Origin of the sequence: Erwinia sp. S38 (assembly GCF_016624545.1) — a bacterium.
In the GTDB taxonomy this organism is placed as follows: Bacteria; Pseudomonadota; Gammaproteobacteria; order Enterobacterales; family Enterobacteriaceae; genus Erwinia; species Erwinia coffeiphila.
Map to the genome: position 1 here is coordinate 56,350 of NZ_JACVTS010000013.1, position 115,343 is coordinate 171,692.

The following is a 115,343-nucleotide window of genomic DNA, read 5'->3' on the forward strand; positions in this document are numbered from 1 at the left end:
TCGCGGGTTTCACGATAGGCCGAACCGGAGACTTTGCGCATCCCATCGGCGGTGCTGACCACCAGGTCGTTGCGTCCTGAAGCTTCCGCCGTCATGCCCAATGCTTCCAGCGCGTGCAGGATAATCCCGGTAGACACGCTTTTGTCGTACTCCGGTTTACCGGCCATAAAGGTAAAACAGCAGTTGCCGAGGTCGTGAAACACCGCGCCACCGCCGCTGCTGCGCCGCGCCAGGCGAATGCCATCTTCGTCCATGCGGCGGGTATTGCACTCTTTCCACGCATTCTGCGCCCGGCCAATGACCACCGTTTCCGCGTTACGCCACAGGAACAGCACCCGCTGAGTGGTGGGCATCTGGCGGAAGATGCACTCTTCCACTGCAAGGTTAAACCACGGGTCCCAGGATTCAGATAACAATAAACGCAGTGAGGACATTAGTAACTCCATTTCCATATTAAGGCCGCCGGGCGGATCGCGGCGGGGGGAGTGCGGCGCAGGGATCATACTCTGGCGGCGACCGACGTGTCACCTTCGTCCGTATGCCGGGCTGCACCGAAGTGATGCAACCTGCCTGATCGTGAGTCAGAAAAAGATGACTCGCGCGTTCTGATTATCGCAACTCATTGTTTAAAATGGAATTGAACTTCTGGCATAGCTTTTGCTTTTAACTCACTAAGCAGCAGCGTTACCCAGATAACTGACAAAAAATAGCAGGCTAGGGTTCCGGTCCACCAACGTGGATGTCTGGTCCGAGAGCTGGCGACCTCGGTTGAGGTTACACGGCGGGACAAAAGCCCGGGAGACAGCAACACCGCAGGTGTAGCGCTGCTCCCGTATTTTTTCCGCCGACACCGAGGTCCGATATGAAACTATCCCGTTTGCTGGGCGCCTGTCTCCTTACCGCCACCGCGCTTCTCAGCCTGCCGACGCAGGCCGCCGCCAAGAAAGAATTCAACGTCTGCTGGACCATCTATGCAGGCTGGATGCCCTGGGGGCAGATTTCCAGCTCCGGCATCATCGATAAGTGGGCCGCTAAGTACGGCATTAAAATCCACGTCACCCAGCTCAACGACTACATCGAGTCAATCAACCAGTACACCGCCGGACAGTTTGACGGCTGCACCATGACCAATATGGATGCGCTGACTATTCCTGCTGCCGGCGGCGTGGACAGCACCGCGCTGATCCTCGGCAGCTATTCCGAAGGCAACGACGGCGTGGTACTGAAGGGCAAAGGCAAAACCCTGAACGACCTGAAAGGCATGAAGGTGTATCTGCCTGAGCTGTCCGTATCGCATTATCTGCTGGTGCGTGGCCTGGAGAAAGCCGGGCTGCAGGAGAAAGACGTCACGGTAGTGAACACCTCCGATGCCGATATCGTTTCCGCCTTCGCCACCCCTGGCGTGCAGGCCGCCGTGGCCTGGAACCCGCAGCTTTCGGTAATCAAAGCCACCCCGGACACCACCGAAGTGTTCGGTTCGCAGCAGGTTCCCGGCGAGCTGATCGACATGATGGTGGTGAACACTGAAGTATTGAAAGACAACCCGGCTCTGGGCAAGGCGCTAACCGGTGCCTGGTTTGAAATGATGGCGCTGATGAAGGCCGGGGATAACAAAGCCCTGACTGAGATGGCGACCGCCTCCGGCACCGATCTCGCTGGCTATCAGGCTCAGCTGAAAACCACCCATCTGTTTTATACCCCGGCCGACAACCTGCAGTTTATAACCGGCAGCGAGCTGGCAAAAACCATGCAGCGCGTGGCGCAGTTCTCCTTTGATAAGGGGCTACTGGGCGACGGTGCGCAGAGTGCGGACTTTATCGGCATGCAGTTCCCCGGCGGCGTAACGCAGGGCGACAGCGGCAACCTGAAGCTGCGCTTTGACGACAGCTATCTGCAGATGGCCGCAGACGGCAAGCTGTAACCGATGGCGCAAGGAGTAAACGCAATGCGGCAAATTAATCGCCACCCGACGCCAGGCGCGCGCCTGATGCTGATACTGCTGCCGTTTGTGCTGGTGATCGCCGCGTGGCTGATCGGCTCGGCCATCCGTCTGGAGGCCAACCCGCAGGACAAACTGCTGCCGGGTCTAGGACAGATGATCGATGCCGTGCACCGTATGGCCTTCGTAGCGGACAAACGCAGCGGCGATTACCTGTTCTGGACGGATACGCTGGTCAGCCTGGCGCGTCTGCTGGTCGGGCTGGGCATCGCCGCGCTGTTGGGGCTGTGCTTCGGCATTGCCTCCGGGGTTTTCCCCATGCTGCGCGCACCGCTTTCGACCTTTATGACGGTGATTTCGATGGTGCCGCCGCTGGCGATACTGCCGGTGCTGTTTATCGTGTTCGGCCTCGACGAGCTGTCGAAGGTGATGCTGATTGTTATTGGCGTCACGCCGATGCTGGCGAGGGATCTGGAGCAGCGGGCGCGGGAGATCCCGGTAGAAATCCTGATTAAAGCGCAAACGCTGGGGGCCAGCAGCTGGACGCTGGTCCTGCGCGTGGTGCTGCCGCAGCTGCTGTCTCGACTGCTGGTCTCACTGCGGTTAATGCTGGGCGCGGCGTGGCTGTTCCTGATCTCCGCAGAGGCGATTTCCGCCACTGCCGGGCTGGGCTACCGCATCTTTCTGGTGCGCCGCTATATGGCGATGGATGTGATCCTGCCTTATGTAGTGTGGATCACTCTGCTGGCCTGGCTGATGGATCTCGGCCTGCGCTATCTGAATCGCAAAGGGTTCCCGTGGTCGACAGGAGCACAGTCATGAGTTTTATCGTCATCGACAACATCTGGCAGGAGTATGGCCGCCACGTGGTGCTGGAACGCCTGAATCTGCACATTGCCGAAGGGGAGTTTTGCACCATGGTCGGGGCATCAGGCTGCGGAAAATCGACCTTTCTGCGTCTGCTACTGGGACAGGAAAAGCCCAGTCGAGGGCAGATTCTGCTGGCCGGAGAACCGCTCAAACCGGAGCCGGACATCACCCGGGGCGTGGTGTTCCAGCGCTATTCCGTTTTTCCCCATCTCAGCGTGCTGGACAACGTCACCATCGGGCTGGAGCTGCCGCGCTCACGCTGGAGCGGCCGCCTGTTCGGCCAGCAAAAGCGGGAGGCGAGGGAAAAGGCCGCTGCACTGCTGGTACGGGTGGGGCTTGGCCACGCGCTGAACAAATATCCAGCCCAGCTGTCGGGCGGCATGCAGCAGCGGCTGGCGATTGCCCAGGCGTTCATTATGCAGCCGCGCGTACTGCTGCTCGACGAGCCTTTTGGCGCGCTCGATCCCGGCATCCGTAAAGATATGCACCAGCTGCTACTGGAACTGTGGCAGGAAACCCGCCTGACGGTGTTTATGGTCACTCACGATCTGAGCGAAGGGTTCCATCTGGGCACCCGGCTGCTGGTGTTTGACAAAGTGCGTATCGATCCCCACGAACCGGAAGCGTACGGCGCCCGGATCACCTATGACATCCCGCTGAACGAGCAGCGCCAGCCGCCACGCGATAGCGTGACGACCGCTACGTCGGCTTCAGCCGTATAGGAGTTTTCCCTGTGAACACCACTGAACACAATCATGCCGATACTGAGAGCGAAGTTCTGCCGGGCGGCGGACACACCTCATTTATCCTGCGTCGCGGACAGATCCTGCGCATCACCGATACCACCGGCGGTGCCAACGTCAGCCTGATGATGCTGAACGCCGCAGAGAAAAGCGACCGCCTGAATCTGCCGGACACCCTGAAAGCGCAGCACACGGCGAAGCTGACCACCGGCCACTGCCTGTATTCCGATATGGGCCGGGTTCTGGCGGCCATCGTGGCGGATACCTGCGGCTGGCACGACAGTTTTGGCGGCGTGCTCAATGCGGCTGAAACGTTGGAAAAATACGGCCAGGGTCGTTACCAGGAGCTGAGAAACGGCTTTTATCGCAACGGCACCGACAACCTGCTGGTCGAGATGGGTAAATGGGATTTGAATCTGCAGGATCTGCTGATGACCCTGAACCTGTTCAGTAAAGTTACGGTGGATGGGCAGGGCCAGTTCCATTTTGAGCGCGACTATTCCCGACCGGGTAGTTACATCGAACTTTACGCGCCGCTCGACGTGCTGGTGATTATGACCGCGCTCCAGCATCCGATGGACCCGGCGACCGAGTATGCTCCGCGCCCGGTCAGCCTCAGCTGGCGGAAGGCGGACGATCCCGCTGCGCTGCTGTCCTGTATCGAAATCCGCGCTGAGAACGCCCGCGCGCTGATCAACACCACGCAGTTTTGCCGCCATGGAGCCCCATTATGAATCCCGTTGCCAGCACCCGAGATATCCACGATGCGGTTTACCGCCACACTATTCCTGCGGGTGAACCGTTCCTGTTCGAAGTCCGCCAGGGTCAGACGGTGCGCCTGCACGATCTTGAGGGCAATCAGGCGGTGGATACGCTGTTTTACAGCGCCCGCAACCCCCGCGAGCGCTACGATGCCCAGCGTACGCTGCGCCGCCAGAATAACGTCTACCTCACCACCGGCAGCGTACTTTACTCCAACCTCGGCAATCCGCTGCTGACCATCGTCGCCGATACCTGCGGCCGCCACGATACGCTGGGCGGAGCCTGTTCACAGGAGAGCAACACCGTGCGCTATGCGCTGGATAAACGCCACATGCACAGCTGCCGCGACAACTTCCTCTGCGCCAGTCTGCACGATGGTCGCCTGCAAAAGCGCGACATTACCGCCAATATCAATTTCTTTATGAACGTGCCGGTGACGCCGGACGGGGGACTGACGTTTGCCGATGGTATTTCGGCCGCCGGAAAGTACGTTGAACTGCACGCGGAATGCGATGTGATGGTGCTGATCTCAAACTGCCCGCAGTTGAACAATCCCTGCAACGGCTGGAACCCGACCGCGGCTGAGGTACTGATATGGAATTAATTTTTCAGCGCTTGCGATTAGTGATGCCGCTGCGTTTCTGGCAGAAAGCGGGGCTGCTATGCCTGCGGCTGCTGGAAGCCCGCACCGCAAATTATGCGGTGCTGTCCGATCCGTCGGGCCACCTCAGCGGGCGTGCATCATCCCGCTCGCGTTAAGGCGATTTTTCTCCGGTGGACGACCACAGGAGATCGGATTGATGGCGGGACGGCCCGCCAGAGTGTGAGTCTCAACCATGTTTACAAAAGTCCTTATTGCCAACCGCGCCACGCTGGCCTCCCGCATTCTGCGCACGCTGAAAACCATGAACGTCAGCGGCGTTGCGGTATTTTCCGAAGCGGATGCCGGAAGTCTGCATATCAGCCAGGCCGATGAGGCCATCAGCCTTGGCGACGGGCCTGCGGCGCAAACCTATTTAGTGGTGGAAAAAATCATTGCGGCCGCACGTGAAAGCGGAGCACAGGCCATTCACCCTGGTTACGGCTTCCTGTCGGAAAATGCGGCGTTTGCCGATGCCTGCGAAGCGGCAGGTATCACCTTTATCGGCCCGACCCCGGAGCAGCTGCGGCTGTTTGGCCTGAAACATACCGCCCGCGATCTGGCCCGCCGTCAGGGGGTGCCGCTGCTGGAGGGCAGCGATCTGCTGGACAGCGTTGATGATGCGCTAAACACCGCAGAAAAGGTTGGCTATCCGGTAATGTTGAAAAGCACGGCGGGCGGCGGCGGCATTGGTATGCGCGTCTGCGGTGATGCCCGCGAACTGGCCGACGCGTTTGCCACGGTAAAACGACTGGGCGAAAACAACTTCAGCGACGGCGGTGTGTTTATTGAAAAATACATTACCCGCGCGCGCCATCTGGAGGTTCAGGTCTTCGGTGACGGTGCCGGAGACGCGATCGCTCTTGGCGTACGCGACTGCTCGGTTCAGCGCCGCAATCAGAAAGTCATTGAAGAAACCCCGGCACCGAATCTGCCGGAAGGGATGGCAGATGCGCTGTGTAGCGCTGCCCTACAGTTAGCGAAAGCGGTTAACTATCGCAGCGCGGGCACCGTGGAGTTCGTTTACGACAGTGAAGCGCAGCAGTTTTACTTCCTTGAAGTCAATACCCGTCTGCAGGTGGAGCACGGCGTAACCGAGCAGGTGTGGGGTGTGGATCTGGTTCGCTGGATGATCGAACTGGCCGCCGGAGCGCTGCCGCCGCTGGCGGAACTGGCAGCAGGATTGCAGCCGCAGGGGCATTCGATTCAGGCGCGGCTGTATGCCGAAGATCCCGCCCGCCAGTTCCAGCCGTCGCCCGGGCTGCTGACCGAGGTCAGTTTCCCGTCGGCAGATGGTCAGCGGCTGCGCATCGACAGTTGGATTGAAGCGGGCTGCGAAATCCCGCCGTTCTTCGATCCGCTGCTGGCAAAAGTCATCACCTGGGCCGACAGCCGTGAAGAAGCGACCGCCGCGCTGAGCGACGCGCTTGGCAATACCCGTTTGTACGGCGTAGAAACCAACCGTCAGTACCTGCAGCAGATCCTTGCAGATCGTCCTTTCGCCAGCGGCCAGCCGTGGACGCGCTGCCTGGAACAGCTGGTTTATCTGGCCGAAACTATCGAAGTGCTCCAGCCCGGCACGCAAACCACGGTACAGGATTATCCCGGCAGGCTGGGGTACTGGGCGGTCGGCGTGCCGCCGTCGGGACCGATGGACGACCGCGCGCTAAGGCTGGGCAACCGGCTGCTGGACAATTCGCCATCCGAGGCAGCGCTGGAGATCACCCTCAGCGGCCCGACGCTGCGCTTTAATACCGCCGCCGTTATCGCCATTACCGGCACAGAAATCGGCATCGAACTGGACGACGTGCCTCAGCCGATGAATACCACGCTGGCGGTTTCCGCCGGTTCCGTACTTAAGCTGGGCGAGATCGCCAGCGCTGGCGCACGTAGTTATCTGTGCCTGCGCGGCGGTGTTGCCGTGCCGGAGTATCTGGGCAGCAAAAGCACCTTTACTCTCGGTCAGTTTGGCGGCCACGCCGGTCGTGCCTTACGTACCGGTGATGTGCTGCATCTTGCTGCCTGCGATGGCGGTGTCGCTGGAGCCACGCTTCCTGCTGAACTCTGCGCGCCGCTGCCCGATATTCGGACGCTGCGGGTGATTTATGGTCCACACGGCGCACCGGAATATTTCACCGCCGACTGGATCGACGTCTTCTTTGCTACCGAGTGGCAGGTTCACTTTAACTCCAGCCGTACCGGTGTGCGGTTGATTGGTCCCAAACCGGAGTGGGTGCGTGAAAGCGGCGGTGAAGCGGGGCTGCATCCGTCAAATATTCACGATAATCCCTATGCGGTGGGCGCGGTGGATTTTACCGGCGATATGCCGGTGATCCTCGGTCCCGACGGCCCAAGCCTGGGCGGATTTGTCTGCCCGGTCACCGTAATTGAGGCGGACCTCTGGCAGCTAGGACAGCTCAAGGCGGGCGATCGCCTGCGCTTTGTACCGGTCGATATCACTACCGCGCGGCGGTTGGTGGCCGAGCGTCAAACCGAACTGGCAACGCTTCAGCCGCAGGAGAACCGCTGGCTGACTGCACCGATTGCGTCCCCGGTGGTGCTGGACTGCGGCCAGGACGATCGTCGGCTGGTCGCCCGCCTGTCCGGCGACACGCATCTGCTGCTGGAAATCGGCGCGGCGGAGCTGGATCTGGTGCTGCGCTTTCGTGCACACGCCCTGATGCAGGCGCTGGAGACACTACAGAATCCGGCGATCATTGACCTCACGCCCGGTATCCGTTCGCTTCAAATCCACTACCGCCCGGACGAGCTGTCACTGGAATCGCTGCTGGCGATGATTGCGCCACTGTGGCAGGACGTCTGCCAGCAGCAGGATCTGCGCGTGCCGTCGCGCGAAGTCTGGCTGCCGCTCTCCTGGGACGATCCGGCGTGCCAGCAGGCGATTGATAAATACATGACCACCGTGCGCCGCGATGCTCCCTGGTGCCCGAGCAACCTGGAGTTTATCCGCCGGATTAACGATCTGCCGGATATCGATGCGGTTTATCGTACGGTGTTTGAAGCCAGCTATCTGGTAATGGGTCTGGGCGACGTATATCTCGGCGCACCGGTGGCCACGCCGCTCGATCCGCGCCACCGTCTGGTGACCACCAAGTACAATCCGGCACGCACCTGGACCGCCGAAAACTCAGTCGGTATCGGCGGTGCCTATCTGTGCGTTTACGGTATGGAAGGGCCCGGAGGCTATCAGTTTGTTGGCCGTACCCTGCAAATGTGGAACCGCTATCGCAATGTGGCGGACTTTAACGGAAAACCCTGGCTGCTGCGCTTCTTCGACCGCATTCGCTTCTTCCCGGTCAGCGCCGCCGAGCTGGAAACTATCCGCCGCGACTTCCCGCTGGGGCGCTATCCGTTAAGAATCAAGCAAAGTGAACTGGCGCTGGCCGACTATCAGGCGTTTCTGACGCAGGAAAGCCAGACTATTTCGGCATTCCGCGACCATCAGCAGTCTGCGTTTGATGCCGAACGCCAGCGCTGGATCGCTTCCGGCCAGGCACACTTCGACAGCCAGGAAGAAGCGATCGTTGAGGATGAATACCAACCGCTGGCGGTGGGGCATCAGGCGGTGGAAAGCAGTATTGCCGGTAATCTGTGGCAGGTCAGCGTAAATGTGGGTGACACTGTCACTAAAGGTCAGCCTCTGGTGATTCTGGAATCGATGAAAATGGAGATCCCGCTGCTGGCCTCCTGCAACGGGATCGTCCGCGAGGTGCGTGCCGCGCCGGGTTCCGCCGTCAGGGCCGGGCAGTGCGTGGTGGTCATTGAGCGGGACTGACCGTTCAGACATTCTGGTACAGCTGCCGTTCTGCGTGACGCGGGTATTCACGCAGGAACGGCGATCCTGTCCCGTTCTGTCCGTTTGCTGTCCGAAAACGGTATTTCGCCGACGGCAAACGGACGGTATGCTGACTGAAAAACGACGACGAGGATGGGATAAATGCTGGAACTACGACCGGGATGTGAATACTGCGATGTTAACCTGCCGCCGGAGTCGCTGGACGCGGTAATCTGTTCGTTTGAATGTACCTTTTGCCGCGACTGCGCAGAGAAACATCTACAGGGCAAATGCCCGAACTGCGGCGGTGAACTGGTGCGCAGACCCATCCGCCCGGCGATCAAGCTGGAGAAGTTCCCGGCTTCTACCGTGCGGGTGCTGAGGGAAGGGTAAAGCGAGGAACTCCATGGCTAAAGACGGCTTACATGATGAGGCAATGATTGAAATTCTGCGCGAAGATCGTGCTTTCGCCCAGGCATATCTGCATCAGGCCTTCCTGGATATTGATGAAGAGGGTGGCCAGCAGGCATTTCTGCTGGCATCACGCCATTTAACTGCTGCGCTTAAAAGCGCGGATGCTTATATTTCGGCACGCCCTTGAGCACCAGTCGCCAGGAATCGTTCACCAGCTGTTCGACCAGCCCGGCGGTGATTTTCTCGCCCGGATGAACCGAAATCCAGTGGCGTTTATTCATGTGATAGCCCGGGTGGATCGAGTCATAGATCGCCCGGTGCAGCTCGCCCTGTTCCTGCTGGCACTTCAGGGTGATAATTTTTTCCCCGTGCAGCTCGGTAAGCAGCAGAAACATTTTATCCGCCACCTTGAACACCTGATGCTCCGGGCCAAAAGGGTAGCTGCATTCTGAACCGGAGAGCAGTTCTGCGGCCGCAATAGCCGCCGCATGAATTTGTCCACCGTCCATGATTAAGACTGCCGATGCTGTTGGATAACCGCCACGATATCTTCAACGGTGTCCGCCAGGCGTTCGCCCTGCTTATAGGAGGACAGGGTGTCTTCATCACCGTTGAGAACCGACTGCGGGCGCTCAATAAAGGTGCCGAGCGGATTCAATTCTGCATCAAGGATCGCCGCAAACGGAATCTTCACTCTTTCCACGCCAAACTGCTGTTGGAACAGCACCGTCGCCTGGTCGCGGGTAATAATGCTCATCTTTATATCTGGTGCCAGACGGCACAGCGCCTGAAAAGCCGGCACGTTGCGCAGGCAGTCCGGGCACCACATTTCTGCCGCAACCAGCAGCGTGTAGCTGCCGTCCAGCCGTTCGATTTCGCCTTTCAGCTCGTCAGAGAGAAAGCCGACTCGTTCGGTTTTCGCCTGCTCGCGCAGCAGATGCTGGATCTGCTCATCATTGCCCTGGCGGATAAACTGCGGATAGTCGACGCCAAGTTCGATCAGTGTATTGAAATCTGTCACCTGCTGCTCCCAAAGGTAAAATAGTAGGGTATCAACGTGCTGGACCAGGCTGAAATATCAGCCTGCCGTTGGGTATTGCCGTTATGACGCTGCCGTCTGTGAAGATGCCTGTCGCTGAAGCAGGTACACCTGCAAATTGACCCATGCCGCATTCAGCAGCGGCGTCGCCAGCTGATGGCGTTGGGCGCGCTGAACCAGATCGCCAATAATCTGATCGGCTTCAATATCATATCCTTGCATCAAATCGCGATACATCGACGATGTCAGCGGGGTGTCCGGGTTGCTGAGCCAGGTTAAAATGCCGTCGGTCTGCGCCTGACGATGCTGATAACCTTCAGCAATCAGGGTAGAAAGTACCTCATTAAACAGCCCGGTTAACATAGCCTGACCGCCGCCGGAGGCGACGACCTGGCGGGTATCACCGCGCGCCAGGCAGGTTACCGCTCCCAGGGTACTCAGCAGCAGCCATTTTTCCCACAGCTCACAGGCGATAGCCTCGCTGAGGAAGGCGTCAAAGCCGCAGTCGCGCAGGGTAGAATCCAGCTGCTGTAGTTTTTCGCCGTTATCGCCGTTGAGCGCGCCGTAATAGAGCTGATGCAGCGGCGAGAGCTGGACAATCTCGCCCTCTGGCCCCAGCGTAGCGTGGATTTTGCACAGTCCGCCGATAACATGACGATCGCCAAAGCGCTGGCGAAGTAAATCGATATGCCGCATGCCGTTGAGGATAGGGAGGATCAGCGTATTCGGACCGACTGCCGGTGCAATATCCTCCATGGCCTGCTGCAAGCCGAAGCCCTTCACTGTCAGCACGATGAGATCGTAAGGGCTGCTGATTTCAGCGGCGAGGAGGGTTACGGGGTTCAGGGTTTCACGCCCCTGCGGGGTTTGCAGGATCAACCCGTTTTTTTGTAGCTGCTGGCTGCGACGCTCGCGCAGCAGGAAGGTGACATCGCGCCCGGCCTGCGCCAGCCTTGCACCAAAGTAACCGCCGGTTGCTCCCGCGCCAACAATCAAAATACGCATAATCCACTCCATCGTTGCGAAACATAACGGTTCAGACTCCGTGAATAGACATGCTATCAATCTCCCGCCGAGATGGGCAACAAAAAAGCCGGTGACATTGCTGTCACCGGCTTTCAGTTAAGTCCCTGAGCGGGCGAAAATTTACGCCGCGATCTGCTCGGCGGTTTTTTCTACCAGCGCCAGCAGCACTTTGATGTCTTCCAGCGTGACCGTCGGGTTCAGCAGCGTCAGCTTCAGGCAGGTTACACCATCAGCTTCCGTCACACCCACGTTGGCGCGGCCAGATTCCAGCAGCACATCACCGATTTTCTGGTTGAACAGCGCCAGGGCAGTATCACCCGCGTCTGAGAGCTGCTGCGTGCGGTAGCGGAACAGCACGCTGGCCAGCTGCGGCTGCATCACCAGCTCCAGCGACGGCTGCTCGCTGACGTACTGTGCTACTTCCTGCGCCAGCGTCACACCGTGATCGATGATCTCCGCGTACTGTTTCTGGCCTAACGCTTCCAGACCCATCCACAGCTTCAGCGCATCGAAGCGGCGGGTGGTTTGCAGCGATTTAGACACCAGGTTTGGTACGCCCTGAGCTTCATCGAACTCGGAGTTCAGGTAAGCCGCCTGGTAGCGCATCAGCTCGTAGTGGCGCGCTTCCTTCAGCAGGAAAGCACCGCAGCTGATGGTCTGGAAGAACTGCTTGTGGAAGTCCAGGGTAATGGAATCCACCAGCTCCAGGCCGTCCAGGTAGTCGCGATACTTCTCGGACAGCAGCAGCGCGCCGCCCCATGCTGCATCAACATGAACCCAAATCTGGCGCTCTGCAGCCAGCTCGGCAATCGCCCGTAGCGGATCGATTGCACCCGCGTCGGTAGTACCGGCAGTGGCGACGATAGCCAGAATCTGCTCGCCGTTAGCCTCCGCCTGCGCCAGTTTTTCCTGCAGATCGTTAAGATCCATACGGGAGAAGCGATCGGTTTTCACCAGCGTGACCGACTGATAACCCAGACCCAGCAGCGCCATGTTCTTCTGCACGGAGAAGTGCGCATGCTCGGAGCAGAGAACACGGATTTTCTTCAGGTTGCCGACCAGGCCATCCTGCTGAATTGAGTGTCCCTGGCGGGCAAAGAAGGCATCGCGTGCCAGCATCAGGCCCATCAGATTGCTCTGAGTACCGCCGCTGGTGAATACCCCGGCATCGCCGGGCTGATAGCCAACCTGGGTGCGCAGCCATTCAATCAGCTTCATCTCGATGATGGTCGCTGACGGGCTTTGATCCCATGAGTCCATGCTCTGGTTAGTGGCGTTGATCAGCACTTCCGCCGCCTGGCTTACCACCAGGCTAGGGCAGTGCAGGTGCGCCACGCACTGCGGGTGATGGACCGCAAGGCTGTCTTTCAGGAAGTACTCAATTGCACGCTCAATCGCGGCCTGATTACCCAGCCCCTGCGGATTGAAATCAAGCGTAATACGCTCGCGCAGTTCGGCAACGGTTTTACCCTGATACATCTCGGGCTGCTGCAGCCACTGGGCTACCGCTTCGCTACTCTGGGCAATCGCCTGGCGATAGGCTTCAGTGCTTTGCGCTGAACCTGCCAGAATCGGGTTTAACCTGGACATCGAATTCACTCCACTCAGACCGGTTTTACGCCGCTGGCAAGCAGGGCGTTTTCAAATTTATCCAGGAACACTTCCAGCTCGCTGTCGCTGATCAGCAGGGAAGGCAGCAGGCGCAGTACGCAACCATCGCGTCCACCGCGTTCCAGGATCAGACCGTTTTCGAAGCATTTTTTCTGCAGCAGCGCGGACAGTGCGCCGTCAGCCGGGTAGCAACCCATATGATCCTGCGCTTCATTTGGCTTAACGATCTCAATACCGATCATCATGCCCAGACCGCGAATGTGGCCAATGACCGGGTAACGCTGCTGCATTTCAGCCAGCTTACCTTTCAGCCATTCGCCCTGCGCTGCCACTTTACCGGCAATGTTGTGCTCTTTCAGGTGCTTCAGCGTGGTCAGGCCGGTGGCCATTGCCAGCTGGTTGCCACGGAAAGTCCCGGTGTGGTGGCCAGGAGACCAGGCATCGAACTCTTTCTTAATGCCCAGCACGGCCAGCGGCAGACCGCCGCCAACGGCTTTCGACATCACAATGATGTCTGGCTCAATGCCAGCGTGTTCAAAGGCAAACAGCTTACCGGTACGGGCAAAGCCAGCCTGAACTTCATCAAGGATCAGCAGGATGCCGTGCTCGCGGGTCACCTTACGGATACGCTGCAGCCACTCGGCAGGAGCCGGGTTCACGCCGCCTTCACCCTGAACGGCTTCCAGAATTACCGCCGCAGGTTTACGCACGCCGCTTTCAACGTCGTTGATCAGGTTGTCGAAGTAGTAGGTCAGTGCTTTAACGCCTGCTTCACCACCGATACCCAGCGGGCAGCGGTATTCGTGAGGGTAAGGCATAAACTGCACTTCCGGCATCATGCCGTTGACCGCTTCTTTCGGTGACAGGTTACCGGTTACCGCCAGCGCACCGTGGGTCATACCGTGGTAACCGCCGGAGAAGCTGATCACGCCGGAACGACCGGTGACTTTTTTCGCCAGCTTCAGCGCGGCTTCAACGGCATCGGCGCCGGAAGGACCGGTGAACTGCAGGCAGTACTCTTTACCCTGGCCTGGCAGTAAAGAAAGCAGATATTCTGAGAAGCTGTCTTTCAACGGCGTCGTCAGATCGAGTGTATGTAACGGCAAGCCGCTGGTAATGACATTTTGGATGCTTTGCAGGATATCAGGATGGTTGTGGCCCAGAGCCAGCGTTCCCGCACCGGCCAGGCAGTCAAGATATTGATTATTCTCAACATCGGTAATCCACACGCCTTCTGCTTTTGCGATTGCAAACGGCAGCTTGCGTGGATAACTCCTGACATTTGACTCAAATTCAGCCTGGCGCGCCAAATAGGTTTCATTGTTTCCTTTTAATGAATCTGCACCGAAAGTATCAATACGGACTTTATCCGTCATCATATCTCTCCTACAACCGTGAGTTTCAGAACGTCACAGTTGAATAAATGAATGAAAAGTTAACTGCTGTGAAAAAACGCGGCCAATATAGGCCATTTTAAGTCGCTACTCAATGATTAATTTTAATTAGTTGCGCTTATGATTTTATCATAGGAATCAATACGTTGTTGATTTGCTGAGCAATCGCCTTTCAAGGGATTTGTTCCAGTCGCTTTATGCATAAATTTTCGATTTATGAATATTTAAGGCAATAACGGAGGAGGGGCTATTGTTTGCAAAAACCACAATAAGAGCAAAAAGTGAACAATATCAAGGCGAATTGCTCAGTTAATCAGCAAATAAAGCGCGGGAATTACGTAGATTTACAGATGATGATGTTGCTGGATTTGCATAATCCACAGCACTTTTGCTGTCTCAGAACCGTGATTAAATACGCTATGGGTTAAATGACTTTTAAACTGGAAACTATCGCCCGCCAGTAACGTGACGCTGTCACCTGATACGGTAAGCGACAGTTCACCTTCCATCAGCAGGCCCGCTTTTTCCCCGTTCCCCATCAACATTTCCCTGGGGCCGGAGCCGGGTGGAATGGCGATCAGCATAAACTGTAAGTCATGTTCACCGCTTGGCGACAGCAGCTCTTTGGCAACGCCGCTCTCACCAACGTGAAAATGAGGACGGTCCTGTCGCCGCCGCACAAAATGCTCCGGCCCGCAAGCGGGCGGTTCGTCGGCATCCAGCAGGGCGGTCAACGGCACGCCGAGGGCAATACGCAGCTGTTCCAGCATCCGCACCGTGGGATTGGTCTGGTTGCGTTCTATCTGGCTGATGGCTCCGGCTGAAACACCGGCCTTTGCGGCAAGCTCATTAATTGTCAGGCCGCGCAGTTTGCGCATCTGCCGCACTCGCAGGCCGATGTTAGCCTCAAGGGATAACGTGGGTGACTGACTCTGTTTATTCATTTTACCGAATCCCGTAGCGCATCAGAACTGCGATTGATATTCAGTATAATGAATTAACCCCAGCCTTTGTCAATCCTGAATCGCTTTACCTTTCTTATAATCCACAGATTTAATAATTTATCAAAATCATATGGTTAAATAACTTTTGCATGATTCTCAGCGCGGCTTTGAGGGCAATAAGTATTCCCTATGCTCCAGCCTGTGTTGCGCGTTGACATCTTTTTTAGTGAAGCAGATATTCAATATGTTGAATATTTGCTAGCTATTTGAGCGCTAACACTAACGCCGGGGAGAAAGAATGGACTGGAGCAGCGTGCATAATTATCTGCCTTTCTTGCTGAAGGGTGCCGAAATGACCATTACGATTACCGTGCTGGCGCTGATCATCAGTACACCGCTGGGCCTGCTGTGGGCTGCCGGGAAGATGAGCGGGTTGCGTATTATTGTCTGGCCGGTATCGATCATTATTAACATCACCCGCGGTCTGCCTATGATCGTGGTGCTGTTTTATATCTACTTCGTGTTTCCCGATATTGGCATCACGCTGACCGCGTTTCAGGCCAGCGTGATCGGTATTGCCTTTTGTTTTTCCTCCTATATTGCCGAAATCTTCCGCGCCGGGATCGAATCCGTCGATCGCGGCCAGCTGGAGGCCGCGCGTTCCATGGGCATGGGTTTCGGCAAAGCCATGGTGCGCGTAGTGCTGCCGCAGGCGTTTCACGTCGCGCTGCCGCCGTACAGCAATACGTTGGTAATGATGCTGAAAGATTCCGCGCTGGCTTCCACTATCGCCGTCACCGAGATGACCCGCCAGGGGCAGCTGATGGCCTCATCCACCTTTGATAACACCACCATTTATACGCTGGTCGCCATTCTGTATCTGGCGATGTGTCTGCCGCTAATGGCGCTGACCAAACGCCTGGAAACCCGCCGCCTGAAAGGAGCCTGAGATGATCGAAATTAACGATGTGCATAAACGCTTTGGCCCGGTTGAGGTGCTGAAAGGCGTCAGTTTCAACGTCAAACAGGGGGAAGTCGTCTGCCTTATCGGGCCGTCCGGCTCCGGTAAGTCGACCATTCTGCGCTGCATCAACGGTCTGGAAAGCTATCAGGGCGGCGAGATCCGCGTGCTCGGTCAACGTGTGGATAATCAACAGCGTTCGATTAACGATCTGCGTCGCCAGGTGGGGATGGTGTTTCAGCGATTCAACCTTTTTCCCCATCGTTCTGTGCTGGAAAACGTGATGGAAGGGCCAATTCACGTCAACGGTGAAGCACGCGCCGTTGCCGTGAAGCGGGCGAAATCGTTGCTGGATCTGGTCGGTCTGGGCGAAAAAATCAATGCATGGCCACAGCAACTCTCCGGCGGTCAGCAGCAGCGCGTAGCCATCGCCCGTACGCTGGCGCTTCAGCCGAAGGCCATTTTGTTTGATGAGCCCACCTCCGCGCTGGACCCGGAACTGGTGGGCGAAGTGCTGCAGGTGATGCGCAATCTGGCGCAGGAGGGGATGACGATGATCGTCGTCACTCACGAAATGCAGTTTGCCAGCGAAGTGGCCGACCGCGTGTGCTTCCTGCACAGCGGCAACATCGTTGAGCAGGGAACCACCGATCGGGTGCTGGGAAATCCGCAGGAGCCGCGCACCCGGGATTTCCTGCGCCGCGTACTGCGCGAACCGGCCATTCATCACTGTGAGCACTGCCGAAAAATTGCCTGACCTTCACTCTCAATGGGACGATAAAAATGAAAATGATCTCCAACCTAAAGTGTTCACGCCTGTCTTCTCTGCTGCTGGCCGGTGCACTGTGCTGCGGAACATTTGCCAGCGTTGCGCAGGCAGAAACGCTGAAGCTGCTCGCCGGTTCGACGCCTGCAAGCCGTCCGACCTGCTTTATGGATCTGGAAACCGGTAAGTTCCAGGGCTTTATGCCGGAAGTGGCGGAAGAAGTGGCGAAGCGGGCCGGATTTGAAGTGAGTTTTAACGCTATTCCGTTCTCTGCGCTTTTGCAGTCCCTGCTGTCCGATAAAATCGATATGATCGTGGCGGGCATGTCGCCGACCGACCAGCGTAAAACCAAAGTCGACTTTTCCGAAGGGATCACTGGCATCGGCGAGGGGATTTACGCCCGCGATGATAATAAAAAGGTCTACCGCACGCCTGCCGATTTCAAAGGGGAAACCATTGGCATCATGGCCGGCACTGACTACGGCCGCCGAATTGCCGAAATGAATATCGCCAAAGAGGTGAAATTCTATGAAAATGCGGCGGATCTGGCACGCGATGTGTCGCTTGGCCGGGTCAGCATCGGTATGAACGATTATCCCATCCTGAAAGGCCAGGCCAGCATTGGCAATCTGAAGGGCATGCACGTGGTGGAAACCTATCAGGCCACAAAAGTCTCGCCGGTGGCGTTTGCCGTGCGCAAGGGTAATGGTCCGCTGCTGGAAAAAATCAACGCGGCCCTTACCAGCATGAAACAGGACGGAACGCTGGAAAAAATCCTGAATAAATGGGGCATTCAGTATATCCCGGCCTGATTGGCTGATTGGCTGATTGGCTGATTGGCTGATTGGCTGATTGGCCAGGCTAATGTGTCGGCGCGGGCTTACAGGATTGTTGTCGCCGTCCACAGGCGGCAGGGAATCTCTCTGCCGCCTCTGGTGGAAGGCAACCAGCAGCGTTAATATGTCCGAAAAAAACGACAGGGTTTTTTATGTCCCGCCCCGAACTGCAAGACAGCCTCAAATTTGCCGAGCATTACACTCATCCTGATTTTCCTTTATATGAGGCAACCTCGCTAAGAGCCGATGCCGACTACAGCGAAGCGATCGCCTTCTTCGTTACTGGCGTTGAGGATGATCCGCTGTGTCAGAACAATCTGGCGATATTTTTCGCCCTCGGCATTCACTATCAGCAGGATCTGGAAAAAGCACGTACGCTGCTTATCTCGGCTATCGAGCTTAAACTGCCGCAGGCGTACTTCAACCTGGGCCTGTTGGAGCACTACCGCCTGATACCGCGCACAGCATCGACCCTACATCGCTTTACCAGCGCGCTGTCACTGGGCATAAAAGAAGCCAGCTATTATCTTGGTCAGCATGAAGAACGGAACATCAGCCATGCGGATTTCGATGGCAATGCCATGGATCGCTCCGAGGCGTTTGGCGATGCGCGAGTCAGATCGTTGAGATACTACGCCGTTGCTGCGGATGTCGGACACGTTCTGGCGCTGACCCGCATGGGGGATATTTATCATAGCGAAATGGAGGTGAGAGACGATGCGCTAGCGATGAAGTATTACTCGCAGGCGGCGCAGAAGGATCATCTTCCCGCTATGTTTTCGGCGGCAACGTTATTGACCCGTGGCTACAGTCCGCGGCTCAGCGTGACTGAAACGAATAAGTCCGCGTTTTACATCCATGAAGAATGCGACCCGGAGCGCATCACGGCATTGCAGGCGATAATTATTGAACAAACCCGCGATCGAGAGGCTGCAATTACGCTGCTGAACCGAGCCTGGAATATACACCGGTCCGTAGAAGCGCTGGAAATGATGGGGGATATCCGTAAAGAACAAAACGACTATCGGGGTGCGGGAGCGTATTACATGACGGCGATGCATAAAGGCAGTATTCCCTGCCTGGCGAAGTGCGGCGAAATGTTTTTAATCTGTGATGAGATACGCAGTAAAACAATAGCGAGGGATCTGTTTAAACAGTTCAAAGCGCGGCTGGCCGAGTCACGTATTCTCAATCCTAAGATGCTGGAGCTGACCGAAATGATTAACAGCTATAAGGAAGCGCTGAAGCCAATCCCGAGGAAGAAAAAAGGGGTCGAGGGTGATAGCGGTAAGAACGCCGAATGAAGCAATCAAAGGCTCAATCTGACTATTAATGAGAATAATGCGCTCACTGTTCGTGCCGGACAACTTATCACAAGGTTCCGGCACATTGAGCCTGGGGATTTTACTCCCCCGGCACAAGTTCTCAGGGCAACTTTCTGATCAAGCGCGCCGGGTTCCCGGCATAAATCCCTTTTACCGTCACCGGACGGATCACCACGCTGCCGGCGCCAATCACCGCACCGCTGCAAATCGAGGTGGTCAGCACGGTAGCACCGCTACCAATAGTGACGTTGTCACCGAGAGTAATTGTAATCCAGCTGCTGGTATCCGGGTCCGGCGCGCCGCTGCGGAACAGATCGTTGGCGAAGGTAACGTTATGGCCGATAAAGCAGTTTTCACCCACGGTGACGTTTTCGCAGAGAAAGCTGTGTGACTGGATGCGGCTGCCACGACCAATCACGCAGCCTTTCTGGATCTCAACAAACGGTCCGACAAAAACATCGTCGTCCAGCCGACACTGGTAAATATTTGACGGAGTGATGATTTTGACGTTTTCCCCGGTTTTGACATCACGAATGCTGCACTCAATGGTTTTCATCTGCATTTCATCCTTAAACTGCGTTGATACGATAGTGGTTAAGAAACCGATACTAACACCATCTGAAGCCGATCGTCAGGCGCGACCTTTACCCTGCTGGCGCAGCAGATAAATAAACCAGGGGGCACCGATAAAGGTGGTCAGCAGCCCTGCCGGGATCTGGTTAGGGAACATCACGATGCGGCCGCACCAGTCGGCGATCAGCATCAGCAGCGCGCCGATAATCGCCGCCATCGCCAGCTGCGGCATCGCCCGGCGGAAGCCCATAATGCGCGCCATATGCGGGGACATCAGGCCGATAAAACTGAGCGGCCCGACTGTCAGCGTGGCACCGGCGGTCAGCACCGACGCCAGCAGCAGGATCGTCATGCGCGAACCCGCCAGCGGTACGCCGAGCGATCGGACCGTATCGTTACCCAGCGGCAGCATGGTCAGCCAGCGGCGGCAGAGCGGCATCACCACCAGCAGCACCAGTGCGAGCAGCATACTGGAGGCCGCCTGCACAGGTTCCACGCCGTAGGTTGAACCGGAAATCCAGTTAAGCAGATTGCCCAACCGCGGATCGCCGCTGGCCAGCAGCAGGGTGACGATCGCCGAAAACAGCGTGCCCAATCCCACACCCGCTAGCAGCAGGCGCTGCGAGGAGAAGTGCTGCCGCCCGGCGACCAGCAGGATCGCCGCCAGTGTCAGGGCCGCGCCGCCGCTCCCGGCGTACAGCAAAGTGGCAAAACCGGCGGCGGGCAGGAAAAACATCACCGCAATGACCGAAGAGGCCGCACCAGCACTGATGCCCAGCACTTCCGGGCTGCCCATCACGTTGGCGGTTAGTTTTTGAATCAACGTGCCGGCGACGGCCAGCATGATTCCGGCGCTTAAGGCCGCGATCGTGCGCGGCCAGCGCCACGGCAGAACGCGCCAGAGATTATCACCCGCCCAGCTCAGCCCGCGGCTGTTGCGGCCGACCATCAGAACAATGACTAACGCCAGCAGCAGCAGCCCGGCGGCACAGGCTATCCACAGCCAGGGGCGCGTGCGCTCGGCGGCTGGTGCTGAAACCGAAGCGGCAGGCGGCGCGGAATGCCGCAGACGCGGCAGCAGCCACAGCAGGATTGGGGCACCGATCAGCGCGGTTGCGGCCCCGGTCGGGACCTCCTGCCAGACCTGCGCCAGCAGCACCATCGACTGATCGGACAGCCACAGCAGCAGCGCTCCGACCAGCGGTGCCAGCAGCAGGCGGGGGATCAGGCGACGCGCACCCAAAAGCCTCGCCAGCAGCGGGGCAAACAGCCCGATAAACCCAATAACGCCAACGGCGTTAACCAGCAGGGCGCTGAGCGTAATAGCCAACCCAAGCGCCATCAGCCGTGCCAGGTTAAGCCCCAGGCCAAGGTTGCGCGAAACGTCGTCATCCACCCCCAGCAGCGTCAGTGGCCGCACCAGCAGCAGCGCGATTACCAGCGCGATAGACAGGCGGGGAGCCAGTGAAATGACCTGCTGCCAGTCAGTCTGATTCAGCGCACCGCTACTCCATAAAAACAGGCTTTGCAGGTCCTGATAGTGGAACAGCGCCAGCAGGCTGTTTATCGCGCTGCAGTACAGACTGAGAACCAGTCCGGCAAGAATTAATGTCACCGGCGAAAGCCGTTTTCCCCAGGCGGTGCCGAAAACCGCCGCGCCGATAACCAGCGCGCCGAGCAGGGCGGCAACCGGCTGCATCGCCGCGCCGCCGGGTAGCATGCCCAGACTGAAAAGCGTGATTCCCAGCTGCGCACCGCTGGCCACCCCGAGCGTAGCCGGTTCCGCCAGCGGATTGCGCAGCACCTGCTGGAACAGCACACCCGCCAGCGCCAGCCCTGCACCAACCAAAAGCGAAACCGCCACCCGCGGTAGCGTTGTGTAATAAAAAATGATCTGACGGATATCATCGCGGTCAGGATGAAAGAGGGCATCAGACCATAATTGCCGGGGCAGAACCTGCTGCGCGTTATACAGACTGAGCAGCAGCGCAACAAAGCCCACCAGTGCCAGCAGCGCGAGGGATTTGTACTGAATTCTTACCATTGTTTTTCCTGTTGCTGCAGCATCCGGCAGAAACGCAGTGCGGAAAGGGTGGCACCGAAAATCCACAGGGCGGGCACGGTTCTCAGCATATTTTCCCTGACGAAGGGAATAGCCTGCCACAGCGGTGTGGCGGCTACGCGAGCCCTTGCCTGTTCATCGCGATGGTCCAGACAGATGGCGCGCAGCGGCGCAAGGCTCGCCAGGCGCTCAAGGCCAACCATCGCCGTGCCCCAGCCGTTATCATCGCCCTGCCAGGCGTTTTCAATGCCCAGACGGGTCATGACATTACCAAACAGGCTGTTTTTACCGAGGATCATTACGTGGCGATCGTCAACAAGGGTAAACACCAGCAGCGGCTGGCGGCGAAATCCTGCAAGCTGCCCGCGCGCTTCCTCTAACTGGCGATCGAACCAGGCTAAATGTTCCTGCCCGGCCTGCGTTTTTCCCAGCCGATCGGCCAGTTTCAGCAGACCGTCACTGACGGTGCGCAGCGGTTCCCCCTGTTCACTGGTAAAGCTGAACTCCATCGAAGGGGCGATGGTATTCAGCTGTGACGATCGCGGTCCGTAGCCTTCGGAAAACAGCAGCAGGTCCGGCCGCAGCTCGGCGATATATTCCAGGTTCGGTTCAGAGCGCCGACCAATATCCAGCACCGTCGGCGGAATAACCGGTTCAGCCACCCAGACACTGTAATCGTGGGTATCGGCGGCACCTAACGGTGTAACGCCGAGGGCAAACAGCATCTCCAGCGGCAGCCACTCCAGCGCAATAATACGCTGCGGTACGGTGGCGCTTGCTGATGCCAGCGGCAAGAGTGGTAAAAGGGCCAGCGCCGTCAGCAAACGACGGCGCGGCAAATCAACCCAATGCGGAGACTTCCCGGCCAACTGCCGGGAAGAATAACCATCAGAAGGCATAAGAAACGCTGACCGAGTAGTTACGCGGCGCACCGTACACGGCGTAATCGCTCAGCCAGGAATAGTAGCTGCGGTCGAACAGGTTATTGACGTTGGCCTGCACGGCTACCTGCTTGTTAACCTGGTAGCGGGCAAACAGGTTCGCCAGCGGGTAGCTGCTCTGATAAACGCGGGTCGTTTCGCCATCCGGTCCTGTCGCATCCTGGAAGGTGCGGCTCTGCCAGTTGACGCCACCGCCGACGGTCAGCTCACGCAGCATCGGCAGCTGGTAGCGGGTGAACAGTTTGAACGAGGTCTGCGGCATATTGCTGTTGAAGCGGCCTTCCGTATCTTTGGCAACATAGCGCGTGGCGCCGAAGGTCATTTGCAGATTGTCGGTTACTGCACCGTTGATCTCAAACTCCGCACCCTTGCTGACTGCACCTTTGGTCGAATAGTACGCCTGTTCGCTTGATCCGTTAACGAAGTTGTCGCCGTCGGCCTGCGCGGCGTTTTCCTGCTCGATGCGGAACACGGCGAAGGTGGCGGTCAGACGACCGTTGTACCAGTCCGATTTCAGGCCGGTTTCATAGTTTTTACCGGTGACCGGCGACAGATACTTACCGTCGCGATCGCGGTAGGTTTGCGGCTGGAAGATCGAGGTGTAGCTGGCGTAAGCCGACCAGGTATCGTTAATGTCGTAGACCAGGCCACCGTACGGCGTAATGTTGTTTTTACGCACGTCGCCGCTGCTGCCCATGGTGCTCCATTCGGTATAGCGCGCACCCAGAATCAGCGCTAACGGGTCGGCCAGCGAGAAGCGCGCGGCAGTATAGGCAGATTTCTGCCGAACAATGTCATCGGCGTTCTGATACCAGTCGCCCCATTCTGGCTCCTGCGCGCTGCCGTCCCAGCTGTTAAAATCGCCCATCTGGTCATAATCCAGCGAGCCATCGGCGCTGTAGGTGGCATTATGCTGGCGGCTGTAGCTGACGCCTGCCACCAGTTCATGCTGGCGACCGGCCAGTTCAAACGGACCGCTGGCGTAGGTATCCACCGACTCCAGCTTGCGCTTGCCGCGATCCTGGCTACCGAAGCCGGACACGCCCTGACCGGTGGTCACATCCGGGAATTCCATCACGTACAGCAGTTTATCGTTAAAGGTTTCTTCCGCGTGGGTGGCATTAACGCGGAACGACCAGCCGTTATCAAAGTTATGGCTGACGTTGGCAAAAATTTTACGCGAATCGGTGCTGTAGCGCGTCCAGTCTGCCGCCGGGTTGGTACTGCGGTTAAAGTGGGTACGTGAACCGTCGCTGTACCAGGTCGGCAGACCGCCCCAGGTTGGATTGCCGGTATTACTCTGCTGATAATCGTAGCCGAGCGACAGGGTGGTGTTGTCGGTGACGTCGGCATCAATCACGCCATACAGGAACTTTTTGGTTTTGTGGTAGCGATCCAGCCAGCTGTCCTGATCCTGATAACCGGCTACGATTCTGCCACGCACCGTGCCGGCTTCGTTAAGCGGGGAGGAAACATCGGCCACATAGCGCTGCTTGTCCCAGCTGCCGTAGCTGGCGGTGAGATTGCCGGTAACCTCTTTGCTGTCCGCATGCTTACGGACCATATTCACCGAGGCGCCCGGGCTGCCCGCGCCGGTCATCAGCCCGGTCGCGCCGCGAACGATTTCAATGCGGTCATAGATAGCGGTGTCTTCAGCCGCATCGCCGTAGTTCCAGGTATCGCTGACCGAGGTAGGAATATCGTCATAGGTGTAGCTGCTGATCTGGAAACCACGGGCGAAATAGGCCGAGCGCTCGCTGTCGATTAGCTCGGTGGAAATGCCGGTGGCGTTATCCAGCACGTCGCCCACCGATTGCAGATCCTGATCCTGAAAGCGCTGTTTTGTCACCACGCTCAGCGACTGCGGTACGTCACGCGGCGCCAGCAGCATTTTCGTGCCGGCATGGGTGGTTTTCACCTGATAGTCCTGCGCTTCGTTTGCATCGCCATCGTCTGCCGTCGCCGTTACCACCAGGTCCTGCTGCGCGTTATCCTTTTGCGACGGGGCCGTTGAATCTGCTGCGTGCGCCGGGTGGGTCAGCGTATGAATCGCCAGCGCCAGCAGTGAAACGGTAAAAGTATGTTTAACAACCGATGCGCGCTTAGCGGCACCGTTCTCCCTGCCAACAAAAGACATAAAAGCATTCCTCATGCGGAATAGTGATTTAAATGATTATGATAATCATTTTTCTTCGCAGGCTTATTGTAAAGATTTCATTGTCTTGTGTAAAAAAATATAAAACATTAGATTTCAATGAATTAACGGGCAGTTAAACGAAAGCATGTGCTGCCGAATGGAGGCCAGCGAAAGGACCCGCATCTGTGGAGTCGGCAAGACATCAAGGATGATTAATTTGCTGATTTCTCTGCAACATTACGATGAAAATCGGAAACAGTAGCGCCGCCACGGCAGCGATGATTAACAGCCTGTCAAGATGCCAGGCTGCCCCGTCTTCCCCAAGCAGCAGCGGAGCCAAAAAGAATGCAACGGTAGTAGCGAGGTGCATTAACGACGTTTGTAGTGCCACAAATTGGGCCCGCTGCCCCTCGGAGGGATACGAAATGGTGACCGCCGATGACACCACCAGACGACTATAGGATGCGGCGAGAAACAGGACAATAAACAGTCCAGACAGCGGAGAACCGGACGCAGCCATGCCGAGACTGAGCAGAAAAATAAGCGTCGAACTAACAGCCAGTTGTCGTGCATTACAGTACGCCAACAGTTTCCCGGTTATTTTGGTGGCCAGCAGGCCTGCAATGCCTCCGGCAAGAAACCCCCAGGGTAACAGCGGCAGTGCCAGCCCCATCTGCCGCGTCAGCAACGGAACCAGAATCGGAATAATCAGCATCGGACTGAACTGCACCAGGGCATTTGCTGAGGCAAAGAGCAGGGTATTTTTACTTAACGTCAGCGGAGCAGGAGCATGCCCAATCGACGTCTCTGCAGGAACGAAGAGGGTAACCAGTGGAATAGCAAGCAGGCACAGCAGGCCTATGATGTTCAGTGAAAGATGCCAGCCGAAATGGGTACAAATCAGTAATATCAGCGGCATTCCAGCAATGCTTACCATTGAAAACGCGGCAATGACCGTCGCCAGCATCTTCCCACGCATATCGGATGGGGTTTGATTGATCAACAGACCGATGGCGACACCCATCGTTGTACCGCCAATCATACCGGCTAAGAACCGGAGTATCAGCAACACGCCGAAACTCTGCGTTAGCGTAGCCATGACCGTCAACGTGCCCAGCAACGCCATATTCAGCATTAAAAAACGTTTTTTATTCACCCGACCCAGCCAGTAAAAAGCGGAGAAACCGGAAATAACCGCACCTGCGGTGTACAAACCCGAGACATAACCTGAGTAAGAAACGGGGACGGCGAAATCAATGGACATAAATGCGAACAGTGGATTAAAAACCATATATTCCAGCGCATTAGCAAACTGAACAAGTGCGATAACCAGTGCCATATGGCGCAGTTGACGGGGATGAAGATTCGACATGGCAGATAACCTGAATTGAAAGAAGAACCCAGCTTAATCTCTATCAATAATGATTATTAGCCGCTAAAAATTAATCATTGCGTTATCAAAAATGGGATGATGAACGCAAGATTATTACCCGGATGACGCACGATGCCGCTCGAATTTACACCGTTAGAATTAGCAAAACGAATTCAATTTATACCAGGTGAGAACCCGGTTTACTGATAATCGGGGAGGGGAAACGGGCCTCTAAGGGCCCGTATATTCTCAGGCAGAAAGCGTCGCCAGACGGGCAGCGAAGCCCATAAACAGCAGCGCAATAATACCGTTTCCGGCGCGTGAGACATTCTGACGCTGGCGGAAAAATGTTGCCATCGCTGCGCCGCCAAATATCAGCAGGGAGAGATAAATAAAGCTGAAGGCTTCCAGGATAGCCGCCAGCAGGAAATAGGACAGGCCGGTATGGGCATAGTTGTAATCAATAAACTGCACAAAAAACGAGATATAAAACAGAATAGCTTTAGGATTGGTCAGGCTGAGCGTAAGCGACTTTCTGAAAACATTTTCCTGACTCAAGCTGACTTCTTCAGCATGATGATCTTTAGCAAAAAAATTGGCGTGAATAATTCTGATACCAAGGTAGAGCAGATAAAAAGCCCCCAGTAAACGCACCAGGGTAAATAACAGCGGCGAGGCTTTGATAATCGAGGCTACGCCGATAAAGGACAGGAAAATCAACAGGGCATCGCCGGTGAACACGCCCAGCGCAGCGCGATATCCGACGGCAACACCTCTGGATGCGGCGGTCTTCAGCACGTAAATCGAGTTCGGGCCCGGCGCGATAATAATTAACAGCAGGCCCGCAATATACGTCCAGAGATTGATAACGCCGAATTGTTCCAGTAACACCCTGACCTCCTTGATAATCAGACTTGCGCAGACCTTTACAGCCAGACGCAGATTGCAGGTCAGTATTCTAGCGCCTGATGTCGTCAGGGTTAACTTCTTTCGCAAAATCAGTGTTGCAGCGTGTCAAGATCCTCTGCCATCAGTCCGGTAACGGCAAGAACTGAGTCTGCATCCATTCCACGGGTAAGAAGTGAGCGGGCAATGGTCAGTGCGGCTTCACGCTTACCTTTAATCACTCCCTGCTCTTCACCAAGGAGAATGCCTTTCTTAAGACCTTTCTTGATACCTTTCTTAACGCCAATCTGTTCAAGCTGTTGCGCAATAGTCATCAGTCCGTCCTTATGCTGAGGCATCCTTTGTGCCAGTTTCCGTACGAAAGCAGACGCATCCGGGGCTTCCCCTGTCTGCACCAGGTAGTTTATCAGCGAAACTAACTGCTGTCCTGTGAGATAGCCTGCAATTAAGACGGTGCAAAGCCGATCGAGTAATTCTGTCAGATCGCGCTGGTGGATATGTTTCTGCAACAGCGTCATTTCCGATTGACTAGTAAATTTCTGGAGGCACCTTCAGAGATTATTTTGTAGATGTAACATTGCCATTATTGGCGCAGGTTTAGTTAAACCCGTTCTCCATAAAATCAACCATCGCACCATTGTGTGCATCGACATTACGGATATAACGCATCAGGGTTTCCGGTTTTTTCCACGTGCCTTCCTGCATAATTTGCGGAACGGAATAGCCCTGCCGGGCCATATCCTGGGCAGCCCCGACGCGAGCACTGTGTCCGCTCCATCCCTGATAGCGACCTTTATTTTTCTTTGCGGGCGTAGCCGGGCCCACCTCGCGCCACGCCTGCAAAAAAATATTTTCCAGCGCCGGGAGCGTTAACGGCCTGGCGTTGTTGATTCTGGCCGAATTAGAACGATGAACGGGGCAGAACAGATAAGCATCCGGTTCGGCTGCCAGCCCGGAAATCATCAGCCATTCCGTCAGGCGCTGCGAGGAGTGGCTGCTCAGCGCTTTAATCAGCCCGCCGGTCTGAACAATGGTTTTGGTCCACGCCACGTCCAGAATAATTCGTCCATCCTCCGTCCGGCTGATATCGCCCACCCGCAGTCGGGAAAGTTCACTGACGCGCAGCAGGGTATTGTAGGCCAGATGCAAAAAAGCCAGGTCCCGGACCTGCTGCAGTCTGTCCGATCCTGCCCAGCGTGCATCCAGCCGGGAAAGATCGCTCAGCCGAAAAGGCACGGCCTGGCCGGTGCGTTCGCCGCTGACGACCGCACTGCGGTTAATCTTTTTGAGGGTGCGAAACACCAGCGGCGACGTGCCGGGAGACACCAGACCAGCATTACGATGCAACATAGCGATCAGCGCGGCGTGGCTGGCAATAGTTGAAGAAGACCGACCGCGGCTCTGTAGCCAGGACAGGTAGTCACGCAGATCGGCAGGGGAGATCGGGAAAAACGTTCGGCCATGTTCTTCCGCCCAGCGATAGCAAATGCGCATCACGCTGAGCAACTGCCGCCAGGTGTTTGGCGAGAAGGCATCTTTGTCCTCGACGAATTCTTCAAGCGTTGTTCGCATTGCATCGTCAGCTGTTGAAGAAAGAAAAAAGGACTGATTCTGAATGTGTTTGGTCATTTTTACTCTCTGCCTTCCCGTGACGACTTAAGCCCGGCCATCCGGTCAAATGTACCGTCACGCAGAACGAACCGGTGGTAAAGCGCCGCCAGAATATGCACGGCCATGATGCCGCAGAGCACCCATGCCAGCAGGGCGTGCAGCGCATTGGCCGGTGCGATCATCCAGCCGATTTCCGTGCCGGTTTCCGGAATGAGGGGCAGTCCCCAGGGGCTCCATCCCTCGCCGCTGCCGTACACGCGCAGAAGAGCAATCGCCGGGATGATAAACATCAGGGCATACAGCATCAGATGAGCGACGTGGGCGGCGGTGCCCATCCATCCCGCTGAGCGGGGCGGGCGCCGGTGCCTGTTGGTGAACCCCCATGCGGCACGCACGACGACGAGCGCGATAGTCAGCAGGCCGACCGTGCCATGATCGGGGCCGAACCGGGCGATGTTTTCGACAGTTTCTGAAGGGTTGAACTCCTTCCAGCTTAACGCCATGATCAACTGCCAGAGAAGCAGGTAAGCCATTCCCCAGTGCAGGATGCGGGTGACCAGGCCGTAACGTTCGGGCGTGTCCATCCACTGGCGGCCGGTACGATTGGGCTCTTTCATGCTGCACCTTCCGGGGTAGCGGGGAGAAAAGAGGGCAGGTATTGGGTGAATTCTGTCATATTTGCTGAATAAATCGCCTGTCATTACCATCGATCGCGCTACGTGAATTCTGCCGAATTAGCAGAGGGATTATGCGCAACTTTTCACGTAGCGACGCCATTTTTCACTGTAGAATTGCCCGGTTGCAGCCCGGGAAAAATCAGGCATCCAGGCGGACGGCGAAGTCCGATCCCGCAGCGGATCGTATGATAGCGTAATTTTGATCCAAGATCCTGACTTTATATAATGCCTATTATATAAAGTTAGAAAATAATCCGAGAGATCTTTATTATAATTATTGATATTTATCATCAGGTTAGATAATGAAGGGCGGCTGCGGTTTTATCATCGCGATCCAGTGAACAGAATGCGAATCTGAATTAGCGGAATCCCGAGGGTTCAATACCGTATCGATCGCTGAACTGCCTGCTAAAGCTGGTCACGGAACTGTAGCCGACGCGGCCCGCCACCGTTTTTACCGGAAGATCGGAGGACATCAACAAACGCAGCGCTTCTGCCACGCGGGCCTCGATAATAATCGCCCGCAGGCTGGTGGATTCAGCGGCCAGACGGCGGCGCAGCGTGGCTCCACTAAAACCCAGCTGCTGTTCTATTTCAGCGGCATGCCATAAATGGGCAGGATCTTTTGCTACCATTCGGCGAATCTTCATTGCCAGGCCAGGATCTCGTGCGCGCAGCAATCCGTGGCAGCCCATGGCATAAAGCATCAGCACCACTTCGACCATGGCATGGAGAGAAAGGGGGCGTATACCGCCAGTCATCGCCTTAACCCAGCGCTTAAGCGGTGCAAGCAGATCGCCGACGGACACGGCAACCACCTCACCAATGTCCTGTTGCGCGGGGTCGGCAAGCAGCAGCCGCGCGGCCTCCAGCTGTTCCTCCGCCAGCGACAGGCTCAGCGCAACAAATTCTCCGCTGTCTTTGCAGGGCGCATATTCGATGTCCAGACTTCTGGCATTCGGGACGACCAGCATCTGACCGGGGTGTACGGTTACCCAGTCACCGTTTTCCCGGTAGCTGAAAGTGCCCTGAAGTGGAAAAGAGAAGGTCGCGACTTCCGCCTCAAAGCGTTTTACCTGATGGGTTTTCACCGCCCGCAGGCAAACGCAGGGCAAAGGCGACTGAGAGCGCGCAAGCTGGAGCAGCTGGTGAAGCAAATGCTGCACCTCAACATCATGGGTTTCAGAAACCTGCATAGGACCGTCAAAAGGGAAATGGAGTTTTTACTATATGCCGCCCGGGTCTGTTTTCTCAAGCGGCCTGTGCTTTCATCGCGTTTTAACCTCAGATCACCGGCGACCAGAGGTCGTAGTCCAGTGCGAACGTTACGCCATCACGTTTTACTTTACCGGTTGTGGGCAGATTAAAATGCATCCCGCTGACCGACAAATTATCACTGACCGCGCGGTCAAGCAGCTGATGACGCACCGCCGATGCTGAAGCCGGATCGCTGTCGAAGGCAATAGTCACCTCCGGCTGGGCAATCTGAATATGAGGGAAATGTACAATATCTCCCCAAATCAGCAGCGATTCGCGTTCATCTCCCAGTAAATAACCGCTATGCCCCGGCGTGTGGCCAAACAGAGGAACGGCCTGAATACCTGGCAGAATCGTTTCCTGACGGAACGGCACCAGCCGATCGTCATAGGCGTTAAAGGCGTTTCTTGCCAGATCGATAAACGGGCGCTGGGCGTCCGGCACGCTGGCATAGCGATTTTCATCCCGCCAGAAAGCCAGCTCTTTTTCATGCACAAACAGCTGCTGTACGTTGCGGAAAAGAGGCGTTTGTAGCGGACCGGCCAGGCCACCGATATGATCGGGATGGGCGTGCGTCAGCAAAACGGTATCAATCTGCAGCGGATCGATACCTGCGGCGGCCAGCGCCACCGGCAGTCGGCCGCCCCAGCCATTAACGCCGCCGGCACCGCTGTCGATCAGAATGGTGCGATCCGGCGTCTGGACAACATAAACGTTGATATTGATACGCGGCACGGCTGGCGCACCGCGCCGTTCCAGCAGCGCTTCTGCCCGCGAACCGTCGATGCCGGAAAGGAGTTCAAACGACACGTCCAGATATCCGTCGCTGAGCATTGTCACCAGCATGTCGCCGATATTTTTGCGGTTAATGGCCGGTGCCTGCCAGGTAAGCTGAGTCATTATTTTCTCCTTGAGCCGATTTCATTCAGTCAAATCATGCCGTTAAGCATAGCAAGACCGATCTCATCGTTTCGCTCACTTTGGCTCGCCAAACGCTCAATCCATCGCATTCACTTCCTGTATAAGGTCAATCAACGCTCGAAGCGCGACTGGAATATGGCGTCTTCCTGCATAGTAAAGTGACAGACCGGGCATCGGCTGTAGCCATGGAGACAACACGCTAACCAGCTCGCCGTTGCGCAGCTCATTTTCGATATACCAGCGAGGGATCTGCGCGATGCCTGAATCATGCCGTACGGCGGAAAGCATCAGCTGCGGGGAATCAAGGATCAGCGGACCAGGCACATGCAGCGTGAAGAGCTCCCCTTGGCGATGGAACTGCCAGCCAGAAGGCAGACCGCCGGGCAGGCGTCCGCGAATGCATTGATGATGCATCAAATCTTCCGGCGTTTGCGGCGGGGGATGGCGATCGAAATAAGCCGCAGAAGCCACCACTGCCAGCGGGATTTCTCGGGAAATAGGCACCCGGATCATATCCTGCGGCACGCTATGGCTTGCCCGTATTCCGGCATCAAATCCTTCACCGATAACATCCACCATCCGTCCATCGGTAACGATATCCAACGTCATTTCCGGATAGCGTTGCAAATAGCGATGCAGAATCGGTGTAAAAATCATCAGAGCGGCACCCAGCGCACAGTTAATCCTTAACGTACCCGACGGCGACAGGCTTCGGCCGCTGGCTTCTTCCATCGCCTGCTGGATCTCGGCCACGGCGGGGCCAATCCGTTCAACAAACTGTTTGCCTGCATCCGTCAGTGAAACGCTGCGGGTGGTGCGGTGAAACAACCTGATGCCCAGCCGGGATTCCAGTCCGGCGACGGTATTGCTTACCGCCGTGGTTGACATCGACAGCTCCAGCGCCGCCGCGCGAAATCCCCGCCGCCTGGCCACGGCCAGTACCACATTCAAGTCTGTCACATCTCTGGACATTGTTTCGATTTCCGGGATTCTTCATGCCTGATTAACTATATTATCAAAACAATAGGTCGTCGATACACTTCATTCTTCTTCCCCATCAATACAGAATAGGAGCCATGCCATGTGGTATATCGACAAGGCCTATATAGGCGGTAAATTTGTTGCGGTCAGCGGCAGCAAGGAAATTGAGAGTATTAATCCGGCAAATGAAAAGGTCATTGGCCGCGTGCGTCTGGCTGATCGCAATGATGCCCGACGGGCGATTATTGCCGCATCACAGGCGCAAAACCGGCTACGGGAAACCTCCCGAAAGGAGCGTGTTGAGATGCTGATGGCGCTCAAATCTGCCGTTTTACGCCGGACGGCAGACCTTCAGCAGGCCACTATTGAGGAATATGGCGGGCCGCTTTCTCGTTCACGCTGGGTCAGTCAGTATGCTTCGCAGTGCTTTTCCGATGCTGCGGATACATTACAGAGTTACCCCTTTACGAAGAAAATCGGTGCGGCAACGGTGGTCATGGAGCCTGTTGGCGTGTCGGCACTTATCGCACCGTGGAACAGCGTGACGGGCTCGGTATGTAGCAAGCTGGCCTTTTCGCTGGCTGCGGGCTGTGCATCGGTGATTAAACCCAGTGAACTGGGGGCGATGCAGACGCAGGTGCTGGCGGAGGCGCTGCACGAAGCCGGTCTGCCCGATGGGGTGTTTAACATTCTGCTGGGCAATGGCGACGATGTTGGAGATGAAATCTGCCGACATCCGCTGATTGCCAGAATATCCTTTACCGGTTCAACGGCCACCGGTAAAAACATTGCCCGTACGGCCACTGAAACACTAAAACGCGTCACGCTTGGACTGACGGGAAAATCCGCTTCGATTCTGCTGGATGATGCCGATCTTGACGTTGCGATTCCGCTGGCGATAAACGCTGCATTTCTCAATAACGGACAGGCCTGCGTTGCCGGGTCGCGGCTTCTGGTGCCAGAGTCGCTCTTAGAAGACGTCATCACGCGGGTCCGATTACATGTTTCCATGTTGAAAACGGGGTTGCCGGACGATCCGGCGACGGAGATCGGTCCTCTGGCTAACCGAAGCCAGTACGATCGTATCCAGCGCTACATCCGCCTGGGCATTGAACAGGGCGCGGAGATTATCGTGGGCGGTGAGGGTCGACCGGACGGATTGGAAAAGGGTTTCTTCGTCAGGCCCACGGTCTTTGCAAAGGTGGAAAACCAGATGGATATCGCCCGTGAAGAGATTTTTGGCCCGGTACTGTCCATCATCAGCTATAGCGATCGGGACGATGCCATCCGTATTGCCAACGACTCGATCTACGGACTTCAGGCGTATGTGTTTACCTCCAACACAGAAAGAGCGTTACACATTTCCCGGCACCTTCAGGCGGGCAGCGTGCTGAACAATCGCATTATCCCTGAACTTCTGGCCCCGTTTGGGGGCGTTAAGCAGTCCGGTATCGGGCGCGAATTTGGTATTTTTGGACTCGAATCCTTTTTGGAAGCCAAGTCCATTGTAAAGGGCTAGCGTTCGTGGAAAGGCCATGTCGGTGCCAGAGACATCATTTCGCCGATGCCTCTGGCCGCTGACCTCACTCAGCTACGCGCTTCGCTTAACAGCTGCTGTATAACCTGCTCCTGCTGTTCGTAATCACCTTCGCCAAAAGCGGTATAGCGCAACTGGCCCCTGGCATCAAAAATGTAGTGTGCGGGCCAGTACTGATTACCGAAGCGGTTCCAGATGGCATAGTTGTTATCGGTGACCACGGCGTAGGGCAGTTTCCAGCGGGCGATTGCAGCGGAAACCGCCTGCGCATCGCGCTCCCAGGGATACTCAGGGGTATGAACGCCCACCACCACCAGCCCCTGGCTCTGGTATTTATTGGCCCAGTCGCGTACGTGCGGCAAAGTGTGCTGGCAGTTAATGCAGTCAAACGTCCAGAAATCAATCAGTACCACTTTACCCTTGAGCGAATCAGGCGTGAGGGGTTCACCGTTCAGCCAGCCGGTATCGCCGCTCAGCGATGGCAGTGCGCTGCTGGTTTGCTGAACGGCTACCGGCTGCAGTTTGATCTGCGGCTGCGGGCGGGCAAAGTGCTCGCTCAACCGCTGCTCAAGGCGCTGGGCAAATTCCGGTCCGCTCTGTAGCTGGCTCTGCGCACCGCTGGCAACCAGCGCCACCGACCCGAGCATCAGCCCGCCCGCCAGCTGGCGAAAACGGGTGGTGATCATCATCCCCGGCCGCATCCGAGCCAGCAGTTCACGACCGGCAAACCAGAGCAGAGCAAGCATCGCGGCACATCCGCTGCCGTAAGCGGTCAGCAGCAGTGCAACGGATACCGATGATGTGCCGCTGACCGACAGGCTGAGGATTGCGCCCAGTATCGGTCCGGCGCAGGGTGACCACAGCAGGCCAATGGCCATCCCGGATAGCAGGGCTGCGGCCAGCCCCTGCTGACGATAGCTTTCATCATTAATCCGGTTGCCGAGGGCAAGCAGCGGACGGCTGAGCCACTGGGCCACTCGGGAGGAGAGCAGCGTTAATGCAACGAGGGTGAGAAAACCGAGTGCTATCCAGCGCCCGGCGGCGGTAACGCCGGTAACCCACTGACTGGTCACCGACACCAGCAGTGCCACGGCGGTAAACATCAACACCATTCCGCCGAGCAATGCGATAATTTTACCTCTGCTCCCGCGCACGCCGGCAAATACAATGGGGATCACGGGCAGAGTACAGGGGCTGAGTAAGGTCGGCATTCCGGCAATAAAAGCAATCAACAGCGTCATAGAGAAACTCCTTCAATAGCAAACGAGGTCAGGGTCTGCCTCCTCGGGCAGTGGGCCTATTTAAACGCTCGAATGTATTGGTGGTGTTTCTCGATCTGGCCGATTTTGTCAGCTCGTTTATCTGCGGGCGATAGCGATACACTTTGCTACAAACGCGTCTCACGCAGCATCACGGCCGCCTGCAATCCTCCCTGAGGCAGGTTACTGAGCGTCAGCGTGCCGTTCATCTGACCGACCAGCTGCGACGCAATCGCCAGCCCCAGCCCCGTGCCGCCGGTCTGGCGACTGCGGGAGTTTTCCAGTCGATAGAAGGGTTCCAGCACCACCTGCAGCTCCCGTTCGGGAATACCCGGCCCGCCGTCGCGCACGCAAAATTCCACGCACCCGGAGTCGGGTTTTGACAGCGTAATATCGGCACGATAGCCGAATTTAAGTGCATTATCGGTCAGATTAGTGATGACCCGCCGCAGCGCCTGCGGCCGAACGCTAAAGCGATCGTCGCCGTCACACGGTGTAAAACTCACCGGCAGCCCGATATCCTGATAATCGCAGGCAAGGGTGTCGATAAAGGCATTCAGGCTGACGGTTTGCGGTTTCTCTTCCAGCCCACCCGCGCTGCGGGCGTAAGCAATCCCTTCACGAACCAGCCGACTCATTTGATCCAGATCGCTGAGTAACTTATCGCGCAGATCCGGCTGTTCCGACATCTCCACGCGCAGCTTCATCCGAGTAATCGGCGTTTGCAGATCGTGTGAAATGGCCGCAAGAATTTGCGATTTCTCTTTCAAATGTTCCTGTATACGATCCTGCATATCATTAAACGCGCGGGCGGCCTGGCGAACCTCCAGCGGGCCGCCTTCCGGCATCGGCTGGATAGCCGGTGAGGCTGGTTTCAGGGTATCAACTGCGCGAATAAACTGCGTGAATGGCCGTGTGACCTGGCGAACCGCAAACCAGCCGCAGCCGATCAGCAGCATCAGCTGGGCGAACAGGACTATCGGTAACCAGGTGGCAATGGCAGGCATGTGCGGCCAGAGATTAATAGTCAGCGGGCTGCCATCATGCAGGCGAAGGTGGACCTGAATATGTTCGCGGCTGCCGGGAAGGGAGACGATCGTCATCGGCCACGTACTACCCAGCGCGGCCTTCAGAGAGTTAACCGCATCGCGCGAACGCAGGCTGGTGGCGGGATGGCCGGTCTCACCCGGCGACAGCTCATAGCTGTAGTTTCCTCGCGCCAGTCGGCTCAGCCACTGCGGGCGTTCGGCCGCAGGGAGCCTGTCGAGGATCGCCACGCTGGCGGCAACATCGTACTCCAGATTCCCCAGCATCACCGTTTTGGCACTGTTCATGCGCTCAATCAGCAGGCTGGCCAGCGTCATGCCGTTAGCAAGCAGCAGGCCAAGTGTGACGATCAGCAGCAGGCGGGCCAGTAGTGTTCGTGGCCACAGCCTCATTCGAGAGCCTCTTTGATAATGGCGGCGGCAGCCAGTACATAGCCTTCACTGCGGACCGTCTTGATCAGCAACGGTTCCCGCGCATCTTCCCGCAGCCGCTGGCGGAGCCGACTGACCAACAGGTCGATGGAGCGTTCAAACAGCTCCGCATCGCGACCCTGGGTCAGATTAAGCAGCCGGTCGCGGGACAGCACCCGCTGCGGATGATCGAGAAAAACCCGCAGCAGTCGATATTCCGCACCGCTCAGCGCCACCACCGTTCCCTGCGTATCCAGCAAATGTCGGGAGGTGGTATCCAGCTGCCAGTCGCCAAAAGCGATGATCCGTCCGGCTTCCGTCACCTGCAAATTCGGCGGCAGGGCGCGCGTGCGGCGGAGGATCGCTTTGATCCTCGCCAGCAGTTCACGGGCAACAAACGGTTTCACCAGGTAATCATCAGCGCCCATCTCCAGCCCAAGAATACGGTCAGCGTCTTCTCCGCGCGCGGTGAGCATCAGTATCGGCATATTTTTCTGCGGGTCGCTGCGCAGCTGACGACACAGCGTCAGACCGTCATCGCCCGGCATCATAATATCCAGTACGACCAGGTCGATATGCCTGTTCCCCAGTACCGACCGCATCTCGCGACCGTTCGCCGCCCCGGTTGCGGCGTAGCCTGATTTAATCAAGTAGTCGACGATCAGCTCACGAATGTCGCGATCGTCATCCACCACCAGTATGTGGTCGATATGTTCCAGGGGAGGCTCCTTAGTTACATGCCCGCTGCGTCAACGACGGCCTGAACGAATCGTTCAGGATCTTCCTGCGGAGGATTGTGTCCGATATTACCGCTAAACGTGCGGTGTTCATATTTCCCGCTGAACTTAGCCCGATAGGCCGCCGGGGCCGGATGCGGTGCACCGTTGTTATCGCCTTCAATGGTGATGGTCGGCACGCCGATGGTGGGAAGCGCCGCCAGCTTTTGTTCATAGTCCGCGTACTTTTCTTCACTCTTTTCCAGACCTAACCGCCAGCGGTAGTTACTGAGGGTAATCGCCACGTGGTCGGGATTGTCCAGCGCGCGGGCGCTTTTCTCGAAGGTGGCATCGGTGAATTTCCAGCCTGGCGACGCCTGCTGCCAGATCAGCCGGGCAAAATCTTTGGTGTTTTCAGCATAGCCTTTAGCACCGCGTTCGGTGGCGAAGTAAAACTGATACCACCACTGCAGTTCGGCCTGCGGCGGCAGCGGTTTACGGCCAAGCTCCTGGCTACCAATCAGATAGCCACTTACCGATACCAGAGACTTAACGCGTTCCGGCCACAGGGCCGCGACAATATCGGCGGTGCGTGCCCCCCAGTCATAACCGGCGAAAACCGCCTGCCTGATATTCAGGGCATTCATCAGATCGACCACGTCCTTCGCCATTGCCGCCGGTTCGCCGTTGCGCGGGGTTTTATCCGACAGGAAGCGCGTGGTGCCGTAGCCGCGCAGCCATGGAACAATCACCCGATAACCTTTAGCCGCCAGTTGCGGTGCCACCCGGGAGTAACTTTGAATATCGTAGGGCCAGCCGTGCAGCAGAATAACCGGCTGACCATCGCGTGGGCCGATATCCACATAGCCGACGTTCAGCATGCCCGCATTAATCTGCTTAATCTGTTCAAATCCGGTGCTGTAGTCCTGAACCGTCTGCGTTGCTGATGCCTGGCAGGCTGCAATCATAGCCATGGTGCCCAGCAGTAATGGCGATATGCGTGTTTTCATTTTTTACCTCAGGAGTTGTTTTGTTTGTTGAGGCTATGAAAACACGCTGATGTATGCGGAATGTTTTTATCTTTGCGGGTTGTGCATCAACCTGTATCGCTTAATAAGGCAGATACAGTGTGATACAAAAATCCCGCAGGATAGCCCGGAGCGAGGATTGCGTGCGGTGTGGGGTCAACACGTTAATTTGCGGTCAGCCACTGTCGCTGACCGTTGCGCGTGTTGATGGGGTAAAAATGGAGGATAACTTGTGGGGCCGATCAGTTGGCGTCAAAAATCACATAAACCTTACGCATCTGCGTTTCCACCACCCAGGTTCCCTGAGTATTGGCTTCGAAAAACAGCGTATCGCCGCCCTTAAAGCTGACTGGTTCTTCACCGTCGGTGGTGAAGGTGCCGCTGCCGCTGAGTATATGCATGACTTCCGCCTGCTTCACGCCGCGACGATAGCTGCCCGCCGAGCATTCAAAGATACCGGTATCGATATCCTCCTTGCCGGGAATTTTTTTCTCCAGCCCAAAGACCTTAATCGGCGGGCTGCCCGGTAAACCTTCCACGCTACCGCACGCTTCAAGGGATTCAATGGCGGCGGGCTGTGCAATTTTCTGTACTTTCATTTCAGGGTATTCCTTGCAGTGGATGCCGGAGCAATATCGTAAGGTGATGAAAAAAATCAGGTTAATGATGTGATGGCATTAAGATTAGCGAATTGATTAAGCAGATGGTCTGATTTATCGGCGGGGGTTTAACATTTTTACGCGAAAATCGGCGGGGTTAAGGCAGGAAATTTTTGCTATGCCGGGAAAAGGTCGCCCGTTGTTCGTCAGGCGCGGGGCAACCTTTTTCAGCACCTGGCGACAGCAGGCTTATTGCCCGGTCGTCGCCCGTTGGCGTAGCTTACTCCAGCCAGCAGCGATCGCCGTCGCAGACTACCTTTTTAGCTGGCTTATCGTCCGCCGGGATATTCTTCTGGCACTGCGCGGCCAGATCGTTAAGCGCCTGAATAATATCCTCATGCAGACCCGCGTGCTGCGCCGCGTCTATTGCCTTCAGCGCATACTGATGTGCATCCTGCCAGGCTTCCTGCCGGAATCTGACCAGCGTCAGGCTGCGGGCGATATGGCACCGGGTGATCCATTCACCGCTTTCTGTCGCCTGGCTTTCAGCTTCCAGCAGCGTATCGGCGGCAAAGGCGAGGAGGGCATCCTGACGAGCGATCTCCGGATTCACCTCAATACCGTCAACGATGATATAGCCGAGATCCTGGCAGAGTCTTTCCGTCGAGTCGCCGAATTTTTCTTTCAGTTGGCGGGCGTAGCTTAGCGCCGCATCTCCGCCGGGCAGCCGCAGCATCAGGGCCAGTTTCTCCAGCCCCAGCACCTGTTCCAGGCCCGGATTCTCTGCGAATGCGGCTTCGCAGGCGGCAATCGCGCCTGGCAGATCTTTATCGGCGGAGAAGGCCATCAGCTGCTTTTCCAGCACTTTCCTTTCCGCCACCATGCTGTCTTTTACCCACTGCCGGTACTCGCTGGCCGCACGTTCAATATCAAACGTACCGGCGACAACCTCGGGCAGCGGCGCATCCAGCTCCATCGGGTGACCAAACCAGGCGATACGGCCCTGCTGGTCAATCAGGAAAGCCGTAGGGATACCCTCCTGCCAGCTTGGCTTCAGCCAGCTGCCGGGGATATCACCCGGCTGTTCTGCCGTTGCCGCCGGGTTAAAGGCCAGGGTATAGCCCATTTCAGCCTCGCGTTCGCTGGCGAATTGACGTACTTCGTTAATATCGTCTTCCCAGATCGCGGCACCGAGTATCGTCACCTGCGGATATTGCTGCTTTAGCTGGCTGAGATGCGGGAAGGTGGCAACACAGGGCCCGCACCAGGTGGCCCAGCACTCCAGTACGTAAACCTGGCCGGGTTCAAACGCGGTAAACGCCTGTCCCTTGATAAATTCCAGGCGTGGGAATGAAGGCGCGGCATCGCCGATAAATAACGGGTTAACTGACATAATGACTCCGGTAATGTTAACTGCCTGCTTATTAACGCAGGGGATTTAATAGTGACCTGCCAGCAGGGTGATGAATTGCGCTTTCAGCCGTTCGCGATCCTCTCGGATCTGTTTCTCTATAGTGCCGATCAGTGTGAAATAATCGGGATTGTCGGCGATAAGCCTGCCGACAATATCGCTGCGCAGCGTTGTCAGCTGCTCTTCTGAATATTCTCCGGCTTGATTGGCAGTGTGATTCGCCAGCGCTTCTTCAAAGCGTTGATTAATTTCCTGCTCGCGCTGCTGCCACCGATCGCTCCATCCGCAGCGTATTTTGGCAACATGGTAGTTAAGGCCTTGTACGGCCGACAGCAGCTCGGTAAACAGGGTGACCGACTCAGCGAGCGGCCAGCACAGCGCTTCCAGAAGTGCAATAAGGTAATAATGCAATATCGAATCATCCGGCGACTGCGGCAAATCCATTACCGCCTGCTGCACACTCTGCCAGAGCGCAGCGTTCCCCGGCAGCGGCGGGCTGGCGCGATGCAGCACCGTCAGCCTCTCCAGCAGAGTCAGGATCGGCGGTGCAATCTCTTCACGGCACACTTCCAGTTGTTCCTGCACCGTGCCCAGCAGTGCGCTTAACATCGCGGGTTCAATACCGCTGAGATCCTGGCCCGCAGCGAGAGTGGTAAACCACTCTCGCGCCCAGTGGATATCGAACGCCTCATCCTCAAACGCAAGCCGATCGGCGAGCAGGGCAAAAGACGCGGGGAGGCCGGTCACGCTAACGTAATCGTCCAGCCCGCCGCGCACCGCGCAGCCGCTGAAGGTGCCGGATTCGCCCTGCCAGAAGGCACCGTGAGGATGAATTTTTCCGCTCAGCCAGCTGTTTTCAAGCTGGCTGAGCACCTGCTGTTTTCGTTGCGGGCTGCCGCCAAAGGCGATACTCATACGGCGGGTCCCTTGTCTGATTGTCCCAGCCAGGCGTTCAGGCGCAGTTTATTCATCACGCCGCTGTAGCGCGCCACTTCACGACCGTGACGGAACAGGATCAGCGTCGGAATGCTGCGAACCGCCAGCAGGCTGGCAATCTCGGGCCGTTCGTCGATGTTGACCTTCACCACCGCCAGTTCTCCGTTGCGCTGCCGCGCCGTTTCATCGATCAGCGGGGCAATCATCTGGCAGGGCTGGCACCATTCGGCCCAAAAATCCAGCAGCACCGTTGCCTCTCCGGCCAGCAGGTCCGCATGTTGATCGTCGGTTTTTTCTGTCACAGCGTTGGCTCCTGCGGTAGAACGTTGAGCGGGATCAGTCCCGGTAAGTCGTTGTCTTTCAATCGGATGACCGGTAGTCCTGGCGGCAGTGCGCGACAGATATCCGCTTCTGACTCAGCCATGTCCGCCACCACCACCCACGCCATATCCAGCGGCTTGATTAAGGACGCCGCCAGCCGTTGCAGATCGTCGGTGGTCAGGACGGATAGCTGTTGCGCATATCGTTGCCAGTAGTCATCGGTTTTTTGCTGGACAACGATAAAGCGGACATCCTGCAGCTGCTGACCTACGCCTTCCGAACCGCCGCGCAGCCGCAGCAGCTCTCCCCGGCGGAATTTTTCCAACTCTTCCGCCGTTACGGGCCGGTCGCCGTCGATCGCCGTCAGCTGATGCCAGACTTCATTCAGGGCATCGCCGCTGCAGTCGGCCTGCACGGTGGTGTAGAACCCCTGAATCCGTGCGGCTTTCGCCTGGGTCAGAATGCCGTGAACGCCGTAGGTCCAGTTATGTTCTTCACGCAGCGAGGCGTTAAGCCGGGAAGCGAAGCCGTTGAGCAGCGCCTCATGCAGCAGGTTGAAAGCCGCATCGTCCTGCGTTTCACCCGGTGGGATCAGCGAGGCGGCGGCGATGGTCGTCTGGCTTACTCCTGGTTTATCAATCAGATACACGGCAGCCGTACTGGCAGTCAGCGCCGGCAGAACCAGGCTTTCGCTGGCGGATTCACTGCGCCAGTCGCCAAACAGCGTATTCAGCTGGCTGATGAGGGCATCAAAATCACCGCTACCGGCAATCACAAGCTGCGCGCCGTCCGGCACCAGCAGCCGCTGCTGATGTTCTGACAGACCGGTGAAGCTCATCTCCGCCAGCGTGGCGGGCGTGCCGGAGCCGAACAGCGGCTGGGCGTAAGGGTGCCCGGCGGAGAACAGCGTCTGCGACAGCAGCAGGGAAACCATGCCGTCCGCCGTGTTGAGGTGGGATTCCAGTCGATTGATTTTACGACTGCGGCTGCGTTCAAACTCCTGTTCAGTAAAGTGGCTATAACGCACGCGGGCAGAGAACAGTGCCAGCGATTCGCCCAGACGAGAAGTCAGCGCCCGCAGCGTAACCAGCATATTGTCCTGGCCGATGCTGACATCCATATCCGCGCCCAGGCGCTCAGCGCGATCGGCTATCTCATCGGCGGTGAAATCCCCGGCTCCGCATTCAGAAAGCAGCTGGCTCAGCAGCTGCCCGGCCCCCGCCGTGGCAAATACATCCCACGAAGAACCGCGCGGGATAACCAGCGAGATCAGCGTTTCCGGCTGCTGTGGGCGGGAGGAGAAAATAATCGGCATGCCGTTATCCAGCCGCGCACGGCGCAGTTCAGGCTGGGCGAACTCGCCTGATAGTACGATCGGCGGCACCTCTCGTGGCGGCGACGGAATTTCCGCGCTGCGGGCGGTAAACGGAATAATATGCAGACTGTAGCGGTCTTCATTTAACCAGCGTGCGGCGGTCTGGCGAAGCGTCTCGCCGCTGACGGTCGCAACGCTGTTCAGCAACCGGCTGTAACCCTGCGCATCGCCGAGCATGCCGACGCTGAAAGAGAGCAGATCGGCGATATCCGTCACCGTCGAATAGCTCTTCAGCGCGCTGGTCAGATAAACCTCACGTACCCGTTCCAGGTTGTCTGCCGGGGTGCCGCTGGCGGTAAAATCGGCCAGAATCGCCAGAATCGCCGCTTCCAGTTCAGCGGGAGAAGCACCGTTCTGGGCCTGGGCCGAAATGGTCAGCTGGCTGCACACCAGCCCCGGATCGATCCACGCATTAACAAAGGTCGCTATCGCCGACTCCTGCACCAGCTGCCGGTGCATCACCGACAGCACGCTGTGGGTCAAAAGCTGCGGCAGCAGCAGCAGGGCGGTGGTATCCGCATCACCGTACGGCGGTAAATTCCAGCTCAGCATCACGCGGGCATGGGTCACCCGATCTTCGAGGATCTCCCTGCGCCCGCCCTGGATCGCACTGACCCAAACTGCGGGGCGCTGTAACGGCTCGCCCGTTGGGATATGTGCAAAAAATCGGCTGACTTTTTCTTTTGCCGTTGCCAAATCAATGGCCCCTGCCAGCGTCAGCACCGCGTTTGAAGGGCGATACCAGCGCTGGAACCAGGCGCGGGCATCCTCCAGCGTGGCATTTTTAAGATCGGCTTCTTCGCCCAGCACGGTATGCGCGTAGGGATGGCCGACCGGGAAGCAGGCTTTGATACTGCGTACCGACGCCATGCCATAGGGGGCGCTTTCACGCTCCTGTTTTTCGTTCAGCACCACGTTTAGCTGGCGATCCAGCACGTCCTGCTGGAGTCCTTCAAGAAAATGCCCCATGCGATCGGATTCCGCAAACAGGGCAAAATCCAGCGCCTCCAGCGGTACGGTCTGATAATAATTGGTGCGATCGCGGCTGGTGGTGCCGTTTACCTGTAATGCTCCGGCCTCGAGCATCCGTTCCAGATACGAGCCGGGCAGGTTGCCGCTGCCGCCAAACATCAGATGCTCGAACAGATGGGCAAAGCCGGTTTTCCCTGCGGGCTCATCCTTGGCTCCCACGCGATACCAGACGTTCACCGCCACCACCGGCGACTGGTGATTTTCGTGAACGATCACGGTTAAGCCGTTTTCCAGGGTGAATGTTTCACAGGGAATGGCCAGCGTATCGCTATCCGACAGCGCTCCTGCGCTATGCTGTTCGTTCAGATTTTGTGTATTCATGCAAACTCTCGATTTACCTGCTGCTGATTATCAGAATGTCCCGTCAACGCTAACCACCACATTGCGCGGCGCGCCGTACCAGTTGCCGGAATCCACGCCGCCAGTGGTGCCGTAGTAATGGCGGTCAAACAGGTTGTTGACGTTGAGCGCCACCGACCACTGGTCGTTAAACTTCCAGGCGGTGCGGGCAGAAAACACGCTGTAGAAACCCTGGCCAAACTGATAGGCCACGTAGTTATCGTCGCAGGTGCCGTCGGCATTGACCTTGCCGCACACTTCACCGGCGGTGAAGCTGCGGGTCTGCGCAATCACGCCCAAACCGACGCGGGTTTTATTCAGATATTCATTTCCGCTGAGCTGAAAATCATTCCACAGCTTGAACATATGCTTGGGGGTAAAGGACGACAGCGTTTTGTCCTGGCTGGTGTTTTCCGGGTCGGGACGGGTTTTATTGTTGTTATAGGAATAAACAAAATTCACCGACCAGCGCGGCAGCGGTTCACCGGTAATATCGAAATCGACCCCTTCACTGGTTTCTTCAGCACTGCTCAGGCGATAGCAGCCGAGAGAGCAGTTGAAATTCAGGCTATCGAACTGCGCACCGTCACGGCGCAGGGCACGGTAGGCGGAAAGCGAGGCGTTGGTCGATCCGTTACTGTATTTCACCCCGATCTCTTTGGTATTGCCGGTCATCGGCGGTAGCGGCGTGTCGTTGGCGGTGCGCATATAGGCCTGGAACTGATAGAGATCGGTATAGCTGCCGTACACCGACCATTCCGGTGAAAAGTCGTAGCGCAGCGCGTAGTAAGGCACCGACGTGCGCGACGTTTTCACATTAAGCCCGACGACATCCACCACCTGATAGTTGGCGTCGTAGCGATCCCAGCGGACTGCGGACTGGAAGTGCAGATCCGGCAGAAAGGGCAGCAGTACGGCGTCAATTTTCGCCACCAGGTTCGCGCTGTTATAGCGGGCGAGGGTTGAGCCTTCTGGCTCCCAGTCGGGTTCGGGCACCGAGAGAGAGGCATCGCCGTAGGCGCGGTTATATGAGGTGCCGGTATACTTGTTTTTCTGATAGCTGCCGGAGAAGGAAACCTGCTGCGGCAGGGAGAAAACATCAAACTTTCCCACCAGATTGGCATCGGCCAGATACTGCTTGCCGATGGCATCCTCCGCACTCATATCGGTATAGCGCGCATCGTCGATCAGGTCTGGCAGTGCGCCCACCAGCGATCCCTGGCGATTGGTGTAGTCCTGACTGAAGTACGTCAGCTGAGAATTCAGCGCCCAGTGTTCCCCCAGATCCTGTTTCAGTTGGGTAAACAGTTCGCGGGAGATCAGCTGACGATGGCTCCACGGCAGGGCAAGGCTGGTATCCCGTGGGTAATGCGCGTCGGCCCCGGACTGGTAGCGCGACAGGCCGCCTTCCCACGGCAGATTCTTTTTCTGCGTGTAGCTGCCGCCGACGGAAAACAGCGTGGTGGGCGTCAGGTCGGCTTCAAGGATGCCGTACAGCAGACGGGTGCTGTCGCCGGAGGGATGATAATACTGATCTTTATCCTGCCAGGTGGCGACGGCGCGGCCGCGCAGTTTGCCGTCAAACGCCAGCGGGCCGGTGACATCAACCGACGAGCGATAGTCATTCCACGAACCGGCCTGTGCACTTACCGCAACCTGGCCGTGATCCAGCGGTCGTTTGCGGGTCAGGTTAATACTGCCGCCCGGGGAACTGCTGCCGACGCTGTTCAGGCTGTCGCCGCCGCGCAGGATTTCCGCATGGTCAAACATCGACATATCGAAGGAGGAGAAAGAACTGTCGCCGTTGGAAATATTATCAAACAGCTGAATCGGCGTGCCGCCGTCCAGCTGAATATTGGTCACCCGCCAGCCGCGCGAATAATATTCCTCGTTACCACCGGTTTGCTTGACGGTGATCCCGGCCACTTTTGACATTACGCCATCCAGATCGGTCAGGTTCTGATCTTTAATCTGCTTGCTGGTAATGACGCTAACGCTTTGCGGCGTTTCCTTCAGAGACTGTGGCGTTTTCGAGCCGATGCTGACCGCCGTGGTGGTGTAGCTGTCGCTGCCTTCGGTGGCCGTCACATCGGTGCTGCCGTTGCCGCCGCCTTCCACGACGGTGGCATCGCCGTCGACTCTTACCGCATCCAGCACGTTTACACCGCCGCCGGACGGCGTGCCGATCAGCGTGACGGCGTTATTCTGGCTGTCGAGAGTAAAGCTTAACGCGCTGCCCGCCAGCAGCTGGTTCAGTGCCTGCGTTGCGCTGAATTTCCCACTCACTCCCTGAGTTGCGTGTCCGTCGGTTAAGCTGCTGGGCGCAATTAACTGTAGCCCGCTCTGCATACTGAACTGCAGCAGCGCGGTGCCTAAATTACCGGCCGGTATGTGATATTCCGTTAGCGAATTCGCCGACTGCTGCGTATTTTCCGCCGAAGCGGAATAAACCACTGATGAGGGTAAAAATAACGCTGCTGCTATCATTAACGACAATGTTTTTATATTCATCTTGCCTTGCTTCACCATTGAATCCCCGGAGTCATGACTGTTTTAAATAAAACGTAATGACGATTTAAAAACCTCACTGCTTTTAAAAAATAACTTCTTCACGGTTTTTTTCAGGCGGATTTAATTGATGTTCCTGCTGCTGCTGAACATCAATAACGGACGTATTCAGGCCAATACACCATTTTCCTTTCGGCTGTAATAGCAGCATTTCTTTATGGAATTCGGTAATTGAAGGGCGATGCCCGACGCTGATAAAGGTGGTACCGATATCGGCCAGCAGCAGATAAAGGCGGCGTTCAGTATCGATATCCACCGCGCTGGTGGCTTCGTCGAGGAAGGCGAACCGGGGCCTGGCGAGCAGCACGCGGGCAAAGCCAATCCGCTGCTGCTCGCCGAGCGACAGCACTTTCCCCCAGTCGCGCACGCTGTTGAAATCGCCGTATTTCTCACAGAGGTCGGGCAGGCTGACCTTCTCCAGGCAGGCCTGAAGCTCATCATCCGACACCTCGCGTTCGGTGTTGGGATACAGCAGCTGGGCACGCAGGTTAGCCAGAATCATGTAGGGCCGCTGCGGCAGGAAAAAGCACGCTTCAATCGCGGGCATGACGATTTCTCCGCGCCCACGCTGCCACAGCCCGGCCATCGCGCGCAGCAGCGAGCTTTTACCGACCCCGGTCTGCCCCTGAATCAGCAGATGTTCACCGGGCGACACGGTCAACGAGAGATCCTGCACCAGCGCCTGCTCGCCGCCCGGCGTTTCCAGGCTGACGTTGTGCAGGGCAATCAGCGGGCCGCGCCGGATGCGGATACTGTGCTGCTTTTCATCTTCACGCTGCTGGTCCAGTTCATCAAAGCGTTCGACAATCTGCGCAAGGCGTACCGCGCTTGGCGCCATGCTGGCGATAGTCGGGATAAACTGAGACAGGGTGGTCAGGGCGGTCATCATCTGCGTGGCGGCGGTGGTGGCCATGGCAATGGCACCGAACTCAATTTTATTTTCAAAAAAAAGCGGGGCGATCAGAAAGAACGGTGCCAGGTTCCACAGCTGGCCCATACCGAAGTTGATCATCGACATTTTCAGCTGGTAGATCAGAATGGCCATCCGGCTGTCGGTGGCGCTGGCCAGCCGTCCGTCAATCTGCTTCTTTTCCGTCTTTTCACCGCGATAAAACGCCACGGTTTCCGCATTATCCCGGACGTGCAGCAGGCCGTAGCGTAAATCGGCTTCCGCCACCGTACTGTTAAAATTCAGCCGAATCATCGGGGTGTACATCACCAGGGTTATCGCCGTGGAAATCACCGCGTAGATAATCACGTACCACATCATGGTTTCGCTGATTGACGCGATGATAATTCCGCCGGTGAGCAGCCCCATCAGCTGGCTGATGATTTGCAGTGGGATGCCGGTCAGTACGGTGACAAACGGGTCAACATCGCCCTGAATACGCTGGTCGGGGTTATCCAGATCCTCATGCACCGTGATGTTGTAGTAGGTGCGGTGGCGCAGGTAGCGGCTCACCAGCCAGTCGGTCAGCCAGCTGCGCCAGCGCACAATCAGCACGCTGCTCATGTAATACATCACCGACTGAATGAACCAGGTCGCCACGGTAACGGCGGTGATCAGCCAGAACAGGCTGGCGTAGGTACTCTGCTTGCGCGCCACAATGGCGTTGGTCATCTCGGCCGTCAGGTTAGCGGTCCAGTAACCGATGGCGGCAAACGAGGGCGTCATCAGCAACAGCACCGACATCAGCAGCCACCAGCGGCGGTGATCGCGCTGCCGCCAGAACGGAAACGTCAGCATCCCTATCCGGCGCATCAGCAGGCGGGAGATACGGTAATCTTTTTTATTGATTTCGGGGGTTTTGCTGTCTTTCATCGCACAGCTCCCGGAGATATCTCGCAGGCAGGATCGTTGCCAGTACGCATTACTTCACCTTAACGTTTAGACGGTTTGGCATCCTCCCCGGTTACGGAGAGGATGAACGTGTCTCATTTAGAACGCGTGGGGTGTAGCGAATCTGCAATCAGCAGGAGGGAAATAATTTTGCGGCGGCGACTGGCGTGCTGCGAAAGTCAGCCTGCGCCAGGTGCCTGACGTATCCAGATCACCGGGCCAAGGCGGGTCACACGCAGCGGCAGCGCTTTTTCCAGCTGGCTGTACCAGTCGTCAACGCGGGCAATATTGATGCTGGCATTGAGGCGCAGCGTATCTTTCTGCGGGTAATCCAGATACACCGCCCGGCTGTCGTAGTGGCCCAGGGTGTGAACAATTTCGTTAAGCGTGTTGTTTTCAAAAATCAGCAGGCCTTTCTGCCAGGCGAGCTGCCGCGCGGCGTCGACCTGCGCGACGGTCAGGCTGTTATCGCTGGGGTTCAGGGTAACCGACCGGTCCGGGTCAACGGTCACGGTTTTCTGCCGGTCGCCGGACACGCTGACTTTGCCGCGCTGCACGGTAACCACGGTATTTTCGCCGTCAATCTTCACGCCAAACGCGGTTCCCAGTACGCGGATATGGCCGCTGCCGGCGTCAACGGTGAACGGGAGTTGCTCATCGTGCTTCACGTCAAAAAAGGCTTCGCCGCGCGCCAGGGTCACGTGACGCTGGGAGCCGCTGATCTCAACGTTGGCCGCGCTGTCGGTATTCAGCCACATGGTACTGCCGTCATTGAGCGACACCTCACGAAACTCGCCCAGCCGGGTAGCATAGTTAAAGCGCCAGTAGCTCATCCACTGGTAGCAGCCGATCGTGCTGATGACCAGTAAAAACAGCGCCATCATCGCCCGTTTTGGCGGCAGGGCAAAAGGCCAGCCGGAGGCAACAACACGGTCGACAGGATAGAGGATCGCACGGTGGCTGGCTTCCAGCGGCTTACCGAGCTGTACCCACAGATCGGTCGCACGCGAAAGCGCAGCCCGATGCTCCGGGCTGGTCCGACGCCAGGCTTCAAACTGTTTTAATTCGGCGGACGAGAAGCTGCCGGACATCATTCTGACCAGCCAGTGGATGGCTTCATCTTCCAGAACTTCGTCCTCGGGCCTACAGGGATCGTTATTGAGCGCCACAGTTATTTTCCGTTTCGGAGCTTAATATTCCATAAATTCATGGTGTTGCCAAAGCGTGAAGCGGTCATCCCCCGGACTTTTTAATCACGTCGCGGCACTGGATCAGCGTTTTGACCGCATATTTTTCAACCAGACTGATGGAGATATCCATCCGTTTGGCGATCTCTTTATGGGTCAGCCCCTCAACGCGGTTGAGATAGAGGATCTCGCGGCACTTTTCAGGGAGTTCAGACAGCGCGGCATCAAGAAGATTAATTTTCTCCACGCTGTAGTGGCTGTCTTCCGGTGAGGGTGAATAGCTCTCGAACAGATGGAGTGCGCCGCTGAGGATCTGCTCCCGTCGCTTTTCGTTACGACGATAGTCGTTTGACGCATTTAACGCAACGCGAATCAGGTAATTCCTGGCATCGCTGTACTGCGGGAACTCATTCGCTACATTGATGATCTTAAAGTAGATCTCCTGAGTAATGTCCTGGGCAATATGGGTTGCGCCAGTGCGATAGCTCACAATTTTAAACAACGTGGCGTAAACGTCGACAAAGACATCAACAATGTTGACGTCAGCTTCTTTGGCTAACATAGCGGTGCCTTATTAGAATGGTTGAAACCAACCCCGGTTGGCGACAAAGTGGCACAGCGCATGAAAAAGTTACAGTCTTTGCGTTATATGATATTCGTATATCATTTTTCAACGGACGGAAAAGTACCGCAACACGCGACATTACGAATCGGTTAAGAATATTTTAATTGTCATCACCCATGATTATTTAAATCTCTAACTTTATGAATTGTAATGAGTTGGCTATATCTGTAATTCTGCATACGTAACCCATAATTATTATTATCTTTCAGATAACAGGCTATTTACCCTCTGCCGTTGTTTAATTCAATCCATACGGCGGATGTAAAAAGTGAAAATTGCAATTATCGGTCTGGGACTGCGCCTGGGCTATGTGGCAAGGATTTTTTCCGAACTGGTGCCCAATCTGGAGATCGTCGGCTATGCCGATCCTGAGCCGGTTGGATTGCCCTACACCAAGGAATTTGGGGTAAACACCGGAAAAGCGTTCTCCGCGATCGATGAACTGCTTGCCGTGCCCGATCTGGATTTAGTGCTGATCGGGTCGCCGAATCATCTGCATCTTGAACATATCGCCGCCGCGCTGGAAGCCGGCCACCGGGTGCTGTGCGAAAAACCGATCGTCGCCAGTGAAGAACAGACCCTGGCGCTGGCCCGTCTGATCCATCGCTTTGGCGCAGACCGCATTCTGGTCGGGCTGGTGATGCGCTACACGCCGCTGTATGCCGACCTAAAAGCCCTGAAAACCAACGGTACGCTGGGCGAAATCTCCAGCATTGAAGCCTCTGAACATATCCCGCCTTATCACGGCGCGTTCTTTATGCGCGACTGGCGGCGCTATGAGAAATATTCCGGCGGTTTCCTGCTGGAGAAATGCTGCCACGACCTGGATATCTACCAGGGGATCGTCGGCGCGCGCGCCGTTCGCGTGGCCAGCTTCGGCGGCAGAAAGCTGTTCGTGCCGGAAAATGCGGCACTGGAGCGGGAAGATATTCATCACAGCAAACCGGCGGGCTGGCAGGGCAGCACGGCCGTATTTGATAACGACGGCGATATCGTGGACTACCAGACGGCGATTATTGAATACCAGAACGGTGCAACCATGGCATTTCACGCCAACCTCAACGTGCCGGATCTGTTCCGTCGCTTCTGCATCGTGGGTACTACGGCCACCGCAGAGGGCGATTTCATCCGCAATACCCTGCAGGTGCACCGCTCGCCGGACGGGGAGAAAATTGTCGACAACCATCACTATTCCCGCACCGAACTGGGCCATCACTACGGCGGCGATGAGCGTATGGTGAAGGACATTGTCGATCATCTGCTGCATAACCAGCCGCTGCCGGTATCGGTGATCGACGCGCTGGAGGCAGGGCTGACGGCGATCAAAATAGATGAAGCGCGCCGCAGCGGCAGCCTGCTGGATCTGACCGAAAGCTGGCGGCGTTTTGACGCGGCGCTGAACGGCGAAGCCTGATGTCCCGCTCGTATCGCCGCGACAGGCGGCTGGCGCTGCTACTGATGGCTCCGGCCGTGTTCTATCTGCTGGCTCTGGTGCTGTGGCCGCTGATTAACACTGTGATCCTGTCGTTTACCAATGCCTCGCTGCGGCAGAACTATCAGTGGATCGGCTGGCAGAACTACCGGACTCTGCTTAACGACGACTTTTTCAGCGTGCTGCTGCGAACGCTGCTATGGACGCTGTTTGCCGTGGCAATGAAACTGCTGTTTGGCCTGATTGGCGCACTGCTGCTGAATGCCTCGCTGGCGGGAAAAAAGCTGTTCCGGCTGCTGATTATTCCGCCGTGGGTGATCCCGGTGGCCATCAGCATGTTCATCTGGAGCTGGCTGTATAACGGCCAGTTCGGCGCGATTTCCGGCCTTCTCCAGCGCAGCGGCCTGCTGGAAGGGCCGTTTGAGTTTCTGGCCTTCCCCAACAGCGCTTTTTTTGCCTCAGCGATTGCTGATATCTGGGTCGGTATTCCCATGGTCGCGCTGTTTCTGCTGGCTGCCCTGCAGGGTATACCGGGCGATTTGTATGAAGCGGCATGGGTGGACGGAGCAGGGCGCGGCTACCGTCTGCGACGCATCACGCTGCCGCTGATGTGGCCCGCAGTCGCCAGTATGGGTGTGCTCTCTTCGCTGTTCACTCTCAATGCTTTCGATGCCATCTGGATACTGACGCGCGGCGGGCCGCTGGATGCAACCAACACGCTGATTATTGACGCTTACCGTACGGGGATTGGCAGTTTCCGTTTCGGGCTGGGTGCCGCGAAAAGCGTGATGATCGCCGTGGTGACGCTGCTGTTTGCCTTTGGCTATTTTGCGCTGCTGCGAACCCGGCAGCCGGGAGAAGTACGTCCGTGATTAACCGCTATCGTCTGCATGAAAAAATCGCGCTGTATGCGGCCATTTTCCTGTTTCTGCTGGTGCTGCTGTTTCCCTTTTTTGAGGCGGTCAAAGCCGCATTCAGCCCGCTGTCTTCGCTGTTTCGCGCGCCCTGGCATCCTTTGCCGCAGCACTTTTCACTGGAGGCCTGGCAAAACATGTGGCAGCGGGTGCCGTATCTGCCACGTTACATCTTTAACAGCGTGCTGATCGCCGGTGTTTCAACGCTACTGACGTTGCTACTGTCCGTGCCCGCCGCCTACGCGCTGACCCGGCTGCCCATACCCGGCGTGCGCTACTTCTGGGCGCTGTTTCTGGGGATGAACGTCTTTTCAGGCGCGGTACTGCTGATCCCGCTTTACCGCATGATGAAAACGTGGGGGATGCTGAACAGCTATGCCGGGATGATCGTTCCGGGCACGGCGTTTTTAATCCCCACGGCAGTGTGGCTGCTGAGGACCTATCTGGTGCAAATCCCGCGCGATCTGGAGGATGCGGCGCGCTGCGACGGCGCAGGCCGGATCTATATTCTGCGCCGTGTCATCCTGCCGCTGATCAAACCCGGGCTGGTGGCCGTGGCGGTGATTACCTTTATCAACAGCTATGCCAATCAATTTATCTTCGCGCTGACCTTTAACTCAAAGCGTGAATACATGCCCATCGCGGTCGGCATCTTCGACTTCTTTGGCCGCAATACCGTGCAGTGGAATGAATTAATGGCGGCCTGTCTGGTCGGCATCGTTCCCGCACTGCTGATTTTCGTCGTCCTACAGCGGTATTTAATCGATGGGTTAACCAAAGGTGCCGTTAAGCATTAATTTTATCTTTCATTCAGGGGAAATATGAACAAGTTAGCCATGGGGATTTTACTGGCGCTGGCGGCATCCGGTGCGCAGGCGGCCAATGAAAAAATTATCAATTTCATCCAGTGCGGCAGCAAAGCCTCTCCGGGAATTGAAGAGAATATCAGCGCGTTTAACCAGGCCAATCCCGGTTACAAAGTCGTGCTGGAGGTGGTCGGCTGGGATCAGTGCGAGCAGAAGGTCACCACGCTGGCCTCTGCCGGTAATGCCCCGGCACTGGCTCAGGTCGGCTCGCGTACGCTGACCCGCTTCTATCAGAACGACCTGATCGTACCGGTGCCGCTCAGCGCGGCAGAAAAGGGCAGCTACTACCCGGCGGTGCTGGATACCGTAAGCTACGAGGGCCAATATCTTGGCCTGCCGGTGGCGCTGTCCACCCGCGCGCTGTTCTGGAACAAAGCGCTGTTTAAGCAGGCGGGCCTGGACCCGGAGCAGCCGCCGAAAACCTGGCAGGAACTGCTGGATGATTCGCGCATTATCAAAGAGAAAGCCGGCGCGGCGGGCTTCGGCCTGACCGGTAAAGCCTTCAGCAGCACCACGCACAGCTTCCTGCTGTGGCTGTACAGCAACGGCGGCGCAGTGCTGGACGGCGACAAAGTGGTGTTTAACTCACCGCAGGCGGTGGAAACGCTGGAGTGGTACAAGAAGATCCTGCCGTACGCCGAGCCGGGTCCGGTGGCCTACGATGCCGAAGCGCTGCGTCCGCTGTTCCATCAGGGCAAAGTGGCAATGTTTATGTCCGGCTCGTGGGAGCGCGGTCAGTTCCCGGCGGGTCTGGAGTGGGGCGTTGCGCCGCTGCCATATGGCCCGCACGGTAAGCCGAGCAATCTGCTGGTCACCGACAGCCTGGCGATTTTTAAAGGCACCGGCGTGGAAGATAAAGCGATTGCCTTTGCGAAATTTATTACCACCCCGGACCGTCAGCTGGCCTATGAGAAAGGCTACGGCTTTACCCCGGTGCGCCCGGATCACGGACCGAAACAGCTGGTGGCGGAAGATGCCAGCTGGAAGCCGTTTATCGACGGCGTGGCCCTGGGGAAACCGGAACCGCTGTTCTACGATCCGGAGCAGTTCCAGCAGACGATCAACACCGCTATCCAACAGGTGTTACTGAATCAGGCCACGCCTGAGCAGGCCGTGAAAACCGCCGCCCAGGCACTGGAACAGAACGGCAAATAAATGCCGGTGGCCCGCCTGAGTGCGGGCCATGACCTGAGGAAGCTATGCGTCAGTTACGTATTGAACATCTGGAAAAACGTCATCAGGGTCAAATAATCCTGCATAACATTAATTTAACCATTCAGCAGGGCGAATTTGTGGTGTTTGTCGGCCCATCCGGCTGCGGAAAAACCACGCTGCTGCGCAGCCTGGCGGGGCTGGAGGATATCCATGGCGGCCGCATCCTGCTGGACGAACGCGACGTCAGCGAGGCATCGCCCATTGAGCGGGAAGTGGCGATGGTCTTTCAGTCCTACGCGCTCTATCCCCATCTCAGCGTCTTTGAAAATCTGGCCTTTCCGCTGCGGGTGGCAAAGCTGCCGGAAGCGCAGATCGTCGCGGCGGTCCACGCGGCGGCAGAGTCGTTACAGCTGACGGCATATCTGCGGCACAAACCCGGTATGCTCTCCGGCGGACAGCGCCAGCGGGTGGCTATCGGCCGCGCGATCGTACGTAAACCGGCGATTTTTCTGTTTGATGAGCCGCTGTCTAACCTTGATGCCGGGCTGAGGGGCAGCATGCGGCAGGAGATCTCACGCCTGCACCGTACGCTGGGCGTCACCACGCTGTACGTCACCCACGATCAGATTGAGGCGATGACCATGGCCGATCGTATTGTGGTACTGAACAAAGGTCGCATCGAGCAGAGCGGCACCCCGCAGGAGCTGTACTTCCAGCCGCGCAGCCTGTTTGTGGCGCAGTTTATTGGTCATCCGCAGATCAACACCTTTGCCACGGCGATTGAGCATCAGCGCGACGGGCGCTTACAGCTTGCGCTGCCGTCATTACCACATATCCCGCTGCTGACGCTGTCTGAGCCCCCTTTAAGTGACAACGTCACTCTGGCGATCCGCCCGGAGCATATCCTTCTCAGCCCGACGGCGACGGGCATTGAAGGTGAGCTGCCGTTTGAGGTCGGCAACGTGGAATGGCAGGGAAATCAAAGCATGCTGTACGGCGAAATCGGCGGGCAGCCCGCCTGTTGCGTGACGGCGGACTACATTGACAGGTCACAGCTTTCCCGCTGCTATGTGCGCTTTCCGGCTGACCGCATTTTGTTGTTTGACGCCGGGGGAAAACGCTGTGTTACTTATCCAGTGCCACCCAGCGTTTGCCGACCAGAATAGTCAGCGCCACAATTGACACCACTGCGGCAAGGTGCATGACAAAGTCCAGCACGTGCAGATGTATCGGGTGACAGAAGGCCAGCAGGCTGACCGCCAGGCTGGAAATGCCCACACCCGCCATCGCCAGGCTGCGTACCGGATGCAGCGAACGGCTGCGGCGCAGGCTGGCAATCATCAGCAGCATCATCGGCGTACTGACCACCATCAGGAAGGTGAAACAGCGCGTGCTGTCGTCGTCATGCAAGATCGTGCCGTTGCCCTGCATATTTATTACGCTCAGCCCGAACCACATCAGCGCAATCGGCAACAGCGCTTTCCAGCTCAGGGTTCGGCGCCCGGCGATGCTCAGGGTAAAAGCACCGCGGATGGCCAGCGTACCGAGTAAAAAGGCCAGGGCAATCTGAAGGATCGTCAGCTTTGCGCCGGGCTGCGACCAGTCGGTCAGCCCGCGCGGCACCAGAAAGCTGGCGGCGACGGCGCAAGGCAGGGCGACGGCAAGCCAGGCCATCACTCGCAGACCCGTGGGCCAGATACGCCTGACGGGCTTGATTTCCCGCCCGAGTTTTTCAATTAAAGCATTATGATCGGTCATGGTTGGCTCCAAAACGGCGCAGATTTTTTAGCGCCCGGTGCAGCAGGGATTTCACTGCGGCGACCGTCAGATGGTTATGCGCGGCGGCTTCCGTCAGGCTCATTTCGCGCAGGTGAACGTGTTCAACAATTTCCCGCTGCCGCAAAGGCAGCTGGCTCAGATAGCCTTCCAGCTCCTGCTGGCTTTCCGCACGCTGCATGTTCGGCTGGCTTGCCGGCTCCGGCAGCGTCTCTTCCGGAATTTCCCATTGCTGGTAGCGCCCGCGCCGCCGCAGGGCATCGATCGCGCGCGCGGAGATAATGGCCATCAGCCACGGCAGAAAGGGAAAGGCGGGATCGTAGGTATGGCGCACACGATGTACCGTCAGCAGCACATCCTGCACTACATCCTCGGTTAACACATCCTCAGCGACCTGTCTGCGCACCTGTGAACGGATCACCGGCACCAGCGCTTTCAGCAGCCGGGTATAGGCAGGCCGATCGCCTGCCTGCGCCTGTTCCATTAGCGCGGGCCAGCTTTCGCGCGCGCTGTCGTTCATTTCCATCTTCCGCCTTGTTATTACGCTTTTTTACCGGCTGCCTGGTTCAGTGCATTGACCACAATACCCGGCGTCAGCACCTGCGGCAGCACTTTCGGTGGTCCGCCGTCGGCGGGATACACCACGTACAGCGGCAGGCCGCCCTGACCAAACTCGTTCAGGGCATCGTCCACGTCGGGGTTAAATTTGGTCGAATCCGCCACCATATACCGCGTGCCGGTTTTGGCCAGCGCCTCTTTCACCGCCTGGGTGGAAAGCGAGGTTTTCTCGTTAACCTGACAGGTTATACACCAGGATGCGGTAAAGTTCACAAAGATGGCTTTACCCTGTCCGCGCTCGGCGGCAACGGTCTGCGGCGTCCATTTTTCCTGCGTGACTTCCGCTGCGGCGGCTTCTCCGGGCAGTGCATCACCCGGTTTAATCAAGCCAGGAAGCGGGGCCAGCACGGCCACAATCAGCACGGCGGTGAGCGCGTACATCAGCCTGTGGCCTTTCCCCTGCAGGTGGCGATGTTGTGCCATCCCGTACAGCCAGGCTGCGAAACTCAACACCACGGAAGCGGCCAGCAGGGTTGCCAGCGCAGCGCTACCGGCCTGCTGCGCCAGTACCCAAACCAGCCACGCGTAGGCACCAAACATCGGGAAGGCCAGCCCGCGCTTGAGGATATCCATCCACGCTCCCGGTTTCGGCAACAGCCGTGCCAGCGCCGGAAACAGCGAGATCAGAGTAAAGGGCGCGGCAAACCCCAGCGCCAGCGCAAAGAAGATCACCAGCGCCACCGCTGGCGGCTGCACCAGCGCATAGCCAATCGCGCTGGCCATAAACGGTGCGGCGCACGGCGTGGCGACGATAATTGCCAGCGCGCCGGTCAGCGCGGAGCGAACAAAAGCGCCACGGCCCACATCAAGCGCACCCACGCGCTGCGCGGATAAGCCGACTTCAAAAACACCCAGCAGATTCAGCGCCGCCGCAAGGATCACCAGCGACAGCAGGGCGATGACCAGCGGCGACTGTAGCTGGAATCCCCAGCCCACCGCCGCGCCTCCTGCGCGTGCCGCAAGGAGTATTCCCGCCAGTGCCATCATGGTCACCGTTACGCCCAGCAGAAAGCCCAGACCTTCGCGACGGGTGCCGGCGGAGTTATCCGCATGGCGCAGCAGCCCGAACGCCTTCAGTGAGATCACCGGAAACACGCAGGGCATGAAGTTCAGAATAATGCCGCCAATAAAGGCGGCCAGCATGGCAGTTAACATTGCTGGCCTCGTTGCTTAGTGGGTACGTGGATGAGCCGCGTCGTACTGCTTCACGGCGGCCAGCGTCTTCTCGATATGGGTTTCCGGGTTTCTGTCAGTGTAGCTCAGCAGAATGTTGCCATCCGGTGCGATCACATAAGAGGTACGGTCCGAGAGGGTTTTGCCCTTCATCTGCATCTGGGTCTGGTATTCACCGGCGACTTTGGCTCCCGGATCGGCGGCCACGGCAAATTTATCCCGGCACTCCAGTTTGGAGAAGTCGCTGACCTGCTCGGTATTTCCGGCGGTTACGCCAATGACCGTTGCGCCCATTTTCGTAAAGTCATCGGTCGCTTCGGCAAAGTCGTGGGCTTCAATCGTGCAGCCCGCGCTGAAGGCCGCCGGGAAGAAGTACAGTACGACCGGGCCTTTTTGCAGCGCCTTTTGCAGCGAGAAGGTGATCGGCTTACCGGCCAGTGCGCCCTGCAGCTCAAAATCCGGGGCCTTCGCCCCGGCGGGCAGTGCGGCTCCGGCATTAAAGGCAAGGGCGGACAGGCCCAGTGCGGCGGAGAAGGTCAGTGTAGAGGCGAGTTTTTTCAGTTTCATTATCTGCTCCTGCGAAGTAAGTGAGTACCGGTTTGGTTGACTCCTTAATCAGTTCGCAGCAGCAGACAAAAAAGTTGCGCCGGGCAGAAAATAATTATTCTCCCCAGCGTTTCCTCAGGTAGTTAACCGCTTCCTGCGTCTGTGGCTGATTCAGGTAGTTCTCGCGGAACAGGATGGTGCCACTGATTTGCGGCAGCGACTCATTCAGATCGAGCTGTTTCTTCAGCTCCGGCACGCCGCCACCGATGGTCCAGTCCGGCTCGTTCTTCGACGGTTCGCCAACTTTATACAGCGCAATGCCGATATAAAGACGGGTTTTGGTCGGTTTCACTACCTCCGCCCACCACTTCGCCAGCACGTCATAGCGGGCGGCATCGCGGGCGAAAGGCCAGTAGATTTGCGGGGCAATGTAGTCCAGCAGCCCCTGCTGCACCCAGCGGCGGGTATCTGCATAGGATTCGTCATAGGCGGCAGCACCGCGCGTGTCGGAGCCTGCGGCGTCATGGGAACGGTTGCGCCATACTCCGGCCGGGCTGACGCCAAACTCCACATCTGGCTTCAGCTGTTTAATGGTGCGGGAAACCTGTTCAATCAGTAGCTGGGTGTTATGCCGCCGCCAGTCGGCTTTGGAGGCAAAGCCCTGGCCGTACTGTCTGAAGGTCTGGCTGTCGTTAAGGGCAGATCCTGGCGACTCGGTATAGAAATAATCATCAAACTGCACGCCGTCGACGGGATAGCGCGCGACCACCTCTGCGACAATGCTGGTGATCCAGTCGCGGGCGTCTGGAATGCCCGGGTCGAGCACATAGCGATCGCCGGAAGTGCGAATCCAGTCACGGTGCAGCACAAAAACGCTGGCCGGATTCTGGGACAGAGTGCGGTTCAGTTCGGCAACGGTTCCGGGTTTGGTATTGACCGTGACTCGATAGGGGTTAAACCAGGCGTGAACCTTGATGCCGCGCCGGTGCGCTTCATCCAGCATAAACTGCAGCGGATCGTAGCCCGGGTCCCGGCCGATTTTGCCGGTCATCATATCCGACCACGGCAGGATTTTTGACGGCCACAGCGCAGTACCGTCCGGTTTCACCTGGAAGAACACCGTATTGATGCCGAGGCTTTTCAGCTTGTCCAGTTTATCGGTCAGCGCTTTTTTTTGCTGGCTGATGCGTACGGCATCGTTGCTGATGTTGACCGACGCGATCGGCGGCCAGTCCAGGCGGGAAACGGTGGTTAACCACACGCCGCGCATCGGCTGCTGGCTGTGTGGCGATATCGGCGGCTGAGGCTGATTCGGATTCGCTACGGGCGGTAGCGGCGTAACCAGAGAAACCGGCGGTTTGCTGGCGCAGCTGGCAAGGAGCAGCGCGGCGGCGATAAGCAGGCCGGACTGACATTTAGCCCGAGGCGAGAGGTGACGGAACCGGACGATGATTGACTTCCTTTTTCATACCGACGTTGAGTGAAAGGTATTTTCTTATTATCTGCCACGTTGTCAATGTAGCATCTTGCGGATGATTTCGTGTTTCGCACTATGGCGGCAGGAAAGATTAAGCAGGCAGTAACATCGGGGCCGGAGGCGAGGACAGGAGAATTCTTGGTTCGGGTTCCGGGCAGGCTCAGTCATTATCGCTGTGAGTAACAGACGAGAGCTGAACCTGCCCGTGATAAGATTATTTCAGATGCTGTTGCAGTTCGGCAGCGGCCTGTGACAGCGCGGTTTTCACTGTTGGTTCTTCACTTAACGGATTCAGTAAACCGTAGTCATGGATCATGCCATTGTAACGGGTGACAGTCACCGGCACGCCTGCGGCATCCAGCTTACGCCCAAACGCTTCACCTTCGTCACGCAGCACATCCAGCTCCGCCGTCTGGATCAGCGTCTGCGGGAAGCCTTTCAGCTGTTCAGTGCTGGCACGCAGTGGGGAAGCCAGAATGTTGTTACGATCCGCGGCACTGGTGGTGTAGTTGTCCCAGAACCACTTCATCATGTTGCGGGTCAGGAAATGGCCGTTGGCAAACTGGTGATAGGATGCATCATCGAAGTTCGCATCGGTCACCGGCCACAGCATTACGTTATAGCGAATTTTCGGTGCGCCGAGCTGTTTGGCCTGCAGGGCAACCGCCGCCACCATATTACCGCCCACGCTGTTACCCACCAGAGCCAGACGGCTGCCGTCAACGCCAATTTCACTGCCGTGCTCGGCAACCCAGCGGGTGGCCTGATAAGCCTGATTAATCGCGACCGGGAAATGCGCTTCCGGGGAAGGCGTGTAATCGACGTAAACCGCCGCCGCGCCAGAATCACGGACCAGATCGCGGATTAAACGTTCATGAGTCGGGTAGTCGCCCAGTACCCAGCCGCCACCGTGGAAGAACATAAACACCGGAAGGGTGCCCGTCGCGTTTTCCGGTTTGACGATTTTCAGTCTGATGTTCTGACCGTTCACCTGAATTGTTTTATCGCTTACCTGCGCGGCAGGCAGCTTCACACCCTGCTGGGCACCGATCAGCACCTGACGGGCTTCCTGCGGGGTCATCTGTTCCATCGGTTTACCTTTGCCTGAATTCAGCACGTCCAGGAAAGCTTTTACACCGGCGGTAGGGGCAGGCGCGTTCAGTGGCTGAGTGGTCGCTGCGGAAGCAGCTGAAGCAAAGACGGCGGAAGTTAATAAAATCGATGCAATTTTCATTAGTATAGCCCTCTGTATCTTGTTGAATAAAAAGTTAGTTTTGGTTTATCCCGGTTAGTGATGTCTGACTGTCTGCTCACTTACCTTGTGCGAATAATACTTGCACGCAAGATACCTATGGTCAAACTTTATTTATAATAAAATTCTGCGACCTCGTTCAGCTGGTGGAAAAAATGAAAGAAAACAGCATATTAGATGGGCAACTTTGTTTCTCACTCTATTCGGTAACCAATGCGCTTATCCGTCAGTACCGCCCGTTGCTGAAAGAATTCGATCTGACCTACCCGCAGTTTGTCGTGCTGCTGGCGCTCTATGACCAGGATGATATTCCGCTGCGTGAACTGAGCGAAAAAACGCTGTTCGACTCGGGGACGTTAACGCCGCTGGTACAGAAACTGGAGGCGAAGGGGTTCCTTAACCGGGTATCGATTGCCGAAGACGAAAGGGTGAAAAAAGTGGTTCTGACGCCAAAGGCGAGGGATCTTCAGGATAAAATTGTCGCCATTCCGAAGCAGATGCGCTGCTTTATGCGCATGGACGATGAAGAACTGGAAATGTTACGAACCTTCTCGAAAAAGCTTCTTCTTGACCTCTGACAGACGCGATCTGCGCTGATTCTCATTTCGTGCAGATCGCTGTTTTTACCTTCATCCCCATCGTTATCCCCTGATCCCGTTATCCCATTCTGGCATCTGCTCCACCCCCCCCTATAGCCACATTGAACGCCTCGCTCCCGTCTGAGATCTCACGCCCATAGCCACGGCATCGATCTGCTATAAGCAGGGCGCAGAGTCGTACTTCAACACAGCCTAAACCCCTGATCTTAGTGTTACAAATTGGTTGAAAGTTTGCATAGTTAGTTGACAGAGTATTTACAAATGTAAATAATAAAAATACTTGGAGTATACATATAATACACAAAAGAAATGCATGAAGCCTCGATTTCGGGTTCTTCAGGGCAGATCTGTTCTCATCACGGAGTTTATTCTTAATGGGTATTTCACGAAGAAAATTGCTGGTTGGCACCGGGATCGGCGCTGGGATCGTCGCAGCGGGTGGGGGAGCTTCCCTGCTGACCGACAATCTGCCCGCCGCGCCGGATTCACTGCTGAAAATTGATGCGCTGCCTTCCGACGATCCAACGCCGGGCTGGTTCCACACCAGCCGTAAACGCCAGCCGCAGCCCGCGCTGGTGGGCGATGCGAAAGCACCATGGGTAGTGATTGGTGCCGGTTTCACCGGACTGGCCGCCGCACGTCAGCTGGCACTGAACTTCCCGGACGATCAGATCATCCTTGTTGAAGCGCAGCAGGTAGGATTCGGCACGTCCGGTCGCAACGCCGGATTCCTGATCGACGTCCCCCACGACATCAGCGCACCGGACTATATCGGCGATAAAAAAATTGCCCGTAATATCCTGAACCTGAATCAGACCGGGCAGCGCATCCTGAAAGATCAGGTGGAAGAGCACAATATCGTTGATGCCCAGATGCGCCATTCGGGTAAGTACCAGGCGGCAGTGGAAGACAGCGGTATTGCGGTGCTGGAAGCCTATCGCGGCGGTCTGGAATCGCTGGGACAGCCATGCAAGATCATTGAAGGTAAGGACCTGCCTGACCACCTCGGTACTAAATTCTACCGTAAGGCGCTGTACACGCCGGGCACCATCCTGGTTCAGCCGTCAGGGCTGGTGAAAGGTCTGGCGGACAGCCTACCGGCCAACGTTAAGCTGTACGAAGAGACGCCAATTACCGCCATTGAATACGAGCCGGAGATTGTGCTGCATCACGCAACCGGCCGCATCTTTGCTGATAAGCTGATCCTCGCCAACAATGCCTTCGGGACACATTTTGGCTTCGGCGAGCGCACCATTTTCCCGATCTTCACCTACGGCAGCCTGACCCGTCCGCTGACCAAAGCGGAGCAGGACAGCATTGGCGGCCAGGAGTTCTGGGGCGTTATTCCTGCCGATCCGTTCGGAACCACCTCGCGTCGTACCCACGATAACCGTATCCTGATCCGTAACAGCTTCAGCTTTAACTCGGACGGGCGCTACAAACCGGGCTATACCCAGAAGTATCGTGAAACCCACCGTCAGTCGTTTGAGCGCCGCTTCCCGACGCTACAGGACGTTAACTTTGAACATACGTGGGGCGGTGGTCTGGGCATGACCCGTAACGGATCGAGCCTGTTCGGCGAACTGAGAAAGAACGTCTACGGCTCGCTGGGCTGTAATGGCCTGGGGACCGTGCGCGGCACCGCGATGGGCACCATGCTGGCCGACTGGCTGGCGGGCAAAAGTAACGACACGATTAACTTCCTGCTGTCGCTGCCAAAACCAGAGTGGAACCCGCCGGAACCGCTGCTGACCATGGGCGTTAACTTCACCCTGCGTAAAGGCATGCACGACGCGGGCCAGGAAGCGTAAATCCGACAGTGAGTCGACTTCCAGGCTGTGTTCGTTAACCGAATGCAGCCTTTTTTATGCGTTATCAAATGCATGATCTACATTGCATGTTGAAAACAACACACTGCATAAAATGTGTGGGATAGATTAGACTCGATTTTTAATATTTGATTATATTAAGAAAAGAGAAAACTATGCACATCAGGGACATCCGCATATCACATTTATCAACGCGCGACGGTGATAAATGAACATTCCCAACCTCTCAGGCTATCTGAATCAGTTTCAAATCTTTATCAAAATTGCCGAAACCGGCAACCTCTCGCGAGCGGCCAGGGAACTGGGGCTGACGCCGTCGGCGGTAAGCAAGAGCCTTTCCCAGTTAGAAAGCATCACCGGCAATCTGCTCATCAATCGCGAAAGCCGCCCCTTCCAGCTGACTCTGGATGGACGGCGTATTTGACCTCAGCCAGGACCGGGAACCTGAGATAAATCTTTAAATATGCGATAGCCCGGTGATATCTGTCTCAAAGTGCCATACTGAACTCATCCGATTAGCAACAAGGATTTGTCCTCTTAATATGAAAAATATATTTTCCTCACTCTTTGCCAGCCCCGAATCCCTTCTTCAAGTCATGAGCCGTCAGGATATTATGGAGTCGATCCAGGAAGGCGATCGCATTATCGTTGATGAAGATGGCAACGTCTCTGTTAACCCGACCAGCCCGGAAGTGCAGGATGTCTTTTTTCAGCACGTCCAGACGCTAAAGGATGTCTGAATGGGTACCGCTATTTTTATGGTTCTGATGGTCTGTGGATACTGGTATACCAGTCGGGACCTCTCTACGCGGCTTAAAATCAAACGGTCGTTTGGCTGGGATGTTTACTTCCTTGTGGCGCTGTATGGCTGCATATTTGTATTACAGGGCCTGTTAGCGACAGCGATTATATGGTCGGTATTATTGGGTATTTCTACAGTAAACAATCTACTTTATCCCGCACCCGGCGCGCATCTTAACCTTCACAGTGAGTTTATGACCTGGAGCTTTCTTGGCATTCAGGCACCCGTGGTGATCATGCTGGGGCTGGCGATAATCTTTTGTCTCTATCGATCAAACTGGGCGCTTAGCGCAAGACTGAATGCCGGTAGCAGAAAGGATCTCTATCAGCGACTATCGCGTTCTAATGGCATCGAACAGCTGCTATTTCAATGTATGGAAGAGGGCGAGTTAGCCTGGGTGACACTCAAATCACGCAGAATCTATATCGGTATGATCCATGCAGCCACGTTTGAATATGAAGGTACGGCCAATATTGTGCTAATCCCCATGTTGAGCGGTTATCGCGATTCGAGAACGTTGAAACTGGCTATTGAGCATAATTACAGTCATTGGTATGAACAGCACGGGATTGATTTCACCTCTCAGCCGAAGAACGTGCTGTCTTTTCGCAAAGTTATTATGGTTTCCCAGATTGAAAGTTTGTCCCTTTTCGATCCTGCACTCGCTAACGCTCTGGCGCCAGAAAGTGGAATTGACAAGGGGTAAGCGCTGTGTTCCTTGCCTAATTTGCTGACATTAACTTAATTAAGTTTTGATTAATTTTCATTGCTGCCGTCAGTCATAGGAATTATCTATTTGTGCCGCTTTACTTCGTAATCTTGCCCTATACTCAGCTTCTCAGAGGGTTATGCATTACCTGTGGAGGCATTACGATGTTGCAGATGTTGATAAAACGAAAGAAGGGCCGAACGCATAATGAGGATCGTAACTTAGCCTTATTATTAGCCACCACTGCCGGAATTCTCAACGCCATGGCATTGGGTGCTTTCGGTATATTTCCTTCCCATATGTCCGGCAATACCTCACAAATTTCTTCTGAAGTTTCTAATTCCGACTTAAGTGATTTATCGTTTCTTGCCGCGATTATTTTGGCGTTTGTCGTCGGGTCGATGGCTTCACGAATGCTGGTGATTAGCGGTGTCAGAAATAATATCAGAACCATTTTCAGCATCATTCTGCTGCTGGAAGGTATCGCGCTGGCGATGATGTCGCTGTTTGAAAAATTCTACTATTCCCACGCCAACAACCGTGAAGTGATCGTGTTCCTGGGCTTTCTGATGGGGCTGCATAACTCCACCTCCACCCAGCTCTCTAACGGGCGGGTGCGTTCAACGCACATTACCGGCACACTGACCGATGCCGGTATTGCGCTGGGATCGCTGCTGTGCGTCAGCCTGCGCCGGGACCCGTCGCGCGATCTGAGGGCGCACAGCAACCAGCTCTTTACGCATCTGGTCACTATCGTTTCCTTCCTCGGCGGCGGTATCTGCGGGCTGCTGCTGTTCAAGATTTTCGGCTTTAACTCGATGATTGCCATGGGCGTATTTCTTACCCTGGTCGCCGTGCTGTCGATTACCGCAACGGTTTATCAGGTAAGACGGCGCGGTTTGAGCACCTGCTGATTCACGCCGAGGCATCCCACAGCTGCATGATCTGTGTAATCGCGTTATTCAATTACCGCATGGTCATCCGACTACTGGCTGACCCTTGCCGCACGGTTTTTTGCCGGTATGGCAGCCGGACTGTCGTGGAGCCTGCTGGCCGGTTACGCCCGGCGGATGGTGGCCGTTCATCAGCAGGGAAAGGCGCTGGCTATTGCGATGGTGGGTACACCGATCGCCTTATCCCTGGGGCTACCGCTGGGTACCTGGCTTGGCGGCATAACGGGCTGGCGCAGCATATTTACGGCGATCTCCGCGCTGACGATCGTACTGGCAATATGGGTACTGGCCAGGGTGCCTGACTATCCCGGGCAGCAGCGCCATGAACGCATGCCCCTGCGGCAGGTGCTAACCACCAGAGGGGTACGGCCGGTGCTTAGCGTGGTCATTGCCTGGATGCTGGCGCATAACATTCTCTACACCTACATTGCGCCGTTCCTTGCATCCGCCGGTCTGGCGTCCTCCGTGGATATTGTGCTGCTGATCTTTGGGTTATCCGCGCTGTTGGCGATTGTCGTCACCGGGAAGTTAGTGGATCGGCATCTGCGCAGCAGCGTACTGGTGAGCCTGGCGGTATTCGCGCTTGTTTCACTGGTATTTATGTTCTGTTCGCAGCAGCCTGTTGCGATCTACCTCGGTGTCGCGGTCTGGGGATTAAGCTTTGGCGGTGCGGCCACGCTACTGCAGACGGCGCTGGCGGATACGGCAGGTGAGGGGGCAGACATCGCGCTGTCGATGAACGTGGTGGCCTGGAATGGTGCGATTGCTGCGGCGGGTATTTCCGGCGGGATACTGCTGGATAACTGGGGAGCACCGGCGATGCCGCCGGCACTGATTCTGTTGCTGGCCGTCGCTTTTGTTATCACCTGGCGGGCACGGCAGCATGGCTTTCGAAAAGGAGCGCGAATGGGGCATTAATTGACACGCGGTTCACTCTGCGGAAAATATCGTCAGGCCGCGGCAGATCTCGCAGGTAACTGAATAAATTACGGTTCGTTTCCTTCATTTAGAGACGGTTCAAACCATAACGAGCGCTGCGCCCGCCGCCGGGACAGGCCAGCAGATATCCGAGCTCAACCAGCTGTGCCAGATGGCGCGTGGCGGTGGCGCGGCTAACCTTCGCCACCGCCTTATACTGACTGTTATTGATGCCGTCGCTAAAATCGCCGTCAAGCAGGCGGTTAAGTACCTTAATCTGCTCGGCGCCAATCTGCGCGGCGTCGAACTGCTGCCAGTAGCGAGTTTTAAACACGGTTTTATCGATAACCGCCAGCGTTTCTTCAATCGAGGCTCTGAGCATGTCGATAAACCAGCTCAGCCAGGCGGTGATATCCAGCTCGCCGCGCTGGGTATTTTCCAGCACCTGATAGTAATCCTGCCGATGGATATTAATCGTGCGCGACATCGCGTAGAGCCTGACCGTGTTGCTTTCCGCCTGGGCCAGCGCCAGATCCATAATCAGGCGGCCAATCCTGCCGTTACCGTCTTCAAAAGGATGAAGCGTTAAAAATCTCAGATGGGCAATCCCGGCGCGCAGCAGCGGGTCTAGTTCCGGATCGTTGCGGCTGTCGTTAAACCACTGTAAAAATGCATCAACGTCGTCGGCAATCGACGCGCTGTCCGGTCCTTCAAAATGCACAACCGGTTTTTCAAGGCGCCCTGAAACCACCTGCACCGGACCGCTGCGTAACTGGCCGCCGACAATGGGATAGAGCAGACCGGAACCGGCGGGGAAAAGCAGGGCGTGCCAGTGCAGTAATCGCTCCAGAGACAGCGGCTGGTCGAGGTTTTCAATAGCATCCAGCGCCGAAGCCACCAGGCCTTCGGTTTTTTTATCCACGGCATAGGTCATGCCGTCCTCAATACCGAGATGATGCGCCAGCGAGGATCGCACCGAATGGGCGTTGACGCGTTCTCCTTCGATATCACTGGAGTAGAGAATGTTGGCCAGAACGTTATCCAGCGTGCTGTTTGCCTCATCCAGCAACATGCTGCTACCGTAGAGTTTTCCCTGTAAAAAACGCGTGGCGCGCAGCAGCGGCTCGATGCGCTGACGATCCCAGCTGAACGCCGGCCAGTTTTCCTGCTGCCAAATCCACATATGCGGCTCCTGAGCTGAATAGATGTCTTATTCTACTCATATAATGAGTCAAATGTAATGCGTATTTGCATCATGGCGGGATGAAGAAAATGGTGTCGCTACGTGAATTGTCGCTGGTTATCCCACACGATAAGCTTCAGAATTCGCGTAGCGCGATCGTTTTTAAACGGAAAAATCGAGAAAGAAGGGTCATCACAGTGCGTATTCATCATTCTACTAAAGCCAGAAAGCTTTACCGCAAGATCAATACAACCACCAGGGGCGTTGATCGCAACGATAACGGCGGTGAGTACCGTTGGCAACGACACAGCAAAAATAAGGTTGATGAAAATCTGCCATCGCGTGAAGGCATGCATGGCCAGCGTGGCCGGGGCCGTGACTACACGCCGTTATATAAATTCCTGCTCAGCAAAGTGGGCCAGGTCTGGGACGACGTCTACAGTGAGGCGGTCAGCCGATTGGACAAGCCAGAACCGATTTTCTACATGGTCATGCTGCGCAGAAAAGAATGGCGCAGCTATGTTCGCTGCGATGAATCGAGTTTTTACAGTGGGCTGTGCATCGATGATGCAGGTTTATTGCAAAAGGTGAACCCGGCATTTACCGCAGAAGACATCCCGGTGAGGTGTGATTGCTGCACATATACATTTAACGGCGAGCCGGTGCCGGTAAGCAGTAAGAACTGGATGAAGCCGCTTGAAGAGGAGAATTGGGAATGATGGATTCTGGTTATGCAGCGGGCCGGTGGAACAGTTTTAGGGGAAGCAACTCCGGTCGTTATTTGAGGGGAGGTAATGTGGCTGGGTCTGATGCTGCCGGAGATAGTTAATTTAACATAATATACATTATGCGCACCAAGACTGTTAGAGCAATTTAGTAATGTCACTTTTTAACCATTTAGAAATGTCCCTTTTTGGCATAAAGGCTCTGAGCTTTGTGGCTGCTACAGGGGCTGAAAAATGTTGGTGACTATGTCTGAAAAAGAGTTAGTTCGCGCCCAGGTTATCCAGGCTGTTTGTGAAAAACGGTTACGTCGGCGTGATGCTGCGAGTCAGCTGGATCTTAGCGAACGCCAGATCCAGCGTCTGATGGATAAGTTCCGCTCGTCAGGCACCCCTGGGTTGGCCAGTTTAAGACGTGGCAAACCGGGAAACAATAATCTTCCTGAACAACTTAGAATGAAGGTTCTGGCGCTGCTACGTGAAAATTACAGCGACTTCGGACCTACACTGGCCACAGAAAAACTCAGGGAACGCCACCAGATAACGATCTCTGTAGAAACCGTTCGTCACTGGATGATTGTCGCCGGCCTCTGGGTTCCCCATGCCCGACGCAGGCCTCGGGTCTACCAACCACGCTATCGCCGCGACTGTCTCGGCGAACTTATTCAAATCGACGGCTCTCACCATGACTGGTTTGAGGGCAGGAACTCAGGACGCTCTCAAAATCGCTGACATTCCAGTACGATAAGATGCTTTATCTGGTTGAACCTTCGGAAGAAAACACGCGAATCGCCGGCGAAAAAAATCATGGTTTATGACTATCCAGACGGCACGCTGGCATTCAAATACGGCCACAGGACGTTGTCGTATCAGGTCTACGACAAGCTGGCCTGTGTTGACCAGGGTGCCATCGTGGACAACAAGCGGCTGGGCGCAGTACTGAAACTCGCACAGATTCAGCAGGATGAACGCGAACGGGACGGTAAAAGAGAACGCAGTAAGAAGATGCCCAAACGGCGCGCTCAGGCAAGGATTCAGGAGCAGCTGAAAGCCATCAATCCGGTACTGACCAACCCTGAAGAATTCAGGGCCAGCCTCAAACGATAACCACCTGCCCACCCTGCTCTTTCAGACTGAATCACAGTAAAGGTGACATTTTAACTTTGGAACTGAGGGTGACATTTCAACTTCGGGTAGACAAAGACTGTTAGCCCAAAGCGATAATGTCGTGTTTTACCAAAGTTAAAATGTCGCGTTTCCGGTAGCCTGCTTTTTGTTTTTACAGACAATCCGGAGCGTCGTAATGTTGGTGACCATGAGCCAGAAAGAACTGAGTCGCATTACAGTACTGCAGCAGATTTGTGACAAACGCCAATAGCTGGGTTTCCAATGGACTGGTCGATGCATTACGTGATGATTTTACGGTTGTTTATCCTGATTTATTAGCCCATGGCAAAAGCGCAAATATCATCAATGCTGCATTCGATCAGAAAAGTCAGGCAGATGGCATCAGGCGCTTAATTGACAGTTTGGGCGCTAAAAAAGCCCATGTTGTTGGCTATTCTTCTGGCGCATGGCTGGCGATTAGCCTGGCCAAATATCATCCAGAGAAGTTATCTTCATTAGTCATTGGCGGATGGGATGTGCAGAATGGCTTACCCGAGGGACCAAACGGTCGCCTTGATTTCGATGCATTTTTCGCCTTTGCTCAGGAAACGGCTCCCGCATTAACGACATGGGTATCCGCTGAAAATAAAGCACCGCTGCGCTCAACCTTTGAGGCATTAGCTGGGTATGAGGGCTTAAAAGACGCCCCGCGGATCGCTGATATCAACATTCCCAAACTGTTTTGGGCAGGCGAACAGGATATCTATTATCAGCCGTTAAAGGACTGGTCGGAAAAAAATCGGCAGGCATTTATATCCGCGCAGGGCGACCATGTCAGTGCGATAACAGAGCTTGCACCGGATACTATTGTGCGAATTCATTACTTCCTGAAAGACGCGCGTTAACCACAATCGGCAGGAATAGCCGCCTGCCTGATTAACCCCGTAATCACTGATGGAGCAAATGTGCGCCCCGAACGTATCGTCATTTTAGGTAATGCAGGAAGCGGAAAATCAACGTTGTCCCGAATCCTTGGTGCAAAAACGAATTACCCGGTGGCGCATCTGGATCGGTTATTTTGGGGACCACAGTGGACAAAACCAGAACCGGCAGCTTTCCGCGCCCGGGTGAGCGATGTGGTAAACACGGAAACATGGATCAGCGAGGGGAACTATCCTCGCAGAACGTTCGACCTGCGTATACCTGCTGCCGACCTGATCGTCTGGATGGACACGCCCCGTATCATCTGCCTGTTCAGGGTATTAATGCGGTCACTGCGTAATCAAAAAAGATCTGATTTACCAGACGGCTGCACGGAGAAAATCAATGCCGAGTTTTTCGCATTTCTGCACTACATCTGGAAATTCGAGAGTAACGACAGGCCAAAAATCGAGAGGCTTCGCCTTGAATATGGTCCGGAGGTGCCAGTGATCCACCTTAAGAATAAACGCCAGATCGAGCAGTTCCTGTCCTCTCTTTAACTTCCCTGCCCCATTCCTCCCAGCTGCCAGTAAGGTGGCGTTCCGTAAACACCAACGAAATGGTCAATCACCGCCCTTACATTCAGCGGTGGATGGCGGGCGTTGGGATAAATGGCGGCGATATGCTGCGGCTCGGTGTGAATGGCCGCCTCGAAGTCGGGCATGATGCGCACCAGTCCACCTTTATTCAGGCTGTCATTGATCAGCCAGTCGGGAAACAGCACCAGTCCCATCCCATCAATTGCGCTGGTCAGCAGAGATTCCGCATTATTCGAAGTCAGTAACCCTGCCACCGGATAGTGTGTCCAGCTCTCCCCTGGCTGACGGAAAAGCCAGCGATTGGGGCCGGAAGAACCGCGGTAAACCAGACACTTGTGCTGGCTGAAATCGGCAGGCGTCGCCGGCTGGCCGTGCTGTTCTAAATACTCGGGTGATGCCGCCAGATAATAACGCTGCGAGGCGAATATACGCGCGTGGAAGGAGGAATCGGTCAGCGTGCCGATCCTGAACAGCACGTCGGTGGCATCGCGGTGTGGATCGATAAAATCATCCGTCAGCATCAGCTCCATCTGTAAGCGGGGATATCGCCGGGACAGCGCCGTCAGCCAGGGCGCAATATGGCGCTGGCCGAAGAAAACCGGCGCGTTAATTCGGATCAGCCCGGCGGGTTCGAGGGATCGGTCCTGCATCTCTTTACGGGCTTTATTCAGCTGTTCGGTCATGCTGCGGGCGTAGTCAATAAACAGTCGGCCCGCTTCGGTTGGGATAACGGCGCGGGTATTGCGGTAGAACAGCTGCTGGCCAAGCGAGTCCTCTAACTGAATGATCACGCGCGAAACCATAGAAGCCGACACGCCTTCCCGCCTGGCAACGGCGGAAAAATTCTGTTCATCATACACGCCGATAAAAAATACCAGCGTGCGGAAATTTATGCTGCCAGCATCAAACATTATCCCGATTCCTGCAAAGGTGTTTCCTGAATTATACCGTTTTTCATGATGCAGCGCTGCTATACCATCGCAACCCTAAATTATCGGGGACTGACTTATGCAGCTTATTTTTATACTACTCGTCGTTGCCGGCGGCATGGGGTTATCGGTTGAGGCGGGATTGCTGGGGCCATTAGGAAATGAAGTCGGCGGGCTGTGGGCAACGTTCAGCGTTTTTGGCGTAGGTGCCGCGCTCACCTTCCTGCTGATGCTGTTCTTTAGCCCCCGCAGCAGTCCTTCCTTCTTCACGCAGCCATCATGGACCCTGCTGGGCGGTATTCTTGGTCCGGTGTACGTGGTGATCCTGACCGTGGCCGTGCCGGTGATTGGTATTGCAATGACGATGATCGGCATTCTTGCCGGGCAGGTTTTCAAAAGCGTGGTGATTGACCACTACGGGCTTCTGGGTACGGCGCATCGCAAAATTGACCGTAAGCGGTTTATTGCGCTGATCTTTATTATTGCCGCACTGATTCTGGTGGCAAAGGGCTAAGGTGAAACAATGAATATAGTGATGATTATCCTGGCCGTGATCGGCGGTGCGGTACTGAGTATTCAGGCTGCGATAAACGGCAAATTAGGCAGCGAGGTCGGCGTATTTCGCAGCGCATTTCTGACTTTCTCGCTTGGTGCGCTGGTCAGCGCCCTGCTTATTTTCTTCTTTGAACCGGCGCAAAATTTAACCCTGCTGGACGTGCCGAAATGGCAGCTGCTGGGCGCACTCTGCGGCGTGCCTTATATCGTGATCATGGTGCTGGCCGTTCAGCGTATTGGTGCGGCCGTTGCAACGGTGGCGGTTATTTTTGGTCAGCTGGCGATGAGCATGCTGATTGATAATTTTGGCTGGCTGGGGAATGAAGCGATCCACTTTTCCGCAACGCGGCTGGGGGCGGTTGTCTGCCTGGGGATCGCGCTTTACTTTATTTATTCCAGCAATAAAACAGATACCGAAAAGTCTGGCGGCAGCCAGGCTTCAGCTGAAGCCTGAAGCCTGAAGCCTGAAGCCTGAAGCCTGAAGCCTGGTAATATTCGGCACCACGAATGCCCTGTGGTAACAGCTATCTCGTTGCCGCCGGGCTTAATCTTCCCGCATCCAGCGCCGCAGTAAATACAGCATCACCATGACGGCGATGCCAATCAAAGCTGCGCCCGCAAAAATCACTGATGCATTGCCGGGGATAAACTCCATAAAGGAGGACAAAAACTGCCCGGAAAAAATCGCCATTGACAGCCAGGCAAGATTTCGCCCGCGTACGTGCGCCTCGCTCAGTTCGACGGTCATGTGATTAACCAGCGGCACCGACAGGCCAAAACCGCATCCCATCAGAACCCCTCCGGCGATAAACGGCACGACCCCAGATGATGCAGAAAAGATCAGGTGCGCCGCGGCATAGCAGGCAAAAGCGGCGTAGAGCGTACCGAACTCCCCCAGACGTTTTACCATTTTGGGCATGATTGCTGCGGCGATGACGGCGATTAGCGAGACAAATGACAGGAAATAACCCGTTTCCGCCGCGCCGATATTAAGCTGATGAAACTGCTGCGGAATAACGATTACCCCGGTAAAGAAGCACAGCATAGAAGCTGTTGCAGCAAATAATACCGTTTTGAGCTGACCGCTGGCCGGGGCTGCATTTCGGATCACCTCCCCGCTATCGTCGCCTTCCGGCTCGGCGGATGGCCTGGGCACAAACATTAACTGCATCGCCAGTAACAGCCAGGCGACAAGATAAAGCAAAAACGGCCAGCGCCAGCCCAGACTGGCCAACAGTCCGCCAATAAACAGAAAGATCACCCCGCCAAGTTCGATCGACATGCCCTGGGACGCGATCATTTTCATCCGCGCCTGCCCGCTGTAGAACAGAGAAATCAGCACCGTACCTGCGGCCATCACCACCGCCGTTGCACCGCCAAGCAGTAACCTGTCTATCATTACCGGGAGCGTGCCGTGAAGAAGTACGCCACCGCTGCCTGACAGACCGTAGCAAAATAGCCCCCACAATAGCGCCCGGTAAGCCCCTACCCGGTCAATAAAGCGGCCAGCCAGTGGCCCAAAAATTACCACGCCCAGCGACGGAACGGTTACCAGCCAGCTGGCCGCTGAAGACGTGCCCAGATTTTCAGCGACCGCCGTTAATCCGGGTACGATTACACAGCCCACCATGATGGTCAGGCAGGCCACCGCCAGTAACGTAAACGCGCCCGTACTTTTTATTTGGTTCATCACGGCCTCAAAATATCCGAATAATGGTTATCAAATCCAATATGTGGTCATTATTTTTAAGCTATATTCTTAGCAAGTCAACACGGGAAAGGTAAACTGAATGTCAGCGAAGCGCGTTCGTTAAAAGAGCCAGCCATTTTATCCATCAGGCGGATAACGCGTGATATCCTGCTGTAAGATGTTTTAAACCGGAGATGAAGATGAGCAATGATGCAGACAGCAGTGGTTCACAGGTTATTGCCCGGGCCGCCACAATTCTGCGGGCGCTGGAGCTACAGCCAAAAGGCATGACCATCTCCAGCCTGTCGCGCGAAACGGGTTTGCCCCGCACCACCGTCCACCGACTGGTCACCTCGCTGGAGTCACAGCAGCTGCTGATATCGGGCAGCACCGGCGTTCGGCTTGGACCGGCGCTGGCACGCCTGGCGGCCTCCGCGCACACCGATGTGATCGCCCTCGCGCAGCCGTCGATGGAAACGCTGGGACGCCGTACGCGTGAAACGGTGGATTTGTGCGTTTATCGCGGTAGCCATGCCGTCTCCGTCAGCCAGTTCGTTTCTGACCAGGAGCTGCGCGTGGTATCCGCGGTGGGTACGGCGTTTCCCTGCCATTGCACCGCACACGGTAAAGCGATTCTGGCGATGCTTGCCGATGAGAAAATTGCGGACCTGCTCGGCGGCCAGCCGGATGTGAGAACGGATAATACCCTGCGAACGCTGCCCCTGCTGCTGGATGACATCCGGCAAACCCGCGCGCGACGTTATGCGATCGATCGCGAGGAACATGCGCGTGGCGTCTGCGGGATGGGCGTTTATCTGAATACCGGGGCCGGTGAACATTACGCGATTTCGGTTGCCGTCCCGGCCCTGCGCTTTGAGGAGAAGTTCTATCACCTGCTCAGTTCGTTGATGCAGTGCAAAGCGGAGATCGAAGCGCTAACGAGCTAACTATTTAAACCCGAAGCCGCTTTTTTCCAGCATTTCTCGCAGATTCTGGCGGCCATCCATGTACTCCAGGCTGACAGCGGCAGACTGCACCGCCTGTTTCCACGTTTTGTCCTTCATGCCCAGGCCTTCACGAAAGGCATGAAAAACCGCCTCATAGCGGTCAATCTGTGTATCCAGGCCATCAGCCTGATAGCGGTTATGGTGTGCAACCACCGACTGAGGTAAGCGGGGTCGAATATCGCCGGGATGCCGGTCATCAGGCCAACCGATCAGCAGCCCGCAGACAACATAGCTTCGTTCAGGCAGATTAATCAGTTCCGCCAATTCTTTCGCTTTATTTCTGGCCGCACCAATGTAAACCGTTCCCAGCCCGATGGATTCCGCGGCAACAGTGGCATTCTGCGCCGCAAGCGCGGCGTCAACGGAAGACATCAGAAAAGCATCCAGATAATCATGAACCTGCGGATAAAGCCCGTCGGCGGAGGTGATAGCGTGGTTGCGGGAGAGATCGGCAATCCATAGCAGTATCGCCGGAGCCTGTTCAATATAACCGTTCGCCAGGCCGTTATCACCGGCAGCGAGCATCCGTACCTGTGCTTTCAGCGACGGTTCAGTGACGGCGACAACGCTCCACTGCTGTAGGTTCGAAGACGTAGAAGCCGACTGCGCAGCGGCAACCAACGTTTCCAGCCAGCCGGCCGGCAGTGGCCGATCGGTAAAGTTCCGTACGGAGCGATGACGTAAAAGCCCTGCTATCTGTGTATTCCAGATGATATTTTCAGGCTGCTGGTCCGCACCATATCTGGCTGCAAGTAGCTGTTGCTGAATGAGTTTGTCAGGCATGTTTTCCTCTTCAAATAGTGGAATGATCGTTAAAGAAATAGGTAAATAAAAAGCCGTGAGGCTTTTTATGGCTTAAATCGTTCTTAACAGCGCGTCGATTGCCTGCTGTTGGTAATCCGCTTCGTGAACAATGCGGCCAAATACTCTGAAGCCGAAATAACCACACATAAAAGATTTCGCCATCACGCTGGCATCTCTATCAGCCGGAAACTCACCGGACGTAATACCCTGAGCGAACAGTAAGGCAAACATCTGTTCAAGCTGTTTAATGTAGTGGCGGCTGAGCCGATCAACGGTCGCATCTTTGGCGGACCTTTCGAGCGGAGAGAAAATCGCCATACAGCCATTGCGTTCAACATTGCTCAGATCGATTTCGGTCCCCTTTTGTAAAAGCAGGCGCAGGCGCTCAGCTACGCTGCCTGAACGGGCGAATATCTCCTGATGAAAATCGATACTGTTTTGGTGATATCGGCGCAGTGCCTCGTGATAAAGCTTTTCTTTATTACCAAAAGCCGCATACAGGCTGCCTCTGCCAAGACCCGTGCTTTCGACCAGAGCCTGAGCAGACGTTGCCTCATAGCCATCACGCCAGAAAGCATCCATAGCAGCGTCGATCACCTGCTGGTCATCAAATTCTCTGGGTCTTCCAGCCATAGTTATCAGCTCTTTCAGTTATGGATTGCACAACTTACCAATTATGGAATGAACAGTCAACAATTGTGAGCAGTGTACTATTTACAGTTTTTTCCTAAAGCCAGAGGTCGCTTCGCGTGGCATTGTTGACCACGTTGTTAACACTAATGACGTATTTTATGAGGGAATATTTATGAAAAAGACGATTATCGCCCTGTCAGCCATTTTACTGGCCACTTCCGCATTTGCCGCCACACACGCAACCGATGAAACCGTCGCCAACGCGCAGGCCGGTGCAAATACCGCTAAAGAAAAGCTGCACGAAGCGCAGCATCAGGGCCAGGAGCAGCAGCTGAAAGCTAAACATGCTGCCGAAGGCAAAAGCGACAGCTTCACTAGTAAAGTGAGTGAAGGCTCGCAGAAGACCTGGAATAAAACCAAAGAAGGGACTGAGAAAGGCTGGAATGCGACCAAAGAAGGCGCGCAGAAAGGCTGGAACAGTACCAAAGAAGGTGCCAGCGACCTGAAGAAAAAAGTGACCGAGTAAACGCTCCTCGCTGATTTACCGTTTGATGCCGCAGCCCGTCTGCGGCATTTTCTCGTTCACCACCGGGTTTACAGCCTGCACGATTTTTGCCACTATACCTCCTTCACCTTCCCTGAGGATGTCTGCCGACATGATTTAATGCCTGTATTCCATCGCAATATCTCCCACATCTTAACCGATGTGAATTTTGATATTGGGCAGGCAGCTATCCTCGTCAGCGTTAATTTCCGATCCGGCATTTCGGCCTGCCCTGTTTATTCAGGAGCACAACTATGCCTGTACACTGCCATTTTTCTGAACTCTCAATTACGTTCAACGACACCGCTCTGTTTCAACAGATTAGCGGCACTCTGACACAGCAAAACCAGGGGCTGACCGGTATGAACGGCTGCGGCAAGTCAGTACTGATGTCGTTACTGGCACAGCGTCGCCAGCCTTCAAGCGGCACGATTAACTGGCTGACACCGTTTTATTACGTTCCGCAGTTAACACGTTTGCCCGGACTGACTCTGGCAGATGCGCTGGGGATCGCCGACATCCGTGCAGCTTTTCGAAGAATGGAAAACGGCAGTGCCAATGCCGATGATTATGATTTCCTTGCCAACAAATGGGATTATCCACTCCGCTGGCAGTCGCTGCTGGACAGTGCGGCGCTGGGTCATCTCTGTCTGGAAAGCCCTTCCTCACAGCTAAGCGGTGGCGAACAGACCCGCCTGGCGCTGTGCCGGGCATTTTTGCAACAGGACTCATTTTTACTGCTCGACGAGCCGGAAAACCATCTCGACAGCACCGGTCGCCGCTGGCTGAGCGAACAGCTGCAGCGGCATCCTTCCGGGTCGCTGGTGATTAGCCACGATCGGCGGCTGCTGAATGAAATGCAGCGCATTTACGAACTCAGTCCTGGCGGGCTGGTGGAATATGGCGGTAATTACCGCGATTTCTCGCAGCAGAAAGAGCGTCAACTCAATGCGTTACGCAGTGAGGAAAAGCAGTTACAGTCCGGCCTGCGTAAAGAAAGGGATGAGCTACAGCGCACACTGGAGAAAAAAGCCCAGCGACGGCGTCAGGGCGATCGCGCCCGTTCTTCGGGGTCGCAGTCTCTGCTGCTGCTGGATATGAAGAAGAACAAAGCGGAGAAGCAGCAGTCAAAAATCACCCAGCGCCACGAACGCGTCATGGCCAACCTGGCTGAGCAACGAAGTGTTGTTAACGAGAAAATCGAGCACGTAACACCGCAAATGCTGAAATTTGCCTACACCGATGAGCAAAAGCGCGTTCGCGTTAACACTCAGAATTTACGTCTGCCTTTTGGCTCGTCGCAGCCGCTCTCCCTGACCATTTCCGGCGACGAGCACTGGCATATCGCCGGGCGTAACGGCAGCGGAAAATCTACCCTGCTTAAAGTGCTGACGGGCCAGCTGGCGGCAGCTTCGGGGCGTTACTCACTACATGGCCACTGGCGCTATCTTGATCAGCACCTTACCCTGCTGAATTTCGCACTTCCGGTGGTTGAAGCCTTATGCGAATTTGACCCTTTAGTTACCGCTGAAAGCTGGCGTACCCGCCTGGGTGCTCTGCGCATCAGGGGCGATAAGAGTCTGATTCCGCTTGAGCAGTTGAGCGGCGGAGAACAGCTGAAAGTTATTCTGCTGGCCTTAACCTGTTCATCCCCCTTGCCGGATATCTTATTGCTGGATGAGCCGGACAATCATCTGGATCTCGATTCCCGTCGGCTGTTAGAGGGAGTGTTGAAATCATATAAAGGGGCGCTGCTGTTAGTCAGCCATGACGAAGAGTTTGTGAATAACTGCGGCGTAACGCAGACTCTGGAATTATGATCGGGCGGACTTGATTTCAACCGTAATCAGACCCGCCCCTTATTCTGACTCACCGATGCTGGCACAGAATCTATTCATCGCCAGCATCGGTAAAGTTTCGTATTAAGCCAGGGTTAACACGTCCGCAACGGGTTTACGCGGCTTCTGCGGCCAGTTGTTATCCAGCGGATACCCCACGACGACCACCATCAACGGCAGTTCCGTGGGCAGCAAAGCAAAGTCTTTTGCCACCCGTTCGGCATCAAAGCCAATCATCGGGCATGAACCCAGCCCCATTCCCTCGGCGGCCAGCATCAATGTCATCGCCCCCAGAGAAGCGGAACGCACGGCCTCATCACGCTGTAACACCGCGTTATTTTCATGGGACGTTACCCAACCTTCTACAGTACGTTGCTCCATGATCTGCGCGTCCACGCTGGGCTGGAGTGCCGCCGCCAGCTGCTGATGTGCAGAGAGCGTACCGCAGATGATGAAGGCCACCGAAGCGTCAACGATCTTCTGCTGGCCCCAGGCGGACGCTTTCAGCAGATTTTTCCCCTCAGGCGAGCGCACGGCAATAAACCGCCAGTTCTGCATATTAAATGCCGTTGGGGCTTTGGTTGCCAGCGTGACCAGAGAGGTAATTGTTTCATCATCAAGAGGACGATCGGCCTGAAAACGGTTAATGGAAATACGTGATTCAATAGCGTTCTGTACGGAAGATTTCATGTAATTACCTTATATAATAGTCTGTTAAAGAGAGTCATTATCCACGGCGAACCGTTGTCCACTGCACGGCGAATACGCTGAGCAGCACGACGATTAGCGCAATAAAGGCGGTACCGGTCATTGACTGGGAAAGCACGATCCAGCCCAGTGCTACGGCGGCCAGTGGGCTAAGCAGACCGAGTGAGGCAACGGCCACGCCGGGAAGCCGGGTTATTCCGCGGAACCACAACGCATAGGCAAGTAGCGCACCGGCAAGGCTGAGATACGCATAGGCACACCACTGCGGCAAGGTCAGCACCGGTAGTGGCGCATCGACCAGCCACGCAACGGGGGCCAGCATCAGCCCGCCAATCACCAGCTGCCAGCCGGTAAGCGGCAGTACGGGCAGATCGACCTGCCAGCGCCGGGTCAGCCAGACTCCGGTGGCCATACAGGCGGCACCCAATAGCGCAGCAATCACGCCTATTGGTTCAAAGGTGGTTTGCGGCGACAACAGCAAAACCGCCATTCCGATCACCCCGGCCACGGCGGACCACAGCGTAATTTGTGCGGGTGCACGCCGATCAACCGCCCATGCCAGCACCATCACCAAGAGCGGCTGAATGGCACCCAACACCGCGGCCAGTCCTCCCGGCAGACGATAGGCGGCAACGAATAACAGCGCCTGGAAAACGCCGATATTCAGCGCGCTCAGCACCACTAAGCGCCACCCATCGCCCCTAAGCGGAATGCGGCGGGTAAACAGCAACAGCAGTAAACCCGCCGGTAAAACTCGGATCAGCGCAGCGGTAAATGGCCTGTCCGGCGGCAGGATTTCAGATGTGACGATATAAGTAGACCCCCAGATCGCGGGGGCCAGCGCCGTGAGGATCACGTCACGCCAGTAATGCATTGAGGATGTAATGTTCATGACTTTACCTTCAGTTCAAGATATTATCAGTGTGTCGATCAGTTATCTTGAAGTCAAGGCAAATGAGTGTACCTATGAAAAATCGTGAACATGATGCCGTGGATGCCATTCTGCAACAGTGGCAGTGCGAACGGCCCGATCTGGACGCCAGTCCGATGGGACCAATTGGACGTATTAATCGATGCGCGGCCCTGCTGCAGCAGAAACTGGAAACGGCCTTTGCCCGATTCGATCTCAGTATGTGGGAGTTCGATATGCTGGCAGCTCTGCGCCGTTCAGGTGAGCCAAGCCTCAGCCCGACCGAACTGTTTTCAACGCTGATGGTCACATCGGGGACGATGACACATCGGCTTAAGCGACTGGAAACTCGTGGGTTTATCGAGCGAGTGCCTAATGCTCAGGATGCGCGCAGCATGCTGGTTAAACTGACGGAGAGCGGGCGGGAGCTGATCGATCGGGCGGTTGAAGAACACATCGAGAATGAGCGGCAGATCCTATCGGGGCTGTCAGCTAATGCATTAAGTGAGCTGGATAATTCGCTTTCGGCGTTTTTACGCACGCTGGAGGAGTGATTTTATCCTCGCTAAATTCAGGCCCGCCCTTACCGACGGGCCTGATAATTTTTACGCCAGCGTTACCGGGCGCCCCTCGCGCGCGCTGATAAGCGCAGCATCCAGCACGGCCAGCGTCTGGATCGCCTGCTCGGTGGTCACCGGGGGTTCCAAACCGCTGCGGACAGCTTCAACAAATGCTTCATAGTAGGCATGGTAGTTCCCCTGCTCGGAGGGAATGGCCTCTTCGCCGTTGGCGGTACGCAGCACGCCCCACCGCTCCTGTTTTTCATAACCCCAGGCCGCCAGATCGTCGGCCGGGCGCTGACCGGCGAAAATCGCCTGCGCCTGCACATCGGTGCCGTTAGACGTATAGCTACCCTTGTCGCCGTAGATTATCAGCTCGCGGGTGGCTAACCGGTTGAGTTTGCTGGCAGAGATATGCGAGTGAACACCGCTGGTATGGGTCAGCGTGATAATGAAACTGGCATTGGTCGGGCCGTCCGGATGGTCAACAATATCCGTATGGGCATAGACCGATTTCACCGGCCCCAGCAGCCAGAGGGTCTGATCGACCAGGTGGCTACCGATATCCCGCAGCAGGCCGCCCGCCTCACCGCCTTCCAGCGTATGAGGATCGTCGAGGTCCATGCGATTATGCAGACGCCACAATTTGCCAACGCGCTGCTGTTCAATCACCTTGCGCAGCGTCTGAATGTCAGCATCGAAACGGCGGTTATGATAAACGCTCAGCATCACGCCTTTGGCCTTCGCCGCATCGGCAAGCTCGCGGCCGGTTTTCGCATCCGGTGCAAAAGGCTTATCGGCAATCACCGCCACGCCTGCCGCAATCGCTTCCAGAACCAGCTCGCGGCGGGTGGCCGGCGGCGTGGTGATGGTCACAATATCAACGCCTGCTGCCAGCATAGCCGTCAGGCTGGGGTAGATCGGCACATCAGGAAAATCTGCCTGAGCGCTGGCGATAGTTGCCGGTGCGCGAGCAACGATTCCCGCCAGCTCCAGCCCTTTGGCCGCCGAAATAAACGGCGCGTGAAAATTTTTACCGCCTGAACCGTATCCTACGATGCCTATTCTCATGCTTTCCTCATTGTGGGTGGGTAATTAATGTTATGAGTGCTATCTGAGTACTTAAAAGTCGGATGCAGGAGGCGCTATACGCGCAGCCGCTGGCCGACATCAATGCGGTTTCCGTGGGGATCGGCGAAGACAAATGCACGTAAGCCGTAATCTTTATCCTGCACGCCTTTTATTATTTTTGCGCCGTGCTGTTTGCAAAGCGCAAACATTGCGTTGGCATCGTCGACCAGCAGATGGGCTATCGGGAACGGGGCGGCTTTATGCCCGGGCTGAAGCGATAAATGCAGTTCGCTTTCGTCGCGTTTCAGGATGATAAAACCGACGGGATCGCCATTTTGAAAGGTTTTGGTGAATCCTAATCCATCAATATAAAAACGCTGCGCAACTTCCATATCCTGCACGGGCAAAATAGCCGCGATACGGCCAAAATTCATCGCAGTGAGTGTCATATACACCCTCAATATTTTCAGAGCGATCGCATATATCAGACGGTGCTGTTGCCGGAAGGCGTCGATCGAATGGCTGGACGTTGCCAGAACAGCTTTAAGCATATCCGGCAAGCGTCATCCCTTCAAAGTGTTTTCACCCCTATTTCGGGTGAAAATTACTGAAAATATTCTGTTTTATCCCTGATAGCGAACCGCATCAATAAGCTTTGAAAATGCCGCGGTGTGCTGTTTTCTACTGGGATAATAAAGATAGTAACCGGTGAACGGTTCGCACCAGTCCTGTAATACGCTTTGCAGTTTGCCTTGTTCTATTTGCGTTCTGACCGAATCTTCAGGAACGCAGCAGACCCCCATTCCGGATAATGCCGCATCGATGCGCGCAGAGAGCGTGTTGAACACTAACTGCCCTTCTACCTTGACCCGAATGGCTTTGCCATCCTTGCTGAATTCCCAGTGATACAGCCCGCCGAGCGTGGGCAGACGCATGTTAATACAGCGATAATTTTGCAGCTCATAGGGCGTTTGTGGCACGCCGTGTTCAGCAAAATAGTCCGGCGTGGCAACGATCGCCATTTTCCAGTCAGGGCCAATTCGCACGGCTACCATATCTTTTTCTATCGACTCACCCAGGCGTACGCCGGCATCAAAACGCCCGCTGACGATATCGGTCAATGCGTTATCAATCGATAATTCCACGTTAACGTCCGGGTAGCGCAGTAAAAAGGGTTTCAACAGCGGCCACAGCGTGCTGGAAAGCGCATGTTCACCGGCGGTAATGCGGATATTTCCCGAGGGATTTTCCTGATTATCCGCCAAATCCTGCAGCGCTTTTTCAATTTCCGTAATCATCGGCGCGACGCTTTGAATCAACCGCTCCCCGGCTTCGGTTGAGGCAACGCTCCGCGTCGTTCGGGTTAACAGCCGGGTATTCAGCCGTTCTTCCAGTCCGCGGATGGAATGGCTCAGCGCTGACTGCGATACGCCCAGCCTGGCTGCCGCTCGGGTGAAACTGCGCTCGCGTGCAACCATCACCAAATAGATGAGGTCATTAAAGTTTTCTTTGAGCATTGTCCGCCTTTGACAAGTAAGTTTGACCCGCGTGTACCACTATACACAAAATGAAATACATGTGTATTCTTCACAAATCTTTCGGAAAAATTTCACTTTATGTGAGAAAGGTCGAATTTAAAGCACACAGTTTTTGCGAGACAACTCGCAAACTCCCCTGCCGGGCACTTCATTAAATGAATTAAATTCATAAACCCTATCGTTTTTACCCCGCTAATCGATCGTAATCCGCCATGTTATTCTGCTCCCGCATCAGGCCGTTCTGGTCATCTTTTTAACCCTGAAATTATGGCAAAGGTGAAAGAATGGATAGACAGGAGCTCATCATTCATGAACTGATTGCGTGGATTGACAGCAATATCCGTCAGCCGCTGAAAATTGAAGATGTTGCGCAGCGTGCGGGGTATTCGAAGTGGCATTTGCAGCGTATGTTTCAACGTATTATGCGCATCAGTCTGGGAAATTATATTCGCGATAAAAAACTGGCGTCCGCCGCACAGGATTTAATCGCCGGTGGCGAAAGCGTAATTGATATCTCCACCAAGTATGGCTACGACTCGCAGCAGTCATTCAGTCGTTCATTCAGCAGAAAATATCATGTGCCTCCGGCTACATGGCGTCGTTTAAATTCTCAACAATCCCATTTTTGAGGTTTTTCCTCTCTTAATACCGGCTTCCGGGAGAAAATAATAATGCCCATCAAGGTGGCAATTAAGCCTCTGGCTTTGCTATGCGCGCTGTTCGCTTTAAATCTAACCGGCTGTGACAATTCGTCCGTTAACTCAACGCAGTCAACAGTGGTTCCCGAAGTTCAGGTCACTACGCTGGCCGTGCAGTCGCTTCCAGTCACGTCGGAACTGCCGGGGCGTATGTTGGCTTACCGCATCGCGGAAGTCCGTCCGCAGGTTTCCGGCATCATTCTGCAACGTCTTTTTACCGAAGGAAGTGACGTTGTCACCGATCAACCACTCTATCAGATTGATGCCGCTCCCCTGCGCGCTGAATTCAATCGTACCGTCTCCGCCCTGGCACAGGCCAGGGCCAACGCGCAGCTGGCGCAGGTCACCCTTGCGCGCTATCGCACATTGATCGGTGCGCAGTACGTCAGTCGTCAGGACTTCGACCAGGCAGAGGCAACGGCGGCGCAGACGCGTGCTGCCGTTGAAACGGCCAGGAGCGCTCAGGAAACGGCGCGGATCAATCTGATGCGAACGACGGTCACCTCACCGCTTAACGGCAGAATCGGGCGTTCTTCGGTTACGGAAGGCGCGCTGGTGCAGGATCAGCAGAGCGATGCGATGGCCACGGTGCAGCAGCTCGATCCGCTTTATCTCGACGTAACGCAGTCGAGCCAGGAATTTCTGCGTCTGCAGCAGGAACTGGCCTCCGGCAGACTACAGCGTCAGCCCGGCAGTGTGCCGGTCAGCGTGATCCTCAGTGATGGTTCACTTTATTCGCATCCCGGAACACTGGCATTTTCGGACCTGACCGTAGACCAGACCACTGGTGCAATTACGCTACGCGCTATTGTACCTAACCCCGATCGTCAGTTGCTGCCGGGCATGTTTGTACGGGCGCGTATCAATCTGGGGAACGATCCACAGGGACTGACCATTCCGCAGCAGGCGGTCAGCCGCACTCCGCGCGGCGAAGCGACCGCACTAGTGGTGAATGAAGATAATCGCGTTGAAGTTCGTCATATCACCGTTTCAACAGCCTCTGCCGATCGCTGGGTGGTCACCAGTGGCCTTAAGCCCGGTGAAAGAGCGATCGTTTCCGGGCTACAGCGTGCACAGCCGGGAATGAAGGTCTCTCCTGTTGATATTGCCGCTACGCCGACCGGAGGCGCAAACTGATGTCCAGATTCTTTATCGATCGCCCGGTTTTTGCCTGGGTTCTGGCGATTATCGTTATGCTCGCCGGGGGGATTTCCCTGCTGAAAATTCCCGTGGAGCAGTACCCCGACGTCGCGCCCACCGCCGTGCAAATCCGAGCCACTTATCCCGGTGCCGATGCCACCACCCTGCAAAACAGCGTTACACAGGTTATCGAGCAAAATATGAGCGGGCTGAACGGGCTGATGTACATGTCCTCGACCAGCGATTCTTCCGGCACGCTGCAGCTGACGCTGTCGTTTGAAAACGGAACCGACGCGGATATCGCCCAGGTGCAGGTGCAGAACAAGCTCCAGCTTGCCACACCGCTGCTGCCGCAGGAGGTTCAACAGCAGGGAATTACGGTGCGTAAATCTTCCAGCGTGTTCTTCCTGGTGCCGGGATTTGTTGATGAAAGCGGCCGGATGAGCATGGAAGATATTGCCGATTACGTAGCGGCAAACCTGAAAGATCCCATCAGCCGCATCAACGGCGTGGGTGATACCACGCTGTTCGGCTCACAGTACGCCATGCGTATCTGGCTGGACCCGAACAAGCTGAATAACTACCAGCTGACGCCGGTGGATGTCATTGCACGAATCCGCGCACAGAACGCTCAGATTGCCGCAGGTCAGCTCGGTGGTGCACCGCCGGTGAAGGGGCAGCAGCTTAATGCGTCGATCATCGCGCAGACGCGGCTGACCTCCCCGGAGGCGTTCGGCAATATTCTGATGAAGGTTAACGGCGACGGTTCGCAGGTGAGGCTGCACGATGTAGCGCGCATCGAGCGCGGCGGCGAAAACTACAATTTCGTGGTTAAGATTAACGGTAAACCGGCCTCGGCACTGGGTATTCAGCTGGCGACCGGCGCGAATGCGCTGGATACGGCGAATGCCATCCGCGCGCGCATCAACACCCTGAAGCCCTTCTTCCCGCAGGGACTAAAGGTGGTGTATCCCTACGACACCACGCCGTTTATCAGCATTTCGATTAATGAAGTGGTGAAAACGCTGGTTGAAGCCATCGTGCTGGTTTTCCTGGTGATGTATCTGTTTCTGCAAAGCTTCCGCGCCACGCTGATCCCCACCATCGCGGTGCCGGTGGTGCTGGCAGGGACGTTTGCCATCCTCAGCGCCTTTGGTTATTCGATCAACACACTGACGATGTTCGGCATGGTGCTGGCGATTGGTCTGCTGGTCGATGATGCCATTGTGGTGGTGGAAAACGTTGAGCGCGTGATGGCGGAAGAAGGCCTGAAGCCGAAGGCCGCCACGCGCAAATCCATGGGGCAAATCCAGGGGGCGCTGGTCGGTATTGCGCTGGTACTCTCGGCGGTATTTGTGCCGATGGCGTTCTTTGGCGGCAGCACAGGCGTGATCTACCGGCAGTTCTCTATCACTATCGTGTCGGCCATGGTGCTCTCTGTGCTGGTGGCGCTGATCCTCACCCCGGCCCTGTGCGTTACCCTGCTTAAGCCGCTGAAGCCGGGCGAACACGGGCAGAAACGCGGCCTGTTTGGCTGGTTTAACCGAAAGTTTGAGCAAAGCTCGCAGCACTACAGCAGCTCGGTGGCCCGCATGCTGCATCGCAGCGGCCGCTATCTGTTGATCTACGGCGTAGTAGTGGCAGTGATGGCGCTGCTGTTTGTGCGCTTACCGACCTCCTTCCTGCCTTCAGAGGATCAGGGCGTATTGGCAACGCAGGCGATCCTGCCCGCCGGGGCAACCCAGGAACGAACCCAGGCGGTGCTGGATCGCGTCAGTGACTACTACCTCAATGCGGAAAAAAGCAACGTTGAAAACGTGCTGACGGTAAACGGCTTTGGCTTTGCCGGGCGCGGACAGAACGTCGGCATTGCCTTTATCGGCCTGAAGGACTGGTCCGAGCGTGCGGGCGATGACAATAAGGTCGATGGCATTGTCAGCCGTGCCACCGGGGCGCTCAGTAAAATTATGGATGGCACCGTAGTGGCGTTTAACCTGCCGCCGATTATCGCCCTGGGCAACGCCACCGGCTTTGACTTCGAGCTGATCGACCAGGCCGGGCTTGGCCATGAAAAGCTATTACAGGCACGTAACGCTCTGCTCGACCTGGTACGCCAGCATCCGGAGACGCTGACAGCTGTACGTGCCAACGGCATGGAAGACAGTCCGCAGTTCAAACTCAATATTGATGAAGAAAAGGCCACCGCGCTGGGTGTCGATCTGACCGATATCAACAGCACGTTAAGCACTGCGTGGGGCGGTAACTACGTCAATGACTTTATTGACAGCGGTAGGGTCAAAAAAGTTTATGTGATGGCCGATGCCCGCTGGCGCATGCTGCCGCAGGATCTCGATAACTGGTACGTGCGTGCAGCCAACGGCAAAATGGTGCCCTTTGCCAGCTTCTCTACGGCGGAATGGATTTACGGTTCGCCGCGCCTGGAGCGCTACAACGGCCTGTCATCGGTGGAGGTCCTCGGTCAGCCCGCCGCGGGGAAAAGTTCGGGCGAAGCGATGGCGCTGATGGAACAGCTGGCGCAGCAGCTGCCCGAGGGTATTGGCTTCGACTGGACCGGGATGTCGTATCAGGAACGGATGACCGGAGAGCAGGCTCCTGCACTGTACGCGCTGTCACTGATCGTGGTGTTCTTGTGCCTGGCGGCGCTGTATGAAAGCTGGTCGGTGCCGTTCTCGGTGATGCTGGTGGTGCCGCTCGGCGTGTTCGGCGCGCTGGTCGCCACCCTGCTGCGCGGGCTGAACAACGACGTTTATTTCGTGGTGGGTCTGTTAACCACGATCGGCCTGTCGGCGAAAAATGCCATTTTGATCGTCGAATTTGCAAAAGACCTGATCGAAAAAGAAGGCAAAGGCGTTATCGAGGCCACGCTGGAGGCTGCGCGCATGCGGCTGAGGCCGATACTGATGACCTCGCTGGCCTTTATCCTCGGGGTACTGCCGCTGGCCATCAGCACCGGCGCCGGTAGCGGTGCGCAGAACGCGGTAGGCACCGGCGTTATCGGCGGGATGGTCGCCGCAACCCTACTGGCGGTGTATTTCGTTCCTTTGTTCTTTGTGGTGGTGCATAACCGCTTCGGCAGCAGGCCACGCAACGAAGACGACGACGCCTGATGGCCCGGCTGACCGGCAGCCGATCGGGTTTTCTACCCGGTTGCTGCCGACCACTTACTACGACTCAACGAGATAACATCCGTGAATAATTCCACTAGTGCCAAAACCGGCATCGCCTTTATTGCCATCCTCAGCGCGCTGATGGCCTTTACTTCACTGTCGACGGATATTTATCTGCCCGCGATGCCGGCGATGTCGATTTCGCTACACGGTGATGCGGCGCTGACCGTAACCGGTTTTTTGATTGGTTTCGCCATTGCCCAACTTATCTGGGGGCCGATTAGCGACAGATTTGGACGCAAGCCACCGCTGTATATCGGCATGATTCTGTTCGCTATTGGCTCAGCGGGATGCGCCCTGTCTACTGAAATGTATCAGATCGTATTCTGGCGAGTTTTCCAGGCGGCCGGTGCCTGCACCGGTCCGATGCTGGCGCGGGCGATGATCCGCGATCTCTTCAGCCGCACCCGTGCCGCGCAGATGCTTTCAACGCTGATTATTGTGATGGCGATTGCACCTATTGCCGGTCCGCTGCTCGGCGGGCAAATTATCCGCTATTCACAGTGGCCGATTATTTTCTGGTTTCTCGCAGCCGTTGGCGTGCTGATGTTCTTCGCACTGTTATGGCTGCCGGAAACGCTCCCTGCGGAAAAACGCACGGCTGATTCGCTCGGCAGTGCCTTCAGTAACTACCTGCACCTGCTGAAAAATCGCAGCTTTATGCGCTATACGCTGTGTGTGACCTTTTATTATGTCGCCGTGTATGCCTTCATCGTCGGTTCGCCCGCGGTCTACATCAGCGGGTTCGGCATCGATCCCCAGTACTATGGCTGGCTGTTTGCGGTCAACATTATTGGCGTAGTGGGCATGAGCTTTATCAATAAGCGGCTCGTTCAGCGATTTCCACTGGAGCATATGCTTAAAACTGCCGCCGCTATTGCCTCAATAATGGCGTTATTCATGTGCATATCGTTGGCGATCTTCCCCAAAAACATGCTGGCCATGGCCGCCTGTATTTTTGTTTTCTTCTCGATGAACGGCATTATTGCCGCCTCGGCCACCGCTGCGGCGCTGGATGCGGTGCCGGGAACTGCCGGTTCCGCCTCGGCGCTGATTGGTGCCCTGCAATACGGTAGCGGCATTATCTCTTCGCTGATGCTGGCAGCCTTGAATGACGGTACGCCGTGGCCGATGGCGGGAATGATGACGATATTTACCCTGCTGAGCGGCATGATGGCATTTGGGCGAATGAGACATCAGACCTTAGCAGGCGCGGAATAGGCAGGAAGGAAAAGGAATGAGAACAAATTTAGCACCCATCGTCATTTTGCTGACAAAAATGTCAGCAAAAAGTCAGCCTGCGGACCAGAGCTGTATTTATAATAACGGCCGTAAACCGAGTAGGAACAGAGAAACACCCGATCATGAAAATACTGCTGGTGGAAGACGAGCTGAAAACGTCCTCCTATATCACCATGGCGCTGAGAGAACAGGGATTTATTGTCGATACCGCCCATGACGGCAGAGACGGCCTGTTCCTGGCCGTCGAATACGATTACGACGCGATCATTCTTGATGTCATGCTGCCAGAGATGGACGGTTATGAAATGCTCGCCAGCCTGCGCGAAAGCAAAAGAACACCGGTGCTGATGCTATCCGCGCGCGGCTCGCTTGATGAGCGGGTCAAGGGGTTGCGCCTGGGGGCCGATGACTATCTGCCGAAACCATTTTCACTGACCGAACTGATTGCCCGATTGCAGGCGCTGCTCAGACGCCGTTCGATGGACAGTTACGATATTGCCCATTTACAGGTTCACGACCTGACTGTCGATCTGCTGGCGCGCCGGGTGATCCGCGACGGCAGCCGGATTGATTTAACCCAGAAAGAGTTCGCTCTGCTCAGTCTGCTGGCACGACATCAGGGCCAGGTCATGTCAAAAATGATGATCGCCGAACAGGTGTGGGATATGAATTTTGACAGCGATGCTAACGTCGTTGAAGTCGCCATTAAGCGGCTGCGGACCAAAGTCGATGCGCCGTGGGATATCAAACTGCTGCACACTGTGCGCGGTATGGGCTACGTGCTTGAGTTTCGAGATTAACCATCATGTTCAATCTGTTCAGAAAATCCATTTCCGCCCGTCTGGCATTAATGTTCACCGTGGCGACGGTAAGCATGGCGCTGGCCTACGCCGTTTGCCTGCGTGTGACGTTGCAGGAGTCGCTGGAAAAGCAGATGCATAACGAACTCCAGTTTCGTTATTCGCTGGTTGAACCGATGATTGTCTCCCGGGCTTCTGCCTATGACTGGCAGCTGCTGAAAGCGAAGTTCGTTAATCTTTCTACCTCCGAAGGGGGGCGCGTACAGTACTGGATTATCAGCGATGACCCGTTTTATCACCTCGGCGGACCGGTGCCGCAGGGCGTGAACCTGAGAGCGCTGGAAGATGGTTTCAGTAAAGTTGATCTGCCCGATGCCAAAAAATGCCCGCTGTTCCTGATGGCAAGTACCCTGCCCGCCAGCGGTAACAGGCCCGCATTACGCTACGTTGTGGCGATCGACTCCACGCCCTATATGGGCACGCTGGAAGAGTTCACCCGGGTACTGCTGTTTATCACCTTCTTCGGCGTGATTATGGTCGCTCTGCTGGGTTACTGGATTTCCCGCGCGGGCATGAAGCCGATAAAAGCGCTGAGCGCGCAGTCGCATCAGCTGGTTCCGGGGAAACAGAAGCAGCGGCTGTGTATCGATTCGTTGCCCGAAGAACTGCATGCGCTGGCAGAGGCCTTTAACGGCGTACTGGTCCGCCAGGAAAAGGCCTGGGAGCAGCTTGAAAGCTTTAATGCCGACGTCGCGCACGAGCTGAAAACACCGTTAACCAATTTGATAGGCCAGACCCAGCTGGCGCTTTCCCGCGACCGCAGCGTAGAACAGCTGCAAAATATGCTGGGATCGAATCTTGAAGAGCTTGAGCGCATGTCGTCGATTATTAATGACATGTTATTCCTGTCACATGCCCAAACCGGTAAGTTTGCCGCTCAGATGGCGCAGGTTTCCCTTCGCAATGAAAGTCAGAAAGCGGCTGAATATCTTGAGCCGTCACTAACGGAACGCCATTTGTCAGTGCGCATCAATGGCGACGCTACGGCATATGTAGACCGCAGATTGTTTACCCGCTCTCTGGCTAATCTTCTCAGCAACGGTTCACGCTACGCTCGCGAAGGCAGCACGATCGATATCAATATCGTGCAGTCCGAGAGGTTCATTTCGGTATCCGTGTTAAATGAAGGTGCAGAGATTGAGTCTTATCACCTTGAACGCCTGTTTGAACGCTTTTATCGCGTGGACGGCTCCAGAACGCAAAGCAGCAGTAATCACGGGCTGGGACTGTCGATTGTTAAAGCGATTGCGCTGGTTCACGGAGGCGATGTTTTTGTTAACAGCCGCGACGGCGTGAATACCTTCGGTTTTACCCTTGCTGTAGGCGAAAAGCGCTAACCTTACCGCGCTGTCAGCCAGCGGTCACCTTAATGACAGCCCCTGTTTGCCAGGATGATGATGAACTTTCATCCTTCCAGACAAACAGGGATCTATCATGTATGAAAAAGTCGTTTTAATTATTGCCCGCATTATTATCACCCCACTGTTTATTTATAGCGGCCTGGGTAAAATCCTGCATTTTTCAGATAACGTGGCCAAAACGCCTTTTGGGGATACGTTGGTCGGACAGTTAATGATCGTTGCGGCGATAATTATTGAGTTAGGCGGCAGCCTCTGCTTCTTAACTGGATATCGATTAAAGGCTGTGTCGATTATCTGGATTGTCTATGTATTCCTCACCAGCGTGCTTTTCCATCAATTCTGGCTATATACCGGCGCCCAGCAGAGCAGCCAGTTTATTGCCTTCGGTAAGAATCTGAGCATTATTTCCGGGCTGATTTATTTCTCCCTGTTCTCCCCCGAGCGCCGTCAGTCGTAACGTCCGTTAGAGTGGAGAATGGTTTAAACCGGCGGTCTGTCCCTGCCGCCGGCGATCTCCCCACGATACACGACAGAAAGGTCCAGACGTCAAAAAGCCAGCCTGATTATCAGGCTGGCTAAGGATTTAGTGATAAGAAGTAAGGCGGTTCAGCGGATTACTGGTAAATAATCGCCGTTCCGCTCAGCAAGTTATGCCCACCGGCAGCGATAATTTTATAGCGGCTGGCGTGCTGTTTATCCGCTTCCTGTTTAATCATGCTCTCAAGGTTTGACAACGTGGTGGCACCAGAAACGGATACGGTTCCTTTCTTCACCAGCCCGCTGGTATCTTTAACGGCTTCAGCCGCATTAGCGAAGGATGAAATAACCAGAGCGCCGGTTAGTAAGGTCATAGCGATACGCTTTTTCATAAACATCTCCCATTTGGATTCATTATTTCTGATGGGATAATTATATTTCATCGACCCTGTTCTTTAGCTGACATGAAAATGACATTGCTGTCATAATCCGGAATTAACGTGCTTCTTTACCCCTGATTTTCCTGGATTGACAATAATGTGTCAGTCTGTTTCAGGCTCCGGTTGATATATCAACAGCGTATCGGCAACAGGGGAATTTAAGTTCTCAGGTAATTATCTTGCCGACCTTTTATCCCCTGCCAGAATCAGGTTAACACTGTTGCTGAGGCTGAGTGCATTCGGATTAATTTGCATGTTGTAACTAATGAGGATTCCTGTGATAAAACCATTTGGTACTGCATAGCCATACGGGAGATTGACGAGCGATTGATCTTGCCAGACGCAGGCGACGAGCAGTTTCACCTGACCGCCGCCTGCTGCGGATTACTTATCGTGGTTTTCCATATACTGCTTGTCTTCAATACGGTTGCGCTCTAACTCAAACTTCGGCGCGATAAAACCATACAGATTCCAGCCAAGGAACGTTGCCAGTGCACCCCACGTCAGGGCCTCAAAACCGGCGCTGTACAACGCATAGTAGGTATAGAGCGTTGCGATAACCATGATCGTATTGGTTACACGCATTTCGCTTTTACTGACGTCGGCCAGTCGCTGCATAGTGATCAGCGCAGCCATCGACAGTAAATACGGGATCAGGTTAGTAATCACCGCCAGGTTAACCAGAATATCAAACTGCTTGGTCAGCGACGGGCTGATGGTCATAAAGGTAACGATAGTCTGCCCTATCACCAGAATCAGCATACCTTTTACCGGTGCACCCATTTTATTCACATGAGTGAAGACCCGGTGATAGAAACCGGCTTCAGCACCGGACTTACACACCTGAGCGAAGGTAAACTGCCAGCCCAGCAGCGAACCGATACAGGCCAGGCACATCAGCGCCATAATGATTTTGCCCACCAGCGGGGTAAACATATAGCTAAACGCCACGCCAAACGGTGCAGTCGAGTTGACCAGATCAAGGTTAGGCACAATCCCGGCGATGACGTTGGTAGAAATGATATAAATCACCGCAGCGCCCAGCGTTCCGCCCAGTACCGCAATCGGCACGTTGCGCTCGGGATTTTCAACCGCATCGCTATTGGCGCAGGCGGATTCCAGACCCAGGAACGCCCACAGCGTAATAGAAATCGAGGAGCTGATCGCCGAGAACAGCGGCTTGTGATGCGGGTTCCATGCATCTATATACTGCTGTGGACTGAACCAGAACCAGCCGATAATGCACAGCCCGACAACCGGAATGATCACCCCCCAGATAGTGATTGAACCGAGCTTACCGGTAACGGCGGAACCGCCGAAGTTGGCCAGCGTGGTCACCCACAGCACGGCCACGGTGGCCAGACAGACCCCCACCGGCGTCAGCAGCACATCGAACAGCTCAACCCCGTAGCCAACCGCCGTAATGCCTATCGTTACGTTGGTGACCAGGCAGGAAATCACGTAGGTATAGTTAGAGATAAAATTACCACCGGTGCCCAGCGGATACTGTGCGTAACCAAACATCCCGCCGGGTTTACGGCTGAATCGACCACATTTCGCAAAAGAGTAGGCCAGCGCCAGCGAACCCAGCGCGGTTACCAGCCAGGATAATATTGAGATGGTGCCGACTTCCGCCAGCTTGGTCGGCAGCAGGATAATCCCCGAGCCCATCATGTTGATGATGGTCAGGATGATCAGCTGCACGACGCCCATTTTTTTCGTCGGTTTTGAATCAGACATAGTTTCTTATCCTTATGACGGCCGCCCGGCAATACTGCCCGCGCGGCCGTTCTTATTATTGTTTAATAACGTATCCGCAGACCTGAACGCTGCCCTGTGCATTAACCTGCGAATAGACGCCCTGCAATTCCGGCGCAAAGCCAGGCAGCAGATCGATAACCATCTCCCAAACTTTGAAATACTTCAGTACCGCCCCGCCCCACACTTCGCCAGGTACGATGCAGATAATTCCCGGTGGATAAGGTAAAGCCCCCTCTGCCGCGATCCGCCCTTCGATCTCATCCAGGGCCACCAGTTCGGTATGGTTACGCACAAACTCCAGATTGGCTTTTTGTGGCAGCATTGCCTGCTGTGGCAGAGTCTCCTTACGGAACAGCGCCTTTTGCAGATGCTTGATGTTGTTACGAACGTAAATATCGTGCATTTCCTGGCACAGACGACGCAGGGTATAGCCCTGATAGCGTTCGGCGTGGTCGGCGTAAATGGACGGTAGAACATCGCAGAGCAGCGCATCTTCAGCCACCAGCTGTTCGAAGCGCGAAATCAGCGCCACCAGATACTGGATTTTCGGCAAGTCAGAAGAGGGAGTGATCAGGAACAGGATCGAGTTGAGATCGCTTTTTTCCGGCGTAATGCCGTGTTCACGCAGGAAGTTACACAGGATAGTGGCCGGGATACCGAAGTCGGCATAGCCACCGGTATCAATATCAATGCCCGGCGTGGTCAGCAGTAGCTTGAACGGGTCAACAAAGTACTGATTTTTTTCGAAGCCCTGATAGGCGTGCCACTTTTCGCCCGGAACATAGTCAAAAAACTTCAGATCGTTGGCGATTTCGTCGGTGCTGTAATCCTGCCACGGTTTACCTTCAATCATCGGAGGAATAAACGGTTTGATCATGGTGCAGGTTTTCAGGATCAGTTTCCGCGCTTCAATGCCAACCTTAATCGCATCCTGCCAGATTTTCACGCCGGCTTTGCCTTCGTGCATCTGGGCATTCACATCCAGCGAGGCGAAAATAGGATAGTTAGGACTGGTAGAGGCATGCAGCATATAGGCATTGTTCATATGCTTGTGGTTGCAGTAATAAGGCTGATGCTTCATATGACGATCTTTTTTATGGATCTGTGATGCCTGGCTGAAGCCCGCCAACAATTTATGCACTGACTGGGTTACCAGGATACCCGGATCGTTCTCTTTCAGCTCCAGCAGCATCGGCGAGCAGTCACGCATCATCGGGATAAACTGTTCGTAACCGACCCAGGCCGAATCAAACAGAATGTAGTCACAGAGATGACCAATTTTGTCGACAACCTGACGGGCGTTATAAATACAGCCGTCATAGGTGCCAAGCTGAATAATCGCCAGACGGAATGGACGCGGGCAGTCGACCTTCTCCGGTGCAACGGCTTTGATCTCTTCCCGGAGATAGCTTTCTTTAAAGCAGCGGGCATCAATTCCGCCGATAAAGCCAAACGGATTACGACAGGTTTCAAGGTAAACCGGCGTTGCTCCCGCCTGAATCAGCGCACCGTGATGACAGGACTTATGGTTATTTCGATCGAAGAGCACCAGATCGCCCGGAGCAAGTAGCGCGTTGGTCACAACTTTATTCGAAGCCGACGTGCCGTTTAACACGAAGTAGGTTTTGTCGGCGTGGAACACTTTCGCGGCATGCTGTTCGGCCTGACAGGCAGCGCCTTCATGAATCAGCAGATCGCCCAGACGCACCTCGGAACTGGCCATATCAGCGCGAAAGGCCGTCTCGCCAAAATAGTCAAAGAAGCGCCTTCCTGCCGGGGTCTGGCGAAAGAACTGGCCGCCGTTATGGCCCGGTGTTGAAAGCGACACGTTGCCTTTTTCGGTATAGCGAGTCATCTCTTTGAAAAATGGCGGCAGCAGGCTTTCTTCGTATTCGCTTGCTGCAAAATTGATTTGCTTACCAAAAAATTCCGTGGTCACTCCGTTCATATTAATCACGCCGCGCATCTTCTCTAGAATGTCTGGCGGCAATATTTCCCCTTTTTCCAGCACGGCAAAGACGGGAATATTGAACTCATTCTGCAACGCAATTTCCAGCAACCCTCTTTTAATATCGGAGGTTGTTAAAACAACAGCCCCCACATCCGTAAAGTCGGTTTCTGTGACGCCCACAATATCCCTGTCGGTGACGAAACTGTTCAGCGTTTCCTGTGTGGCAGCAATTTTAAGCTTTTTCATATTTTTCCCTTAGTCTATTTCACGGTCCATTTTCTGGTTGTTAATCAACACTCAACAGGAGTATTGCAAGCGCCGTGCCATAATAAACAAATCAATTAAGTCAAAAGCTTAAGTCTTTTGATGCTGTTTAATATTGAGATAAGGTTCTAAATATTGTACTTGTGTCTGTTTTTCGACACACTTCACGCCATCCCTCAAGCCATTTTTTACACCAGGGATAAAAACTAATTAAAATTACTATTTAAGGAGCTGTACACGAATGGAATCGCAAAAAAAACTGGTGCGTATGGTGTCGCTGTTTTCCCGTTTTTTTGACTTAATTCATCAACCCATCACGATTATCGATCGGCAGGCAAAATTCATTTATTACAACCAGGAAAGTGCTGGCATAGACGGCTACAGCGTCCAGTCTGCGCTGGGGAAGAGCGTGCAGGACGTCTATGGCCTGAGCAAAGAAAAGAGCACCATGCTGCAGGCGCTGTATGACGGCAAAGAATTTATTGGTAATTATCAGATTTATTATAACCGTAAAGGGAAAGCCGTTGAGTTTCAGCACACTACCGTTCCGCTGTATAATAGCAGCGGAGAGATCCAGGGAGTGATTGAAATTGGCCGCGATATCTCCTCTACGCGGATCTTGCAGGACCAGGTCGTTGAGCTGAACAGCCTGCTTTACAAGCATAACCAGAGCGAGAAGAAGTACGAAATTATTACCGCTGATCCACGGATGCAAAAGTTAATCGACCAGGCTAAACGCCTTGCCACAGGTGACGTTCCGGTGATGATCGTCGGTGAGACGGGAACGGGAAAGGAGCTTTTTGCCCGGCTTATTCATCACTACAGCAACCGGGCGGACAAACCGTTTATCGCACTGAACTGCGGAGCCATTCCGGAAGCGTTGATTGAAAGTACCCTGTTCGGAACGGAGAAAGGCGCGTTTACCGGTGCCGAACATCGCCAAGGTTATCTGGAACTTGCTCAGGGAGGTACGCTGTTTCTGGATGAGCTGAACTCCATGCCGGTCGGCTTGCAAAGCAAGTTATTGCGCTTTTGCCAGGATAAAACATTCTGGAAAGTGGGTGGATCACGCCAGCAGACGTCAGATATTCGAATTCTATCAGCGGTGAATGAACCCCCGTCGGAGCTGCTTAACAGCGGCCATCTGAGGTCCGATCTCTATTATCGTTTGTGCGTCGGTCAGCTGGTGCTACCGCCTCTCAGCGAGAGGCCGGCTGACATCCGCCTGCTTTCAAATTATTTTATTGAAAAATATAACAATATTGTCAGCTGCCAGATCACCCATATCAGTGAAGAGGTAACCCGGCGGCTCACTCAGTTGCCCTGGCCCGGCAACGTGAGAATGCTGGAGAATGTGATACTGCGCAGTATGCTACAGCAGGAGCACAGCGGCCCGCTGGACGTGCTGGCCTATGATGATGAAATATCTTCCCCGGTTTCCTTCCGCCAGGTGAGCAAACCGGAAGAAGACATCGGCCCACAGTTTATTCCTCAGGAGGGCCTGGATGTGGCGATTGATAAATTTGAACGTCAGCTGATTATCAACGCACTTAACAGTACTCAGGGCAATATCGCCAGAGCGGCACAGGAGCTGCAGATAGCCAGGACCACGCTATACTACAAAGTGAAAAAACATCAGCTTACGCTGTGCGTTGATGATGGCCGTTCGCCGGTAGGCCAGATGTAGAATTTTCTGATAAGTTGCACGCGGCGGTGCTTCAGTGTCAGAATAATATTTCACGATAAAAGAAGGTAGAGATCTGCTATGCAGCACATTGTTGAAGGTTTTCTGAATTTCCAGAAAGATGTTTTCCCTAATCAGAAAGAATTATTCCGCAGCCTTGCTTCCAGCCAGAATCCCAAAGCGTTGTTTATCTCCTGCTCCGACAGCCGTCTGGTGCCTGAACTGGTCACCCAGCAGGAACCCGGACAGCTCTTTGTCATTCGTAATGCCGGCAATATCGTGCCCTCTTTCGGCCCTGAACCGGGCGGCGTTTCTGCGACCATCGAATATGCGGTAGTGGCTCTGGGCGTCACCGATATTGTTATCTGCGGCCACTCCAACTGCGGCGCAATGAAAGCCATCGCTACCTGCCAGTGTCTGGACCCTATGCCTGCCGTTCAGCACTGGCTGCGCTACTCCGATGCAGCGAAAGCCGTTGTCGAGAAGAAAACCTACACCACTGAAGAAGAGAAAGTGAATGCCATGGTGCGTGAGAACGTTATCGCACAGCTGAACAATATCAAAACGCATCCGTCCGTCGCGGTGGGCCTGCGTGATAAGGCGTTGCGCCTGCACGGCTGGGTTTACGATATTGAAAGCGGTGCCATCCGTGCGCTGGATAAGAATACCCAGGACTTTGTACTGCTGTCTGAGAATCCGGGCGTTTGCTACGAGTAATCGCCAGAGGGGCAAGGATGCCCTCTTCCCCCTGTTACAAAATGAGTACGTCGCCACTCCTGAACGGACCCCACGATTGAGCCGAAAACGAAAGAAGACCGGCGGTAATCCGGCTATACATCCCCCCAAAGCCCCCCTTGCCACACCGATGCGGCGCTATTTACGCAGCGGAGAATTTGGCTGGAACTTTCTTAGCGGCCTGCTTGTTTATGGTATCGCCATGTTTACCGTAATTAAGCACTTTTCCCTGTGGTTTCTTCTGCCAGCGCTGCTACTTATTGCTTTGTATCCCTTCGCGAAAAAGGCAATGGATTCCCTGGTGATACACCTGTTCTCCGTTCGAGTCTGTAATTTTCTGAACGGGTCGCCACGAGGTCTGGACGCGATTTATAATATCCTTGTCATTATGCCACTGACGTTGCCACTGGCGCTGGGCTGGTTTATCTATTGCCACCGTGCGGCGCGCAAGATGCGGCAGCAGGAAAGTATGCAGTAAAAGCGCGGATAAAAAGCACAGGCAGCAAGCCGTGCAGAAGGTCTGGGTGAGAGTGAACCGAACCGCGGGGAATAAGCTGCCGGGGCAAATTCTTCCCCGGCAGAACAAAGCTTAGTTCAGCACGATACGCGCTACGCTGTCCGGCCCTTTTGCCGTATGCGATTTATCCAGCCCCTGCTTGACGCTGACGTACAGCGTCTGGCCGTCCGGGGAAAGCTCCAGGCTGTTTGGATGACTGTCAAACGACCAGCTATTTTTTACTGCGTAACTGGTCGCATCCAGCTGCAGTACCTTCTTCGATTCGCGCTGGCTGATGTAGATCTCGTTGCGTTTGGCGTTAAACTTCACCGCCAGCGCATCACCCGGCAGGCGTTTGATCACTTTGCCGCTACGCTCATCAAATACCAGTGTCTCTTTCGCTTTCGAATTATCGGTCACGAACAGACGTCCGGTGGCCGGATCTTCCGCCAGGTTGAGGAACAGATACTGTTTATCGTCACCCGCCGTCCAGCGCTGTTCGATTTTGTGGCTGCGCGGATTGATCACCAGAATTTCACCGCCGCCGTTGGCCGCGTATACCTTATTGGTCAGCGGAGACCAGATAATTCCGGTAACCCATTTTCCGGCGTTTTTAATGGTGGTTTTCAGTTTCAGCGTTTTCGCATCCACCACCCAAATTACACCCGGATCGCCCACGCCGCCAACGTACAGCAGACCTTCGTGAGCCAGGATTTCGCGGCTGCCCAGCGCATCCCCTTTCTTGCTGCGATCCTTAAACATCAGGCGCTGTAATACTTTACCGCTCTGCGCATCAACCTTAGTGATGCCGCCGTCCACCGTATTGGTGATGTAAATCGCGCTGCCGTCAGCGTCCTGCGCCACGCCAAAGTTTTTCAGATCGGTGTGCGTTTCGCTAACTGTCTCAAGCGTTTTGGGGTCGAGACGGTAGATAACCCCGCCGTTAGACGTTTTGAATCCCAGAGCGCTGGCAACGTACAGCCCTCCCGCCGCCGGAGAATAAGCCATCTCATACAGCCCGGCGGCGAGTTCGCGCTGGGTGAGTCGGCTATCTGCGGGTTTAGATTCGCTGGCGGTAGCAGCAGGCTGCTGCGCGGCCTGCGCCTGTTTCTGCGGAGCCTGACAGGCCGTCAGGCTGAGTGAGGTCACAATCGCCGCAGCGACCAGGGCTTTACGTGGGGTAAACAACGATCTCATTTCTGGCTCCATCAATGGACAGGCATCCCGCCCGGCTAATCCGGCGCGGGTGCATACAAGAGAATGAGAATCATAAGCATTTACAAATCTTATGTAAATGCGTTGTTTACAGAAGGGGTAACAGAATGAACCATTCAGAACATCGTGCTGTGCAACACCGTACGCAGCAGAATACCCACCAGCGCACCGGGCAGCGCAAAGCGGAACAGCCTGACAAAGCGGCTGGCAATACCAAGGTAAATACCAATACCGGGCAGATCCAGCGTCTGTACCATAAACCCGGCGGAGGCGTTAACCTGCTGCGCGGTCATTAATCCACGGTGCAGCAGATCGGATACCACGCCGAAATAAGCGGTTCCCCCCGCCAGGCATTTCGTTAATGCCGGAAGAATAAACACTTCGGAGACATGAAAGAAATCCAGCACCGGGGCAATCAGCCGGGTCAGCAGTTCAATCGCCCCGGCCTCTTTCAGGATACCCACCACGGTCAGCGACAGGATCAGCATCGGAACCGAGCCCAGCGACAGGCGGATTGCATCCGACCCGGCGCCGTTGATAATGGCAATAAGGCCGGTTGCGGATTTATCTTCCGGCGGCGTGTCATCACGTTGCAGGGAGGCGACCGACAGCCTGCGGCCGAAGAAATACCAGGTGATTGCCGCAGCGGCCAGTCCGCCCGCCACCGAAATACCCAGCGCGGCCCCCCAGTGCAAACCGAAGGGGATCAGCGGATAGAAGACGTTTCCCTGCCCCATGGCAAACAGCATGGCCAGCGTCGCTGCAAGATGGCGGTCCGATGCGCCTCTTTTTTCCATAATGGCCAGCGCGGCCAGCGGTGCGGCAAAGCTGACAAAGTTAAGCTGGATCAGCGCAAAAATCCCCATCCCGGTAATACCAAACGGCTTCAGCACCGGCGTCATCACCCGCACAATGCGGTCCAGAATTCCCCGGACCTCCAGGTATTTCATAATAATCAGCATAACGACCATAATGGGGATCAGCGTATAAAGCGCCACATTCACCGAGGCTTTACCGGCCGACATAATGATCCCAATGATATCCATCAACGACTCCGAACGGGGGAAATTGCCAGTACGTTAACTCAGCCAGGGATTGACCGCTATGGTCGCGAGGATTCTTTTTTTAACCAGGAGCTTAACGGAGTAAAATAACAACGCAGCTGAAATATAACCGCCAGGAACCATCCTGGTTAGTTACCCCCCATTTTCGGTGAATAACCGGCCCGGGCATGTTAATCTCTGACTGTAAAAAATATCGCATATATAAAGGGAACACGGTGACAACCTATATCTTTGACCTGGATGGTACCATTATTACGAACGGACAACCGTTACACTGTAACCTGGCAGAAAATATTATCTCGCTCGCCAACTCCGCCCGCGTTATCTTTGCCTCCGCTCGCCCGGTGCGCGACATGCTTCCTCTGCTGCCGCGTGAACTGCACGACTGCCTGATGGTCGGCTGTAACGGGGCGATGGCCTGGCAACAGGGTGAGTGCCTGTTCAGTAACCGCTTTGAGGATCGGGCTACTGAGCTGATGATCGGCCTGCTTCAGCAGCATCAGGTGCCTTATGTGCTCGACGGCCACTGGAGTTTTTCCACGTCGCAGACCGCTCATACTTTCCACGACTATATGCGCACTCTTTCCGACAGTGAAATCCCGGAGAGTGAACTGGTCAGTCAGGGAGTGAGTAAAATTCTTATTCTTGATGGTGAATTTCGCGCGAAGACGGATGCATTTCTGCAGCAGAATAGTTTCGAATTTTCTCTTCATCACCACAGACACGAGAATATATTCGATATTACCCCGCGTCAGGAGAATAAATATCTGGCGCTGAAGACGCTGGGAGTGGATTTCAACCGCAGCATCGCCTTTGGCAATGACAGCAATGATTTTGAGATGCTGAATAATGCCGGAATATCCATCTTTACCGGCGAACCGCATTATTACGTTGGTGCCAGCCACTATTGCAAAACAGAGCAGCTGCCTGCCCTGCTGCGCGAATTTTCAGTGGTCCAGGCGTAAGAATATTAGTCACCCGTGGAGTATGCAATGCTTACCGTTTTACCGTCAATCGACAATCAGATCGGGGAAATCGCTCCGGGCTTCAGGGCCTTAAGTATCAGCGTTGAGGCCGCCCCCCTTACCCGACCAGAGTATGCCGCAGAGGCCCTGAAAGAGGCCTGCCGATTTATCAGCGAGCAGCAGCCCGACTGGGCAGTGGCGCATCTGGCTGCCTGGGCGGACGTTTTTCAGAAGTTCGGGGCAAAACCGAAGCGCACTCCCTGTTCCGCCGAAGCGCTGCGCAAGCGTGTACTGCGCGACGGCACGCTGCCGGCTATCGATCCGGTGGTTGACCTATATAACGCCATCAGTATCCGCTATGCCATTCCGGTCGGGGGCGAAAATATCGCGGCATATCAGGGCCAGCCGCGTCTTTGCGTGGCGGAAGGCGACGAGCAGTTCGATACGGTGAAGGACGGCGTTACCACGCTGGAAACGGTGGACGCGGGAGAAGTTATCTGGCGCGATGACCTGGGCGTAACCTGCCGCCGCTGGAACTGGCGTCAGGGTGTCAGAACTCGCCTTGATGCCAGCGCGACCCGCATGTGGTTTATCCTTGAAAGCCTGCCCGCCATGCCGCTTTCTGCGGTGCAGGATGCCGGGGATGCGCTGATTGCCGGGCTGGAAGCCATGATGCCGGGAGTGGTATGCCACCAGCAGTGGCTGGGTAACACCCAGGCATAACTGACAAACGTAAAACGGGCGCAGCAAACAGCACTGCGCCCGTGGCTACGGCTTACTACTACACTCAGGAATTACAGCGCCAGGTCGACCACGATACGTCCTTCAATCTTACCGGCGTGCATACGGGCAAAGATATCGTTGATATTAGTCAGCGGTTCAACGGCAATGTTCGCTGCCACTTTATGGCGGCCGGCAAAGTCCAGGGCTTCCTGCAGATCCTTACGGGTGCCGACGATGGAGCCACGAACGGTAATGCCGTCCAGCACCATGTTGAAGATCGACAGATCGAAGGTTCCCGGCGGCAGACCGTTCAGGACCATGGTTCCGCCACGGCGCATGGTGCCGATAGCCTGCTCAAACGCCTTCGGCGATACCGCCGTCACCAGCACGCCGTGCGCGCCGCCAAACTCCTCGTGGAACACTTTTGCCGGGTCAACATTGCGGGCGTTGGCAGTGACGGTGGCACCCAGACGCTTAGCGAAGGCCAGCTTCTCGTCATCGATATCCACCGCCGCGACGTTCAGGCCCATCGCCACCGCATACTGCACCGCCATATGGCCCAGACCGCCGATACCGGATACCACCACCCAGTCGCCCGGCTTGGTGTCGGTCATTTTGAGGCCTTTATAGACTGTCACACCGGCGCAGAGGATCGGCGCGATTTCGTTGTATTCGACGTTGTCCGGCAGGATGCCGACGTAGTTGGCATCGGCCAGGCAGTACTCAGCAAAGCTGCCGTTAACGGAATAACCGGCGTTTTGCTGCGAATGGCACAGGGTTTCCCAGCTGTCCAGACAGTGTTCGCAGTGGCCACAGGCGGAATACAGCCATGGCACGCCCACGCGATCCCCTTCCTTTATGTGCTTTACGCCTTCACCTACCGCAACCACGTAACCTACACCTTCATGACCTGGAATGAACGGCGGCTGCGGTTTTACCGGCCAGTCACCTTCGGCAGCGTGCAGGTCGGTATGGCATACGCCGGTCGCAACTACTTTCACCAGCAGCTGGCCGGGACCAACGTCAGGGATCGGTACCTGCTCAATGACCAGCGGTTCGCCAAATGCCTTCACTACTGCGGCTTTCATCGTTTTCATCTTGTCACTCCGTAAAAGATAACAGGCTTAGAACAGCCCTAAAGGTGCCGTGTCGTAGCTGACCAGCAGATTTTTGGTTTGTTGATAGGCAGACAGCGCCATCTTGTGCGTTTCACGCCCGACGCCGGACTGTTTGTAGCCGCCAAACGCCGCGTGTGCCGGGTAGATGTGATAGCAGTTGGTCCACACGCGTCCGGCCTTGATGCTGCGCCCCATGCGATAGGCCAGATTGGTATCACGCGTCCAGATCCCGGCACCCAGACCAAACTGGGTTTCATTGGCAATCGCCAGCGCTTCGGCTTCGTCCTTAAAGGTCGTCACGCCGATCACCGGCCCGAAGATCTCCTCCTGGAAGCAGCGCATCTGGTTGTTGCCTTTAATCAGCGTCGGCTGAATGTAATAGCCGGTGTCCAGCGCCGGGGTAATCGATGCGCGATCGCCGCCGGTGAGGATCTGGCCGCCTTCCTGGCGGGCGATATCAATATAAGAAAGGATTTTGTCGAACTGCTGACGAGAGGCCTGTGCGCCAATCATCGTATCGGTGTCCAGCGGATCGCCACGGCGAATAGTGGCCACTTTCGCCATCACGCGTTCCATAAACGGCGCGTAGATCGATTCGTGGATCAGCGCGCGCGACGGACAGGTACAGACTTCGCCCTGATTGAAGAAGCCCAGCACCAGCCCTTCCACCGCTTTGTCGATAAATTCCGGTTCGGCATTCATGATGTCGGCAAAGTAGATGTTCGGCGACTTGCCGCCCAGCTCGACGGTGCAGGGAATAATATTCTCCGCCGCGCAGGCCATAATGTGGCGGCCCACCGGCGTTGAACCGGTAAAGGCGATTTTCGCAATGCGCTTGCTGGTTGCCAGCGCTTCTCCGGCCTCGCGGCCAAAGCCCTGTACCACGTTCAGTACGCCAGCCGGGAAGATGTCGCCAATCAGCTCCAGCAGTAGTGTAATGCCCAGCGGGGTCTGTTCCGCCGGTTTCAGCACCACGCAGTTACCCGCCGCCAGCGCCGGAGCCAGCTTCCACGCGGCCATCAGCAGCGGGAAGTTCCACGGGATAATCTGCCCGACCACGCCCAGCGGTTCATGGAAGTGGTAGGCGGCGGTGTGCTGGTCAATCTCTGCCGCGCTGCCTTCCTGAGCGCGCAGACATCCGGCGAAGTAGCGGAAATGATCTACCGCCAGCGGCAGGTCGGCGTTCAGCGTCTCACGCACTGCCTTACCGTTGTCCCAGCTTTCGGCAACCGCCAGGTATTCCAGATTGGCTTCAATTCGATCCGCAACCTGCAGCAGCAGGTTAGCGCGATGCTGTACGCTGGTTTTTCCCCAGGCGTCGGCCGCACGGTGAGCGGCGTCCAGCGCAAAATCAATATCGCGGGCATCGGAACGCGGGAACTGAGCAATATCGCTACCGTTCACCGGAGAGGTGTTCATAAAGTACTGACCGCTAAGCGGTTCGACGAATTTGCCATCAATAAAGTTACCGTAGGCCGCTTTGAAAGAGACTAAAGCGCCGGGCGTTCCGGGATGTGCATAACGCATCGCAAACTCCTTAATGTAGGGTAAACAGGCAGCCGTGAATGAATCCTCGTAGCGGGTGTTTTTTTTGGCTGCATTCAGGTATTGCAGTTAGCGTGCCAGTTTTTTTAGCTTGCGATGTTCTAAAAAATGATGATACTTATCATGCTGTTACAACGCCAATAACCTTCTTTTCGGCATGGACTATCGGATAATTTCTCTATCTGTGTCGCAAATCGCAACACTACAAAAACCAGATAGCTACAATGCTGCAACACATTCGCTACAGGCATGGGGTTACCAATGCAGGGAAATACGTCAGCTGCCAGCACATCGAACGTCGCCACTACACCGCTATTGAACGACTCATGGTTCCGCAGCCAGCTCTACGGCCTGGACCGTACCGCTGATGACTTTCCCCGTATTCGCCCCGGTGAACTGGCCGATGTGCTGGCCAGTAATACCGGCCTGCAAAATTTTGCCCAGCATGCGGTGAAGCGGCTGGCGGAAAAGGTTTCCGGCAAGCAGTCGGTGGTGATCCTGTCCGACGCCAGCGGGCTGGTGCTGAATACCTTCGGCGATATGCACGCTCTACAGAAAGCCCAGCGCTTTGCCCTTGCGCCGGGAAACTTATGGAGCGAGTGCGGTCGTGGCACCAACGCAATCGGCACTGCGCTGGCAATAGATGACGGCTGCGAAATTTTTGGCGATCAGCACTACCTCACCAGCAATCAGGACCTCTACTGTGCGGCGATGCCGCTCCAGGCGCCGAACGGACAGATTGCCGGTGTGCTGGATATCTCCGGCCCGGCCCACTATCCCCATCCCGCCACGCTGGCCTGGGTGAAAGAGGCGGCGAAACAGATTGAGTACCTGTGGGTGAAGCAAAGCCTGCATCCCGACCAGTGGCTGATGAGCCTGCATCCGCAGATTCAGGGCATCGATCACGTTGAAGAGCTGCTGTTGGTGTTTTCCGACAATGTGCTGATGGCGGCCAACCGGCTGGCAATGCGCGAACTCGAACTGAGCGCCGATCTGTTTGGTATTCTCACCTTTGCCGATCTGTTCCCGCAGGCCGAGCAGGCCGCGAACTGCGTGCCTCAGCCGGTGCAAACCCGCAGCCAGCAGCGCTACTTCTACCGACTCCGCGCCCCGGCGCGAGTTAACTTCCCCGTAGCCCCTGCCGCCGCGCCGGTGCTGCCGTTCTCGCTGGGTGCCGCCGGGGACAAAATGGTTCGCCTGCTGAACGCCGGGGTATCGCTGTGCATTCATGGTGAAACCGGCAGCGGTAAAGAGTACGTCAGCCGCGCGCTGCACCAGCAAAGCCGCTGGCGTGAAGGAAAGTTTGTTGCCATTAACTGCGCGGCCATTCCGGAATCATTGATAGAGTCGGAGCTGTTTGGCTATCAGCCCGGCGCGTTTACCGGTGCCAGCAAAAACGGCTATATCGGTAAAATCCGCGAAGCGGACGGCGGCGTGCTGTTCCTTGATGAGATTGGCGATATGCCGCTGGCGATGCAGACGCGACTGCTGCGCGTATTGCAGGAGAAAGAGGTGGCACCGCTGGGATCGAGCCGCAGCTGGCCGGTGAATTTCGCGGTGATCTGCGCCACCCACCGTAACCTGCCGCAGCGGGTGGCAGATGGCGAATTCCGCGAGGACCTGCTGTACCGCCTGAAGGAGTTCTCTCACACCATTCCCCCTTTGCGCGAGTGGCCCGCGCTGCCAGAGTTTATTTCGCAGCTCTGGCTGGAACTGGGCGGCGGCGAGCGCGGCATTGTGATGACCGCAGAGCTGCTGGATACGCTGGCACAGCAGCCGTGGCCGGGCAACGTTCGGCAGATGCGCAGCCTGATGAAAGTGCTGCTGGCGCTGGCGGATGATAATGAAGTGCTGGACGTGGACAGCCTGCCGGAAGAGTACCGGTTACTGCGCAGCGAGCCGTTGCCTGCTTTGCAGGAGCATGATGAGAAGCTGATTGCCGCGACCCTGGAGCGCTTCAGCGGTAATATCAGCAAGGCCGCCCAGGCGCTGGGCGTGGCGCGGAGTACGCTGTATCGCCGTGCGGCCAGGCGTGAAACCGGCGAGAATAGCTAACCCGTTTCGTGGAATGGCCCGCTTTCTGAACCGTTGAGCCCGCGAATTACCGCGTAGCCATTATTTCAGTCGGGCATCGAACTGGAAGTCAATCTTTACCGCCCTGCTGACGATCGATAAAAACTGCGGATGCCGCGGATTCAGCAGAAAGTTAAACTCCACCGGCGACAGCGCGCTCGGCACTCTCAGCGCCACCGCATCCCCGCTCTCTACCCAGCGATCGCCAATCTCCGCCAGCTCCGGCGGGGCTTCCGCTGCCGCCCAGCTGGCGGGAAGAATCTGGTTATCAATCATCTGAATCAAATCATCATCGACATCAATGGATAGCAGGGTAAAGCTGTCCAGCAGATTCGCCGCATGCAGGTGCACCAGCGTTTCCAGCATGGTCAGTGAGGCCGCCTCGGCGGCGTACACCATTGCCGTGCCGACGCTGTTCCAGCGCCCGCCCGCTTCCTTTGCTCCCTGCCCGCTCCAGGCTCCGGCCGCGAAGCGGGTTTTAGTCAGGCGATAGAGGATCAAGACCAGACCCCGTGCTCCAGACGGGTGATCAGGCGCATCACCTCCCAGGCACCGGATTCAGAGGCCAGCAGGTCGGCGGGTGCTTTCCATCCCAGCGCGCGGCTTGGCTCATTCAGCCACTTCTGCGCGGCAAGCTTATCGCCTTCAAACAGGTCGACAGCGCGGTCCAGTACGCGAATAAAACGCACCAGCCGCTCGCTCTGATCCGGACTAAAGCGCTTTTTGATATTGCGGCTGAAGGTCGTGCTGGGGATACCGGTGATGCGGCGCAGTTCGGACTGCGTAATGTGCGCCCAGCTGGCAATGCGGTTAGCCACTTCGCCCTCCAGACCCTTATCAATTTCGCCCACCAGCAGAACGCCGTCGGCTACGTTAAGGCCAACGTGCTGCCACAGCGTTTCAACACGCGGCACGGATACGGCAGGGGTAAACATTTTCATCGCATATCCTCCATATGGTCATTTCAGTATAACCAAATGGGCAAGAAGGACGCAAATTTAACCCGTTCGGTTGAAGGACCGATTCTCAGAGTCAATGGCATGCGCGTTTTATCGTCAAATATCACGCTGTATCAACGAAATATGACCAGATGTGAAAAAAAGTGAAGAAAATTTTTATCTGGATCACAATTTACGTTAAAATAATCATCCAGTTTTTAAACTTTTATTGATGTGTGTTAAAGAAATGTCTAATTCCAGAAGATTTATACCCGTTCTTTCCCTGTCAGCGCTGCTGGTTTGTTCTGCCAGCTATGCTGAAACGCCAGTCAACCAGAAAACCGACGTACTGCTAATCGGCGGCGGCATCATGAGTGCTTCGCTGGGTACCTGGTTACAGGAACTGCAGCCAGACTGGAAACAGCTGATGGTTGAGAAACTGGACGGTGTCGCCCTCGAATCTTCCAACGGATGGAACAACGCCGGTACCGGTCACTCGGCCAATATGGAGCTGAACTACACGCCGGAGCGCGCGGATGGCTCGATTGACGTCAGCAAAGCGCTGGAAATCAACGAACAGTTTATGATTTCCCGTCAGTTCTGGACGGCGCAGGTGAAGCGCGGCATCCTTAACGACCCGCATTCCTTCATCAACTCTACGCCACATATGAGCTTTGTCTGGGGCGACGCCAACGTCAACTACCTGACTAAGCGTTATCAGGCGCTGCAACAGACCACACTGTTCCAGGGTATGCAGTTCTCCACCGATCAGAACCAGATTAAAAAATGGGCGCCGCTGGTGATTGAAGGCCGTGACCCGCAGCAGAAAGTCGCTGCGACCTGGACTCCGGTCGGCACCGACGTCAACTACGGCGAGATCACCCGCCAGCTGATCGGCAGCCTGAAGAAAGACAAAAACTTCACGCTGGAAACCTCTGCGGAAGCCACCGAATTCGCGCGTAACGCCGACAACAGCTGGCATGTCACTATCACCGACGTGAAAAGCGGTGAGAAGCACAGCGTCGACGCAAAATACGTGTTTATCGGTGCCGGCGGCGGCGCGCTGAAGCTGTTGCAGAAAACCGGTATCCCGGAAGCGGACAACTATGCCGGCTTCCCGGTAGGCGGTTCCTTCCTGGTGTCTGAGAACCCGGAAATTACTAAACAGCATCAGGAAAAAGTGTACGGTCAGGCTTCAGTCGGTGCACCACCGATGTCCGTTCCACACCTGGATGCCCGCTTCCTTGACGGTAAGCGTGTCGTGCTGTTTGGGCCGTTCGCGACGTTCTCTACCAAGTTCCTGAAAAACGGCTCGCTGTTCGACCTGCTGAGCACCACCACCACCAGCAACTTTATGCCGATGACTCACGTAGGCATGGACAACTTCGATCTGGTGAAATACCTGGTGGGCCAGGTGATGCTGAGCGACGACGACCGCTTTGCCGCGCTGAAAGAGTACTATCCGAACGCGCGTAAAGAAGACTGGAAGCTGATTCAGGCCGGTCAGCGCGTGCAGATCATCAAGAAAGATGCGGATAAAGGCGGCGTGCTGAAACTGGGTACGGAAATCGTGACCGATCAGCAGAAAACCGTCGCGGCCCTGCTGGGTGCGTCACCGGGTGCATCTACCGCTGCACCAATCGCGCTGAACGTGGTGAAGAAGCTGTTCCCTGAGCAGTTCAACAGCCCGGAATGGCAGAGCAAGATCCGCGCTATCGTACCAAGCTATGGCCAGCAGTTGAACGGCAACGTTGCGCTGACTCAGCAGGTGTGGAATGACACGGCTGCCACGCTGCAGCTGACCACGCCACCGGTTATCCAGATGGGTAACTCAGCCGACGCGGCCCCACAGGCTCAGCCGGAAAAACGCGCGGAAAGCGCTAAACAGGATATGGCGCTGTAATTTAACGCCTCTGTAGCCCCGGCATTCGCCGGGGCTTTTTTTTATCCCGTCGTGAACATCAGCAGTTCCAGCATTCAGCTTAATGTTTCAAGCCTTCCTGCCTCCTGCCTCCTGCCTCCTGCTTTCAGCTATTCCCTTTCTTAGTCAGCGTAAAGCCCGGTTTATCTTTGGTGACCGCATAGGAAATTTTGGTGGCGGCCCAGGATGATGTGGTGATATCCAGCGCGGGGATGGTCACGCGGCCCATACCAAACAGCGTGCGAACGTAGCCGCCCAGCTTATGCTTACCTGGTGCCACGCTCAGTGACGTCACTTCACCGCGTTTAAGTACGCCCGCTTCCTTGCCGTCCACCGTGAGGATAATTGACGAACCGTCGTCGGTCTTGGTTAACGCGTGATAGACGTGAATGACCGACTGCGCGGGGGGTTTGTTCACCGGATCGGTTTGCATCTGAGCTGCGGTGGTGACCACCGGAACAATCGGGGGGGTGATGCCAGAGGTTTCTGTCGGAGCGGCGTCCGCAGGGGCAGCGGGCGTTGAGGCTGTCGATGTAGAAGCTGTTGCGCCCTGAGCCTGCGCGCTCGCGGTGACCGTTGAAGTCGCCGGAGCTGCGGAAGCCTGAGCCGTGCTTCTATCCGCTGAGGCCGACGGGGCTGACGTTGTAGCCGCAGCGGTAGCAGAGGTCGCTGCGGTGCTCTGGGCCGGGGCGTTCGATGCATCCGCCGCCGTGGTCTGAGTGGAAGCACTCGCCGTATCTGCGGCAGCATTCTGCGCCGCTGCGGTCTCGGTTTGCGTTGACGGAGTCTGAGAACCCGCAGGCGCCGGGTTGCCAGCACCGGCATTAGCGCTGCCTGAAGTCGAAGCCGTAGCCGGGCTGCTGTTAGCCTGCGTGCCCGTCGAGGCAGTCGAGGCAGTCGAGGCAGTCGAGGCAGTCGAGGCAGTCGAGGCAGTCTGATTTTGCGCCAGTGTTGCAGAGCTATCCACCGCCGCCACAGTCTGATCCTGAATATGCGTGGTGTTCACATAAACGCTGGACGCCTGAGCAGCGGCGGGCGAACCCTCGTCAATGGCGCTGATGGATGCCGTACCGGAAGACTGCGGCGCGCAGCCGGTCAGAATACCTGCGGCAACGATAACGGTGAGGGTGGAACGGGTAAACATCCGGCAATTTCTCCAGCCAATAATGAACGGTCAATTATAGCGTCCCTCACGTACCGGAGTAAGCAGAACAGGGTTAAGTCTGTTCTGAAACTGCATCAACCGGGTAAAAAAAAGCCGCTATCCGCTGAGGGATACCGGCTTTTATCACGCGGTTCTCGCGGTGACGGTGAATTACCGATCGCGCCCGCGATGGTTGGCCCACGGACTGTCAGCGGGGATATCCTGCGGCTCGTCAAGCGAGGCGATATACAGCGCTTCCACTTCGCTGCGCGCCCACGGCGTGCGGCGGAGAAATTTCAGGCTGGACTTGATGCTGGGCTCGTTTTTGAAACAGTTGATGTTGATACGTGATGCCAGTTCGTCCCAGCCGAAGCGCTCTACCAGACGGGTTAGCAGGGCTTCCAGGGTTACACCGTGAAGCGGGTCTTTTGAGTGATTCGCAGTCATGTTTTGTCCGGGTCGGTAACGATGCGCACACCATACTGACGGCGCATCCGTTATGCAAGCTACAGCGGCTGGCTGGTCCGAACGCTGAAGGCCCCTGCCGTTTCGGATTCAGCGTCCTGCATCACCGCCACGATGCGCTGCAAGCCTGCCTCGGCAGGGTGCTGCGGCAAATGCCTGAGCATAATGCGCAGCGGCAGCGAAACCTCGCCGGTCAGCACATCCCACAGCGCATCAAGGTTATTACCAAAATCATGCAGGCCGAATTTCTCCGCAAACTGCCGGTAGAAATCCTGCTCATCACGCACATCATGGAGATCAAAGCTGACCAGCTGCATCTCAGTTCACCTGTTCAAAGTGGCGATAGTGATCGCGGGTGACGTAAATCAGGCCATCGCTGGACCAGAGCATCCGGTCGCTGCCACGACGACCGCACTGATAGTTCACGTCCGCTTCAAACCATTTCCGCCCTGCTTTATCCGGCAGCCCTCCTTCGCGGTTACTGAAACGATCGCCGCCGATAGCCCTGCCCGGCAAAACCTGGCACAGATTACCGCGGGACGGGTCCCAGCCCTGGCGGCGCGCTTCATTCTTACGGATATAGTAGTCCGGCAGGCGCTGATGCTGCTGGAGGTAGTTCGCCACGCGAGTTTGCTGAGTCAGTGCGCTGATATCATTGCTTTGCGGCGCACTGGCCGTGCGCGTATCCTGCGCAGACTGCCCGGAACGTTGCTGATTCGGCTCTGTAACCGACCTTTCTGATGCTGAACTCGAAGAATGTTGCTGTTGCTGAGACTGCTGCTGGTGCGGGCTGTGTTCAGCCG

General features: G+C 55.8%; 109 protein-coding genes, 3 pseudogenes and 1 riboswitch (2 of these 113 only partly in view). Of the genes and pseudogenes, 50 read left to right on the plus strand and 62 right to left on the minus strand.

Annotated features, from left to right (window positions below; genetic code table 11):
- Positions 1–434, minus strand: the 5' portion of a protein-coding gene (locus IBT46_RS15425) for a lipoate--protein ligase A (protein ID WP_200546399.1). Its footprint begins 583 nt before the window's first position; 434 of the gene's 1,017 nt are visible here — the first part of the coding sequence; it begins with the start codon at positions 432–434; the stop codon falls past the left edge of the window.
- 269 nt (positions 435–703) lie between these two features.
- Positions 704–803: riboswitch (guanidine-I (ykkC/yxkD leader) on the plus strand.
- A gap of 59 nt (positions 804–862) precedes the next feature.
- Here IBT46_RS15425 and IBT46_RS15430 point away from each other — a divergent pair.
- From IBT46_RS15430 to IBT46_RS15470, 9 genes and pseudogenes are all read left to right on the plus strand, one after another.
- Positions 863–1,921 carry a putative urea ABC transporter substrate-binding protein gene (locus tag IBT46_RS15430; protein ID WP_200546400.1) on the plus strand — a complete coding sequence of 353 codons (1,059 nt, stop codon included), beginning with the start codon at positions 863–865 and terminating at the stop codon, positions 1,919–1,921.
- A 24-nt stretch (positions 1,922–1,945) separates the two neighbouring features.
- On the plus strand, positions 1,946–2,761 hold the full coding sequence (locus IBT46_RS15435; RefSeq protein WP_200546401.1) for an ABC transporter permease: 816 nt from the start codon (positions 1,946–1,948) through the stop codon (positions 2,759–2,761).
- Complete coding sequence (locus IBT46_RS15440) at positions 2,758–3,531, plus strand: ABC transporter ATP-binding protein (protein WP_200546402.1); 774 nt, start codon at positions 2,758–2,760, stop codon at positions 3,529–3,531. The genes IBT46_RS15435 and IBT46_RS15440 overlap by 4 nt, the downstream gene beginning before the upstream one ends.
- Positions 3,532–3,542: 11 nt before the next feature.
- The gene (locus IBT46_RS15445) at positions 3,543–4,286 is read left to right on the plus strand and encodes an urea amidolyase associated protein UAAP1 (protein WP_200546403.1); all 744 of its coding nucleotides are present in this window, start codon (positions 3,543–3,545) and stop codon (positions 4,284–4,286) included.
- On the plus strand, positions 4,283–4,918 hold the full coding sequence (locus IBT46_RS15450; protein ID WP_200546404.1) for an urea amidolyase associated protein UAAP2: 636 nt from the start codon (positions 4,283–4,285) through the stop codon (positions 4,916–4,918). The genes IBT46_RS15445 and IBT46_RS15450 overlap by 4 nt, the downstream gene beginning before the upstream one ends.
- A complete protein-coding gene (locus IBT46_RS15455) occupies positions 4,909–5,073 on the plus strand; it encodes a hypothetical protein (RefSeq protein ID WP_172606625.1) in 165 nt (54 codons plus the stop codon). Before IBT46_RS15450 ends, IBT46_RS15455 begins: the two co-directional genes overlap by 10 nt.
- Before the next feature lie 77 nt (positions 5,074–5,150).
- Complete coding sequence (gene uca, locus IBT46_RS15460) at positions 5,151–8,750, plus strand: urea carboxylase (RefSeq protein ID WP_200546405.1); 3,600 nt, start codon at positions 5,151–5,153, stop codon at positions 8,748–8,750.
- Between the two features lie 162 nt (positions 8,751–8,912).
- A complete protein-coding gene (locus IBT46_RS15465) occupies positions 8,913–9,143 on the plus strand; it encodes a DUF1272 domain-containing protein (RefSeq protein WP_105593837.1) in 231 nt (76 codons plus the stop codon).
- A 13-nt stretch (positions 9,144–9,156) separates the two neighbouring features.
- Positions 9,157–9,312 (plus strand): annotated as a pseudogene (locus IBT46_RS15470) (DNA-binding protein); the annotation flags it as partial.
- A gap of 1 nt (position 9,313) precedes the next feature.
- Here IBT46_RS15470 and IBT46_RS15475 read toward each other — a convergent pair.
- The 6 genes from IBT46_RS15475 to IBT46_RS15500 form a co-directional block, all read right to left on the minus strand.
- Positions 9,314–9,673: an MmcQ/YjbR family DNA-binding protein gene (locus IBT46_RS15475; RefSeq protein ID WP_200546407.1), complete on the minus strand. Its 360-nt coding sequence runs from the start codon at positions 9,671–9,673 to the stop codon at positions 9,314–9,316.
- A gap of 2 nt (positions 9,674–9,675) precedes the next feature.
- Positions 9,676–10,185, minus strand: a complete 510-nt coding sequence (locus IBT46_RS15480; protein WP_200546408.1) for a thioredoxin family protein — start codon at positions 10,183–10,185, stop codon at positions 9,676–9,678.
- 81 nt (positions 10,186–10,266) lie between these two features.
- The gene (locus IBT46_RS15485; protein ID WP_200546409.1) at positions 10,267–11,208 is read right to left on the minus strand and encodes a ketopantoate reductase family protein; all 942 of its coding nucleotides are present in this window, start codon (positions 11,206–11,208) and stop codon (positions 10,267–10,269) included.
- 141 nt (positions 11,209–11,349) lie between these two features.
- Positions 11,350–12,819, minus strand: coding sequence for an aspartate aminotransferase family protein (locus tag IBT46_RS15490; protein WP_200546410.1), 1,470 nt, complete (start codon positions 12,817–12,819; stop codon positions 11,350–11,352).
- 14 nt (positions 12,820–12,833) lie between these two features.
- On the minus strand, positions 12,834–14,216 hold the full coding sequence (locus tag IBT46_RS15495) for a diaminobutyrate--2-oxoglutarate transaminase (protein WP_200546499.1): 1,383 nt from the start codon (positions 14,214–14,216) through the stop codon (positions 12,834–12,836).
- Between the two features lie 362 nt (positions 14,217–14,578).
- Positions 14,579–15,178, minus strand: coding sequence for a helix-turn-helix domain-containing protein (locus IBT46_RS15500; RefSeq protein ID WP_200546411.1), 600 nt, complete (start codon positions 15,176–15,178; stop codon positions 14,579–14,581).
- A gap of 298 nt (positions 15,179–15,476) precedes the next feature.
- Between IBT46_RS15500 and IBT46_RS15505 the strand changes: the two genes are divergently transcribed.
- The 4 genes from IBT46_RS15505 (at position 15,477) to IBT46_RS15520 (ending at position 19,045) form a co-directional block, all read left to right on the plus strand.
- A complete protein-coding gene (locus IBT46_RS15505) occupies positions 15,477–16,127 on the plus strand; it encodes an amino acid ABC transporter permease (RefSeq protein WP_105593830.1) in 651 nt (216 codons plus the stop codon).
- A gap of 1 nt (position 16,128) precedes the next feature.
- Positions 16,129–16,896 carry an amino acid ABC transporter ATP-binding protein gene (locus IBT46_RS15510; RefSeq protein ID WP_200546412.1) on the plus strand — a complete coding sequence of 256 codons (768 nt, stop codon included), beginning with the start codon at positions 16,129–16,131 and terminating at the stop codon, positions 16,894–16,896.
- Between the two features lie 26 nt (positions 16,897–16,922).
- Positions 16,923–17,717, plus strand: a complete 795-nt coding sequence (locus tag IBT46_RS15515) for an ABC transporter substrate-binding protein (RefSeq protein ID WP_234480144.1) — start codon at positions 16,923–16,925, stop codon at positions 17,715–17,717.
- A gap of 176 nt (positions 17,718–17,893) precedes the next feature.
- Positions 17,894–19,045, plus strand: a complete 1,152-nt coding sequence (locus tag IBT46_RS15520; protein WP_200546413.1) for a tetratricopeptide repeat protein — start codon at positions 17,894–17,896, stop codon at positions 19,043–19,045.
- Between the two features lie 121 nt (positions 19,046–19,166).
- Here the strand turns inward: IBT46_RS15520 and IBT46_RS15525 are convergent, their stop codons facing one another.
- From IBT46_RS15525 to IBT46_RS15580, 12 genes are all read right to left on the minus strand, one after another.
- On the minus strand, positions 19,167–19,622 hold the full coding sequence (locus IBT46_RS15525) for an acyltransferase (protein WP_200546414.1): 456 nt from the start codon (positions 19,620–19,622) through the stop codon (positions 19,167–19,169).
- A gap of 75 nt (positions 19,623–19,697) precedes the next feature.
- Positions 19,698–21,683 carry a Fe(3+)-hydroxamate ABC transporter permease FhuB gene (gene fhuB, locus IBT46_RS15530; protein ID WP_200546415.1) on the minus strand — a complete coding sequence of 662 codons (1,986 nt, stop codon included), beginning with the start codon at positions 21,681–21,683 and terminating at the stop codon, positions 19,698–19,700.
- Positions 21,677–22,600 carry a Fe(3+)-hydroxamate ABC transporter substrate-binding protein FhuD gene (gene fhuD / locus IBT46_RS15535; RefSeq protein ID WP_200546416.1) on the minus strand — a complete coding sequence of 308 codons (924 nt, stop codon included), beginning with the start codon at positions 22,598–22,600 and terminating at the stop codon, positions 21,677–21,679. Before fhuD ends, fhuB begins: the two co-directional genes overlap by 7 nt.
- The gene (gene fhuE / locus IBT46_RS15540; RefSeq protein WP_200546417.1) at positions 22,590–24,779 is read right to left on the minus strand and encodes a ferric-rhodotorulic acid/ferric-coprogen receptor FhuE; all 2,190 of its coding nucleotides are present in this window, start codon (positions 24,777–24,779) and stop codon (positions 22,590–22,592) included. The genes fhuD and fhuE overlap by 11 nt, the downstream gene beginning before the upstream one ends.
- 202 nt (positions 24,780–24,981) lie before the next feature.
- Positions 24,982–26,118, minus strand: coding sequence for an MFS transporter (locus IBT46_RS15545; protein WP_234480145.1), 1,137 nt, complete (start codon positions 26,116–26,118; stop codon positions 24,982–24,984).
- 282 nt (positions 26,119–26,400) lie between these two features.
- The gene (gene leuE, locus IBT46_RS15550) at positions 26,401–27,042 is read right to left on the minus strand and encodes a leucine efflux protein LeuE (protein WP_200546419.1); all 642 of its coding nucleotides are present in this window, start codon (positions 27,040–27,042) and stop codon (positions 26,401–26,403) included.
- A 107-nt stretch (positions 27,043–27,149) separates the two neighbouring features.
- Positions 27,150–27,575, minus strand: coding sequence for an Rpn family recombination-promoting nuclease/putative transposase (locus IBT46_RS15555; RefSeq protein ID WP_200546420.1), 426 nt, complete (start codon positions 27,573–27,575; stop codon positions 27,150–27,152).
- A 79-nt stretch (positions 27,576–27,654) separates the two neighbouring features.
- Entirely contained in the window at positions 27,655–28,629 is a 975-nt protein-coding gene (locus IBT46_RS15560) for a tyrosine-type recombinase/integrase (protein WP_234480146.1), read from the minus strand.
- A 59-nt stretch (positions 28,630–28,688) separates the two neighbouring features.
- Positions 28,689–29,285, minus strand: a complete 597-nt coding sequence (locus tag IBT46_RS15565) for a cytochrome b (RefSeq protein WP_200546422.1) — start codon at positions 29,283–29,285, stop codon at positions 28,689–28,691.
- A gap of 419 nt (positions 29,286–29,704) precedes the next feature.
- Positions 29,705–30,541 (minus strand): helix-turn-helix transcriptional regulator, encoded by an 837-nt coding sequence (locus IBT46_RS15570; RefSeq protein WP_200546423.1) that lies wholly within the window; start codon positions 30,539–30,541, stop codon positions 29,705–29,707.
- A gap of 88 nt (positions 30,542–30,629) precedes the next feature.
- Positions 30,630–31,502 (minus strand): MBL fold metallo-hydrolase, encoded by an 873-nt coding sequence (locus IBT46_RS15575; RefSeq protein ID WP_200546424.1) that lies wholly within the window; start codon positions 31,500–31,502, stop codon positions 30,630–30,632.
- Between the two features lie 96 nt (positions 31,503–31,598).
- Positions 31,599–32,495, minus strand: coding sequence for a LysR family transcriptional regulator (locus IBT46_RS15580; protein ID WP_200546425.1), 897 nt, complete (start codon positions 32,493–32,495; stop codon positions 31,599–31,601).
- Between the two features lie 109 nt (positions 32,496–32,604).
- Between IBT46_RS15580 and IBT46_RS15585 the strand changes: the two genes are divergently transcribed.
- Positions 32,605–34,023, plus strand: coding sequence for an aldehyde dehydrogenase family protein (locus tag IBT46_RS15585; RefSeq protein WP_200546426.1), 1,419 nt, complete (start codon positions 32,605–32,607; stop codon positions 34,021–34,023).
- A 68-nt stretch (positions 34,024–34,091) separates the two neighbouring features.
- Here the strand turns inward: IBT46_RS15585 and IBT46_RS15590 are convergent, their stop codons facing one another.
- The 13 genes from IBT46_RS15590 to IBT46_RS15650 all read right to left on the minus strand — a co-directional run bounded on the left by IBT46_RS15590 (position 34,092) and on the right by IBT46_RS15650 (position 50,671).
- A complete protein-coding gene (locus IBT46_RS15590; RefSeq protein WP_200546427.1) occupies positions 34,092–35,282 on the minus strand; it encodes a cytochrome c biogenesis protein DipZ in 1,191 nt (396 codons plus the stop codon).
- 146 nt (positions 35,283–35,428) lie between these two features.
- Positions 35,429–36,739, minus strand: a complete 1,311-nt coding sequence (locus IBT46_RS15595; protein ID WP_200546428.1) for an ATP-binding protein — start codon at positions 36,737–36,739, stop codon at positions 35,429–35,431.
- Positions 36,736–37,476 carry a response regulator gene (locus IBT46_RS15600; protein ID WP_200546501.1) on the minus strand — a complete coding sequence of 247 codons (741 nt, stop codon included), beginning with the start codon at positions 37,474–37,476 and terminating at the stop codon, positions 36,736–36,738. Before IBT46_RS15600 ends, IBT46_RS15595 begins: the two co-directional genes overlap by 4 nt.
- Before the next feature lie 14 nt (positions 37,477–37,490).
- Positions 37,491–38,483 (minus strand): alpha/beta fold hydrolase, encoded by a 993-nt coding sequence (locus tag IBT46_RS15605; RefSeq protein ID WP_200546429.1) that lies wholly within the window; start codon positions 38,481–38,483, stop codon positions 37,491–37,493.
- A gap of 260 nt (positions 38,484–38,743) precedes the next feature.
- The gene (locus tag IBT46_RS15610) at positions 38,744–39,100 is read right to left on the minus strand and encodes a cupin domain-containing protein (protein WP_200546430.1); all 357 of its coding nucleotides are present in this window, start codon (positions 39,098–39,100) and stop codon (positions 38,744–38,746) included.
- Positions 39,101–39,380: 280 nt separating this feature from the next.
- Positions 39,381–40,493 (minus strand): TlpA disulfide reductase family protein, encoded by a 1,113-nt coding sequence (locus tag IBT46_RS15615; RefSeq protein ID WP_200546431.1) that lies wholly within the window; start codon positions 40,491–40,493, stop codon positions 39,381–39,383.
- 45 nt (positions 40,494–40,538) lie between these two features.
- On the minus strand, positions 40,539–41,426 hold the full coding sequence (locus IBT46_RS15620; protein ID WP_200546432.1) for a hypothetical protein: 888 nt from the start codon (positions 41,424–41,426) through the stop codon (positions 40,539–40,541).
- A complete protein-coding gene (gene trxA, locus IBT46_RS27565; RefSeq protein ID WP_200546433.1) occupies positions 41,423–41,749 on the minus strand; it encodes a thioredoxin in 327 nt (108 codons plus the stop codon). The genes IBT46_RS15620 and trxA overlap by 4 nt, the downstream gene beginning before the upstream one ends.
- A complete protein-coding gene (locus IBT46_RS15630; RefSeq protein WP_200546434.1) occupies positions 41,746–44,496 on the minus strand; it encodes a pitrilysin family protein in 2,751 nt (916 codons plus the stop codon). Before IBT46_RS15630 ends, trxA begins: the two co-directional genes overlap by 4 nt.
- A 30-nt stretch (positions 44,497–44,526) precedes the next feature.
- Positions 44,527–47,025 (minus strand): TonB-dependent receptor, encoded by a 2,499-nt coding sequence (locus IBT46_RS15635; protein WP_200546435.1) that lies wholly within the window; start codon positions 47,023–47,025, stop codon positions 44,527–44,529.
- An 82-nt stretch (positions 47,026–47,107) separates the two neighbouring features.
- Complete coding sequence (locus IBT46_RS15640) at positions 47,108–48,904, minus strand: ABC transporter ATP-binding protein/permease (RefSeq protein ID WP_200546436.1); 1,797 nt, start codon at positions 48,902–48,904, stop codon at positions 47,108–47,110.
- Positions 48,905–49,101: 197 nt separating this feature from the next.
- Entirely contained in the window at positions 49,102–50,091 is a 990-nt protein-coding gene (locus IBT46_RS27570; RefSeq protein ID WP_200546437.1) for a FecR domain-containing protein, read from the minus strand.
- 64 nt (positions 50,092–50,155) lie between these two features.
- Positions 50,156–50,671, minus strand: coding sequence for an RNA polymerase sigma factor (locus IBT46_RS15650; RefSeq protein ID WP_200546438.1), 516 nt, complete (start codon positions 50,669–50,671; stop codon positions 50,156–50,158).
- A 331-nt stretch (positions 50,672–51,002) separates the two neighbouring features.
- On the opposite strand from IBT46_RS15650, the gene IBT46_RS15655 reads away from it, so the two are divergent.
- The 5 genes from IBT46_RS15655 to IBT46_RS15675 are packed head-to-tail and all read left to right on the plus strand — an operon-like array spanning position 51,003 to position 56,267.
- Positions 51,003–52,148, plus strand: coding sequence for a Gfo/Idh/MocA family protein (locus IBT46_RS15655; RefSeq protein WP_200546439.1), 1,146 nt, complete (start codon positions 51,003–51,005; stop codon positions 52,146–52,148).
- Entirely contained in the window at positions 52,148–53,038 is an 891-nt protein-coding gene (locus tag IBT46_RS15660) for a carbohydrate ABC transporter permease (protein ID WP_200546440.1), read from the plus strand. Before IBT46_RS15655 ends, IBT46_RS15660 begins: the two co-directional genes overlap by 1 nt.
- On the plus strand, positions 53,035–53,877 hold the full coding sequence (locus IBT46_RS27715; protein WP_200546441.1) for a carbohydrate ABC transporter permease: 843 nt from the start codon (positions 53,035–53,037) through the stop codon (positions 53,875–53,877). The genes IBT46_RS15660 and IBT46_RS27715 overlap by 4 nt, the downstream gene beginning before the upstream one ends.
- A gap of 24 nt (positions 53,878–53,901) precedes the next feature.
- A complete protein-coding gene (locus tag IBT46_RS15670) occupies positions 53,902–55,101 on the plus strand; it encodes an ABC transporter substrate-binding protein (RefSeq protein ID WP_200546442.1) in 1,200 nt (399 codons plus the stop codon).
- 44 nt (positions 55,102–55,145) lie between these two features.
- Positions 55,146–56,267, plus strand: coding sequence for an ABC transporter ATP-binding protein (locus tag IBT46_RS15675; RefSeq protein ID WP_200546443.1), 1,122 nt, complete (start codon positions 55,146–55,148; stop codon positions 56,265–56,267).
- Here IBT46_RS15675 and IBT46_RS15680 read toward each other — a convergent pair.
- The 6 genes from IBT46_RS15680 to IBT46_RS15705 form a co-directional block, all read right to left on the minus strand.
- Positions 56,227–56,859 (minus strand): NrsF family protein, encoded by a 633-nt coding sequence (locus IBT46_RS15680; RefSeq protein ID WP_200546444.1) that lies wholly within the window; start codon positions 56,857–56,859, stop codon positions 56,227–56,229. The genes IBT46_RS15675 and IBT46_RS15680 overlap by 41 nt on opposite strands.
- A complete protein-coding gene (locus IBT46_RS15685; RefSeq protein WP_200546445.1) occupies positions 56,846–57,403 on the minus strand; it encodes a sigma-70 family RNA polymerase sigma factor in 558 nt (185 codons plus the stop codon). The genes IBT46_RS15680 and IBT46_RS15685 overlap by 14 nt, the downstream gene beginning before the upstream one ends.
- 14 nt (positions 57,404–57,417) lie before the next feature.
- Complete coding sequence (locus tag IBT46_RS15690) at positions 57,418–58,650, minus strand: protein-disulfide reductase DsbD (protein ID WP_200546446.1); 1,233 nt, start codon at positions 58,648–58,650, stop codon at positions 57,418–57,420.
- 15 nt (positions 58,651–58,665) lie between these two features.
- On the minus strand, positions 58,666–59,235 hold the full coding sequence (locus IBT46_RS15695; RefSeq protein ID WP_172606622.1) for a peroxiredoxin: 570 nt from the start codon (positions 59,233–59,235) through the stop codon (positions 58,666–58,668).
- Between the two features lie 94 nt (positions 59,236–59,329).
- Positions 59,330–60,667, minus strand: a complete 1,338-nt coding sequence (locus tag IBT46_RS15700) for a glycoside hydrolase family 10 protein (protein WP_200546502.1) — start codon at positions 60,665–60,667, stop codon at positions 59,330–59,332.
- Between the two features lie 238 nt (positions 60,668–60,905).
- Positions 60,906–61,925 (minus strand): alpha/beta hydrolase, encoded by a 1,020-nt coding sequence (locus IBT46_RS15705; protein ID WP_200546447.1) that lies wholly within the window; start codon positions 61,923–61,925, stop codon positions 60,906–60,908.
- Between the two features lie 173 nt (positions 61,926–62,098).
- On the opposite strand from IBT46_RS15705, the gene IBT46_RS15710 reads away from it, so the two are divergent.
- The 7 genes and pseudogenes from IBT46_RS15710 to IBT46_RS15740 form a co-directional block, all read left to right on the plus strand.
- A complete protein-coding gene (locus IBT46_RS15710) occupies positions 62,099–62,521 on the plus strand; it encodes a MarR family winged helix-turn-helix transcriptional regulator (protein WP_105593806.1) in 423 nt (140 codons plus the stop codon).
- Positions 62,522–62,916: 395 nt separating this feature from the next.
- Positions 62,917–64,353 (plus strand): FAD-binding oxidoreductase, encoded by a 1,437-nt coding sequence (locus IBT46_RS15715; protein ID WP_200546448.1) that lies wholly within the window; start codon positions 62,917–62,919, stop codon positions 64,351–64,353.
- 226 nt (positions 64,354–64,579) lie between these two features.
- Entirely contained in the window at positions 64,580–64,795 is a 216-nt protein-coding gene (locus tag IBT46_RS15720; protein WP_200546449.1) for a LysR family transcriptional regulator, read from the plus strand.
- 118 nt (positions 64,796–64,913) lie between these two features.
- Positions 64,914–65,111, plus strand: coding sequence for a hypothetical protein (locus IBT46_RS15725; protein ID WP_105593804.1), 198 nt, complete (start codon positions 64,914–64,916; stop codon positions 65,109–65,111).
- The gene (locus IBT46_RS15730) at positions 65,112–65,879 is read left to right on the plus strand and encodes a hypothetical protein (protein WP_105593803.1); all 768 of its coding nucleotides are present in this window, start codon (positions 65,112–65,114) and stop codon (positions 65,877–65,879) included.
- A gap of 167 nt (positions 65,880–66,046) precedes the next feature.
- The gene (locus IBT46_RS15735; RefSeq protein ID WP_200546450.1) at positions 66,047–66,796 is read left to right on the plus strand and encodes a YoaK family protein; all 750 of its coding nucleotides are present in this window, start codon (positions 66,047–66,049) and stop codon (positions 66,794–66,796) included.
- Between the two features lie 48 nt (positions 66,797–66,844).
- A pseudogene (locus tag IBT46_RS15740) lies at positions 66,845–67,753 on the plus strand (MFS transporter); the annotation flags it as partial.
- 88 nt (positions 67,754–67,841) lie between these two features.
- Here IBT46_RS15740 and IBT46_RS15745 read toward each other — a convergent pair.
- Entirely contained in the window at positions 67,842–68,936 is a 1,095-nt protein-coding gene (locus IBT46_RS15745) for a Fic family protein (protein ID WP_200546451.1), read from the minus strand.
- A gap of 197 nt (positions 68,937–69,133) precedes the next feature.
- Here IBT46_RS15745 and IBT46_RS15750 point away from each other — a divergent pair, with 197 nt between their 5' ends.
- The 4 genes and pseudogenes from IBT46_RS15750 (at position 69,134) to IBT46_RS15765 (ending at position 72,246) form a co-directional block, all read left to right on the plus strand.
- Complete coding sequence (locus IBT46_RS15750; RefSeq protein ID WP_200546504.1) at positions 69,134–69,655, plus strand: hypothetical protein; 522 nt, start codon at positions 69,134–69,136, stop codon at positions 69,653–69,655.
- A 252-nt stretch (positions 69,656–69,907) separates the two neighbouring features.
- A pseudogene (locus IBT46_RS15755) lies at positions 69,908–70,765 on the plus strand (helix-turn-helix domain-containing protein).
- 254 nt (positions 70,766–71,019) lie between these two features.
- Entirely contained in the window at positions 71,020–71,670 is a 651-nt protein-coding gene (locus IBT46_RS15760) for an alpha/beta fold hydrolase (RefSeq protein WP_200546452.1), read from the plus strand.
- A gap of 60 nt (positions 71,671–71,730) precedes the next feature.
- Positions 71,731–72,246: a hypothetical protein gene (locus IBT46_RS15765; protein ID WP_200546453.1), complete on the plus strand. Its 516-nt coding sequence runs from the start codon at positions 71,731–71,733 to the stop codon at positions 72,244–72,246.
- Here the strand turns inward: IBT46_RS15765 and IBT46_RS15770 are convergent.
- Positions 72,243–73,196, minus strand: coding sequence for a LysR family transcriptional regulator (locus tag IBT46_RS15770; protein WP_200546454.1), 954 nt, complete (start codon positions 73,194–73,196; stop codon positions 72,243–72,245). The genes IBT46_RS15765 and IBT46_RS15770 overlap by 4 nt on opposite strands.
- Before the next feature lie 97 nt (positions 73,197–73,293).
- Here IBT46_RS15770 and IBT46_RS15775 point away from each other — a divergent pair, with 97 nt between their 5' ends.
- The gene (locus IBT46_RS15775; protein WP_105593793.1) at positions 73,294–73,728 is read left to right on the plus strand and encodes a DMT family transporter; all 435 of its coding nucleotides are present in this window, start codon (positions 73,294–73,296) and stop codon (positions 73,726–73,728) included.
- A 9-nt stretch (positions 73,729–73,737) separates the two neighbouring features.
- Positions 73,738–74,223 (plus strand): DMT family transporter, encoded by a 486-nt coding sequence (locus IBT46_RS15780; protein WP_200546455.1) that lies wholly within the window; start codon positions 73,738–73,740, stop codon positions 74,221–74,223.
- 90 nt (positions 74,224–74,313) lie between these two features.
- On the opposite strand, the gene IBT46_RS15785 is transcribed toward IBT46_RS15780, so the two are convergent.
- Positions 74,314–75,459 (minus strand): MFS transporter, encoded by a 1,146-nt coding sequence (locus IBT46_RS15785; protein WP_200546456.1) that lies wholly within the window; start codon positions 75,457–75,459, stop codon positions 74,314–74,316.
- Positions 75,460–75,659: 200 nt separating this feature from the next.
- On the opposite strand from IBT46_RS15785, the gene IBT46_RS15790 reads away from it, so the two are divergent.
- Entirely contained in the window at positions 75,660–76,406 is a 747-nt protein-coding gene (locus IBT46_RS15790) for an IclR family transcriptional regulator (RefSeq protein WP_200546457.1), read from the plus strand.
- On the opposite strand, the gene IBT46_RS15795 is transcribed toward IBT46_RS15790, so the two are convergent.
- Together IBT46_RS15795 and IBT46_RS15800 are read right to left on the minus strand one after the other, a co-directional pair.
- Positions 76,407–77,249 (minus strand): nitroreductase family protein, encoded by an 843-nt coding sequence (locus tag IBT46_RS15795; RefSeq protein ID WP_200546458.1) that lies wholly within the window; start codon positions 77,247–77,249, stop codon positions 76,407–76,409. It abuts the gene before it with no gap.
- A 72-nt stretch (positions 77,250–77,321) separates the two neighbouring features.
- The gene (locus IBT46_RS15800) at positions 77,322–77,903 is read right to left on the minus strand and encodes a TetR/AcrR family transcriptional regulator (protein ID WP_105593788.1); all 582 of its coding nucleotides are present in this window, start codon (positions 77,901–77,903) and stop codon (positions 77,322–77,324) included.
- Between the two features lie 172 nt (positions 77,904–78,075).
- On the opposite strand from IBT46_RS15800, the gene IBT46_RS15805 reads away from it, so the two are divergent.
- Positions 78,076–78,429, plus strand: a complete 354-nt coding sequence (locus IBT46_RS15805) for a hypothetical protein (protein WP_105593787.1) — start codon at positions 78,076–78,078, stop codon at positions 78,427–78,429.
- Between the two features lie 272 nt (positions 78,430–78,701).
- A complete protein-coding gene (locus tag IBT46_RS15810; protein WP_200546459.1) occupies positions 78,702–80,267 on the plus strand; it encodes an ATP-binding cassette domain-containing protein in 1,566 nt (521 codons plus the stop codon).
- A gap of 102 nt (positions 80,268–80,369) precedes the next feature.
- Here the strand turns inward: IBT46_RS15810 and IBT46_RS15815 are convergent, their stop codons facing one another.
- Positions 80,370–80,975 carry a nitroreductase family protein gene (locus tag IBT46_RS15815; protein ID WP_200546460.1) on the minus strand — a complete coding sequence of 202 codons (606 nt, stop codon included), beginning with the start codon at positions 80,973–80,975 and terminating at the stop codon, positions 80,370–80,372.
- 37 nt (positions 80,976–81,012) lie between these two features.
- Positions 81,013–81,885 carry an EamA family transporter gene (locus tag IBT46_RS15820; RefSeq protein ID WP_200546461.1) on the minus strand — a complete coding sequence of 291 codons (873 nt, stop codon included), beginning with the start codon at positions 81,883–81,885 and terminating at the stop codon, positions 81,013–81,015.
- Between the two features lie 74 nt (positions 81,886–81,959).
- Here IBT46_RS15820 and IBT46_RS15825 point away from each other — a divergent pair, with 74 nt between their 5' ends.
- On the plus strand, positions 81,960–82,457 hold the full coding sequence (locus tag IBT46_RS15825) for a MarR family winged helix-turn-helix transcriptional regulator (protein ID WP_200546462.1): 498 nt from the start codon (positions 81,960–81,962) through the stop codon (positions 82,455–82,457).
- Between the two features lie 51 nt (positions 82,458–82,508).
- On the opposite strand, the gene IBT46_RS15830 is transcribed toward IBT46_RS15825, so the two are convergent.
- From IBT46_RS15830 to IBT46_RS15840, 3 genes are all read right to left on the minus strand, one after another.
- Positions 82,509–83,534, minus strand: a complete 1,026-nt coding sequence (locus IBT46_RS15830) for a Gfo/Idh/MocA family protein (protein ID WP_200546463.1) — start codon at positions 83,532–83,534, stop codon at positions 82,509–82,511.
- A 74-nt stretch (positions 83,535–83,608) separates the two neighbouring features.
- A complete protein-coding gene (locus IBT46_RS15835; protein WP_234480147.1) occupies positions 83,609–84,085 on the minus strand; it encodes a glyoxalase/bleomycin resistance/extradiol dioxygenase family protein in 477 nt (158 codons plus the stop codon).
- A 72-nt stretch (positions 84,086–84,157) separates the two neighbouring features.
- On the minus strand, positions 84,158–85,051 hold the full coding sequence (locus IBT46_RS15840) for a LysR family transcriptional regulator (RefSeq protein ID WP_200546464.1): 894 nt from the start codon (positions 85,049–85,051) through the stop codon (positions 84,158–84,160).
- Positions 85,052–85,356: 305 nt separating this feature from the next.
- Between IBT46_RS15840 and IBT46_RS15845 the strand changes: the two genes are divergently transcribed.
- From IBT46_RS15845 to IBT46_RS15875, 7 genes are all read left to right on the plus strand, one after another.
- Positions 85,357–85,701, plus strand: coding sequence for a helix-turn-helix domain-containing protein (locus IBT46_RS15845; protein ID WP_200546465.1), 345 nt, complete (start codon positions 85,357–85,359; stop codon positions 85,699–85,701).
- Positions 85,702–85,848: 147 nt separating this feature from the next.
- Complete coding sequence (locus tag IBT46_RS15850) at positions 85,849–86,907, plus strand: efflux RND transporter periplasmic adaptor subunit (RefSeq protein ID WP_370569478.1); 1,059 nt, start codon at positions 85,849–85,851, stop codon at positions 86,905–86,907.
- Complete coding sequence (locus IBT46_RS15855; RefSeq protein WP_200546467.1) at positions 86,907–90,038, plus strand: efflux RND transporter permease subunit; 3,132 nt, start codon at positions 86,907–86,909, stop codon at positions 90,036–90,038. The genes IBT46_RS15850 and IBT46_RS15855 overlap by 1 nt, the downstream gene beginning before the upstream one ends.
- Before the next feature lie 141 nt (positions 90,039–90,179).
- A complete protein-coding gene (locus IBT46_RS15860; RefSeq protein ID WP_200546507.1) occupies positions 90,180–91,319 on the plus strand; it encodes a multidrug effflux MFS transporter in 1,140 nt (379 codons plus the stop codon).
- 143 nt (positions 91,320–91,462) lie between these two features.
- Positions 91,463–92,140 carry a heavy metal response regulator transcription factor gene (locus tag IBT46_RS15865; RefSeq protein WP_200546468.1) on the plus strand — a complete coding sequence of 226 codons (678 nt, stop codon included), beginning with the start codon at positions 91,463–91,465 and terminating at the stop codon, positions 92,138–92,140.
- 14 nt (positions 92,141–92,154) lie between these two features.
- Positions 92,155–93,537 (plus strand): heavy metal sensor histidine kinase, encoded by a 1,383-nt coding sequence (locus IBT46_RS15870; RefSeq protein ID WP_200546508.1) that lies wholly within the window; start codon positions 92,155–92,157, stop codon positions 93,535–93,537.
- Between the two features lie 97 nt (positions 93,538–93,634).
- Positions 93,635–94,018: a DoxX family protein gene (locus tag IBT46_RS15875; RefSeq protein ID WP_200546469.1), complete on the plus strand. Its 384-nt coding sequence runs from the start codon at positions 93,635–93,637 to the stop codon at positions 94,016–94,018.
- A 157-nt stretch (positions 94,019–94,175) separates the two neighbouring features.
- Here IBT46_RS15875 and IBT46_RS15880 read toward each other — a convergent pair whose 3' ends face one another.
- From IBT46_RS15880 to speC, 4 genes are all read right to left on the minus strand, one after another.
- Complete coding sequence (locus IBT46_RS15880) at positions 94,176–94,430, minus strand: DUF1471 domain-containing protein (protein WP_234480149.1); 255 nt, start codon at positions 94,428–94,430, stop codon at positions 94,176–94,178.
- 222 nt (positions 94,431–94,652) lie between these two features.
- Positions 94,653–94,841, minus strand: a complete 189-nt coding sequence (locus IBT46_RS15885; RefSeq protein ID WP_200546470.1) for a hypothetical protein — start codon at positions 94,839–94,841, stop codon at positions 94,653–94,655.
- Positions 94,842–94,862: 21 nt separating this feature from the next.
- On the minus strand, positions 94,863–96,218 hold the full coding sequence (potE, locus tag IBT46_RS15890) for a putrescine-ornithine antiporter (RefSeq protein ID WP_200546471.1): 1,356 nt from the start codon (positions 96,216–96,218) through the stop codon (positions 94,863–94,865).
- Between the two features lie 55 nt (positions 96,219–96,273).
- Entirely contained in the window at positions 96,274–98,436 is a 2,163-nt protein-coding gene (gene speC, locus IBT46_RS15895) for an ornithine decarboxylase (protein WP_200546472.1), read from the minus strand.
- Between the two features lie 259 nt (positions 98,437–98,695).
- Here speC and IBT46_RS15900 point away from each other — a divergent pair, with 259 nt between their 5' ends.
- From IBT46_RS15900 to IBT46_RS15910, 3 genes are all read left to right on the plus strand, one after another.
- The gene (locus IBT46_RS15900) at positions 98,696–100,141 is read left to right on the plus strand and encodes a sigma-54-dependent Fis family transcriptional regulator (RefSeq protein WP_200546473.1); all 1,446 of its coding nucleotides are present in this window, start codon (positions 98,696–98,698) and stop codon (positions 100,139–100,141) included.
- A 78-nt stretch (positions 100,142–100,219) separates the two neighbouring features.
- A complete protein-coding gene (locus IBT46_RS15905) occupies positions 100,220–100,855 on the plus strand; it encodes a carbonic anhydrase (RefSeq protein ID WP_200546474.1) in 636 nt (211 codons plus the stop codon).
- A 76-nt stretch (positions 100,856–100,931) separates the two neighbouring features.
- Positions 100,932–101,351 (plus strand): hypothetical protein, encoded by a 420-nt coding sequence (locus tag IBT46_RS15910; protein WP_200546475.1) that lies wholly within the window; start codon positions 100,932–100,934, stop codon positions 101,349–101,351.
- Between the two features lie 111 nt (positions 101,352–101,462).
- Here IBT46_RS15910 and IBT46_RS15915 read toward each other — a convergent pair whose 3' ends face one another.
- Positions 101,463–102,566 (minus strand): YncE family protein, encoded by a 1,104-nt coding sequence (locus tag IBT46_RS15915; protein ID WP_200546476.1) that lies wholly within the window; start codon positions 102,564–102,566, stop codon positions 101,463–101,465.
- A gap of 134 nt (positions 102,567–102,700) precedes the next feature.
- On the minus strand, positions 102,701–103,630 hold the full coding sequence (locus tag IBT46_RS15920; RefSeq protein WP_200546477.1) for a nucleoside recognition domain-containing protein: 930 nt from the start codon (positions 103,628–103,630) through the stop codon (positions 102,701–102,703).
- 233 nt (positions 103,631–103,863) lie between these two features.
- On the opposite strand from IBT46_RS15920, the gene IBT46_RS15925 reads away from it, so the two are divergent.
- Both IBT46_RS15925 and IBT46_RS15930 read left to right on the plus strand, forming a co-directional pair.
- Positions 103,864–104,613, plus strand: coding sequence for an HAD-IIB family hydrolase (locus tag IBT46_RS15925; RefSeq protein WP_370569479.1), 750 nt, complete (start codon positions 103,864–103,866; stop codon positions 104,611–104,613).
- Positions 104,614–104,640: 27 nt separating this feature from the next.
- Positions 104,641–105,336 carry a B3/4 domain-containing protein gene (locus tag IBT46_RS15930; protein WP_200546479.1) on the plus strand — a complete coding sequence of 232 codons (696 nt, stop codon included), beginning with the start codon at positions 104,641–104,643 and terminating at the stop codon, positions 105,334–105,336.
- Between the two features lie 71 nt (positions 105,337–105,407).
- Here the strand turns inward: IBT46_RS15930 and adhP are convergent, their stop codons facing one another.
- Entirely contained in the window at positions 105,408–106,433 is a 1,026-nt protein-coding gene (gene adhP / locus IBT46_RS15935; RefSeq protein ID WP_105593766.1) for an alcohol dehydrogenase AdhP, read from the minus strand.
- Positions 106,434–106,460: 27 nt separating this feature from the next.
- Complete coding sequence (locus IBT46_RS15940; RefSeq protein ID WP_200546480.1) at positions 106,461–107,981, minus strand: aldehyde dehydrogenase family protein; 1,521 nt, start codon at positions 107,979–107,981, stop codon at positions 106,461–106,463.
- 279 nt (positions 107,982–108,260) lie between these two features.
- Between IBT46_RS15940 and IBT46_RS15945 the strand changes: the two genes are divergently transcribed.
- Positions 108,261–110,054, plus strand: coding sequence for a sigma-54-dependent Fis family transcriptional regulator (locus tag IBT46_RS15945; protein WP_200546481.1), 1,794 nt, complete (start codon positions 108,261–108,263; stop codon positions 110,052–110,054).
- Between the two features lie 60 nt (positions 110,055–110,114).
- On the opposite strand, the gene IBT46_RS15950 is transcribed toward IBT46_RS15945, so the two are convergent.
- Positions 110,115–110,573, minus strand: a complete 459-nt coding sequence (locus IBT46_RS15950; RefSeq protein WP_105593764.1) for an RES family NAD+ phosphorylase — start codon at positions 110,571–110,573, stop codon at positions 110,115–110,117.
- The gene (locus IBT46_RS15955; protein ID WP_200546482.1) at positions 110,570–111,013 is read right to left on the minus strand and encodes an antitoxin Xre/MbcA/ParS toxin-binding domain-containing protein; all 444 of its coding nucleotides are present in this window, start codon (positions 111,011–111,013) and stop codon (positions 110,570–110,572) included. The genes IBT46_RS15950 and IBT46_RS15955 overlap by 4 nt, the downstream gene beginning before the upstream one ends.
- A 244-nt stretch (positions 111,014–111,257) precedes the next feature.
- On the opposite strand from IBT46_RS15955, the gene mqo reads away from it, so the two are divergent.
- Positions 111,258–112,913: a malate dehydrogenase (quinone) gene (gene mqo, locus IBT46_RS15960; RefSeq protein ID WP_200546483.1), complete on the plus strand. Its 1,656-nt coding sequence runs from the start codon at positions 111,258–111,260 to the stop codon at positions 112,911–112,913.
- A 124-nt stretch (positions 112,914–113,037) separates the two neighbouring features.
- Here the strand turns inward: mqo and IBT46_RS15965 are convergent, their stop codons facing one another.
- The 4 genes from IBT46_RS15965 to IBT46_RS27310 all read right to left on the minus strand — a co-directional run.
- Positions 113,038–114,075 carry a hypothetical protein gene (locus IBT46_RS15965; RefSeq protein WP_200546484.1) on the minus strand — a complete coding sequence of 346 codons (1,038 nt, stop codon included), beginning with the start codon at positions 114,073–114,075 and terminating at the stop codon, positions 113,038–113,040.
- Positions 114,076–114,246: 171 nt separating this feature from the next.
- Positions 114,247–114,522 carry a VF530 family DNA-binding protein gene (locus tag IBT46_RS15970; protein ID WP_200546485.1) on the minus strand — a complete coding sequence of 92 codons (276 nt, stop codon included), beginning with the start codon at positions 114,520–114,522 and terminating at the stop codon, positions 114,247–114,249.
- Positions 114,523–114,581: 59 nt separating this feature from the next.
- Positions 114,582–114,857, minus strand: a complete 276-nt coding sequence (locus tag IBT46_RS15975; protein WP_200546486.1) for a barstar family protein — start codon at positions 114,855–114,857, stop codon at positions 114,582–114,584.
- A gap of 1 nt (position 114,858) precedes the next feature.
- A protein-coding gene (locus IBT46_RS27310; RefSeq protein ID WP_234480150.1) for a ribonuclease domain-containing protein crosses the window boundary here: on the minus strand, positions 114,859–115,343 show its 3' portion. It continues 67 nt past the right edge of the window; the window shows 485 of its 552 coding nt (coding positions 68–552); its start codon lies beyond the right edge, outside the window — the gene reads right to left on this strand; the stop codon is at positions 114,859–114,861.

Coding starts and splice junctions, on each gene's coding strand:
- IBT46_RS15430 (WP_200546400.1), top strand. CDS start 863: ATGAAACTATCCCGTTTGCTGGGCGCCTGTCTCCTTACCGCCACCGCG.
- IBT46_RS15435 (WP_200546401.1), top strand. CDS start 1,946: ATGCGGCAAATTAATCGCCACCCGACGCCAGGCGCGCGCCTGATGCTG.
- IBT46_RS15440 (WP_200546402.1), top strand. CDS start 2,758: ATGAGTTTTATCGTCATCGACAACATCTGGCAGGAGTATGGCCGCCAC.
- IBT46_RS15450 (WP_200546404.1), top strand. CDS start 4,283: ATGAATCCCGTTGCCAGCACCCGAGATATCCACGATGCGGTTTACCGC.
- IBT46_RS15455 (WP_172606625.1), top strand. CDS start 4,909: ATGGAATTAATTTTTCAGCGCTTGCGATTAGTGATGCCGCTGCGTTTC.
- uca (WP_200546405.1), top strand. CDS start 5,151: ATGTTTACAAAAGTCCTTATTGCCAACCGCGCCACGCTGGCCTCCCGC.
- IBT46_RS15465 (WP_105593837.1), top strand. CDS start 8,913: ATGCTGGAACTACGACCGGGATGTGAATACTGCGATGTTAACCTGCCG.
- IBT46_RS15475 (WP_200546407.1), bottom strand. CDS start 9,673: ATGGACGGTGGACAAATTCATGCGGCGGCTATTGCGGCCGCAGAACTG.
- IBT46_RS15485 (WP_200546409.1), bottom strand. CDS start 11,208: ATGCGTATTTTGATTGTTGGCGCGGGAGCAACCGGCGGTTACTTTGGT.
- IBT46_RS15490 (WP_200546410.1), bottom strand. CDS start 12,819: ATGTCCAGGTTAAACCCGATTCTGGCAGGTTCAGCGCAAAGCACTGAA.
- IBT46_RS15495 (WP_200546499.1), bottom strand. CDS start 14,216: ATGACGGATAAAGTCCGTATTGATACTTTCGGTGCAGATTCATTAAAA.
- IBT46_RS15500 (WP_200546411.1), bottom strand. CDS start 15,178: ATGAATAAACAGAGTCAGTCACCCACGTTATCCCTTGAGGCTAACATC.
- IBT46_RS15505 (WP_105593830.1), top strand. CDS start 15,477: ATGGACTGGAGCAGCGTGCATAATTATCTGCCTTTCTTGCTGAAGGGT.
- IBT46_RS15510 (WP_200546412.1), top strand. CDS start 16,129: ATGATCGAAATTAACGATGTGCATAAACGCTTTGGCCCGGTTGAGGTG.
- IBT46_RS15515 (WP_234480144.1), top strand. CDS start 16,923: ATGAAAATGATCTCCAACCTAAAGTGTTCACGCCTGTCTTCTCTGCTG.
- IBT46_RS15520 (WP_200546413.1), top strand. CDS start 17,894: ATGTCCCGCCCCGAACTGCAAGACAGCCTCAAATTTGCCGAGCATTAC.
- IBT46_RS15525 (WP_200546414.1), bottom strand. CDS start 19,622: ATGAAAACCATTGAGTGCAGCATTCGTGATGTCAAAACCGGGGAAAAC.
- fhuB (WP_200546415.1), bottom strand. CDS start 21,683: ATGGTAAGAATTCAGTACAAATCCCTCGCGCTGCTGGCACTGGTGGGC.
- fhuD (WP_200546416.1), bottom strand. CDS start 22,600: ATGCCTTCTGATGGTTATTCTTCCCGGCAGTTGGCCGGGAAGTCTCCG.
- fhuE (WP_200546417.1), bottom strand. CDS start 24,779: ATGTCTTTTGTTGGCAGGGAGAACGGTGCCGCTAAGCGCGCATCGGTT.
- IBT46_RS15545 (WP_234480145.1), bottom strand. CDS start 26,118: ATGGCACTGGTTATCGCACTTGTTCAGTTTGCTAATGCGCTGGAATAT.
- IBT46_RS15555 (WP_200546420.1), bottom strand. CDS start 27,575: ATGACGCTGTTGCAGAAACATATCCACCAGCGCGATCTGACAGAATTA.
- IBT46_RS15560 (WP_234480146.1), bottom strand. CDS start 28,629: ATGCGAACAACGCTTGAAGAATTCGTCGAGGACAAAGATGCCTTCTCG.
- IBT46_RS15565 (WP_200546422.1), bottom strand. CDS start 29,285: ATGAAAGAGCCCAATCGTACCGGCCGCCAGTGGATGGACACGCCCGAA.
- IBT46_RS15570 (WP_200546423.1), bottom strand. CDS start 30,541: ATGCAGGTTTCTGAAACCCATGATGTTGAGGTGCAGCATTTGCTTCAC.
- IBT46_RS15575 (WP_200546424.1), bottom strand. CDS start 31,502: ATGACTCAGCTTACCTGGCAGGCACCGGCCATTAACCGCAAAAATATC.
- IBT46_RS15580 (WP_200546425.1), bottom strand. CDS start 32,495: ATGTCCAGAGATGTGACAGACTTGAATGTGGTACTGGCCGTGGCCAGG.
- IBT46_RS15585 (WP_200546426.1), top strand. CDS start 32,605: ATGTGGTATATCGACAAGGCCTATATAGGCGGTAAATTTGTTGCGGTC.
- IBT46_RS15590 (WP_200546427.1), bottom strand. CDS start 35,282: ATGACGCTGTTGATTGCTTTTATTGCCGGAATGCCGACCTTACTCAGC.
- IBT46_RS15595 (WP_200546428.1), bottom strand. CDS start 36,739: ATGAGGCTGTGGCCACGAACACTACTGGCCCGCCTGCTGCTGATCGTC.
- IBT46_RS15605 (WP_200546429.1), bottom strand. CDS start 38,483: ATGAAAACACGCATATCGCCATTACTGCTGGGCACCATGGCTATGATT.
- IBT46_RS15610 (WP_200546430.1), bottom strand. CDS start 39,100: ATGAAAGTACAGAAAATTGCACAGCCCGCCGCCATTGAATCCCTTGAA.
- IBT46_RS15615 (WP_200546431.1), bottom strand. CDS start 40,493: ATGTCAGTTAACCCGTTATTTATCGGCGATGCCGCGCCTTCATTCCCA.
- IBT46_RS15620 (WP_200546432.1), bottom strand. CDS start 41,426: ATGAGTATCGCCTTTGGCGGCAGCCCGCAACGAAAACAGCAGGTGCTC.
- IBT46_RS15630 (WP_200546434.1), bottom strand. CDS start 44,496: ATGAATACACAAAATCTGAACGAACAGCATAGCGCAGGAGCGCTGTCG.
- IBT46_RS15635 (WP_200546435.1), bottom strand. CDS start 47,025: ATGAATATAAAAACATTGTCGTTAATGATAGCAGCAGCGTTATTTTTA.
- IBT46_RS15640 (WP_200546436.1), bottom strand. CDS start 48,904: ATGAAAGACAGCAAAACCCCCGAAATCAATAAAAAAGATTACCGTATC.
- IBT46_RS15650 (WP_200546438.1), bottom strand. CDS start 50,671: ATGTTAGCCAAAGAAGCTGACGTCAACATTGTTGATGTCTTTGTCGAC.
- IBT46_RS15660 (WP_200546440.1), top strand. CDS start 52,148: ATGTCCCGCTCGTATCGCCGCGACAGGCGGCTGGCGCTGCTACTGATG.
- IBT46_RS15670 (WP_200546442.1), top strand. CDS start 53,902: ATGAACAAGTTAGCCATGGGGATTTTACTGGCGCTGGCGGCATCCGGT.
- IBT46_RS15675 (WP_200546443.1), top strand. CDS start 55,146: ATGCGTCAGTTACGTATTGAACATCTGGAAAAACGTCATCAGGGTCAA.
- IBT46_RS15680 (WP_200546444.1), bottom strand. CDS start 56,859: ATGACCGATCATAATGCTTTAATTGAAAAACTCGGGCGGGAAATCAAG.
- IBT46_RS15685 (WP_200546445.1), bottom strand. CDS start 57,403: ATGGAAATGAACGACAGCGCGCGCGAAAGCTGGCCCGCGCTAATGGAA.
- IBT46_RS15690 (WP_200546446.1), bottom strand. CDS start 58,650: ATGTTAACTGCCATGCTGGCCGCCTTTATTGGCGGCATTATTCTGAAC.
- IBT46_RS15695 (WP_172606622.1), bottom strand. CDS start 59,235: ATGAAACTGAAAAAACTCGCCTCTACACTGACCTTCTCCGCCGCACTG.
- IBT46_RS15705 (WP_200546447.1), bottom strand. CDS start 61,925: ATGAAAATTGCATCGATTTTATTAACTTCCGCCGTCTTTGCTTCAGCT.
- IBT46_RS15710 (WP_105593806.1), top strand. CDS start 62,099: ATGAAAGAAAACAGCATATTAGATGGGCAACTTTGTTTCTCACTCTAT.
- IBT46_RS15715 (WP_200546448.1), top strand. CDS start 62,917: ATGGGTATTTCACGAAGAAAATTGCTGGTTGGCACCGGGATCGGCGCT.
- IBT46_RS15720 (WP_200546449.1), top strand. CDS start 64,580: ATGAACATTCCCAACCTCTCAGGCTATCTGAATCAGTTTCAAATCTTT.
- IBT46_RS15725 (WP_105593804.1), top strand. CDS start 64,914: ATGAAAAATATATTTTCCTCACTCTTTGCCAGCCCCGAATCCCTTCTT.
- IBT46_RS15730 (WP_105593803.1), top strand. CDS start 65,112: ATGGGTACCGCTATTTTTATGGTTCTGATGGTCTGTGGATACTGGTAT.
- IBT46_RS15735 (WP_200546450.1), top strand. CDS start 66,047: ATGTTGCAGATGTTGATAAAACGAAAGAAGGGCCGAACGCATAATGAG.
- IBT46_RS15745 (WP_200546451.1), bottom strand. CDS start 68,936: ATGTGGATTTGGCAGCAGGAAAACTGGCCGGCGTTCAGCTGGGATCGT.
- IBT46_RS15770 (WP_200546454.1), bottom strand. CDS start 73,196: ATGTTTGATGCTGGCAGCATAAATTTCCGCACGCTGGTATTTTTTATC.
- IBT46_RS15775 (WP_105593793.1), top strand. CDS start 73,294: ATGCAGCTTATTTTTATACTACTCGTCGTTGCCGGCGGCATGGGGTTA.
- IBT46_RS15780 (WP_200546455.1), top strand. CDS start 73,738: ATGAATATAGTGATGATTATCCTGGCCGTGATCGGCGGTGCGGTACTG.
- IBT46_RS15785 (WP_200546456.1), bottom strand. CDS start 75,459: ATGAACCAAATAAAAAGTACGGGCGCGTTTACGTTACTGGCGGTGGCC.
- IBT46_RS15790 (WP_200546457.1), top strand. CDS start 75,660: ATGAGCAATGATGCAGACAGCAGTGGTTCACAGGTTATTGCCCGGGCC.
- IBT46_RS15795 (WP_200546458.1), bottom strand. CDS start 77,249: ATGCCTGACAAACTCATTCAGCAACAGCTACTTGCAGCCAGATATGGT.
- IBT46_RS15800 (WP_105593788.1), bottom strand. CDS start 77,903: ATGGCTGGAAGACCCAGAGAATTTGATGACCAGCAGGTGATCGACGCT.
- IBT46_RS15805 (WP_105593787.1), top strand. CDS start 78,076: ATGAAAAAGACGATTATCGCCCTGTCAGCCATTTTACTGGCCACTTCC.
- IBT46_RS15810 (WP_200546459.1), top strand. CDS start 78,702: ATGCCTGTACACTGCCATTTTTCTGAACTCTCAATTACGTTCAACGAC.
- IBT46_RS15815 (WP_200546460.1), bottom strand. CDS start 80,975: ATGAAATCTTCCGTACAGAACGCTATTGAATCACGTATTTCCATTAAC.
- IBT46_RS15820 (WP_200546461.1), bottom strand. CDS start 81,885: ATGAACATTACATCCTCAATGCATTACTGGCGTGACGTGATCCTCACG.
- IBT46_RS15825 (WP_200546462.1), top strand. CDS start 81,960: ATGAAAAATCGTGAACATGATGCCGTGGATGCCATTCTGCAACAGTGG.
- IBT46_RS15830 (WP_200546463.1), bottom strand. CDS start 83,534: ATGAGAATAGGCATCGTAGGATACGGTTCAGGCGGTAAAAATTTTCAC.
- IBT46_RS15835 (WP_234480147.1), bottom strand. CDS start 84,085: ATGCTTAAAGCTGTTCTGGCAACGTCCAGCCATTCGATCGACGCCTTC.
- IBT46_RS15840 (WP_200546464.1), bottom strand. CDS start 85,051: ATGCTCAAAGAAAACTTTAATGACCTCATCTATTTGGTGATGGTTGCA.
- IBT46_RS15845 (WP_200546465.1), top strand. CDS start 85,357: ATGGATAGACAGGAGCTCATCATTCATGAACTGATTGCGTGGATTGAC.
- IBT46_RS15855 (WP_200546467.1), top strand. CDS start 86,907: ATGTCCAGATTCTTTATCGATCGCCCGGTTTTTGCCTGGGTTCTGGCG.
- IBT46_RS15860 (WP_200546507.1), top strand. CDS start 90,180: ATGGCCTTTACTTCACTGTCGACGGATATTTATCTGCCCGCGATGCCG.
- IBT46_RS15865 (WP_200546468.1), top strand. CDS start 91,463: ATGAAAATACTGCTGGTGGAAGACGAGCTGAAAACGTCCTCCTATATC.
- IBT46_RS15875 (WP_200546469.1), top strand. CDS start 93,635: ATGTATGAAAAAGTCGTTTTAATTATTGCCCGCATTATTATCACCCCA.
- IBT46_RS15880 (WP_234480149.1), bottom strand. CDS start 94,430: ATGAAAAAGCGTATCGCTATGACCTTACTAACCGGCGCTCTGGTTATT.
- potE (WP_200546471.1), bottom strand. CDS start 96,218: ATGTCTGATTCAAAACCGACGAAAAAAATGGGCGTCGTGCAGCTGATC.
- speC (WP_200546472.1), bottom strand. CDS start 98,436: ATGAAAAAGCTTAAAATTGCTGCCACACAGGAAACGCTGAACAGTTTC.
- IBT46_RS15900 (WP_200546473.1), top strand. CDS start 98,696: ATGGAATCGCAAAAAAAACTGGTGCGTATGGTGTCGCTGTTTTCCCGT.
- IBT46_RS15905 (WP_200546474.1), top strand. CDS start 100,220: ATGCAGCACATTGTTGAAGGTTTTCTGAATTTCCAGAAAGATGTTTTC.
- IBT46_RS15915 (WP_200546476.1), bottom strand. CDS start 102,566: ATGAGATCGTTGTTTACCCCACGTAAAGCCCTGGTCGCTGCGGCGATT.
- IBT46_RS15920 (WP_200546477.1), bottom strand. CDS start 103,630: ATGGATATCATTGGGATCATTATGTCGGCCGGTAAAGCCTCGGTGAAT.
- IBT46_RS15930 (WP_200546479.1), top strand. CDS start 104,641: ATGCTTACCGTTTTACCGTCAATCGACAATCAGATCGGGGAAATCGCT.
- adhP (WP_105593766.1), bottom strand. CDS start 106,433: ATGAAAACGATGAAAGCCGCAGTAGTGAAGGCATTTGGCGAACCGCTG.
- IBT46_RS15940 (WP_200546480.1), bottom strand. CDS start 107,981: ATGCGTTATGCACATCCCGGAACGCCCGGCGCTTTAGTCTCTTTCAAA.
- IBT46_RS15945 (WP_200546481.1), top strand. CDS start 108,261: ATGCAGGGAAATACGTCAGCTGCCAGCACATCGAACGTCGCCACTACA.
- IBT46_RS15955 (WP_200546482.1), bottom strand. CDS start 111,013: ATGAAAATGTTTACCCCTGCCGTATCCGTGCCGCGTGTTGAAACGCTG.
- mqo (WP_200546483.1), top strand. CDS start 111,258: ATGTCTAATTCCAGAAGATTTATACCCGTTCTTTCCCTGTCAGCGCTG.
- IBT46_RS15965 (WP_200546484.1), bottom strand. CDS start 114,075: ATGTTTACCCGTTCCACCCTCACCGTTATCGTTGCCGCAGGTATTCTG.
- IBT46_RS15970 (WP_200546485.1), bottom strand. CDS start 114,522: ATGACTGCGAATCACTCAAAAGACCCGCTTCACGGTGTAACCCTGGAA.
- IBT46_RS15975 (WP_200546486.1), bottom strand. CDS start 114,857: ATGCAGCTGGTCAGCTTTGATCTCCATGATGTGCGTGATGAGCAGGAT.